97 protein-coding genes and 2 pseudogenes (2 of these 99 only partly in view) are annotated in these 115,343 nt (G+C 65.3%); 33 read left to right on the top strand and 66 right to left on the bottom strand.

The window, feature by feature from the left end:
* Both ACFB49_RS22810 and ACFB49_RS22805 read left to right on the top strand, forming a co-directional pair.
* A protein-coding gene (locus ACFB49_RS22810; RefSeq protein WP_380874031.1) for a flagellar hook-associated protein FlgK crosses the window boundary here: on the top strand, positions 1-1,378 show its 3' portion. Its footprint begins 719 nt before the window's first position; the window shows 1,378 of its 2,097 coding nt (coding positions 720-2,097); its start codon lies beyond the left edge, outside the window; the stop codon is at positions 1,376-1,378.
* A 12-nt stretch (positions 1,379-1,390) separates the two neighbouring features.
* A complete protein-coding gene (locus ACFB49_RS22805; RefSeq protein ID WP_380874030.1) occupies positions 1,391-2,299 on the top strand; it encodes a flagellin in 909 nt (302 codons plus the stop codon).
* 213 nt (positions 2,300-2,512) lie between these two features.
* Here the strand turns inward: ACFB49_RS22805 and ACFB49_RS22800 are convergent, their stop codons facing one another.
* Together ACFB49_RS22800 and ACFB49_RS22795 are read right to left on the bottom strand one after the other, a co-directional pair.
* Entirely contained in the window at positions 2,513-4,348 is a 1,836-nt protein-coding gene (locus tag ACFB49_RS22800; protein WP_380874028.1) for a hypothetical protein, read from the bottom strand.
* Positions 4,345-4,623 carry a hypothetical protein gene (locus ACFB49_RS22795; protein ID WP_380874026.1) on the bottom strand — a complete coding sequence of 93 codons (279 nt, stop codon included), beginning with the start codon at positions 4,621-4,623 and terminating at the stop codon, positions 4,345-4,347. The genes ACFB49_RS22800 and ACFB49_RS22795 overlap by 4 nt, the downstream gene beginning before the upstream one ends.
* A 61-nt stretch (positions 4,624-4,684) precedes the next feature.
* Between ACFB49_RS22795 and ACFB49_RS22790 the strand changes: the two genes are divergently transcribed.
* Positions 4,685-5,113 (top strand): hypothetical protein, encoded by a 429-nt coding sequence (locus ACFB49_RS22790; protein ID WP_380874024.1) that lies wholly within the window; start codon positions 4,685-4,687, stop codon positions 5,111-5,113.
* A 301-nt stretch (positions 5,114-5,414) separates the two neighbouring features.
* Positions 5,415-6,578 (top strand): DUF3644 domain-containing protein, encoded by a 1,164-nt coding sequence (locus ACFB49_RS22785; protein WP_380874022.1) that lies wholly within the window; start codon positions 5,415-5,417, stop codon positions 6,576-6,578.
* Positions 6,579-6,965: 387 nt separating this feature from the next.
* Here ACFB49_RS22785 and ACFB49_RS22780 read toward each other — a convergent pair whose 3' ends face one another.
* The 4 genes from ACFB49_RS22780 to ACFB49_RS22765 are packed head-to-tail and all read right to left on the bottom strand — an operon-like array spanning position 6,966 to position 9,587.
* Positions 6,966-7,601, bottom strand: a complete 636-nt coding sequence (locus ACFB49_RS22780) for a MotE family protein (RefSeq protein ID WP_380874020.1) — start codon at positions 7,599-7,601, stop codon at positions 6,966-6,968.
* Positions 7,601-8,065 (bottom strand): DUF6468 domain-containing protein, encoded by a 465-nt coding sequence (locus tag ACFB49_RS22775; protein ID WP_380874019.1) that lies wholly within the window; start codon positions 8,063-8,065, stop codon positions 7,601-7,603. Before ACFB49_RS22775 ends, ACFB49_RS22780 begins: the two co-directional genes overlap by 1 nt.
* A complete protein-coding gene (gene fliM, locus ACFB49_RS22770) occupies positions 8,062-9,090 on the bottom strand; it encodes a flagellar motor switch protein FliM (protein ID WP_380874017.1) in 1,029 nt (342 codons plus the stop codon). The genes ACFB49_RS22775 and fliM overlap by 4 nt, the downstream gene beginning before the upstream one ends.
* Positions 9,087-9,587, bottom strand: a complete 501-nt coding sequence (locus tag ACFB49_RS22765) for a flagellar basal body-associated FliL family protein (RefSeq protein ID WP_380874015.1) — start codon at positions 9,585-9,587, stop codon at positions 9,087-9,089. Before ACFB49_RS22765 ends, fliM begins: the two co-directional genes overlap by 4 nt.
* A gap of 146 nt (positions 9,588-9,733) precedes the next feature.
* Between ACFB49_RS22765 and ACFB49_RS22760 the strand changes: the two genes are divergently transcribed.
* From ACFB49_RS22760 to ACFB49_RS22735, 6 genes are all read left to right on the top strand, one after another.
* Positions 9,734-10,477 carry a flagellar hook-basal body complex protein gene (locus tag ACFB49_RS22760; RefSeq protein WP_380874014.1) on the top strand — a complete coding sequence of 248 codons (744 nt, stop codon included), beginning with the start codon at positions 9,734-9,736 and terminating at the stop codon, positions 10,475-10,477.
* Between the two features lie 46 nt (positions 10,478-10,523).
* Entirely contained in the window at positions 10,524-11,309 is a 786-nt protein-coding gene (flgG, locus tag ACFB49_RS22755; protein ID WP_380874012.1) for a flagellar basal-body rod protein FlgG, read from the top strand.
* A gap of 5 nt (positions 11,310-11,314) precedes the next feature.
* The gene (gene flgA, locus ACFB49_RS22750) at positions 11,315-11,752 is read left to right on the top strand and encodes a flagellar basal body P-ring formation chaperone FlgA (RefSeq protein ID WP_380874011.1); all 438 of its coding nucleotides are present in this window, start codon (positions 11,315-11,317) and stop codon (positions 11,750-11,752) included.
* A 10-nt stretch (positions 11,753-11,762) separates the two neighbouring features.
* Complete coding sequence (gene flgH / locus ACFB49_RS22745; protein ID WP_380874010.1) at positions 11,763-12,491, top strand: flagellar basal body L-ring protein FlgH; 729 nt, start codon at positions 11,763-11,765, stop codon at positions 12,489-12,491.
* A gap of 256 nt (positions 12,492-12,747) precedes the next feature.
* A complete protein-coding gene (locus ACFB49_RS22740; RefSeq protein WP_380874009.1) occupies positions 12,748-13,590 on the top strand; it encodes a flagellin in 843 nt (280 codons plus the stop codon).
* 409 nt (positions 13,591-13,999) lie between these two features.
* On the top strand, positions 14,000-14,239 hold the full coding sequence (locus ACFB49_RS22735; protein ID WP_380874008.1) for a hypothetical protein: 240 nt from the start codon (positions 14,000-14,002) through the stop codon (positions 14,237-14,239).
* Positions 14,240-14,339: 100 nt separating this feature from the next.
* Here ACFB49_RS22735 and ACFB49_RS22730 read toward each other — a convergent pair whose 3' ends face one another.
* The 8 genes from ACFB49_RS22730 to ACFB49_RS22695 form a co-directional block, all read right to left on the bottom strand.
* Positions 14,340-15,008: a flagellar hook assembly protein FlgD gene (locus ACFB49_RS22730; protein WP_380874007.1), complete on the bottom strand. Its 669-nt coding sequence runs from the start codon at positions 15,006-15,008 to the stop codon at positions 14,340-14,342.
* A 12-nt stretch (positions 15,009-15,020) separates the two neighbouring features.
* Complete coding sequence (locus ACFB49_RS22725; RefSeq protein WP_380874005.1) at positions 15,021-16,331, bottom strand: flagellar hook-length control protein FliK; 1,311 nt, start codon at positions 16,329-16,331, stop codon at positions 15,021-15,023.
* A gap of 70 nt (positions 16,332-16,401) precedes the next feature.
* Positions 16,402-18,483 carry a flagellar biosynthesis protein FlhA gene (gene flhA / locus ACFB49_RS22720; RefSeq protein ID WP_380874004.1) on the bottom strand — a complete coding sequence of 694 codons (2,082 nt, stop codon included), beginning with the start codon at positions 18,481-18,483 and terminating at the stop codon, positions 16,402-16,404.
* Positions 18,484-18,504: 21 nt separating this feature from the next.
* A complete protein-coding gene (locus ACFB49_RS22715) occupies positions 18,505-18,939 on the bottom strand; it encodes a helix-turn-helix domain-containing protein (RefSeq protein WP_380874003.1) in 435 nt (144 codons plus the stop codon).
* Positions 18,939-19,313, bottom strand: coding sequence for a flagellar motor switch protein FliN (gene fliN, locus ACFB49_RS22710; RefSeq protein WP_380874002.1), 375 nt, complete (start codon positions 19,311-19,313; stop codon positions 18,939-18,941). Before fliN ends, ACFB49_RS22715 begins: the two co-directional genes overlap by 1 nt.
* A complete protein-coding gene (fliF, locus tag ACFB49_RS22705; protein ID WP_380880086.1) occupies positions 19,310-20,917 on the bottom strand; it encodes a flagellar basal-body MS-ring/collar protein FliF in 1,608 nt (535 codons plus the stop codon). Before fliF ends, fliN begins: the two co-directional genes overlap by 4 nt.
* 104 nt (positions 20,918-21,021) lie before the next feature.
* Positions 21,022-21,696, bottom strand: coding sequence for a flagellar assembly protein H (locus ACFB49_RS22700; protein ID WP_380874001.1), 675 nt, complete (start codon positions 21,694-21,696; stop codon positions 21,022-21,024).
* A 33-nt stretch (positions 21,697-21,729) separates the two neighbouring features.
* Positions 21,730-22,764: a flagellar motor switch protein FliG gene (locus ACFB49_RS22695; RefSeq protein WP_380873999.1), complete on the bottom strand. Its 1,035-nt coding sequence runs from the start codon at positions 22,762-22,764 to the stop codon at positions 21,730-21,732.
* 74 nt (positions 22,765-22,838) lie between these two features.
* Between ACFB49_RS22695 and ACFB49_RS22690 the strand changes: the two genes are divergently transcribed.
* The 3 genes from ACFB49_RS22690 (at position 22,839) to ACFB49_RS22680 (ending at position 28,363) form a co-directional block, all read left to right on the top strand.
* Positions 22,839-25,562: a hypothetical protein gene (locus tag ACFB49_RS22690; RefSeq protein WP_380873998.1), complete on the top strand. Its 2,724-nt coding sequence runs from the start codon at positions 22,839-22,841 to the stop codon at positions 25,560-25,562.
* A gap of 11 nt (positions 25,563-25,573) precedes the next feature.
* A complete protein-coding gene (locus ACFB49_RS22685) occupies positions 25,574-25,999 on the top strand; it encodes a flagellar biosynthesis protein FlgB (RefSeq protein ID WP_380873996.1) in 426 nt (141 codons plus the stop codon).
* Between the two features lie 204 nt (positions 26,000-26,203).
* Positions 26,204-28,363 (top strand): methyl-accepting chemotaxis protein, encoded by a 2,160-nt coding sequence (locus ACFB49_RS22680; RefSeq protein ID WP_380873995.1) that lies wholly within the window; start codon positions 26,204-26,206, stop codon positions 28,361-28,363.
* A 52-nt stretch (positions 28,364-28,415) separates the two neighbouring features.
* Here the strand turns inward: ACFB49_RS22680 and ACFB49_RS22675 are convergent, their stop codons facing one another.
* The 4 genes from ACFB49_RS22675 to ACFB49_RS22660 form a co-directional block, all read right to left on the bottom strand.
* The gene (locus tag ACFB49_RS22675; protein WP_380873993.1) at positions 28,416-29,333 is read right to left on the bottom strand and encodes an MBL fold metallo-hydrolase; all 918 of its coding nucleotides are present in this window, start codon (positions 29,331-29,333) and stop codon (positions 28,416-28,418) included.
* A gap of 79 nt (positions 29,334-29,412) precedes the next feature.
* On the bottom strand, positions 29,413-31,803 hold the full coding sequence (locus tag ACFB49_RS22670) for a TonB-dependent receptor (protein WP_380873991.1): 2,391 nt from the start codon (positions 31,801-31,803) through the stop codon (positions 29,413-29,415).
* A gap of 83 nt (positions 31,804-31,886) precedes the next feature.
* The gene (locus ACFB49_RS22665; RefSeq protein ID WP_380873990.1) at positions 31,887-32,645 is read right to left on the bottom strand and encodes an SDR family NAD(P)-dependent oxidoreductase; all 759 of its coding nucleotides are present in this window, start codon (positions 32,643-32,645) and stop codon (positions 31,887-31,889) included.
* 82 nt (positions 32,646-32,727) lie between these two features.
* Positions 32,728-33,324, bottom strand: a complete 597-nt coding sequence (locus ACFB49_RS22660; protein ID WP_380873989.1) for a TetR/AcrR family transcriptional regulator — start codon at positions 33,322-33,324, stop codon at positions 32,728-32,730.
* Between the two features lie 135 nt (positions 33,325-33,459).
* Here ACFB49_RS22660 and ACFB49_RS22655 point away from each other — a divergent pair, with 135 nt between their 5' ends.
* The gene (locus ACFB49_RS22655; RefSeq protein WP_380873987.1) at positions 33,460-34,740 is read left to right on the top strand and encodes a spinster family MFS transporter; all 1,281 of its coding nucleotides are present in this window, start codon (positions 33,460-33,462) and stop codon (positions 34,738-34,740) included.
* A 158-nt stretch (positions 34,741-34,898) separates the two neighbouring features.
* Positions 34,899-35,217 (top strand): annotated as a pseudogene (locus ACFB49_RS22650) (GIY-YIG nuclease family protein).
* A gap of 107 nt (positions 35,218-35,324) precedes the next feature.
* Here ACFB49_RS22650 and ACFB49_RS22645 read toward each other — a convergent pair.
* Positions 35,325-36,059, bottom strand: a complete 735-nt coding sequence (locus ACFB49_RS22645; RefSeq protein ID WP_380873986.1) for an MOSC domain-containing protein — start codon at positions 36,057-36,059, stop codon at positions 35,325-35,327.
* 115 nt (positions 36,060-36,174) lie between these two features.
* A complete protein-coding gene (locus ACFB49_RS22640) occupies positions 36,175-38,994 on the bottom strand; it encodes a TonB-dependent receptor (protein WP_380873985.1) in 2,820 nt (939 codons plus the stop codon).
* A 364-nt stretch (positions 38,995-39,358) separates the two neighbouring features.
* Here ACFB49_RS22640 and ACFB49_RS22635 point away from each other — a divergent pair, with 364 nt between their 5' ends.
* Positions 39,359-39,793, top strand: a complete 435-nt coding sequence (locus tag ACFB49_RS22635; protein WP_380873984.1) for a VOC family protein — start codon at positions 39,359-39,361, stop codon at positions 39,791-39,793.
* Positions 39,794-39,862: 69 nt separating this feature from the next.
* Here ACFB49_RS22635 and ACFB49_RS22630 read toward each other — a convergent pair whose 3' ends face one another.
* The 6 genes from ACFB49_RS22630 to ACFB49_RS22605 all read right to left on the bottom strand — a co-directional run bounded on the left by ACFB49_RS22630 (position 39,863) and on the right by ACFB49_RS22605 (position 48,238).
* The gene (locus ACFB49_RS22630; protein ID WP_380873982.1) at positions 39,863-40,732 is read right to left on the bottom strand and encodes a DUF4394 domain-containing protein; all 870 of its coding nucleotides are present in this window, start codon (positions 40,730-40,732) and stop codon (positions 39,863-39,865) included.
* A gap of 294 nt (positions 40,733-41,026) precedes the next feature.
* A complete protein-coding gene (locus ACFB49_RS22625; protein ID WP_380873980.1) occupies positions 41,027-42,625 on the bottom strand; it encodes a sulfatase-like hydrolase/transferase in 1,599 nt (532 codons plus the stop codon).
* Positions 42,625-44,979, bottom strand: coding sequence for a TonB-dependent receptor (locus tag ACFB49_RS22620; RefSeq protein ID WP_380873978.1), 2,355 nt, complete (start codon positions 44,977-44,979; stop codon positions 42,625-42,627). Before ACFB49_RS22620 ends, ACFB49_RS22625 begins: the two co-directional genes overlap by 1 nt.
* A gap of 83 nt (positions 44,980-45,062) precedes the next feature.
* Complete coding sequence (locus ACFB49_RS22615; RefSeq protein ID WP_380873976.1) at positions 45,063-45,965, bottom strand: NAD(P)H-hydrate dehydratase; 903 nt, start codon at positions 45,963-45,965, stop codon at positions 45,063-45,065.
* Complete coding sequence (locus ACFB49_RS22610) at positions 45,965-46,729, bottom strand: histidine phosphatase family protein (protein WP_380873974.1); 765 nt, start codon at positions 46,727-46,729, stop codon at positions 45,965-45,967. Before ACFB49_RS22610 ends, ACFB49_RS22615 begins: the two co-directional genes overlap by 1 nt.
* Before the next feature lie 54 nt (positions 46,730-46,783).
* The gene (locus tag ACFB49_RS22605) at positions 46,784-48,238 is read right to left on the bottom strand and encodes a phospholipase D-like domain-containing protein (RefSeq protein WP_380873973.1); all 1,455 of its coding nucleotides are present in this window, start codon (positions 48,236-48,238) and stop codon (positions 46,784-46,786) included.
* A gap of 139 nt (positions 48,239-48,377) precedes the next feature.
* On the opposite strand from ACFB49_RS22605, the gene ACFB49_RS22600 reads away from it, so the two are divergent.
* Positions 48,378-48,839, top strand: coding sequence for an MgtC/SapB family protein (locus ACFB49_RS22600; RefSeq protein WP_380873971.1), 462 nt, complete (start codon positions 48,378-48,380; stop codon positions 48,837-48,839).
* A gap of 212 nt (positions 48,840-49,051) precedes the next feature.
* Here the strand turns inward: ACFB49_RS22600 and ACFB49_RS22595 are convergent, their stop codons facing one another.
* From ACFB49_RS22595 to ACFB49_RS22575, 5 genes are all read right to left on the bottom strand, one after another.
* On the bottom strand, positions 49,052-51,250 hold the full coding sequence (locus ACFB49_RS22595; protein ID WP_380873970.1) for a TonB-dependent receptor: 2,199 nt from the start codon (positions 51,248-51,250) through the stop codon (positions 49,052-49,054).
* A 40-nt stretch (positions 51,251-51,290) separates the two neighbouring features.
* Entirely contained in the window at positions 51,291-51,890 is a 600-nt protein-coding gene (locus ACFB49_RS22590; RefSeq protein ID WP_380873969.1) for a TetR/AcrR family transcriptional regulator, read from the bottom strand.
* A 143-nt stretch (positions 51,891-52,033) separates the two neighbouring features.
* The gene (locus ACFB49_RS22585) at positions 52,034-52,762 is read right to left on the bottom strand and encodes a tyrosine-protein phosphatase (RefSeq protein ID WP_380873967.1); all 729 of its coding nucleotides are present in this window, start codon (positions 52,760-52,762) and stop codon (positions 52,034-52,036) included.
* A complete protein-coding gene (locus tag ACFB49_RS22580; RefSeq protein ID WP_380873966.1) occupies positions 52,759-54,072 on the bottom strand; it encodes a phosphotransferase family protein in 1,314 nt (437 codons plus the stop codon). Before ACFB49_RS22580 ends, ACFB49_RS22585 begins: the two co-directional genes overlap by 4 nt.
* The gene (locus tag ACFB49_RS22575) at positions 54,069-54,989 is read right to left on the bottom strand and encodes a hypothetical protein (protein ID WP_380873964.1); all 921 of its coding nucleotides are present in this window, start codon (positions 54,987-54,989) and stop codon (positions 54,069-54,071) included. Before ACFB49_RS22575 ends, ACFB49_RS22580 begins: the two co-directional genes overlap by 4 nt.
* Before the next feature lie 286 nt (positions 54,990-55,275).
* Between ACFB49_RS22575 and ACFB49_RS22570 the strand changes: the two genes are divergently transcribed.
* Together ACFB49_RS22570 and ACFB49_RS22565 are read left to right on the top strand one after the other, a co-directional pair.
* Positions 55,276-57,765, top strand: a complete 2,490-nt coding sequence (locus ACFB49_RS22570; RefSeq protein ID WP_380873963.1) for an EAL domain-containing protein — start codon at positions 55,276-55,278, stop codon at positions 57,763-57,765.
* Between the two features lie 188 nt (positions 57,766-57,953).
* Positions 57,954-58,655: pseudogene (locus ACFB49_RS22565) on the top strand (autoinducer binding domain-containing protein); the annotation flags it as partial.
* 31 nt (positions 58,656-58,686) lie between these two features.
* On the opposite strand, the gene ACFB49_RS22560 reads toward ACFB49_RS22565, so the two are convergent.
* Positions 58,687-60,108, bottom strand: a complete 1,422-nt coding sequence (locus tag ACFB49_RS22560; protein WP_380873962.1) for a cytochrome P450 — start codon at positions 60,106-60,108, stop codon at positions 58,687-58,689.
* Positions 60,109-60,227: 119 nt separating this feature from the next.
* Between ACFB49_RS22560 and ACFB49_RS22555 the strand changes: the two genes are divergently transcribed.
* Positions 60,228-60,863 (top strand): acyl-homoserine-lactone synthase, encoded by a 636-nt coding sequence (locus ACFB49_RS22555; protein ID WP_380873960.1) that lies wholly within the window; start codon positions 60,228-60,230, stop codon positions 60,861-60,863.
* Entirely contained in the window at positions 60,860-61,750 is an 891-nt protein-coding gene (locus tag ACFB49_RS22550; RefSeq protein WP_380873958.1) for a phytanoyl-CoA dioxygenase family protein, read from the top strand. Before ACFB49_RS22555 ends, ACFB49_RS22550 begins: the two co-directional genes overlap by 4 nt.
* Positions 61,751-61,801: 51 nt before the next feature.
* On the opposite strand, the gene ACFB49_RS22545 is transcribed toward ACFB49_RS22550, so the two are convergent.
* Complete coding sequence (locus tag ACFB49_RS22545; RefSeq protein WP_380873956.1) at positions 61,802-65,197, bottom strand: acyl-[ACP]--phospholipid O-acyltransferase; 3,396 nt, start codon at positions 65,195-65,197, stop codon at positions 61,802-61,804.
* Between the two features lie 188 nt (positions 65,198-65,385).
* Between ACFB49_RS22545 and ACFB49_RS22540 the strand changes: the two genes are divergently transcribed.
* From ACFB49_RS22540 to ACFB49_RS22510, 7 genes are all read left to right on the top strand, one after another.
* Positions 65,386-65,988, top strand: coding sequence for a TetR/AcrR family transcriptional regulator (locus ACFB49_RS22540; RefSeq protein WP_380873954.1), 603 nt, complete (start codon positions 65,386-65,388; stop codon positions 65,986-65,988).
* Positions 65,989-66,043: 55 nt separating this feature from the next.
* Positions 66,044-66,436, top strand: coding sequence for a group III truncated hemoglobin (locus ACFB49_RS22535; RefSeq protein WP_380873952.1), 393 nt, complete (start codon positions 66,044-66,046; stop codon positions 66,434-66,436).
* Between the two features lie 192 nt (positions 66,437-66,628).
* Positions 66,629-68,926 carry a TonB-dependent receptor gene (locus ACFB49_RS22530; protein ID WP_380873950.1) on the top strand — a complete coding sequence of 766 codons (2,298 nt, stop codon included), beginning with the start codon at positions 66,629-66,631 and terminating at the stop codon, positions 68,924-68,926.
* Positions 68,927-69,144: 218 nt separating this feature from the next.
* A complete protein-coding gene (locus tag ACFB49_RS22525; protein ID WP_380873949.1) occupies positions 69,145-71,451 on the top strand; it encodes a TonB-dependent receptor in 2,307 nt (768 codons plus the stop codon).
* 168 nt (positions 71,452-71,619) lie between these two features.
* Positions 71,620-72,804, top strand: a complete 1,185-nt coding sequence (locus ACFB49_RS22520; protein ID WP_380873947.1) for an acyl-CoA dehydrogenase — start codon at positions 71,620-71,622, stop codon at positions 72,802-72,804.
* Positions 72,804-73,925, top strand: coding sequence for a CaiB/BaiF CoA transferase family protein (locus ACFB49_RS22515; protein ID WP_380873946.1), 1,122 nt, complete (start codon positions 72,804-72,806; stop codon positions 73,923-73,925). The genes ACFB49_RS22520 and ACFB49_RS22515 overlap by 1 nt, the downstream gene beginning before the upstream one ends.
* A gap of 79 nt (positions 73,926-74,004) precedes the next feature.
* Entirely contained in the window at positions 74,005-74,418 is a 414-nt protein-coding gene (locus ACFB49_RS22510; RefSeq protein WP_380873944.1) for a BLUF domain-containing protein, read from the top strand.
* Positions 74,419-74,571: 153 nt separating this feature from the next.
* Here ACFB49_RS22510 and ACFB49_RS22505 read toward each other — a convergent pair whose 3' ends face one another.
* Positions 74,572-75,531 (bottom strand): LysR substrate-binding domain-containing protein, encoded by a 960-nt coding sequence (locus tag ACFB49_RS22505; protein ID WP_380873942.1) that lies wholly within the window; start codon positions 75,529-75,531, stop codon positions 74,572-74,574.
* Between the two features lie 184 nt (positions 75,532-75,715).
* Between ACFB49_RS22505 and ACFB49_RS22500 the strand changes: the two genes are divergently transcribed.
* Genes ACFB49_RS22500 through ACFB49_RS22490 form a run of 3 tightly spaced genes read left to right on the top strand, consistent with a single transcriptional unit; the run spans position 75,716 to position 81,276 of the window.
* Positions 75,716-76,165, top strand: a complete 450-nt coding sequence (locus ACFB49_RS22500) for a hypothetical protein (protein ID WP_380873940.1) — start codon at positions 75,716-75,718, stop codon at positions 76,163-76,165.
* A 41-nt stretch (positions 76,166-76,206) separates the two neighbouring features.
* Positions 76,207-78,033, top strand: a complete 1,827-nt coding sequence (locus ACFB49_RS22495; protein WP_380873938.1) for a M48 family metalloprotease — start codon at positions 76,207-76,209, stop codon at positions 78,031-78,033.
* A 24-nt stretch (positions 78,034-78,057) separates the two neighbouring features.
* Entirely contained in the window at positions 78,058-81,276 is a 3,219-nt protein-coding gene (locus tag ACFB49_RS22490) for a tetratricopeptide repeat protein (RefSeq protein ID WP_380873936.1), read from the top strand.
* 5 nt (positions 81,277-81,281) lie between these two features.
* Here ACFB49_RS22490 and ACFB49_RS22485 read toward each other — a convergent pair whose 3' ends face one another.
* Entirely contained in the window at positions 81,282-82,205 is a 924-nt protein-coding gene (locus ACFB49_RS22485; protein WP_380873935.1) for a DUF808 domain-containing protein, read from the bottom strand.
* Between the two features lie 141 nt (positions 82,206-82,346).
* Between ACFB49_RS22485 and ACFB49_RS22480 the strand changes: the two genes are divergently transcribed.
* Positions 82,347-83,417, top strand: a complete 1,071-nt coding sequence (locus ACFB49_RS22480) for a class I SAM-dependent methyltransferase (protein WP_380873933.1) — start codon at positions 82,347-82,349, stop codon at positions 83,415-83,417.
* On the opposite strand, the gene ACFB49_RS22475 is transcribed toward ACFB49_RS22480, so the two are convergent.
* Entirely contained in the window at positions 83,414-83,590 is a 177-nt protein-coding gene (locus ACFB49_RS22475) for a hypothetical protein (RefSeq protein ID WP_380873931.1), read from the bottom strand. The genes ACFB49_RS22480 and ACFB49_RS22475 overlap by 4 nt on opposite strands.
* A gap of 344 nt (positions 83,591-83,934) precedes the next feature.
* Between ACFB49_RS22475 and ACFB49_RS22470 the strand changes: the two genes are divergently transcribed.
* Positions 83,935-84,060, top strand: coding sequence for an entericidin A/B family lipoprotein (locus tag ACFB49_RS22470; protein ID WP_380873929.1), 126 nt, complete (start codon positions 83,935-83,937; stop codon positions 84,058-84,060).
* Positions 84,061-84,120: 60 nt separating this feature from the next.
* On the opposite strand, the gene tatC is transcribed toward ACFB49_RS22470, so the two are convergent.
* The 30 genes from tatC to ACFB49_RS22320 all read right to left on the bottom strand — a co-directional run.
* Entirely contained in the window at positions 84,121-84,891 is a 771-nt protein-coding gene (tatC, locus tag ACFB49_RS22465) for a twin-arginine translocase subunit TatC (RefSeq protein WP_380873928.1), read from the bottom strand.
* On the bottom strand, positions 84,888-85,337 hold the full coding sequence (gene tatB / locus ACFB49_RS22460) for a Sec-independent protein translocase protein TatB (protein ID WP_380873926.1): 450 nt from the start codon (positions 85,335-85,337) through the stop codon (positions 84,888-84,890). The genes tatC and tatB overlap by 4 nt, the downstream gene beginning before the upstream one ends.
* Positions 85,338-85,462: 125 nt before the next feature.
* Complete coding sequence (locus ACFB49_RS22455) at positions 85,463-85,705, bottom strand: twin-arginine translocase TatA/TatE family subunit (protein ID WP_380873924.1); 243 nt, start codon at positions 85,703-85,705, stop codon at positions 85,463-85,465.
* Positions 85,706-85,731: 26 nt separating this feature from the next.
* The gene (gene scpB, locus ACFB49_RS22450) at positions 85,732-86,310 is read right to left on the bottom strand and encodes an SMC-Scp complex subunit ScpB (RefSeq protein ID WP_380873923.1); all 579 of its coding nucleotides are present in this window, start codon (positions 86,308-86,310) and stop codon (positions 85,732-85,734) included.
* Positions 86,307-87,065 (bottom strand): segregation and condensation protein A, encoded by a 759-nt coding sequence (locus tag ACFB49_RS22445; protein WP_380873921.1) that lies wholly within the window; start codon positions 87,063-87,065, stop codon positions 86,307-86,309. Before ACFB49_RS22445 ends, scpB begins: the two co-directional genes overlap by 4 nt.
* Before the next feature lie 55 nt (positions 87,066-87,120).
* Positions 87,121-88,128 carry a beta-N-acetylhexosaminidase gene (gene nagZ / locus ACFB49_RS22440; protein ID WP_380873919.1) on the bottom strand — a complete coding sequence of 336 codons (1,008 nt, stop codon included), beginning with the start codon at positions 88,126-88,128 and terminating at the stop codon, positions 87,121-87,123.
* Positions 88,129-88,248: 120 nt separating this feature from the next.
* Positions 88,249-89,061, bottom strand: coding sequence for an SPOR domain-containing protein (locus ACFB49_RS22435; protein ID WP_380873917.1), 813 nt, complete (start codon positions 89,059-89,061; stop codon positions 88,249-88,251).
* Positions 89,061-90,788 carry an arginine--tRNA ligase gene (gene argS / locus ACFB49_RS22430; RefSeq protein ID WP_380873916.1) on the bottom strand — a complete coding sequence of 576 codons (1,728 nt, stop codon included), beginning with the start codon at positions 90,786-90,788 and terminating at the stop codon, positions 89,061-89,063. Before argS ends, ACFB49_RS22435 begins: the two co-directional genes overlap by 1 nt.
* Before the next feature lie 65 nt (positions 90,789-90,853).
* Complete coding sequence (locus tag ACFB49_RS22425; RefSeq protein ID WP_380873914.1) at positions 90,854-92,020, bottom strand: deoxyguanosinetriphosphate triphosphohydrolase; 1,167 nt, start codon at positions 92,018-92,020, stop codon at positions 90,854-90,856.
* A 41-nt stretch (positions 92,021-92,061) separates the two neighbouring features.
* The gene (locus tag ACFB49_RS22420; RefSeq protein ID WP_380873912.1) at positions 92,062-93,738 is read right to left on the bottom strand and encodes an SPOR domain-containing protein; all 1,677 of its coding nucleotides are present in this window, start codon (positions 93,736-93,738) and stop codon (positions 92,062-92,064) included.
* A 175-nt stretch (positions 93,739-93,913) separates the two neighbouring features.
* Positions 93,914-95,347, bottom strand: a complete 1,434-nt coding sequence (gene ftsZ, locus ACFB49_RS22415) for a cell division protein FtsZ (protein WP_380873910.1) — start codon at positions 95,345-95,347, stop codon at positions 93,914-93,916.
* Between the two features lie 119 nt (positions 95,348-95,466).
* A complete protein-coding gene (gene ftsA, locus ACFB49_RS22410; protein WP_380873908.1) occupies positions 95,467-96,732 on the bottom strand; it encodes a cell division protein FtsA in 1,266 nt (421 codons plus the stop codon).
* Positions 96,733-96,762: 30 nt separating this feature from the next.
* Entirely contained in the window at positions 96,763-97,746 is a 984-nt protein-coding gene (locus ACFB49_RS22405) for a cell division protein FtsQ/DivIB (protein WP_380873906.1), read from the bottom strand.
* Positions 97,743-98,666, bottom strand: coding sequence for a D-alanine--D-alanine ligase (locus ACFB49_RS22400; protein ID WP_380873905.1), 924 nt, complete (start codon positions 98,664-98,666; stop codon positions 97,743-97,745). Before ACFB49_RS22400 ends, ACFB49_RS22405 begins: the two co-directional genes overlap by 4 nt.
* Positions 98,663-99,559, bottom strand: coding sequence for a UDP-N-acetylmuramate dehydrogenase (gene murB, locus ACFB49_RS22395; protein ID WP_380880084.1), 897 nt, complete (start codon positions 99,557-99,559; stop codon positions 98,663-98,665). The genes ACFB49_RS22400 and murB overlap by 4 nt, the downstream gene beginning before the upstream one ends.
* Before the next feature lie 29 nt (positions 99,560-99,588).
* Entirely contained in the window at positions 99,589-99,780 is a 192-nt protein-coding gene (locus ACFB49_RS22390; RefSeq protein WP_380873904.1) for a hypothetical protein, read from the bottom strand.
* A complete protein-coding gene (gene murC / locus ACFB49_RS22385; RefSeq protein ID WP_380873902.1) occupies positions 99,780-101,195 on the bottom strand; it encodes a UDP-N-acetylmuramate--L-alanine ligase in 1,416 nt (471 codons plus the stop codon). Before murC ends, ACFB49_RS22390 begins: the two co-directional genes overlap by 1 nt.
* Positions 101,192-102,361 carry an undecaprenyldiphospho-muramoylpentapeptide beta-N-acetylglucosaminyltransferase gene (gene murG, locus ACFB49_RS22380; protein ID WP_380873900.1) on the bottom strand — a complete coding sequence of 390 codons (1,170 nt, stop codon included), beginning with the start codon at positions 102,359-102,361 and terminating at the stop codon, positions 101,192-101,194. The genes murC and murG overlap by 4 nt, the downstream gene beginning before the upstream one ends.
* Positions 102,362-102,371: 10 nt before the next feature.
* Positions 102,372-103,556, bottom strand: a complete 1,185-nt coding sequence (locus tag ACFB49_RS22375) for a putative peptidoglycan glycosyltransferase FtsW (RefSeq protein ID WP_380873898.1) — start codon at positions 103,554-103,556, stop codon at positions 102,372-102,374.
* On the bottom strand, positions 103,553-104,845 hold the full coding sequence (murD, locus tag ACFB49_RS22370) for a UDP-N-acetylmuramoyl-L-alanine--D-glutamate ligase (RefSeq protein ID WP_380873896.1): 1,293 nt from the start codon (positions 104,843-104,845) through the stop codon (positions 103,553-103,555). The genes ACFB49_RS22375 and murD overlap by 4 nt, the downstream gene beginning before the upstream one ends.
* Complete coding sequence (gene mraY / locus ACFB49_RS22365) at positions 104,842-105,912, bottom strand: phospho-N-acetylmuramoyl-pentapeptide-transferase (protein ID WP_380873895.1); 1,071 nt, start codon at positions 105,910-105,912, stop codon at positions 104,842-104,844. The genes murD and mraY overlap by 4 nt, the downstream gene beginning before the upstream one ends.
* Positions 105,900-107,300, bottom strand: a complete 1,401-nt coding sequence (gene murF, locus ACFB49_RS22360; protein ID WP_380873894.1) for a UDP-N-acetylmuramoyl-tripeptide--D-alanyl-D-alanine ligase — start codon at positions 107,298-107,300, stop codon at positions 105,900-105,902. The genes mraY and murF overlap by 13 nt, the downstream gene beginning before the upstream one ends.
* A gap of 35 nt (positions 107,301-107,335) precedes the next feature.
* Positions 107,336-108,751: a UDP-N-acetylmuramoyl-L-alanyl-D-glutamate--2,6-diaminopimelate ligase gene (locus ACFB49_RS22355; RefSeq protein ID WP_380873892.1), complete on the bottom strand. Its 1,416-nt coding sequence runs from the start codon at positions 108,749-108,751 to the stop codon at positions 107,336-107,338.
* Positions 108,752-108,755: 4 nt separating this feature from the next.
* Positions 108,756-110,402 (bottom strand): peptidoglycan D,D-transpeptidase FtsI family protein, encoded by a 1,647-nt coding sequence (locus ACFB49_RS22350; protein ID WP_380880082.1) that lies wholly within the window; start codon positions 110,400-110,402, stop codon positions 108,756-108,758.
* Between the two features lie 50 nt (positions 110,403-110,452).
* Positions 110,453-111,004, bottom strand: a complete 552-nt coding sequence (locus ACFB49_RS22345; protein ID WP_380873890.1) for a hypothetical protein — start codon at positions 111,002-111,004, stop codon at positions 110,453-110,455.
* Positions 111,001-111,963, bottom strand: coding sequence for a 16S rRNA (cytosine(1402)-N(4))-methyltransferase RsmH (rsmH, locus tag ACFB49_RS22340; RefSeq protein ID WP_380873888.1), 963 nt, complete (start codon positions 111,961-111,963; stop codon positions 111,001-111,003). The genes ACFB49_RS22345 and rsmH overlap by 4 nt, the downstream gene beginning before the upstream one ends.
* A complete protein-coding gene (locus ACFB49_RS22335) occupies positions 111,960-112,484 on the bottom strand; it encodes a division/cell wall cluster transcriptional repressor MraZ (protein ID WP_380873887.1) in 525 nt (174 codons plus the stop codon). Before ACFB49_RS22335 ends, rsmH begins: the two co-directional genes overlap by 4 nt.
* 194 nt (positions 112,485-112,678) lie before the next feature.
* Positions 112,679-114,070, bottom strand: a complete 1,392-nt coding sequence (locus ACFB49_RS22330; protein ID WP_380873885.1) for a hypothetical protein — start codon at positions 114,068-114,070, stop codon at positions 112,679-112,681.
* Complete coding sequence (locus ACFB49_RS22325; protein ID WP_380873884.1) at positions 114,036-114,317, bottom strand: hypothetical protein; 282 nt, start codon at positions 114,315-114,317, stop codon at positions 114,036-114,038. The genes ACFB49_RS22330 and ACFB49_RS22325 overlap by 35 nt, the downstream gene beginning before the upstream one ends.
* Before the next feature lie 85 nt (positions 114,318-114,402).
* On the bottom strand, positions 114,403-115,343 hold the 3' portion of the coding sequence (locus tag ACFB49_RS22320; protein WP_380873882.1) for a cysteine synthase A. It continues 58 nt past the right edge of the window; 941 of the gene's 999 nt are visible here — the last part of the coding sequence; its start codon lies beyond the right edge, outside the window — the gene reads right to left on this strand; it ends in the stop codon at positions 114,403-114,405.

Below are 115,343 nucleotides of genomic sequence, written 5' to 3'. Positions count from 1 at the left end.
CGTCTATCCGGGCGGCTCGGGCGCGTCGCAGCCGACCTATCCGGCGATCGACATCCGCTTCGCCGATGCCGACGGCAAGACCGGCGCTTCGACCGGCGAGAAGATCGATTCCGCCGCGATCGGCGGCAAGCTGGGCGGGCTGATCGACATGCGCGATCGCGCGCTCCCCGAATTTTCCGAGAAGCTGGGCGTGCTGTTCAGCGGGCTGGCCGAGGCGCTGAACTCCGCCTCCAACGGCAGCACCACCATGCCGCCGCCCGCCTCGCTCACCGGCCGTTCGACCGGCCTCACCAACACGGATCGGCTCGGCTTCACCGGCAAGGCGGTGTTCGCGGTCGTCGGCAATGATGGCACGCTGATTGCCAAGACCACCGTCGATTTCGACGCGCTCGGCGCCGGCGCTACGGTCGACGATGCGGTGAACGCGATCAACGCCGGGCTCGCCCCCGATGCCAGCGCCACCTTCGCGGGCGGCAAGCTGACGATCAGCGCGACCGCCGCCAATGCCGGCATCGCAATCGCGCAGGACCCGACCACCCCCAGCGATCGCGCGGGTGTCGGCTTCTCGCAATATTTCGGCCTCAACGATCTTATCCGCAGCGAAACCAGCGCGCTCGTCCCCTCCGGCCTGATCGCCAGCGATCCGCACGGCTTCCCGGTGGGCGAAACTGCCGAGATCGTGCTGCGCGACGCCAGCGGCCGGGCGCTGACCAGCTACACCCTCACCGGTTCGGCGGGCTCGACTTGGGGCGACCTCGTGACGGAGCTGAACGCGAGTCCGCTCGGCGGCTTCGGCAGCTTCGCGCTCGACGATCGCGGCCGCATCCAGTTCCAGCCGACCGTCGCTGCAACCGGCGCGACGATCCAGATTCCCTCGGATTCGACCAACCGCTACGGCACCGGCCTCTCTTTCTCGACGCTGTCGGGCCTGACCGGCGACGCCAGCGGCCTCAAGAGTGCCGAGGTACGCCCCGACATCCTCGCCAGCGCCGCGCGCCTGCCGCTCGCCATGCTCCAGCTCAACGCCGCCGTCGGCGAAAAGGCGATCGGCGCGGGCGACGTGCGCGGCGCCACCGCCATCATCGACAGCCTCGCCAAGGCGGTCGATCTCGGCAAGGACGGCGTCATCACCGTCGATCGCTTTTCCAGCCAGTTGCTGGGCCGCGTCGGCGCGCAGTCCGCCCAGGCGCAGACCGCATATGAAGACGCCGCCGCCCGGCGCGACGATGCCGTCAACCGCCGCGACAGTTTCGCCGGCGTCAATGTCGATGAAGAACTCGCCCAGATGGTCGTGCTGCAGAACAGCTATTCGGCCGCGGCGCGGGTGATGACCACTGCGAGCGAGATGTACGACACGCTCATCGGTATGTTGAAATAAGGGAGATCCGCCATGACACGCGTAGCCACCATTCCGCTGCAGCGGACCATGTCCGGCGCGATCCAAAAGTCGCAGCAGGGCCTGGCGATCAGCCAGATGCAGCTCAACACCCGCAAGAAGGCGCATGATTATGCGGGCCTCGGCACCGATGCGGTGCGGACGCTCTCCGCCCGCGCGATGCTTGCCCAGCAGGAAGCGCATAAGTCGGTCGCGACCCGCGTCGGCACGACGACCGATCTCTATGCAGCGCATCTCAACCAGGTCGACGACAGCATGGCCAAGTTGCGCGAGCAATTGCTCACCGCGGTCGGCACCGGCGACGGGCCGGGCCTGCAGGAAGCGATCGAGGCCGCCTTCACCGATTTCCGCAACGCGATGAACGCGCGCGAAGGCGGCCTCCCCCTCTTCGCCGGTGCGCAGACCGACACGGACCCGCTGAAACCGCAGACGCTGGCCGACACGATCGGTCTCGATCCGGCCGATGCCTTCGCCAATGATCAGGTGCGCCTGTCCGCCCGCGTCGGCGACGGCATCGACGTCGAATATGGCGTTGTCGCCAGCGATGTCGGGCCCGATCTCATCCGCGCCTTCCGCACGCTGGCCGAAGCCGGCCCGATCGGTGAAAAGCCGACCGACGCGCAGAAGCTGGCGATGCGCCAGGCGATCGGTGAGCTCGACGCGGGCGTGACCGATCTCCGCGCCGTCAATGGCGAGGTCGGCCGCAAGCAGAACCAGATCGAAACCATGGGCGTCCGCGCCGAAGACCGCGCACTGCTGCTGGAGGAGGTGATCGGCAGCGTCGAAGACGCCGATCTCGGTCAGGTCGCGATCGACATCGCCCAGCGCAAATCGATCCTCGAAGCCTCCTACTCGGTCTTCTCGCAGCTTTCCGGCCTGTCGCTCGCCAACTTCCTGCGCTGATCGCGGTTACGGCATGAGAAAAGGGGCGCCCCGGTCGATCCGGGGCGCCCTTTTTGTGGGTGGGTGCGAAACTTAGATCCTCCCCGAGCTTGTCTCGGGGGTGGGGGACCATGCGCAGCATGGTGGAGGGGTAATTCCACCGTTGCGTAATGCCCCTCCGTCGCGCTTCGCGCGCCACCTCCCCGAGACAAGCTCGGGGAGGATCAAGCTTGGTCAAGATTTCGCCTGCGGCCCCGCGTCGATCAGATCGGCGATCTCGCCGGCCGGGCTCACGCTCGGGATCGCGGCCATCGCCCGCGCCACATCGGCGGGGTCGACCGTGCCGACCGCGGCTGTGAGCATGTCGAACACGGGCCGCGTCGCAAGCTTGGCGAAGGTCGGGGCGTAGCGCACACGCAACTCGACCAATTTGTCCTCCTGCCCCAGCATCGCCAGCGAGATGGCGTAGCGCAGCACCATTGCCTGATCGACGTCGCTCATCCGCCCGACCGGCGGCAGCCCCGGCGCCATTTCACCGGCGAGCGCCGCCCAGTCGCGCCGCTTCCACAGGATTTCGGCGCGCAGCGCCGCGGCGCCGGGCACGTCCTGCAGCACCGCAAAGGCTTCGGCCACCTTGCCGACCTGGGCGAGCGCCACCGCCTCGACCCGCTGGCGGGCGTGGAGCATGTCCGGCGGATAGGGGTTGCCGGCGGTCTTGCGCAGCGCGATCAGCGCGCGATCGGGCCGCCCGGCGAGGATGTGGAGCGTCGCCACCTTGGCCGAAAGCGGCCCCTGCGTGATGTCTTGCGCGCGGACGAAAAGCTGATGTTCCAGCAGATCCGCCGCGCGACCATAGAGGCCGGCCGCCTGCAACCGTTCGCCCAGCCGGCTCACCAGCAGGTCGCCCGCAGCCCCGCTCGGCGCGAGATCGCGATAATCCCAATAGAGGCCCGCCGCCTGGTCGATCGAAAGCTTGCTGGCCGGGTCGAGCGCCGCCGTAAGCTGCGCCTGCACACCCGCCAGGAAGTCCGGCCCCTGCCGGCCCGGATCGAAGAAGCGGAACAGCGACGCGCCGGCCTGGAGCGCCCCGCGCAGATCGTCGCTTTCGACGCTCAGCCGATAGCTCAGTTGCAGCGCGCGTTCCTCGACATGATCGCCGCGCCACACATAACGCAGCGCCTCCAGCCGCTTGAGCGCCGCCGTCGGCCCCAATGTCCGGTTGGCGACCTCGGCCTCGATCGCGCTCAGCCGCGCGTCCATGCGCAGGCCCATGCCCCCGCTTTTCTCGACGCGCGCGAAGCGCAGCCGCGCCTGATCGGGCTGGCGCATCGCCAGCAGCGCGCGGCCGCGATAGAGATTGGCGGCAGGGTCGCGATCGGGCAGTTGCGCCAGCCAGCGCATCGCCAGATCCGGCTTGCCGCTTTCTATTCCAGCCCGCGCCACCGCAATGACGAACGCCGCGCGATCGCCCGGCGTGCGTGCCCGCAACGCCGGCTCCGCACAGCCAAGCTGGCTCAGCGCCTGATCGGCAAAGCCGGTCTCGGCCAATGTCCGCAGCCGCCAGGCACACGCCTCAGCATTGTTGACGAGGCCGGGGGCGGAAAGCTCGCCAAAGCCGTCGGCTGGCCGCGCCATCATCGCCAGCGCAATCCCGCGGGCGAGCTTAAAGGCATCGACCATCGCCAGATCGGGATCGTCCTGGCGCATCACGTCGAGCACGCCATTCGCCTCGGCGCCGCGCCCCCGCGCGATCAGGCTGCGAACATATTCCCAGCGCACCTGCTGACGATCCGAAGCGGTCGCCCGCGCCAGCGCCTGCCACGCCTTGTCCTCTGGAATCGCAACCCAGGCCGACGGCATCGCCATCGGCGGCCGCTGGGCGAGTTCCGCCGCGAAGCCCGGCAGCCGGGCCATCGGCGTAGAGGTGGGGGCCGGGCCGGACAGCGGCGCAGTCGATACCGGCGGCGCAGGCGGTGCGGCAGGCGTGGAAGCCGTCGCATCGGCCCGCGAAAGCGGCAGCGCCGGCGCCGCCAGCACCGCCGCCGAAGCGAGCAGGAAGGGTATCTTCATGCGATCCCCACGTCGAACAGGCCGAGCGCCGCGATCAGCCCGCCGCCAAGGCCGCAGCCGATCACGAACAGCAGCACCAGCATGACGCGCGAGACGGCGGGCGCAGCGGCCGCGGCGACCATCGGCCGCACCGCGCCCGGCATGGCTTCATCTGCCGATCCGGCCGCCCCCGCATTCGGGTTCGCGTCGACATCGCCGCGCCGCCGCTGCGGCGGTTCGGGCGGGCGGCCCGAAGAAATGACCCTTACCCTGCCGGGCCGTTGATCGCGGCTCATCCATGCACCTGCTTCGTGAGATTTCATTCTATTATAGGATGAGGAACAGCCGCAGGAGCCGATGGTGCGCAGAACAATCCTGGCCGTGGGCGTCGCGACAAGCGCGATCGCCGCCGGCCCCGCCGCGATCGCGGCCGATGCTGCGCCCGCCGCCGCCAGCGGCAAGCCCGCCACCGCCGGCCCGCAATTCCTGACGATGGAAGAAATCACCGCACCGATCTTCAGCGCCAGCCGCATCGAAGGCTCGCTCAGCGTCACCCTGGTGATCGAGGCGACCACCCCCGCCGCCGCCACGGAACTGGGCAAGGACATGCCCCGCCTGCGCGCCACCTCGCTCGCCACCGCAATCGAATTCTCGCGCCTCTACGCCTCCGGCCTGACCCCGGTGAATGTCGCAAAGCTCAGCGCCGACCTCAACGCCGCCCTGAAAAGCGCCCACCCCGGCATCGCCCGCGTGCTGATCGTGAAGGTGGCTGCGGTCCCGGCTTGAGGGGTGGGGTGGTGGGGTTGCAGGCTAGCGTCGATGATGCGGATGGCGGCATGCAAACGGGCAGTTCCTGTTTGCTGAAATGAGCACGGCGAAGGCTCAGGACGACACAGCGGGTCAGCGCCTTATGAACGGGTTGCACATAATCCGCTACGAAGAGCGCTCGTGAGCACCCATGTTCAAATAGATATGCATAGACTTGCGCCGCTCCTGACTGGCCAAGTCTTTGACGCCCGACGAGCATTGTGCCCCGCCATTATCCTGACCTAGACTGTCGGCATGGTAACGGGGGAGCCCAACGGGCATGGCAAAGGTCATTCTGACGGATCGTGAAGTTGCACTCATAAAAGGCTTGATCCAACACAAAGCCTTAAACGATCAGCAGGCTTTAGCGATTTTCAGCTTTCTAGAGCGCAATTTCAACCATCGCGAGATAGGCGGCATACGGAAGGGTACGAGCCCTCGTTATCGAGCAATTGCGGCAGCGTCGAAAATTGATGTCGACGCCCTTCTGTATCAGTATTCTAAAATTTCATCCTTGGCAGAGCAGCTTGGATTCTATGAAACCAGCTACGTCGTAGCTCAAGTTCGCAAATCCGTTGAAATATTTAAGACCGCCGTTCTCATATATAATAATAATATACTATTTACCAGGTCAGAAACTTTTGTCGTCCTGTCCATCATTGCATGGACCTATCTCCTTCACGCTCGCCTGACGGATCAAGGCGTCGCCCCGGTTTATAGGAATCCGGACGGAACGACCATAATGATAGATGGTCAGGAAAAACTATGGGAGCTTAGCTACTGTATCGAACGGACAGAATCTGGGTTATCCGCGGGAGAGAAGGCAAATCTCAAATATCTTATCGCCATACGTAACGCCATTGAGCATCGTTCAAGCGAGGATATCAATGAGGCTATTCAGGCAAAGATACAGGCTAATGCGTTAAATTTTCTAAGATATGCCAGAGAAAACTTCGGAAACAAATACGATTTCTCTCATGATCTTTCTTTCACGATCCAACTTCAGGCGCTCACACTGAAATCTCCGAACGTGCTCAAAGGGGCGATACCGGTCGCCAAAACCGTTGCAGCTGTGAACGCCCTATTAGAAGCACCGATGTCATCGGCCGAGTTTAACGATCCAGCTTACGCTTTCCGCGTGTATGTTGTTCCGAAAGTCACGAACAACTTAAAAAAGGCTGATCAGGCAGTTATCTACAGCCCGGTCGGGTCCGATGTGGAGGTAGCAATTAAGCACGTCGAACGTCCTAAGTTTCGCATGAAGGAATCTATTAAAAAGCTTGAGGACGACTACGGTTTGATTGTGACTAGCTACGAATTTCAGCAAGCTTGGAAGCTTAATGATCTCAAGAGCGCCGCGAAGGGACTTGCAATTGAACTTGGTGGTCAATGGTTTTGGTATCAGGAAGGCATTGATAAGATAAAAGAGATCGTTACCGCTTGAGAGTCGCACCCCTGATGGATCGGGCGACGGATCGTGCGATATGATGGTGACTTACAAGATTGTGCCTCCCAATCCCTTACGGACGAATCGTCGCTTCGGTGCCGCTCTTTCGCGGCGCTACTGTCGCACGGGTGCCTCGTCACTGTCGCGCTGGCATAGCGTCCCGTCGCCTGACTATCGCGCCGCAGGCGCATTCCTGTCGCTTCGTGGCTCGAACCGGTCGCGTCCCTGTCGCGCCCGCCTCACGCTGTCCTACAAGGGCTCATATTGCTATAATCACCGGAAAGGCGCGGATTTCCGCGCTTTCCCGCTCTTTCCCATCGTCGGATGCCGCTTTGCGGAGGATTGCGAAAATGCGCTCGCAACCCTCAACTTCCTCAACTTCGCTTATCGCGCCTCCACCGCCGGCCGCGGCTTCGCGCCCCTGCCTGCCAGCGCCATGCTGAGTTGCACCGCCGCGTCGGGCTTCATGTTCGACACGATCAAAGCGGTCGATCGCTCGCGCATCCGCTTGGCGATCTCGGTCTGCACGTCGAGGTCCAGCCGTTCGAAGATCACCGCCGCCTTGGCGGGCTTCATCGTCTGGTAGATGCGGGCAAGCTCGTCATAGGGCTCGTCCGCCGCCACAGCCGCCTTGCCGCCTGCCGCTGCCGATCCGGCCGGCGCCGCCTGCGCCTGGCGCGCCTCAAGGTCGGCCTTCAGCCGCGCCTCGGTCGCGCGCGCTGCCTGCTCGCGCAGTTCCAGCACGCGCTTCTGCTGCGCCAGCGCCTGATCGCGCTCACGCACGCTCTGCTGGATCGAGGTGCCGAGCCGGGTCGCCGGCTGCTGATCCGCCGGGGGCGTCGTCGCGGCGACGGCGTTGGCGACAGCCGAGATGGCCGCGACGCCCGCGGTCAGCGACAGCAAGGTCGGCCGGCGGCGCGTCATCGCCCGGACCATCCCCGGCACCTGCGACGCGAGATCGCCGGCGCGGGACATGAGCGACGGGGACGATGACGATGACGGCGACGAGGACGGGGGCATCACGCCGCCTCCGCCAGCGCCGCTTCGACGATCGCGGCTTCGGCCGGCGTCGGCTTGGTCCGCGCGCGCTTCGGCTTGGCCGGTGCCGCGACGGCGCGCTTGCGGGGCGCCTTGGCCGGCGCTGCCGCTTCGCTTTCCTTGCTGCGTTCACCGGCAACCGCGGCCGCATCCATGATGCGTTCGGCCACGGCATTGCCGATACCGACCATCACCGAAAGCTCGTCGCGCAGCGATTCACCCGACTGGATGGTGCGCACGCTGGCGGCGCCATCGGTCGCAAGGATCGTCTTCAGCTCGGCCAGCACCGCGCGGGCCTGGGCCGTCGCATTGTCGAGCTGCTTCACCGTCTCGCCGAGATCGCCCGACTTGATGGCATCGAAGCTCCGTATCATCCGCGCGCTCTGCACGAGCACGGCGACACACAGCAGCATGAGGAGGATGTTGATGAAGGTCGCGAACGTCATTTGGGGAAACCCTTCGAAATGTCGGTGGCCATGCGGATGGCAATGTTGCTGCAGCGCTGGCCGATATGGGCGTGGCCCAGCGCGACGCCGCCACAATGCACCTCCAGCGGATCGTCCGGCCCGCGGTTGAGGGGGATGGTCTGGCCGACGGCGAGCGCCATCACGTCGTGGACGCGCATATGCTTTTCGCCCAGCACGACATCGACCATCACCTCGGTATGGCGCAGCTCCGTCGCCATATGCGTTTCCCAGATGCGGTCGCGGCCAAGCTTTTCGCCCATGAAGCGCTGGAGCAGCTTTTCGCGGACCGGCTCGATCGTCGCATAAGGCAGCAGGATGCTGAACTTGCCGCCGCGCCCTTCCATGTCGACGCGGAAGGTGGCGACCGCGGCGATGTTGCTGGGCCCGGCGATCGCGGCAAAGCGCGGGCTCGCCTCGACGCGTTCCAGTTCCATCGTCACCGGCTCGATCGCCTCGAACGAGGCGGAGAATTCGTCGAGCGCGAGCTGGATCATCTTGGATACCAGCATGGTTTCGATCGTGGTGAAGGCGCGGCCGTCGATGCGGAGCGAGCTGTTGCCCTTGCGCCCGCCGAGCAGGGCATCGACAACCGCGTAGATCAGGCTCGAATCCACGGTGACGACACCGTAATTCTCCCATTCGACGACCTTGAACACCCCCAGCATCGCCGGCAGCGCCACCCGGTTCATAAACTCGCCGAAGCGCGTGGAGGTAATCTCCTCCAGGCTGACGTCGATCGCGTCCGACGTGAGGTTGCGCATGCTGGTGGCGAAGGTGCGCACCATGCGTTCGCACACGACCTCCAGCATCGGCAGCCGTTCATGGCTGATGACATTGGATTCGATGACGGCCTTGAGGCCGCTCTTCTGCGGAGCCGGCGACCCGCCGTCGAAGCCGAACAAGGCGTCGATGCCGGCCTGGTCGAACGTGACCTCCGCGCCCACCGGCATGACCGGCGGGTCGGGCAGCGCGAAATCCTCGAAATCCTCGAAATCGTCGCTCATTGCTGCACCAGATCCTGGATGAGGATGTCGCGGACCGCGCCGGCACCGATGGCGCTCGCCGCGCGGGCCATCATTTCTTCCTTGACGCGGAACACCGCCGCCGATCCGTTGAGATCCTCGGGCCGCAGCTCGCGCAGGAAGGGCTGCAGCGCATCGAGGATGACGGGCAGCCGTTCCTTGATCTCGTCGGTGCGCGCGGCATCCGCGGCGACGACGATGAAGCGCAGCTTCAGGAAGCGGACATGGCCGTCGCTGCTGCGCAGATTGACGATCATCGGCGGCACTTCGACATAGGCTTCGGACGATGCGTCGCCGGCAGCCACCACCTTCTCCTCCTCGCCCTCGCCGCCGAGGAAGGCGAAGCCCGCACCGACGCCGCCAAGCAGCAGCGCCGCGCCGGCGGCAATGATGATGCCGCGCTTGCCGAAGCGCGGGCGCGGCGCGGGCAGCGCAGCCTGCGTCGCCGGTGCCGGTTCACTGATTGCATTGGTCTGCACGCATTCACCCCCTTGAGGCTCCCGGGGCACCACCATCGAAAAGGGGGCAGCGCGTCCGGTCTCACGATTTCCCTCCTATTATAGGATGAGCGATCGGCAATTTTTGCCTGCTCGACATTTATCGCCGAATTTTTCGAGGTGGTTTGATGGACGTGTCATCCTATGTGCTGCTGAGCCATGAGCAGGCGCTCCGCCGCCGGCTCGACGTCGCGGCGAATAATATGGCCAACAGCAGCACCGTGGGCTTCAAGCGCGAACAGCCGCTGTTCCATGAATATGTGGAAAATGCGCGCGAGGCCCTGGTCGAGGACGCCAGGAAGACGAGCTTCGTGCTCGATTATGGCGCGATCCACGATACCGCCCAGGGCGCCTTCCAGGCGACCGGCAATCCGCTCGACGTGATGATCGACGGCCCCGGCTATATCAATGTCGAAACGCCCGAAGGCGGCGTCGCCTACACGCGCGCCGGCTTTATCAAGATATTGGAATCCGGCGATCTCGCCATTTCGAGCGGCCAGCGCATCCTGGGCGACAATGGCCGCCCGATCAATGTGCCGGAAGATCAGCAATCATCGGTGACGATCGCCGCCGACGGCACCGTCATGGGCCGCGAAGGCCCGCTCGGCCGCATCGCCGTCACCAATTTCGCCGACGAGAATATGGTCTCGCCGCGCGGCGACGGGATGATGACCGGCACCGGCGGCCGCCCCCTCGCCGCCCGCGAAACCAGGCTCAAGGTCGGCGGCGTCGAGGCGTCCAACGTCCAGCCGATCGTCGAGACCACCAACATGGTCGAGATTCTGCGATCCTATCAGAATAGCATGCGGATGACCGAAAGCCTGAACGACATCCGCAAGCAGGCGATCAGCCGGCTCGGCCGCGTGAACTGATCCCGACCGCCTTCCCCTCATATTCTCCCAGAAAGGTTCGACCGACATGCGCTCTCTTTCCATCGCCGCCACCGGCATGCTTGCCCAGCAGACCAATGTCGACGTGGTCTCGAACAACATCGCCAACATGAACACGACCGCTTTCAAGCGGCAGCGTGCCGAGTTTCAGGATCTGCTCTACCAGCAGGTTTCGCGCCCCGGCGCCGCATCGAGCGCGGACGGCACTAAGGTTCCCTCGGGCATCCAGATCGGCGCCGGCGTCCGCACCGGCGGCGTCTATCGCATTACCGAACAGGGGCCGATGACCAACACCGGCAACCGCTATGACATCGCCATCGACGGCACCGGCTATTTCCAGATCCAGTTGCCCTCGGGCGAGATCGGCTACACCCGCGCAGGTTCGTTCCAGCCTTCGGACCAAGGCGAGCTTGTCACCGCGGACGGCTATCGCGTCCAGCCCGATATCACCATCCCGCAGGGCGCGATCGATGTCGTCGTGTCCAAGACGGGCGAGGTGCAGGTCAAGCTCGCTGGTCAGCCCGAACTACAGACCGTCGGCCAGCTCGAACTCGCGACCTTCGTCAATGAAGGCGGTCTGGAAGCGATCGGCGGCAATCTCTTCCTCGAAACCGCAGCCTCCGGCCAGCCGACTGTGGCAGTCCCCGGCGAACCCGGCTTTGGCACGCTGACGCAAGGTTTCCTGGAAGCGTCGAACGTCAATCCCGTCTCCGAAATCACCGCGCTCATTACCGCTCAGCGTGCCTATGAGATGAACAGCCGCGTGGTGAAGACGGCGGACGAGATGCTCGCCACCTCCAGCCAGCTCCGCTGATCGTCATGGCGAGCTTGTTCATCGCGGCGCTGCTCGCCGGTGCCGCGCCGGCCGCGGCGGCGACGGTCGATGCGCCCGTGCTCGCCCGCACGGTCGAGAAAGGCGAGATATTGTCGGCCGGCGACTTCGTTGTCGCCCCCGTGATGGCGAGCATCGCCCGCAGCGCCATCCAGCCGCAGGCCGCGGCTGGCAAGGAAGCCGTGCGGCGGCTGGCCGCGGGTGCGCCCGTCCGTACCAACGACGTCGTCCGCCCGCGGCTCGTGCGTCGTGGCGAGGCGGTGACGATCGCCTTGGTCTCCGGCCCGCTCACCATTACCAGCGCCGGCCGCGCGATGACCGACGGCGGCGCCGGCGACAATGTGCGCGTGCTCAACACGAGCACCAACCGCACGCTCGACGGCATTGTCGAGCCATCGGGCCGCGTCCGCGTCGCCGGCCAATAGGAGAGTTTCGATGAAGCCCATTCTGCCCGTGCTGCTGGTCGCGACCTTGCTGTCCGGCTGCAACATCCCGGAACGGCTGACCAATGTCGGCCGCGCGCCCAAGATGACGCCGATGGACGATCCGGCCGCACCGCTGATCGAACCCTCGCTCGGCAACCAGGCCGCCGCCCATCGCTCGGGCCAGTCCCCCGCCGCCGTGCCGCCGCCGCCCAGCGCCTCGCTGTTCCGTACTGGCGCCGGTGCCTTCCTGCGCGATCAGCGCGCGTCGCAGGTGGGCGACATCCTGACGATCCGGGTCAACGTCCAGGATCGCGCCGTCGTCGGCAACACCACCACCCGTTCGCGAGACGGCGCGGAAAGCGCCAATCTCGGTAAATTGTTCGGGCTGGAGCCGGCCAACCCCAATCTGGTGCGTGCGGATTCCACGTCCACCTCCAACGGCGCGGGCAACACGTCGCGCAGCGAACAGATCAACATGACGATCGCTGCGATCGTCACCGGCGTCCTCCCCAACGGCAATTTGCTGATCCGTGGACGACAGGAGATGCGCGTCAATTTCGAACTGCGCGAGCTGATCGTCTCCGGTGTCGTCCGTCCAGAGGATATCGCCCGCGACAACAGCATCGCCCACAGCAAGATCGCCGAGGCGCGGATCAGCTATGGCGGCCGCGGCCAGTTAACCGACGCGCAGCAGGCGCGCTGGGGCCAGCAGATCTACGACGCGCTCTTCCCCTTCTGATCCCCGGCCCACCGGCGTCGCACCGGCCCACGCCTCCTTCCGATCCCGGTCGGCAGGAGGCGTGGGCCGCTTCTCGTTCCGGCCCCGACACATTCGTCGTCAACGCTTTGTTAAGGATAAATAAAAAGTGCACGTCGCTTTGGCATCCCATAATTCCTTCCCAGAATGAAAGGCGACCCAAGGGGTTGGGATCGTCGCGGGCCAGCGCACTGGCCCAGGCCGAAGAAGTCGGCCTCTATTCTAGAAGGAATGAAAAATGGCGTTTTCCGTAAACACCAATGTCGGCGCGATGGCAGCTCTCCAGAGCCTCAACGCGACCAACCGCGGCCTGTCGACCGTGCAGAACCGGATCAACACCGGTATGTCGGTCGCCTCGACCAAGGATGACTCGGCCAAGTACACGATCGCCCAGACGCTTCGCGGCGACCTGGGCGGCCTGAAGGCCGTCACCTCCTCGCTCAACAACGCGAAGAGCGTGACCGACACCGCGATTGCCGGTGCAGAGCAGATCTCCGACGTCCTCAACCAGATGAAGTCGAAGGCCTATGAGGCGGCTGATGCCGGTCTCGATGCCGATAGCCGCACGGCGATCGACAAGGACTTCACGGCTCTGAAGGAACAGATCACCACGATCATCGAGGCTTCGGAGTTCAACAACACCAACCTGCTCGACGGCGCCTTCACGGGCACCACGGCGGTTGCGGCTCTCCAGTCGCTCAACGTCGACACCGGCGGCACCACCGACACGCTGAACGTCGCCAACCAGGGTTTCGAAACCTCGGTCACCGCGGCGATCACGACCGGTATTGCTTCGCAGACCGACGCCGAGACGATGGTCGGCACGCTCGACGGCATCATCACCGACGTCAACACCAGCCTCAGCGATCTCGGCGCGGCTTCGCGCAAGATCGACGGCCAGCTGCAGTTCACCAGCAAGCTGTCCGACGTGGTTGAAAGCGGCATCGGCAACTTGGTCGACGCCGATCTGGCGAAGGAATCGGCGCGTCTCCAGGCCCTGCAGGTCCAGCAGCAGCTGGGCGTTCAGGCTCTGGGCATCGCCAACCAGGCGCCGCAGACGATCCTGTCGCTGTTCCGCTAAGGGCTGTGACTGGTTCCACCCCTCCCCTCACCCCCACGGGGTGGAACCGATCGTTCGGGAAGGCCGGGATGTTCGTCATCCCGGCCTTTTCGCGTGGGGCCGCTCCGGCGCTCCCGCTCGGGAAGGCCGTGCCGGCATTAACCCTCTATCCCGCGGGAATGACGATTCATTCCACAGATAAGGGAATTCCCTTAGTTGGTTATCGGGAAGTTATGAATGACAGGCCCTGGCATGCGCACGGCACCACCGAGGCCGCGCCATCGTCTATTTGGGGGGGCGAGGCCAGAAATTCGGATCGAGTTCGAATGAGGTTCTTTTAATGGACGCCTGCGTTGCTGCCGATGTTTCTGCTGTCGCTGTCGTGAACAGAAAACCCGCCCGACAATATCAACTTACACTGATGTTGGCAGTGGATGACGTAACGGCATTATGGAATGCCGCGGCGCGCCGCTGTGCCGAGACGCCGGGCCTGACGCTCGCCGATATCGAGGACATGATCGGCCCGCGGGAAGATCCCTCGGTCGAGGATTGCCTGACCATGCTAACGCTGCCGTCCAGCATTGCCGGCTGCCACATGGTCGATTTCGGCCTGCGCCCGCTGACGTCGATCGACACGGTCACCTCGATCGCCGAACGCCGTTCGAGCTAGACGCACGCTACATCGCTTCAGCAGCAAAAACCCCTCGCCGACATCGCCGGCAAGGGGTGCAGGATCAGAGAGACGGCGCCCGCAGGCGCCGTTTTTCGTATCAGCTCGCCGCGGCGGAAATCGCCACCAGGCCGCTCATCGGCATGCGGATACCGTTCACGCCCAGCAGCACGTTCGCGCCGTCGGTCACCACATCCTTGACGGTGGCGACCGAATTGATCGTGACCGGCATCACCGTGCCGTTGGCATCCACCGCCTTCAGCGACAGCGTATAGGCGCCATCGGCTGCCTTGCTGCCGTCGGCCAGCTTGCCGTCCCATTCGTAGCGCCCCTGCGAGGTCGGATCGATAGTCGTCTCGCTGACCACCTTGCCCGATGAATCCTTGATCGTCGCGGTGATCGCGGTCGGTGTGCCATCGGCATAATAGGTCCAGGTCGCCGGGGCGGAACCCAAGCCGGCGACGGGAGAATCGAACCGCGCCTCGCGGCCGATGAAGTTCGACGCCTGGGCCATGTCCTGCGACGCCAGCCGCGCGACGATCTCCTCGAGCGTGCTGGTCTGCTGGATCGACTGTTCGACCTGCGAATATTGCACGAGCTGCTGGGTATATTCCGACGTATCCATTGGATCGAGCGGGTCCTGGTTCTGCATCTGCGCCGTCAGCAGTTTCAGGAACATGTTGAAATCCGCGCCGATCGTGCTCTTGGCCGCGGTATTGGCGGCGCCGGCGATCGTCTGCGCGACATCGCTGCCATAAACTGTCGTCATGTCGGTTGATCCTTAAGCCATCAGGTCCACGCGGCCGCTCGCGCGGAGCTGCCGGTAAACGGGTTGATCTTCGCCATTGTCCTTGCCGCGGCCGGTCTGGCCGCCGGGATTGCCCCGGCCGTCCGATCCCTGCCACGAACGCTGGCCGGACTGGCCAGCATCCGCACCGCGGCTGTCAAAGCGGAGCGATTGCGAGTCCGCACGCACGCCGGCATCGGCCAGCGCGCGGGTAAGGTCGCCGGCGTCCCGCCGCAGCATATCGAGCGCCGCCGGGCTGTCGGCCGCCATCACGGCCCGTAAGCCCCCATCGCGGTCGAAGGAGAGGCGGACGTCGATCCGCCCCATCTCGGCTGGATCGAGCCGGATCATCACCTCGTCCTTGCCGGCCGAAACGCTGCGCGCAATCGCGACGCCCATCTCGCGGCCGATCTGGCCCGGCTGGGCGGTCACGACATGCTCGACGGGCGCGTGATGCGCGACCGGATAGGGCTGGCCCACGGGGCGCGCCGCGACATTGGGCAGCGCCTGGCTCAGCAGAGGTGAGGGCAGCACATCGGGCGCATCACCCGCCGGGGCCGCACTGGCCATGTCCATGAGAGGAATAGCGTCCGCCGCCTTCTTGATCGCCAGAGCGGGCTGGTCGACGGTGATCTGGGACGCATCGTCCACAGGCGCGTCGTCCGCCGCCGCCATATCATTGGCCGCGATCTGAATCGGTGCCGCAACGGGCTTGTTCGGAGCGGGAGGCACGTTGGCTGTCACCACCGGCGGCGCCGCATCAGCCGGAGCATCACTCTCGTCGGCCGGTGCCGGCGCATCCTCCGCGTCACCATCGACGATGGCAACCGTCACTATGGTTTCATCCGCGGTCGCCGGCGCAACATCGACCGCACCTGCCACGACATTTCCCGCCGGCACGATGGCAGCCGCATCCGCATCGACGATGATTTCGGTCGGCGCAGTCTGCTTGGGGCCAGGCTTGGCGGGCGGCGGCGCGATGGGATCGGGCTCCGGCAGCGGCGCGACGACCGCCCCCTCACCTTCGGCCATCACCGCCTCTTCCGCCGCGATCGGCTGGGTCGCGACCGCCGGCATCTGCGGCATTCGATCCACCGCCATTCCCGGCGTCGGGGTCGGCGCGATCCGGGACGCTGCCGTGGCAGGCGGAGCCGGAGTAGCGATTTCGATCAATCCACCAAATTCTCCGGCTACCACCGTTCCGGCAGCGGTGCCGGCGCTGGCGCCAGTCCCGCCCTCGCTGGTCGTCGTGCCGCCGGCAGGGCGGCCTGGAGTAAGGATGGCAGCAATCGTCGCTATGTTCATTCGGCGCTCCGTGTGGCGCTAAGCCGCGTCATTTCCATCATTATAGGATAAAAGTCGGCGGTCGGGAGGTTCAGCCGATCGTTCCGAGCGTGCGGATGCGCGCGCGGGCGTGGATCTCGTTCTGCGAAAGCACCACGGTCGCCGGCCGCACCCGCTCGATGATCGAGCGCACGAACGGGCGGATCGCCGGGCTCGTCAGCATGCAGGGGATTTCCCCGTCGGAGGCGAGCTTGTCATAGGTCTCGCGGACCGAAGCGATGAAGCCCTGCAGGCTCGACGGCGCCATGGCGAGATGGCGGTCGTCGCCATGGCCGACGATGCTTTCGGTGAACTCGGTGTCCCAGCGCGGCGACAAGGTGACGATCGGGATCGTACCGTCGCGGGTTTGCTGCGCGGAGATCTGCCGCGCCAGCCGGCTGCGGGCATGTTCGGTCATCTGCGTGATATTCTGGGTGAAGGCCGTCGCTTCGGCCACACCCTCCAGGATCGTCGGGATGTCGCGGATCGACACGCCTTCGGACAGCAGATTCTGCAGGATGCGCTGCACGCCCGACACCGAAACCTTGGACGGCACGATATCGGCCACCAGCTTCTCGGATTCCTTATGCACTTCGGTCAGTAGCTTCTGCGCCTCGGTGTAGGACAGGAGATCCGCGATATTGTCCTTCACGATCTCGGTCAGGTGCGTCGTGACGACGGTGCCGCTTGCGACGACGGTGAGGCCGCGGAAGCCCGCTTCGTCGCGCAGGTCGCGGTCGATCCACAGCGCCGGCAGGCCGAACACCGGCTCGCGCGTCTCCTCGCCGGCAATGCCCACCGATCCGCCACCAGGATTGATGACGAGCAATTTGTCGAGCCGGATCTCGCCGCGCGCAGCCTCGGTTTCCTTGACGTAGACGACATATTCATTGGCCTGCAGCGCCATATTGTCGAGGATGCGGACCGCCGGCAGCACGAAGCCGAAATCAATCGCCATCTGGCGGCGGAGCGCGCGAACCTGATCGTCCAGCCGCGGCTCGGCCTGGGAATCGTTGATCAGCGGCAGCAACCCATAGCCAAGTTCGATACGGATCGCATCCATCGCCAGCGTGCGCGTGATCGGCTCCTCGGTCTGCGCGTTCTGCTGCTGCGCAATCGATTCCTCGATCCGCGCGCGGGCGGCCTCCGCCTCGTTGCGCTGGTTCATCTTCCACGCCAGCCAGCCGCACAGCCCGCCCAGCACTGCGAAGGGCAGGAAGGGCATGCCGGGGACCAGGCCGAGCACCAGCATCAGCGCGGCGACCATGCCGAACGCCTTGGGATAGCGGCCGAGCTGATCGCTCAGCGCCGCGCCGGTCTTGCCGGCGACGCCGCCCTTGGAAACCAGCAGACCCGCCGCCGTCGACACGATCAGCGCCGGGATCTGGCTTACCAGGCCATCGCCGACCGTCAGAATCGTATAGGTGTGGAACGCCTCGCCGAACGGCACGCCATGGATGACGACGCCGACGATCAGGCCGACGATGATGTTGATCGCGGTGATCAGCAGCGCGGCGACGGCGTCGCCCTTCACGAACTTCGATGCACCGTCCATCGCGCCATAAAAGCCGCTTTCCGCTTCGATCTCGGCACGGCGTTCGCGCGCCTGCACCTCGGTGATCATGCCGGCCGAAAGATCGGCGTCGATCGCCATCTGCTTGCCCGGCATCGCGTCCAGGCTGAAGCGCGCGCCAACCTCGGCGATGCGGCCCGCACCCTTGGTAATGACGACGAAATTGATGACGATCAGGATGATGAAGATGGTGAGGCCGATCACCGTCTCGCCACCCATCAGGAACTCGCCGAACGCCGCGATCACGCCGCCGGCGGCATGATGCCCTTCATGCCCATGCCCCAGGATCAGCCGCGTCGAGGCGAGGTTGAGGCCCAGTCGCAACATCGTCACGATCAGCAGGATCGTCGGAAAGCTCGAAAGCTGGAGCGGCTTGTCGATGAACAAGGCCGTCATCATGATCAACACCGACGCCGTGATCGACAAAGCGAGCCCGAAATCGAGCAGCCAGCCGGGCATCGGCAGGATCAGCATCGCGATAATCGCGATCACGCCCAGCGCGAGCGCGAGATCGCGCCCCGGCCCGAGCCGCTTCAGGAACTGGTCGATCTGGGTGGGCATGAAAGGCTCCGAAAGCATGGACTAGCTGGCGGGCGCGACCGGGATGCCGTCTTCGATGAAGGTGCGCAGCTTGTTGCGCATCGTCCGGACGGAGATACCGAGGATCGTCGAGGCGGAGGTGCGGTTGCCGCGGCAATGAGCGAGCGTCCGCAGGATCAGCGCGCGCTCCACTTCCGCCACGGTGCGGCCGACCAGCCCGTCGATGCTCGGCAGGCTTTCGGCCGGCGCCGCGCGGTCGCCGCGCAGCCGGGCCAGGATGTCGGGCACGTCGACGGGAACATCGATCATCACCAGATCACCGCGCATCCGCCACAGCCGTTCCAGCGCTTCGCTGCTCGTGCTGCACACCGCGAGCGATGCGCCGGACACACCGGCCATTTCCTTCGCCACGCCAAGCGCGCTGTCGGCATCGCCGACCAGCAGCAGGCGCGCGGGATCGCTTGCACAATCCGGCATCAACGATCCTGCCGAACGATTTCGGTGAGGGTAACGCCAAGCGCGCTGTCGATCAGCACGACTTCGCCGCGCGCGATCAGGCGGTTGTTGACGAAGATGTCGACCGGCTCGCCGACGCGGCGATCAAGCTCCACCACCGCACCCTGCTTCAGCCGCAGCAGTTCGCCAATGTCCATCCGCGATCGGCCGAGCACCGCCTGCACCTTGACCGGCACGTCGAACACCGCATGCAGATCGTCGGGCGTGGCCGGGCCGGTCGGGCGTTCATAATTCCAATCTTCCGCCTGGCCGCCGGCGTCATCGCCTTCGCCGCCGAACTGCGTGGGCGCAAGCAACCGGGCTTCGGCGTCGTTGGTCATCAGATCATCCTTCATGCGTTCATCCATTGGCGGATTACCGAGGCAGCCTCGGCCGGGTTGCTGGCGACGGCGTCACCGATGCGGCGCAGCGCCGAGAGTTTGATGCGGCCGTCGACCTGGGCCAGCGCGATCTCCTGATCGAGCAGCGGCACGTCGGGGTCGCCCTCGCGCATCGCTTCAAGCTGACGCATCGCCTCTTCGTCGCCGTCGGCGGCGCGGGTGGCGAGGTCGAGCATTTCGGGCGTCTGCGCGGTCAGTTGCTCGGGCACCGCTTCGTTCGCGGGCAAGGGGGTGACGATCCTGGGGCGCAGCATTCGCACCGCGACCAGCGCCACGCCGGCGATCACCAATATCTTCAACAGGCCGATCAGATGGTCGGTGGTGATGCCGAAGGGCAGCGCGCTTTCGGTCGCGTCGGCGTCGGTCGGCGTGGCAAAGGCCATGCTCTCCACGACCACGCTGTCGCCACGCTCGGCATCGAAGCCGACCGTATTCTCGACCAGCCGGGTCAGCCGCTGGATCTGCGGCTGCGGCAGGCCATTGGGGCCGCCATCGACCATCACGGCCACCGTCAGCCGGTTGATCTTGCCCGGCGTGCGCACACTCACCGTCTGGGTACGGCTGTTCTGGAAGGTGATGTCTTCGGAGGATTCGTTGCGGGCCGAACGGCGGGTCTCGCCACCATTGCCGGTGATCGCACCCTCATTCTCGGGCAACTGGGTGCCGACTGTGACGCCTTCCGCACCGGCCGCGCTCTCGTCATTCTGGTCGTTCGATTCCACCGTCACCTGATGCGCGATGACCTGCTTGTCGGGATCGAACGTCTCGGCTTCCTCGCGCATCTGATCGCGATCGAGCATCGCGGAAACCTCGGCGCGAACCTTGCCCGCACCGACGATCGGCTCGATCATCGCCTCGATCTGCGAACGCAGCCGCGCTTCCACCGCCGCCTGGCGTTCCTCGATCTCGGACGATCCGGCGCCGCCGCCTTCGCCGGCACGGGCCAGCAGCGCGCCCGACTGGTCGACGATCGATACGCTTTCGGGCGCAAGTTCGGGAACCGAGGAGGAGACGAGGTAGCGGATCGCCTGCACCGTCTCGCCGGTCAGCCGGCCGTTGGTCTTGACCGTCACCGCTGCCGTCGCCTTGCGCGGTTCGGCCGCGAACATCGCGCGTTCCGGCATGACGATATGGACGCGCGCCTTCGACACCCGTTCGAGGCTTTCGATCGATCGGGACAGTTCGCCTTCGATCGCGCGCGTCTCGTTCATCTTGGCGCGGGAGGAGGAGACGCCGAACGGCTCCTCGGCATCTAGCACGTCATAGCCGATCTTGCCGCCCAGCCGTTCGGAGGCCATCGCCATCCGTAGTTCGGCGAGCTTTTCGACCGGCGCCATCACCGAAGTGCCGTCAGGCGAAAGCTGGAAGGGAACGCCCTGCGCGTTCAGTTTCTCGGTGATCGTCTGCGCCGCCGCCGGATCGAGATCGGTGTAAAGATACCCCATCTCCGCCGATGGGCTGCGCATCGCGAGAGCACCGAGCCCGAGAAGCAGGACAAGCGCTACGCCGCCCATCATCATCAGGCGGCGCGGCCCAAGCTGCGCGATCAGATTCCGCATTCCGTCCAAGGCAGGCCTCGTGTTTCGAAAAACAAAGGCCCCTGCCCTTGCACCTCCATTATAGGAGGATATCGACTAGGCAAGACTTGCCGGGCGAGAATATCTTACGCTTCAGCCCCATTATTCAGAAGCGGCCCGATTTCGGCCAGAACGGCGGCGCGACGCGCCTCGGCATCGACGCCAAGGCCACCCTCATCCCAGAAAATCTGGGCGTCACCCGGTGCCATGTCCGCATCTTCCAGCACGACGAGCGCGAGCTTGCGGCGCTCCTGGCTGCGGCGCTTGGCGATGAGTTCCTCCATATCCGCCGCCAGCGACGGATGGACGCGGATGCCGATCTGCGTCCCGCGCGTGACCTGCTGGAGCACGCGGCCCAATGCCTCGTCGATTGCACGCTCAGGCGCACGCGCAACCGCATGGCCAGCGAGGACATCGGCCGCCATGTAAGCGAGGTCCGCCGCGTCGCGCATCATCGTCTCGGCGGTCGATGCCAGCCGCGCATCGACATCGTCAAGCGCGGCGTGCAGCGCATCGGTCGCCGCCAGCAGCGCGGTGTCGCGCTCGGCCCGCGCCTGCATTAGCCCCGCTTCATATCCTTCGGCGCGGATGCGCAGGATCTCGACGGCATGAACCTCTCTCAAAGCCGCGATCTGCGCCTCAAGGTCGGCAATCTGCTGGTGAAGTTCGCCATTGTTCGTCTTCGGCGGCGGCTCTCCCGCCGCAAATCGAAACACGCGATCGAACCCGAACGGCTTCACGTTGATGGCAGCCTCCATCATCAAACCTCAGCCCCCTTCATCTTCATCCGGCGATCAATAGATCATCGCGTCATTGCTCTTCGGATCGACGAGCATGATCTCGCCCCGATCGCCGAGCGACTTGGCAAGCCGGACGAGATTGGCCTGCGCCTCTTCGCATTCGCGCGCACGCACCGGCCCCATCGCGGCCATGTCGTCGCGCATCAGCTTGGCGGCGCGCTCGGTCATGCCGGCGAAGAACATCTGCTTCATCTCTTCGGGCGCACCCTTCAGCGCCAGCGCCAGCTCGCGCTTGGCGCAGTTGCGGACGATCGTCTGGATCGCCGCCGGCAACAGGTTCGCCAGATCCTCGAAGGTGAACATCAGTGCGCGGATGCGCTCCGCGGATTCCGGCGCCTTCTCGTCAAGCGCGGTCAGCATCGCTTCCTCGGTCGAACGGTCGAGCGCGTTGAACACCTCGGCCATCGTCTCGTGCGGATCGCGGCGCTGCGCGCGCGAAAGATTGCTCATGAACTCGCTCTTCAGCGTCTGTTCGACCTGCAGGATCACGTCCTTCTGCACGGTATCCATGCGCAGCATCCGCATCACGACATCGGTCGCCAGTTCCTGCGGCAGTTCCGCCAGCACGCGCGCGGCATGATCGGATCGGAGCTTGTGGAGGATCACCGCCACCGTCTGCGGATATTCATTCTTCAGATACCCGGCGAGCACGGTTTCGCTGACGTTGGAAAGCTTGTCCCACATCGTCCGGCCGGAAGGCCCGCGAATATCCTCCATGATCTCCTTCACGCGCTCGGGCGGAAGGATGCCGTCGAGCAGCCGCTCGGTCGTCTCGAACGAGCCATGGAAAGTGGCCATGCTCGAAACCTCGCCCGAAAACTGGACGAGCAGATGTTCGACCACGACGGAAGGCACCCGGCCAAGCTGGGCGATGCAGGACGACAATTCCTTGATCTCGTCGGTCGTCAACTGATCCCAGATCGGCGCGCCATGATCCTTGCCGAGCGCCAGCATCAGCGCACCGGCGCGCTGCAGGCCCGAATATTTCTTCAGCTCGGGCGGTTCGCCGACCGGCACCATCACGCTCATGCACTGCTCCCAAAAAAATGGCGCGTTTGCGGCCAAGGAGGCCCTGTTCCCTCTATCTTATAGGAGAAGGCGGGGTGAGCCGGCTCGCGGAGGTGAATTTGACGATAAATTTCAACAACGGCCTGATCGGCTTGAGCATGCTCACCGGCAGCAACAGCTTCTTGACCAGCGGCATCGACACGACGTTCGAAAGCGCCGCCGTCCGCGTGGCCAAACTGGCCTTCACAACCCCGGAAACCACGCCGCCCTGGAAGGAGGCCCCCTCCACCGATCCGGTTTCCTCGCAGATCGCCACGATCAAGCGGCTGAAGTCGATCATCGACAAGTCGGCCAGCGACGAGATCAGCGACCTGCCCGATATCCAGACCGCCTTCACCAGCTACAAGGCGCTCGACAAGCTTCGCCTGCTGGCGGAAAGCGCCGCGAAGAAGACCACGTCATCCAGCGAGCGCAAATCGCTGGAGGCGGCGTTTGCCAAGGGCCTCGCCGATCTCCAGACCTATCTGGGCCAGGCGCCGACCGACAAGGTCGCACTATCCTTCGGCTTGCCCGCCCGCACCGCGCAAAGTGTCGGCATGGCCGCCGGCTCGTCGAACAACAAGACGGTCGCCACCGGCGTCGTCACCGCCCGCGATGCCGCCATCCCCGGCCTCACCGGCAATGAAGTGCTGAAGATCGAGCTGACCCGCGGTTCGATCAAGGATACCGTCACCGTCGATCTGTCGCAGGGCACGCAACCGCCGACGCTCGATTCCGTGACAGCGCAGCTCAACGCCGCGATCACCTCCGTGCCGATGCTCGACGTGAACGGCGATCCCGTCACCGATGCCGGCGGCAATGTCTTGCCGCGCTGGCAGACCCGCTTCGCCGTCGAGAAGAATGACGGAAAATGGGGCCTGGTGATGAAGTCGGCGGGCACCGAAAAGCTCGCGCTCGATCAGGTCAATGCCGGCGATGCGTTGATGGTCGTCAGCGGACAGACCGCGCTCGATGCGCCGTCCACCGCCCAGATCCTGCGCTTCGACGATCCTACCGGCGCGCTCGACCGCAACATTATCGGCTCGATCGCCGCGATCGATCGCACCGCGACCGAACAGGCGCAGCTCACGGCGAAGCCTTCAACCGACAAGGACGCCGCCCCCGTCCAGGTCTTCGCCGCCACCACCGCCCGCGCCATCGCCACCGATGCGCAGGGCTTCAGCTATGTCGTCGGCACCACCGCGGGCGATCTCGGTGCCAATCTCTCCGATGGCGGCAATGACCTGTTCCTCACCAAGCTCGACAGCGAGGGCAAGGTCGTCTGGCAACGCACTCTGGGCGTCGCCGGCGAAGCGGAAGGGGCCGCGGTCAGCATCGCCGCCAATGGCGATGTCGTCGTCGCCGGCACGGTGAAGGGGCCGTTCAACGGCAGTCTCGGCACCGACAGCGACATGCTCGTCGCCAAATTCGATGCCAATGGCGACGAGAAATTCTCCACCTCGGTACGCCAGCTCGGCAACGACACCGCCAACGCCGTCACCGTTGGCGCCGACGGGTCGGTCTATGTCGGCGGCAAGTCCGCGACCGGCGGCGGCGATGCCTTCGTCGCGCGGCTCGATACCAATGGCAAGTTGCAGGAACGCCGCACGATCGACAGTGGCGGCAGCGACAGCGTCGCGGCGCTCGCCATCGACAGCTCGGGCGAATTGCTCGCCCTCACCCGCGAAAATGGCGTGGCCACGCTCCGCCGTCTCGATGCGTCGGCACTCTCGTCCGATCTCGGCTCGATCGCACTGGGCAGCGCCGATGCGCGCGCCATCGCGGTTTCCGCCACCGGCGAGATCGCCGTGGTCGGTGCGACCCAGGCTGCCCTTTCTGGCACGCAGGTGAATGGCCTCAGCGGCGGGCGCGACGGCTTCGTCACCCGTATCGACAGCGCACTCTCGGGTGCCAGCACCACCTATATCGGCTCGGCCGACAGTGACGAGGTGGACAGCGTCACCTTCATGGGTGGCGCGCTCTATATCGGCGGCCGCACCACCGGCGCGATCGGCGCCGCTCGCGTCGGCGCGACCGACGGTTTCGTCAGCCGCATCGACACCGCCACCGGCGCGATCGAGAACACCTCGCAATTCGGCCGCCCGACCCATCGGACCGAGCCGGTGCGGATCGCGGCCGCCACCGGCGGCGCCAGCGTGCTCGGCGCGCTCGGCCTGCGCCGTGGCACGGTGAACGTCACCGAATCCACGTCGCTGACAGCGCAGACCAGCCTCCGCGCCGGTGACGAGTTCAGTATCAGCGTAGCCGGCGGCCGGGTGAAGAAGATCACCATCGCCGCCAACGAAACGCTGACCACCCTCGCCGACAAGATCCGCAAGATCACCGGCGCCAATGCCGCGATCACCACGCCCAAGATCAACGGCAAGGCCACGCTCCGGATCAACGCCAAGGAAGGCTATGCGATCGAACTGATCGCGGGAGTCGACGGCAAGGATGCGCTGGCGAAGCTCGGCATGGAGCCGGCCCGCCTGTCCGTCCCCACGCCGGCCGGGCCAAAGGATCCCAAGGTGCGGCCCGGCGGCAATTTCGGCCTCGCGCTCGACGATGCCCTCAACCTCAACACCGCAGCGAGCGCGTCGGTCGCGCTCGAGAAGATCAAGTCGGCGCTGTCGATGACGCAAACCGCCTATCGCTCGCTCTATTGGGATACGGGCAAAGCCAATTTGGTCGATGGCGCCACCGGCAACGGCTCAGCCTATCAACAGGCCCAACTCGCCAACTATCAGGCCGCACTCGATCGCCTGACCACCGGCAGCTGAGGAATTCCATCATGGCCACCACTCCACCGCTCCTGACCGGCATCGGCCTGTCGATGAAGCATCTCTCCGAACGCCAGCGCGTAATTTCGGAAAATATCGCCAATAGCGAAACCCCGCGCTTCAAGGCGCGCGAGGTCAAGGCGCCCGATTTCTCGGCACTGCTCGCGGCGCAGGGCACTGCCGCCGGCGCGCCGCGCGTCGCTCGCCCCCGCATTCAGATCACCAGCGGCATGGTCGCGCTCGGCGCCAGTCCACCGCAGGCCGGCGGCAATGTCGTGATGGACAAGGACACCAGCGAAACCAAGCCCGACGGCAATAACGTCACGCTGGAAGAACAATTGCTCAAGATGGGCGAGGTGCAGGCCGACTTCGCGGCGATGACCAATCTTTATCGCAAGCAGATCGGCCTGCTGAAAGCCGCCATCGGCCGCAACTGACGATCCGGTGTGACGCAATAATATTGCCGCAGATCATTTCGGAACATTGCCGAATTTTTGCCGGTTCCGACCTGCTCACCTGCAGCTCATCTATAATGAACGGGTGCCGCTTTTGCCGATGACCGGGCTGGATACACAGTCGGGCGGGGCTGCGGGCAGGAAGGGGAGCGGATGACCGTCCGGCCCCGAAGCAGGGGAACCCTCATGCATGCAATGTTCAACCGGATGGCCATCGCCGGTAAGTTGATGTCGGTGGCGGGTCTGTCGATCGGCCTTTTGCTGATCGTCGGATTCTCGGTCGTCATCTTCCAATCGAATGCGGTCGTGGACACGCTTTCGCGCGACGCGACGACGGCACAGGCGGATTCCGAAACCAACGCCCTCGAAACCGATATCACCGCGATCGAGGCGGCGGCGCAGTCGATGGCCGCTTCGCTCACGGCCCTCCATCAGTCGGGCAATCGCGACCGCAATCTCGCGATGTCGGTGCTCAAGCCCAACGTCAATGCGTCGCCGATGGTGCTCGGCAGTTGGTTCTTCGCCGAACCCAACGGCTATGACGGCCAGGATGCCAATATGACGGCCCATTCGGGCTCGCGCGCCGATGGCGCCTTCATGCCTTACTGGATCAAGCAGGACGGCGGCGTCGCGATGCAGCCCAATACCGAGACGGGCGTCTATTCGGCCGACTATTACAAGCTCGCGCATGACAGCGGTCGCGGCGCGATCACCGAACCCTATCCCTATCAGGTCGGCGGCAAGACGATCACGATGACGTCGGTCGCCTTCCCGGTGAAGGCTGGCGGGAAGGTCATCGGCGTCGCCGGGCTCGACATCGCGCTCGATGACATATCGGAACGCCTGGCAGCGCTGAAACCGTTCGGAACGGGCAAGGTGATGCTGCTTTCGGGCAATGGCTTGTGGGTTGCGCATCACGATCCGGCGCTCCGCATGAAGCCCTATGCCGATACCGGGCTCGATCGCGTGAAGGCCGCCATCGCCAGCGGCAAGACGGATACCCTCGACAATATCGAGATCGACGGCGTGGCCGTTGAACGGACAATCCGGCCGATCAAGTTCAAGGGCCTCGATGCCACCTGGGCGCTCGTGCTCGACGTGCCTGAAGCGACGATCAGCGCGCCTGCGCGCAGTCTTGCGTGGCAGCTCATTGTCGGCGGCATCCTGATTGTCGGCGCATCGCTCGCGGGACTTTTCTACGCCGCACGTTCGATCATCGGTCGGCCGATGGCTGCGCTCAGCGGAACCGTCGATCGGCTCGCCAAGGGCGAAAATCTCGCCGTGCCGGAAACGGACCGGCATGACGAGATTGGCACGATGGCCCGCGCGGCCGACGTGTTCCGCCAGGCTGCGGCCGATCGCGCCGCCGCCGACGCCCGCTCGGCGCAGGAGCAGAAGCTGATCACCTCCGCGATCGGCGAAGGGCTCTCCGCCCTCACCGATGGCGACCTCACGACCGAGATCCGCGCGGACTTCCCCGGTGCCTACGCCGTGCTCAAGACCAACTTCAACGAAGCGGTCACGGGCCTGCGCCAGATGATCGGCACCGTCACCGACAGCGCCACTGCCATCCGCACCGGATCGCAGGAAATCGCCCAGGCGTCGGAAGATCTTGCCCGTCGCACGGAAGCCAATGCCGCGAGCCTGGAGGAAACCTCCGCCGCGCTCGTGCAGATCGACGATCGCCTGAAGGCGAGCGCCGTAAACGCGTCCAAGACGGTCGAGCGTGCCGACGAGGCGATCTCGACGGTCAGCGGCGGCCGCTCCGTCGCCGATGAGGCGGTGCAGGCGATGGACCGCGTCCGCGGCAGCGCCAAGGGCATCGACGAGGTGATCGAGGGCGTCGACAAGATCGCCTTCCAGACCCGCGTCCTCGCCATGAACGCGGCGGTGGAAGCGGGTCGTGCGGGTGAAGCGGGCCGCGGCTTCGCGGTCGTCGCCGATCTCGTCAGCGCGCTCGCTATGCGCGCCGAGGAGGAAGCCAAGAAGGCGCGCGATCAGCTCACCCTGACGCAGACCGACATCGGCACCGCGGTCGAGGCCGTCCAGCGCGTCGACAATGCGCTCGCCAGCATCGCCGACGGCGTGGGCGAAGTGCATTCGCTGCTCGGTGAGATGGCGCGCGACAACCAGGCGCAATCCTCCGCGATCACGCAGATCAGCGTCGCGGTGGGCACGATGGACCAGGCGACGCAGCAGAATGCGGCGATGGTCGAAGAAACCTCGGCCGCTGCGCGCAACCTCAACAGCGAAGTGGCATCATTGACCGAGCAGGCCGCGCAGTTCCGCACCGATGCCGGCCAGCCCGTCGCGGCTGCGGCCCGTTCGGAACGGCTCGCCGCCTGATAGGATCGGGCCTCATCGCCGGCGCGAGCCGGGGGTGAGGCCCATCATCCCATCAATGCTTATGGTCGCCGTCACGGGATGGCGGCTCGGCGAGGTTGGCATAGACCGTCGCCACGAAATCGTCGGGCTTGATGAAGTCGCCCGGCTTCGCCGGCCATTCGCGCGTCGGCTTGCTCGCCTGGATCTGGGCGAGCGTCTGCCCCGCCTTCCGCCCCGCCGCGACACGATCCATGATCGTCTTCAGCATGTCGCGATAGGCGATCATGTCGTCACGGGTGGCCATTTCGCCATGCCCCGGAATGACCTTGGTATTGGCATCCGCCATCGCGATCGCCTTGTCCACGCCTGCGATCATGCCCTGGATGCTGCCGCCCGATCCCACGTCGATGAAGGGCAATCCATAGCGCACGAACACGTCGCCGCCGTGGAGGACGTTCGCCTTCTGCCACTTCACCAGCGCGTCGCCATCGGTGTGGGCATGTTCGACATGCACCACGCTCAACGTGTCGCCGTTGAGGTGCAGCGCGACGCCTTCGGCGAAGGTGACGACCGGCAGTGCGCCCGCTGGTGACGCCGGCACGCGTTCGTTGAACTGCTTCATAAACTGTTCGGTCGACATCCGCGCGCGGACATTGTCGTGCGCGACGATAACGGCGCCCGCCTTGCCGAGATTCTCGTTCCCGCCGGTATGGTCGCCATGCCAGTGCGTGTTGATGACGAAGCGGACGGGCTTCGCGCCCAACCCGTTCACCGCCTGATTGATCTTGTCGGTCAGCGGGGCGAACTGGTCGTCTATCAGCACCGTGCCGTCCGCCCCATGGCTGACGCCGATATTGCCGCCTGCGCCGAACAGCACGGCGACACCCGGCGCCAGCGTGACCGATCGGATATTCACCTTGGCGGGATCGACCGGTTGTGCGGCCACCGCGGTCGACATCAGCAATGTCAGGCCCGTCACGATAAAGCGCATGATCGCCCTCCCCTATTTCCGGGGAATGTCGATCAATCAGGCGGTTGAGGCAAGCCTGTGACGGCTTGCCTCACTCCGTTCAGAACTTCGCGGAAAGCTCGATCCCATAGGTACGGCCGCGATCATAGATGGCGGTGAGGCCGATCACCGGTGCGCCGAACGGATAATAACGCTCGTTGAACAGATTCTGGCCGTAGAAGGACAGATCGAAACTGCCGCCGCCAATTTCCAGCGATGAGATACCGATGCGGCCATCGACCAGCCAATAGGCCTTGGTGACGGCGAGATCCGCCAGCACCGGGTCCGCTGGCAGCGGGTTGACGATGTTCGAATCTGACCGCCAGCGCGCATCGATCCGCGCGAAGGGCGTGCCGCCGTTGCTGCCGATCTCCGGCAGGTCGACCTGCGCCGAAAGCCGGGTCGTCCAGTTCGACAGATAGGCCGGCTTCGCGATGTCGGCGATATCCACCCCGTTGAGGACGAATTCCTTATATTTGAAATCCGAATAGCCGACATTGCCGCTCAAGGTCAGCCAGTCGGTCGGCCTGGCATCCACCTCCAGCTCGAAACCCGGGATCTCGGCCTTGCCGGCATTGTTGAACGCCTGCACGCCGTTGACGAAATTGTTGACCTGCAGATCCTTATAATCGTTGAAATAGGCCGCGAAATTGGCGCGCACGCGGTTGTTCAGGAACTGCGATTTGATGCCGATCTCGTAGGAGGTCAGCGATTCCGGGTCATAAGGGATCGCGTTCATGATCCCGCCCGCGACATAGGCCGTGGAAATCTTGGCGTAGGCGGTGATGTCCGAATTGGGCTTCCAGGTCAGGATGCCCGCATAGTTCACGCGGCTGTAATCGCTCTTATAGGTGCCGGGTTTGAGCATGCCGCCCTGCGCGCCCGAAACAGCGATGAGCTGCGTCTCGCGATCGTCGATGGTGAAGCGGATGCCGCCCGTCAGGTCGATCTGGTCATTGATGTGCCAGGTGCCCTGGCCATACATCGCCATGGAATCGTTGATGGCGACGGTGCGGGTGGTGCCGCTGCCGAACGCGGCGTCGATGGGCGTGGTGATGACGACGCCATTGGCGATCGGCTGGAAGATGCCGAGCACGTCCACCGCGGGCGACTTTTCGTGGAAGTAGAAGACACCGGCGACAAGGTCCCACGCGTCCTGCGTGACGGTGAACTGCACTTCCTGGGTGAACTGCTTCTGGCTGGTCGATCGCGCCGTCAGCAGCGAATAGAAATAGTCGTTTGGCCCCGGCTGGTTGGCGGGGTTGAACACCTGGCCGATCTGGCCCGGCGTGATCAGGCCGAAGAACTGCGGCAGCGTGAATTTCAGCCCGCCGCTCGCCGCCAGATCATAGACCACCGGCTTCTGCGTGAACTTGCGATAGGCGGTGATGCTCTTGACCGAGATGATGTCGCCGGGGTCCCAATTGATCGTCAGGCTGTGGCCCTGGATCTTCATATGATCGGTGCTGGTGCCGGCCGCGAGCGCGTCGAACCGTTCAGTGCCGAGATTGGTGATGCCCCCGGTCAGCCCCTGGAAACCCAGGATGGCGCGCTGCAAATTGCCGGCGCTGCCCGGCAGCGGCCCGAAAAGCTGGGCGCCACGGCCCACCGTGCGGGAATCGGTGTAGTCGTACCGATAGTCGATGGTGAGCGCGTCGCTCGCGTCGATCCGCGCGGCGACCTGCACCGCATCGACATTACGGCCACCCAGCTTGTCCGCCATCTTCAGCGTGCCGAAATCGGGCGCGCGCGGCGTGAAATCGAGTGTGGTGCCGCCGATCAGATTGTCGACATCGCCCTCGATCTCGTCATGCAGATAAGCGATCTTGAGGCTGAGCGGCCCGAGCGCTGGCAGGTCGAGCACGGTGCGCGATCGGAACGCATCGAAATTGCCGTAGGACATGGTTTGCTTCAGCCCGAACTCGCCGGTCGGGGTGGCGGTGATCAGGCTCAGCGCGCCGCCCGTCGCATTGCGGCCAAACAGAGTGCCCTGCGGCCCGCGCAGCACCTCCACCCGCTCGATATCCGCCAGATCGAAGATCGCGCCGACTGAACGGCCGACATAGACGCCGTCCAGATAGATGCCGACCTTGGGATCGACCGAGTTGGTCGACGTGCCGGACGATATGCCGCGGATGCTGATCAGCGGGATCGATTGCTGCCCCTGTGCCGTCACCTGCAGGCTGGGCGCGAGGCCGGAAAGGTTGCGGATATTGGCGACGCGCAGCGCGGCCAGCGTCTCGCTGCCCACCGCGGTGACGGCCACCGGCACGCTCTGCAGGCTTTCCTCGCGGCGCTGCGCGGTGACGACGATGTCCTCAAGGCCACCATCCGCTGCCCCCTCTACCGCGGGTGCCGCCGCTGCCGAAACAGCCGTCGCCTCCGCAGCCAGCGCCGGTGTTGTGGCGAGCGCAGTGCCCGCCGCAAGCGCAATCAGATAGGTCTTGGTCATTCGTCTCTCTCCCTGGGATGCGCCCGCCCTGTCGGTTCGGCCGGTGCGCGGTTTCACGAATTGCCGGTGTGTCGGGGCGCCGCTCAGTCGCGCATCGCCATCCCGCCGTTGACGCTGATCACCTGCCCGGTGATCCATTCCGCATCGTCGGACATCAGGAATGTCGCCATCGCGGCGATGTCCTTCGCTTCGCCGAGGCGCGGGCTGGCGGCGCGCTTCAGCCCCGCTTCCCGATAGTCTTCGTTGAGATGTTCCATCGCCGCTTCGGTCAGCACCAGGCCGGGGCAGACGACATTGGCGCGCACGCTTTGCTTGCCGTAGCGCGCGGCGACGTGACGCATCAGCGCATGGACGCCATTCTTGGCGACCGGATAGGCCACCTGCCACGGCGCGCCGCCATAGGCCGCACCCGAACTGGTGTAGAGCATGGCGCCGCCGCCGCGTTCCAGCATCGCCGGCACCGCGGCCTGCGTGCAGATCAGATAGGAACGGAGGTTGAGCGCGATCGAGCGGTCGAACGTGTCGAGGTCGATCGTCAGCGCATCAATGTCGCCCTGCGTTCCACCCGCCGCATTGGCGTGGAAATAATCGAGGCGACCGAAGCTTTCGAGGCAGGTCTGGACAAGCTCGCCGACCGAGGCGGGATCACAGATGTTGAAGCCGAGCCCGATCGCGCGGCCACCCGCGTCACGAATGCGCGCCGCGGTCGCCTCCGCCCATTCGCCCTCGATATCACCTATGACGACGGCGGCGCCTTCTTCCGCCAGCCGGGTCGCGGTCGCTGCGCCGATGCCCCGTCCGCCGCCGGCGATCACACCGGCCTTTCCACTCAAGCCACGCATCCATCATCCCCGCTCACGTGACGGCAGGATGCCGCCCGCGAATCTTTATGGACGATGGTCTATCTTTATATTGAAGTCCAAATCAAGACCGATGTCTCAACATTCCGCCGATCCAGCACGCCGCCTCCCCCAGCCGATCGGCCAGCGGATAATCCTCGTTGAGCCGCCAGTTGTGGATCATGCCGATGAAGATGCCCGCCATCATCTCGGCCACGACCCGGCGATCATGCAGTTGCCGCTTGGATGGCTTTCCCGGCGTTTCCAGAAGTCTTTCAAAGCTTTCGGTCAGCCGTTCGAGCCGACTGACGATGCCGCTTTCGTTCCACCCCAGTTCGGAATAGCCGACGATCGGGCGCAGCCGCACTGCGTCCCGCTCCATCGCCTCCCCCGTCTCGACGAAACACAGGCGCACCCGCTCGATCGGATCGTTGATCGTCGAATAGCTGGCGAGTCGGGCGAAGAAATGCAGATGCATCTCCTCGACGAGATGATCGAGGATCTCGCCCTTGCCGGTGAAATAATTGAACAGAGTCGCGCGGGAGACCTCCGCAGTCGCCGCGATCTCGTCCATCGTCGTCCCCTGCACGCCATGCTGGGCAAAGCCGGCGCGGGCGGCATCGAGGATCGCGGTGCGGGTGCGGACCTTGTTGAGTTCTCGGCGGGACAGCGTTTGGGACATGGATCGATCCGTGTGGGCGTTTCAGTCTAGACTTGGACGGCAGTATAAATTTATGTTCGCTACAAATCGAGAGCATTGGATACGAGGGCGGATACAGCCCCGGCCGATCGCCAGCAACGATTGGAGAGAGACGCCATGGCGAGCCGGGATCTTGCCCTCGACGGCCAAGCTGCGCCCGCAGCAGGACGAGTTTCCAGCGCATGGTATGCGCTGGCGATCCTGCTCGTGGTCTATAGCTTCAATTATGCCGATCGCTATCTGATCGCTGGCCTTGCCGAACCGATCCGCCATGATCTCGGCCTCGACGATCGCTTCATCGGCCTGCTGATGGGGCCGGCCTTCGCGCTTCTCTACTCGATCGCCTCGGTGCCGCTCGCGCGCGCCGCCGATCGCTGGTCGCGCGTCGCGATCATGGCCGGCGGGTGCCTGGTGTGGAGCGGTTTCACCTTCCTGTCCGGCATGGCGGAAACCGGCTGGACGCTGGCGGCGATGCGTGTCGGCGTCGGCATTGGCGAGGCCGCGTTCATCGCGCCGGCTTATTCGATCCTCGCCGATCGCTTCGCTCCACATCGCCGCGGACTCGCCTTCGCGATTCTCGGCCTCGGCATCTATCTTGGTCAGATGGGCGGCTATATCGTCGGCCCCGCCATCGCCGCGACCGGCGACTGGCGTGACGCCTTCTTCTGGGTCGGCGGAATCGGCGCGGCCGTGGCGCTCACCGCATGGCTAACAATGGCCGAGCCGCCCCGCTCCACGCAAAAGGCGGACGCCGAACGGCCCGGCCTGTGGGCGACCTTCCTCCGCCTGTGGCGCCTGCCGGTCTATCGCCAGATGAATATCGGCATAGCACTCGGCAGCTTTTCAGGCATGGCGTTCGGCATGTGGGCGCCCAGCCTGCTGGTCCGCCGCTTCGATGTGCCCTTGGCCGAAGCGACCGGCCTGTTCGGCACCGCCTTCGGCCTCTCCGCGATCGCCGGCATGATCGGTTTCGGCTTCCTCTCCGATCGGCTGGTGCTGCGCGACGGACGCTGGCCGCTACGTCTGTCAGCGATCGCTCTCGCCATCGCCACGCTGGCGATCAGCGGCGCGACGCTGGCCCCGGATATGACGATGGTCGCCCTCCTCGCCATTCCCTCGGGCCTGCTTGGTGGCGGCTGGTCGATCGGTGTCATGACGTCAGTCCAGCACGTCTTCGACGATCGCATCCGCGCCACCGGCGTCGCCTTGTTCACGTTGTTCAACATGCTCGCCGGTATCTTGCTCGGCCCGTTCATCGTCGGCCTGATCAGCGATCCGCTAGGCGGTGAGGCCACGGGGCTGCAGATGGCGCTCCTCATTACCATCGCCGCGGGCTTCCCCGGCGCCCTGCTGCTATGGCGCGCCGCCGATCGCCTGCTGGTGGATACTAGCGCCTAGCTGAGCGGCAGGTTGGCGATCATGGCCGCTATCGGCGTTTTTCTGCTCAATTGCAGCCTGTCGGGACACGCCGACGAAGGGGCCATGGCAGGACACGCCCCCTCCTTCGTCACCCCGGACTTGTTCCGGGGTCCACTGTGCAGCAAACATCGTCTTTGATGATCGAGCGCCAGCCTTGCGTCTACATTCTCACCAGCGGCCTGAACGGACGCTTTATGTCGGCGTCACCTCCGATCTTCTTCGCCGCATCGTCCAGCATCGCGAAGGCGTGCTCGACGGCTTCACGAAGCGATATGGCATCAAGACGCTCGTTTATTGGGATATGCCGGCTCAATGGAAGCCGCGATCCTGCGCGAGAAGCAGATCAAACGGTGGCGTCGGGACTGGAAACGCAATCTGATCGAGCGGGACAATCCATCGTGGAATGACTTGGCCGTGTCGTTCGGACTGGTTCCGCTGACGGTGTCGTTTGCGTAACGGTGGACCCCGGAACAAGTCCGGGGTGACGAAAAGGTGCTGTCCGCTTCCCCGACCTCTTCGGACTTTCGGCCCTTAGTACCTTCCACCCAGAACCCGACCATCGTTCATCCTCGGAATCCGTCCTCGCGCTCCAGCTGCACCCGATCGCCCTCGCGCACTACGCCCGGCCGCGCCGTCGAGGCGTACATCGTGAAGGCATTGCCGAACTCCTGCGCCACGGTGCGCAATATGGTCGGGTCGCGATCGGCAGTGGCCGGGTCGATCGTCACCATCGCGCAGCGCCCAACCGGGCAGGCGACCAGCAGTTCCGCGGCATCGTCGCCATCGCCGAAGCGGACGCGGCCGCCCTGCCAGTCCTCGTCGCGCATATCGCTCTCGATGACGATATTGGCGCGAAAGCGATGGCGGTCGATCGCGCTGCCATGGCGGCCTTCCAGCGCGGCCAGGCTGGCGGTGGTGACGATCGACACCGGCATCGCATCATAGGCGCCGATGCCGAGTTGCAGCAGTTGCAACTCGATCCCGGCCGCGCGCTCCAGCTCCGCGCGCAGCGCCGCGTCCTGCAACGAAAGACTGTGCCCGTCCGGCGTCGTCACCTGCACCGGCGATGTGCGCGGCCGATCGGGATCGTCATAGTGCGGGCGATAGCGCACCAGTTCTGAATGGTCGCGTGCCGTAAACCAGGGGAAGCGCGTGGCGTTGCCCTTGCGCACGAAGCCATATTGGCGATCGCCTTCCAGCCCCTGCCAGTCGATCTCGGTCGCGGAACGCCGCTCGCCGGCCATCGACTTGACCGGGTAGCGCATGATTTCGATCACCCGGCCAACCACTTCGCTCATCAGGCTGGCGTAAAGAAAGCGGGACCGCGGTTCAACCGTCGCCCGCGGGCCACGAACCCGCGGCGCCCCGCGCTGCCTTGCGAAAGGCAGGCGGAACGCCGCGAGACCGTCGAACCTACATCTTCAGGGAAGCCCGCGCGTAGAAATAGCGCCCGGGCAGGTCATAGGTCGTCGGATCGAAATTGTTGATGTCGCAGGTCACGCATCCCGGCGCCTTGACGTTGAACATGTTGTTCACGCCCAGCGCGAAGCCGAAATCCTTGTCCTCGCCGATCATCAGGCGAAGCTGGAGGTCGGTGTAGAAGCGGGCCTTCATCACATTGCCGCCGGCTTCCTTCAGCTTGGAGACATAGCGGCCGGTCAGCGTCGCGCCGAAATCATCCTTGTCCCAGTCGAGGATGCCGATCGCCTTCCAGTCGGGGAAACCCTGGGACGGGCTGCCCTGTTCGGTTCCTTCGCGGCTGATCGTCTGGGTGCCGGTCGCGGTGGGGACGATCACGTCATAATTGAACAGGAAGGTGTTGTTCCAGGTGAAGCCGAAATTGCCCCAGTCGGTCTCGCCGGTGCGATAGGTCAGGTTGACATCCAGCCCGTCCGTATCGATGCCGGCGATATTCTGGAGCAGGCCGACCACCTGGGTCAGCTGGCCGCCGCCCGCGCGGGTGACGAGGCCGCAGGCCGTGGGATCATTGTTGACCGCGCAGTTGGTGACAGTCACCTCCGCGTCGATCGACTGGATCGCGCCGCGGACCTTGATGTCGTAATAATCGACCTCGAGCGACAGCCCCGTAAAGAAGGACGGGCTGTAGACCGCGCCGAAATTCCAGCTCTTCGACGTTTCCGGCGAAAGATCCTCGTTACCGCCGACCAGCACCGATATCTGCGGGTTGGCCTGCTGATAGCTGCCACTGGCCGGCACGCCCGCCGCGATGCAGTTTGCGCGCACCGTGGCGTCGTTCTGGAAATTGCGTGCCGCCGTGGTGTCGGGATGCGACGAGCAGGGATCGTCGAGCTGCTGGTCGAAACGCGATTGCGTGCCGAACAGTTCGCCTATCGACGGCGCCCGGAAGCCTTCCGAATAGGAACCCCGCAGGCGCAGGTCGGTAATCGGCTTCCAGTTGACGCCGCCCTTGAACGTCGTCGTCGACCCCGACTTGGAATAATCGGAGAAGCGCACGGCGCCGTTGAGCTCGAGCAACTGGGCGAAGGGCTTGTCGGAGATCAACGGCGCGTTGAGCTCCAGATAGCCTTCCCACACCGAATAGCTGCCCTTGGTCGGCAGCGCCGGAATGTCGGAGCTGAAGCCCGCGGCGACGATCGGATCGGGGTCGAAGCGGCCCTTGAGATCGCGATATTCGACGCCCGCGGCAATGCCGAGCGGACCACCGGGCAAGGTCAGCAGCTTGCCGGTGATGTTGCCGGTCAGGTCCAGCGTCTCCTGCTTGCTCTTGTCCTGCTGCACGAAGGTGACGAAATCCATCATCTCCTGGGTGATGGAGCCCGCCCCGCCGAACAGGTTGAAGGGCACGCAGGGCGCGGTGCAATCGGCGATCGGGCCCAGCGCCTGGCGCAGATTGCCCGAATTGATATTGCCGAACATCTTCTGCTTGGCCTTGTTCTCGCCATAGGCCGCATTGACGTCCCAATACCAATCGCCGCCGAACCGGCCGTCGAGGGTCGCCACGCCATAGATGGTGTCGACATCCTGGTGGAACTGGCGCGGCCCGCCTTCGACGAAGCGGCGATAGATGAAGTCCGTGTTGGATGCGTCGAGCGTCACCCCGAACGGATTGAACGGGTTGGTGGCGTCGACGCTGGTGCCGTCCAGCACCGGGGTGATGCCCGCGGCCTGGCCGACGCCGAACGGCAGGGGCGCCGCCTGATTCTTCGATTTACGCTGGTTCCACAGCAATTTGGCCGAAAGGTTCACCGCGTCCGAAACCTCGTAGCGGAAATTGCCGAACAGGCCGTAGCGTTCGAGCGGGATCTGCAGATAGTTGAACGGACCGAAATTGAACCGGTCGTCGGGGCTCACGAAATCGCGGAAGTCGGCAGGAGTCGCGACGCGGCCGAGCACCGGGTTGATGAGCGTCAGATCCTGGCCGAAGATCGCGTAGCGGCCATTGGGCAGGAAGCCCGAGCAGCCGCCGTCGGCGCAGGTGTCGGAATAAGGCGCCGGGAAGCGGGAAATGGCGCGGTCACCCGCCGACACGCTGCGCTGCCGGTTGTAATTGCCGCCGATGACGACCTGGAACGGCCCGTCGGTGCCATTGCCCCAACTCAGCTGGAAATTCTCGCTGGCGCCGTCGCCCTGTTCATAAAGGCCGATCTGCGCCGATCCGATGAAGCCGGCCTGGCCCTTCTTGGTGATGATGTTGACGACGCCGGCGATCGCGTCCGAACCGTAGATCGCCGATGCGCCATCCTGCAGCACCTCGATCCGTTCGATCGCGCTTTCGGGGATGGAGTTGAGGTCGGTCGATCCCGGCACGCCGCTCGCCGATGCGCCGTTCACGTAACGGATGCCGTCGACCAGCACGAGCACGCGCCGCGAGCCAAGATAGCGCAGGTCGACTTCGGCCGCGCCCGCGCCCACGCCGCCGCCATCGGGCGGGTTGCCCAGATTGCCGCTATTGTTGAACTTGCCGTTCAGGCCACCGCCCGAACTCGGCAGACGCTGCAGCACATCGCCCACCGAATTGAGGCCGGTCTTGGCGATGTCGCTCTGGTCGACAAAGACGATCGGCGCATCCTGTTGCAACGGATCGCGGCGGATGCGCGATCCGGTAACGACGATGTCGGCTTGCGAAGATTCCGTAGCGGCAGATGTATTGGTGGGCAGCGTCGATTGCGCCCAGGCAACCTGGCTATTGAAGCCCGCAACAAGGGCAAAGGATGCACAGGATATCCAAAGATGTTTCGGCTGTTTCGACATGATTTTCCCCCAAGAAAAAACATGCAGGTAGGCGCCCTGACACCTCGCCACGGCACCTTTGATGGCGGAGAGAAACATAAGGAAACAAATGATGCTAAGCCGAACTTGATCACCAAGTCATTTTGGAAACAACTTGTGACATTCAAGATACAGGTCTTTGGGCATAATTTTGCCCCAGCCAATCTTGCCCGACAGCAATCATAGAAGCTCGGTAAAATTAAAATATCTCATTGTAATATAATCCCAATTATCGATGTATCTGCGGCCGGACGCTTACCCCAGAACCGCTTTTCAATAGCTTGCGCCGCGCGGAACCAACCAGCGGCCGCGCGGTTGGCATCGCATCGCAATCGAGGAGCCAGGCATGGAAGCCCATAAACTTCATCGCGGCCGCCTGATCGATCATGTGCAACTTGTCGTCCGCGATCTCGCCGCCAGCCGCCGCTTCTATGAAGCCGTGCTCGAACCGCTCGGCATCCCGATCGGCGGCAGCGGCGACGATTATTTCTGGGTCGACGAACTTTTCGTCTCGACTGCCGACAGCCAGGCGGCGCTGGGCGAACTGACTGGCCGCCATCACCTCGCCTTCCAGGCGCGCGACCGCGCCGCGGTCGAGGCGTTCCACAAGGCGGCGATTGCCTCCGGCGGGAAAGATAATGGCGCGCCGGGCGAACGGCCTTACCATCCCGGCTATTTCGCGGCCTTCGCGATCGACCCCGACGGCAACAATATCGAGGCCGTCTATCACGGCCCGGCCGAACGCTCCGCGGAAAGCGTGACGATCGAATTCAGCATGTGAGCAGCAGCCCACGCCGTCGGGGCGCGCCACTGCGGTGGAAGCCAAGGGGCTTTCACCGTCGATCAGCCTTTAGGCCGTCAAAGTCGCCCGCCCGGCCGGCCGTCGCAGCGCGGACCCCACCATGCCGAATCCGCAAATCATCATCGCCCATGTCGACGGTTCCGGCACGAACCCAAGTCGCAGCGTCAAACCACGGATATCGTCGGCGCCGATCGCGCCCACGGCGGTCGCCGCTCCGGTGGTCAGATTGACCGTATAAAGTTGGTCGTTGAGCGCCAGATATGCCGTATTGACGCCCGAACTGGTGAACACGTCAAAGCCGACCCGCGCATCCGTGCCGATGGCGCCAAGCCCCAGCGAGCCGACACTGATATAAGTGCCCGCGTTCGGGTTGGTGCTGCGCACCAGCGACGCGGTCAGCGAATCGATGCCGAACAAGGTCGTCGCGGTCGCCCCGGCGAAGTTGTTGATATAAGCGGAACCGATCAGGTTCAGATCACTCGGGTTGATCGACCCATCGGTGAGGGTGACCGCATTGTTGGGGTTGATCCGCAAATTCTGATCGCCGTCGCTCACGAACCGCAGCCGATCGGGCACCGGATTGAAATCGATCCCGAAATTGCTGCCGATAATGGGCGTCCCGATATTACCGACGAGCGTCGCCGCATAGGCGCCGGGCCCCGAACTCAGGCTGTAAAGATTGCCCGATGTCGCCACCGTATAGATCAGGCCATTGGCCGGTCTGATATCGATGCCGGTCAGCACCTCGCCCGCGCCCAGGCCAGTGATTGCCTGGTTCGTAATGATGGTGCCTGGCGCCGCTGCATCGAACGTGACGATCCGGTCCGAACCTAGCAAGCCATAGGCCGTCTGCGCCTGTGCTGCGGAGGTCGGGGCTAAAATCGCCAACGTGATTGCACAAAGGGCGGACCTACGCATGCAAGCCTCCTCTCAATCGTCGGCATTCGGAAAGGTCGATTGCTATCCCTGGAAGCCGACGAGCGCCCTTTTAGCACAAATTGCTTGGATCGGGGCCGCCGATAGCCATCTCATTTTGATACAGGCCGGATTGCGCCGGATCGTTGTTTCACCCACGGCCGCCAAACATGCTGATCGTCACCCCGGCGCAGGCCGGGGTCCACCGGGAAGCAGACGCCGCGCCCAGCCTCCAGCCAATGTATCTGCCGCACAGTGGACCCCGGCCTGCGCCGGGGTGACGGCACGGGAGGCTTCCTAGTCCCGCACCATCTCGAACACGCTCACCGGTTCGGTGACGACGCCCACCTCGACGACGTAGCGATCCCACGCGGCCATCATCTCGGCGAGGACATCGGCACGGTTTTCCGCCAGGTCGGTCGTCTCCCCCGGGTCGGCGCCAAGATCATAAAGCTGCCAGCGTCCCGGCCCTTCCGGCGGATCGAGCCACAGCGCCTTCCAATCATCCCGCCGGATCGCGCGTCGGCCGAACAACTCCCAGCCTGTCTCGGTGCCTGCCGGATGCACCTCACCCATCTCGTCGGCCAGATGCGGCGCCAGCGATCGCCCGCGCTGCGGCACGATCGCGCGGCCTTCCCATTCCGCCGGCTGGGCGATGCCGGCCACGTCGAGGATCGTCGCCGCCACGTCCATCGCGGTGGCAAACGCCCCACTCGCCCGCCCACGACCGGCAATACCGGGGCCGCTGGCGAAGAAGGGAACGCGGATGCCGCCCTCGGCCGTGTAGGATTTGTGCAGCCGCGACGGCGCGGTCGCCGCCTGCGCCCAGCGCGGGCCGTACCAGAAGCAACTCGTCGGGCTTCCCAGATTGTCGATGCTGTTGTCGAACAGCCGGTTCACCCGGTCGGCGATGATCGGCCCGAAGATCGGCATCGCCTCGACCATCGCGCCCTCCGCACCATTGTCGGAGAGGAACAGGATCAGCGTATTATCAAGTTCGCCCGTCTCCCGCAGATGATCGACGATGCGCCCGACATTCCAGTCTATGCGATCGACCATGCCGGCATAGGCTTCCATCGCGCGGGCCGACCAGGCGCGCTCCTCGGCCGACAGCGTGTCCCAGGGCTCGCCGCCGACAAAATCATGCGCGATCACGTCCGCCGGGCAAAGCCCCATCGCCACCTGCCGCTCCAGTCGCTCGGCGCGCAGCACTTCCGGCCCCGCGTCATAACGCCCGCGATATTTGGCGATGCACTCCGCCGGCGCCTGGATCGGCCAATGTGGCGCGGTGAAAGGCAGATAAGCGAAGAAAGGCTGCCCCGCGGGTCGTTCGCCCAGGTAGCCAATCAGCCGATCGGTATAATAATCGCTCGAATAGAAATCGGCAGGCAACTCCGCGACCGCGACGCCATCCTCCTGATAGGCCGTCTCGACCACGGAGAAGGCATCGGCCTCCGCGCCCGAATAATGACTCGCCCCCGCTGGCATCAAAGCGAAGCTGCGGTCGAAGCCACGCGCCGCAGGAATGCTCGTTGCCGTGTCGCCCAGATGCCATTTGCCCGAAAGGATCGTGTGCCATCCCGCCGCCTGCAGCAGTTCGGCCACCGTCACCACCCGGTGGTTCAGATGCCCCTCATATCCCGGCGCCCCCTGAAAGCCGGGGCGCGCCACTTCCAGCATGGTGCCGATGCCGGCGATATGCGGGTCCGTGCCCGTCATCAGCATCGCCCGCGTCGGCGAACAGGCGGGCGCGGAATGGAAGGCGGTGAAGCGGACCCCCGCCATGGCCAGAGCGTCAAGATGCGGCGTCGCAATCTCCCCACCGAAAGCACCGAGGTCCGAATAACCGAGATCGTCCGCCAGGATCAGCAGGATGTTGGGGCGCCGCACCGCCATCAGAAGCTCGCTTTCAGGGTCACGCCATAGGTGCGCGGATCGCCCAGGATCGCGGTCGACTGGCCGGTGTTGAAGGCGGAAGGGTTGATGATGCTGATATAGTTGGTGTCGAACAGGTTGCGGGCGAAGATCGACAGATCCCACCCTTCGCCGATGCCGCGAATGCCGATCCGCGCATTGGTGACGCCATAGCCCGACGCCAGCGAGTCCATCGCCAGATTGTAGGTCGTGTAGAAATCCGACCGATAGGCATAATCCATGTTCACATAGGCCCGCATGTCATCGCCGACATCGAAGGCATATTCGCCGCCGGCGCTGAACGAATATTTGGAAACGCCCGGCAGGCGGCGGCCGGAAAGGTCGCAGGTCGGCTGCAGCCCCAGATATTCGACCGGGCATGGCGCATTCTTGAAGCTGCGATAGGTCGCGTCGATATAGGCGCCGTTGGCGAACAGATTGAGCCCGTCCATCGGCCGCAGGCTGGCGTCGAGTTCCAGCCCGCGCGAGCGCACCGTGCCGACATTGGCGATATAGGCGGTCTGCGCCACCGCCGTGTCGATCTGCTGGCTCTGATAATTGCGCACCTTCTGGGTGAAGGCGGCGAGGTTGATCGTCAGTTTGCGATCGAGGAACTGCGTCTTGAACCCGCCCTCGAAACTTTCGACCTTTTCGGGGTCGATCACCGGCGGCGCGCCCGTCGCATTGAGGTTGAGGCCGCCCGATTTGAAGCCGCGCGCATACGTCGCATAGGCCATCACGTCGGGCGTGATCTTGTAGGAAAGGGTCGCCCGCCCCGACAGATTATCCTCGGTCGTCGCGGCGTCGAAGGTCGGGATATTGGGGGCGAAGACATTGCGGATCGCCTGCGCCCCGAACAGGATTTCCGTCGGCGTCAGCGCCGGCCCGCGCTGCACCTGCCCGAAGAAACCGTCCTTCTTCTCATGGGTGTAGCGAAGCCCGCCGGTCAGATCCAAACTGTCGGTGACATGCCAGGTCGCCTCGCCGAACGCCGCATAGCTGCGCGTCCGCGCGCTCGCCGTGCCGTCCGCGAACAGGCCGTTGAGCGCCGCCTGCCCACCGATCGAAGGGCCGGTTGAACCCTGCGCCGGCCCCAATATCCACAGCGCCGCGTCCTTGCCGTAGATCGTGAAGAATTTGTCGTCGATCCGCTGCCAGAAATAATAGAGGCCGGCGACATAATCGACCGCGTTGGTGCCGTTCGATGCGACACGCAGTTCCTGGCTGAACTGTTCCTGCGTCTCGTTCACCCCGGCATTCACGAAGATGTCGAGGCCGATGACGTCGCCATCGGTGGCGGGGCGATATTCCAGCTTCCGCCATCCCGTGACGGAGGTCAGCGTCACCGCACCCAGATCCCAGTCGGCGATGCCCGTCGCGCCATAGGTCTTGAGGTTGACGTAGAAGAGCCGGTTGGTGTCGATCTCCCGCGCATAGGGGTCGATCGGCGTCGGCACATAGCCGAAGCGCGCGGTGCGGATGTTGAAGTTGGCGGGCAGCACCGATCCGTCGATGCGCGTCGTCCGCACCGATGTCGTGACGCCCGAACAGCAATTCTGGTCGAGGTCGCTATAATCGCCGATCAGCCGCAGCTTCAGCGTTTCGGTCGCGTTGAACAGCAATTGGCCGCGCACGCCCATGCTGTGCAGATCATGCACGCGCTGGCCGGTCCGCGGGATGGTCACGAAGCCCTTCTCCCGCACCGTATCGGAGAAAGTGATCCTGAGCGCTGCGCGGTCGGAAATCGGCGCCGATCCCGTGGCGCGGATCTGGATCGAATCATAATTGCCGAAGCTGATCTCGCCCCGGCCCGACGGCGTGAATTCCGGCTCCTGAGTGGTGATGTTGATCGCGCCCGCGGTCGTGTTCTTGCCGAACAAGGTTCCCTGCGGCCCGCGCAGCACCTCCACCCGCTCCAGATCATAAAGGTCGAAGGCCGATTGCGCCGGCCGGCTGTAGAGCACCTGATCGACATAGACGCCGACGCCATATTCCAGCCCCAGGCTGGCAAAGGCCGGCGTCGCGCCAAGGCCGCGGATGTTGATATTGGTCTGGCGGGGATTGGTGGCGGTCAACTGCAGGCTCGGCGCAAGCTGGGCGACCTGAACCAGGCCGATCGCGCCCGGAACCGACACCTGCTCCCCCGAAAGCGACGTGAGCGCAATCGGCACGTCCTGCGCGCGCTCCGTCCGGCGCCGCGCGGTGACGACGATATCGCCATCGGCAGCGTCCGCCTGCTCGGTCGCGGGAACCGGTGCCTCCTGCGCCATCGCCGCACCGCTGGCCAAGAGAGCCGTAACGGCAACGCCTGCCGCAAAAAGGCGCAATTCCGTCATCCCGTTTCTCCATCTCGACCCTTTGGGACGCTATGGAGGGGTGCAAAAGGATGACCAAACTCCGAGAGTTGCGGCTTCGCGCCCTATTGGGCCGATGGTGACTCGATCGCGCCCGCCATGATCCGCGGGATCAGCATCAAGAGGTCGCTCGCCAGGAAGCCGATCGGGCCGATCGTCCGGCTGGCCTGGTGCCCCGCCTCGGCATGGATGGCGACGCCCCAGGCCGCGGCCTCCTGCGGCGGCGTGCCGCGCGACAGCAGCCCGCCGATGATCCCGGCCAGCACATCGCCCGATCCACCGGTGGCGAGCCCGATACATTCACTGGCAAACGCCAGCGGCTCCGCGCCCGGCGCCGTGACGAACGTCGCCGCCGATTTGATTGCCACCACTGCTCCCAAATCCTCGGCTGTACGTTGCGCGATCCCCAGCGGATCGGCGGCCACCTCTTCTATCGATCGGCCGGTCAGCGCCGCCATCTCGCCATGATGCGGGGTCAACAGCACGCGGCCCTCATGCCGGCGTATCTCGTCCGCCAGTTCGGCCGCGCAGGTGGCGGCCGCCGCGTCGAGCACGATCGACAGGTCCGGCCGCGGCGCGGCCAGCATCTGGCGGACGAGATCGGTCGTCCGCGCATGCTCGCTCATCCCCGGCCCCAGGATCAACGTGTCGCAATGATCCAACGCCTCGCTCAATATCTCCGCCCCGGCCACGGAAATCTCGCCGCTCTCCTCGGCCGGCAGCGCGATCATCGCCGCCTCGGGCATCAGCACGCCCAGTGCCATCGCGACATGGGCGACGGTGGCGAGCTGCAATTTGCCGCAGCCCGCGCGCAACGCCGCCTCACCCGACAGGCGGAGCGCGCCCGGCACGAATTCCGCCCCGCCGACCAGCAGCACGCGGCCCCGTTCATTCTTGTCGGTGCCGCGCGCATGGACGGGCAGCGGATGCGCCCGCCGCCACGCCGCGTCGATGGGTCGCGCGCCCATCACCCCCGCGCCGCTACGATCGGATCGGGCGCGCGTGTCACCGGCACATCCTCCTTCTCGACCGGCAAGGTCGCGTTATAGCGGACGAGCTTCATCTGCCCGCGCGACCCCGCCTGCGGATCGAAACGATATTCGGTGACCGAGCAATTGGCGACATCGCCCTCTTTGTCGATTGCCAGGATCGTCGCCTCGTCGAGATTGTCGATGATGTAGCGCATGCACAGCACCACCACCTGATGCGCGAAGATCATCACCCGGCAGCCGGCATAATGGAGCGCGATCGTGTCGAGCAGCGATCGCAGCCGGAAGATTACATCGCACCAGCTCTCGCCGCCCGGCGGCCGGTGATAGAATTTGCCGAGCAGCTTGCGGAACTCCGCCTGCTCCGGAAAAGTCTCGGCAACACCGAAGGTCGTGAGGCCATCCAATATGCCGAATTCCTTCTCGCGCAGCCGTTCATCGACGCAGATCGGCTCGTCGGCATCGGCGCCACCCTGGTCACGGAACAGCTTCGCCGTCTCCACCGCGCGCAGATAGGGCGAGGCGAGGATCACATCCGGCCGTTCCGCCGCCGACAAGGCTGCGAAGGACCGCCCCAGCGCCGCGGCCTGCTGCATGCCGAGTTCGCTCAGCGGCACATCGACGTCACGCCCGGTCAGCGCGATCCGCCCCAGCCCCTCCTCATGCGCCAGATCGCGCGCGACATTGCCGGCGCTCTGGCCGTGCCGCACCAGCCATAATGTCGCCGGCCATCGCCCTGCCATGCCTGTCTCCTCGCCATAACAAAGCCGATGCCCGGAATTGGTTGCCCGCCGAGATCACTCGTCGCCGTGATGGCGCCATCCATGCAGGCGCTGCAAAAGCCCCGGCCGGTCGAGCGTCTCGAACATGTCGTCGGGGCTTTCCGGGTCCAGCACCTCATTGTCGGCCAGCCATTTCTCCACCTCGGCGAGATCGGGCGTCTGGTAGGCGCGCAGCGTCCGCCCGCCGCCGCCGCTCAGCGTTTCGATCGCGGCGATCAGCGATCCAGTCTGCGCGATCGTCGCCGCAACACGCTGCGGCGTGACGCCCAGATGCTCCGCCAGCAGCCCGTCCCGCACCGCGATGATGGTGTCGCTGCACGCGTCATTGCCTGGCCGCCGCGTGTCGATGGTGACGTCGCATTCGGTGTCGAGGCCGAGCGACCGGTTGTTCATGTTCGACGATCCGACCCGCAATATCCGGTCGTCGACGATCAATATCTTGGCGTGGACATAGATCGGCACGTCATTGGCGGTGAAGGGATGGTACATGCGCAAATGGCCATGATTGTCGCGCCGCCGCAGCGCCTCGAACAATCGCGCGCGTGCGGTGTCCATCGCGATCGGCTCCAGCCAACCCTGTGCCGACTGCGGGTTGACGAGGATGATCTCGGGCCCGTCCTTCTCGTCGAGCCGCTTCGCCAGCGCCTCGGCAATGCGCCGCGACGCGAAATATTGGCTTTCGGCATAGATGAACCGCTCGGCCGCCGCGATCTGGTCGAGATAGAGCTTCTCGATCTCGTCGATCGGTTCCTGATCGTCCATCTTCGGCACGGTCCGCGCGATCGCAACTTCGACGTGGGTGAACTGGGGCTCCAGCGGGTCCGGCCAGCAGTCATTGGGGGAGGTCACGGGCGCCAGCTCATGCCCGCCCGCCCGGTGCCAGCGGTCGCGCGCCAGCTCGCCCAGCGCGGCCGCCACCGGCCCTTCCAGCGCCGTCGTCGCGTCGTGCCAGGGATCGTAGAGCTTGCCATTGGGCCGCTTGCGCCGCGGATCATCATCGCGATGCTCGCGCGTGTCCCAGCGGTCGCCGGTCATGTCGATCCCGCCGCAGAAGGCGAAGCAATCGTCGATCACCACAATCTTCTGATGGTGCGACGCGCCCGGCGGATGCATCCCGTCCAGCTTGGTATGGATGCGATCATGCGTCATCCACTTCATCACCGTGAAGATGGTCGACCCGCGAAACAAGGTCTTCACCGCGCCCAGGTCCCAGCGCAGCAGGAACACCTCCAGCTCGGGATTGCGCTCGACCAGCCAGTAGATGAAGTCGCCGATCGTCTCCGGCCCGTCATCGCCCTTATTCTCGCCAAAGGCGATGCGCGCGTCGAAATCCCAGCCGATCAACATGATGCGCCGCCGCGCCTTCAGGAATGCGGCCCGCGCGGCGTTGAAATAATCGTCTGCGTCGATGATCGTCGCAGCGCGGACCGCCTGTTCGATCCGCCAGCAATTCTCGCCTGTCTTGAGCATTCCGGCCTCGCCATGCCCCGTCCGACCGTTTCGCGGGCGGAGCGGTGTTGTCGAGCGTCAAACTCCCAGCGCCGCCAGTTGATCCACGCCCATCAACGGCAACGGAACGAACCGCGCTCCAGCGCCGTTTGAAAGGTCGATGCCAGACCAGTTTGATCTCCTTCCCCACCTCTTCGCGCTGGCCGCCGCTTATGCGCTGGCGCTGCCGATCGGATGGAACCGGGAAGTTGAGGAACGCAGCGCCGGCCTGCGCATCTTCCCGCTGGTGGCGCTGGCGAGTTGCGGCTTCGTTCAGGCGGTCGAAACGCTCACGGCAGACGATCCCGCGGCGATGGCGCGCGTGCTGGAAGGGGTGATCGCCGGCATCGGCTTCCTCGGCGGCGGCGCGATCCTGCAACAGCGCAAATCGGTAAAGGGCACCGCGACCGCGGCCAGCCTGTGGGTGACGGGCGCAATCGGCGTCGCCGCAGGGCTCGGCAGCTATGATGTCGCGGTGGTGCTGGCGGTGCTGACGATGGCGACGCTCTGGTTCATGCGCCCGCTGAAACCCCGCGAGAATGAACGGGGCGATGACCCGGCCGAAGACCGGCCGGGCGGTTGATTCAGTGGTGTCACGCCGACTTAAATCTTTCTCGTCACCCCGGGCTTGACCCGGGGTCCCGCTTAACCGGGGACATCAACTCAGGTCTTGCCAGTCCGATTGCCCCGCTTGAACAAAACACTCCCCCCATCAGCGCGCAAGCGCCTCAGGAGCGGAAGAAGCGGGACCCCGGGTCAAGCCCGGGGTGACGAGCCTTCTGTGATGCTGCTCCCTCAGAAATGCACCCGCGCCTCAACCCCCAGCGTCATCGGCTCGCCATAGGCCTTCATGTTGGTCGACCAGGGGAAGCTGCCCACCGCGTCGATCACATAGGCCTTGTCGGTAAGGTTGCGGCCCCACACCGCCAGGTCCACCGTGCCCGCGCCCAGCGGCAGCTGTTTCAGCTCCAGCCGGCCATTCAGCAGGCCATAAGCGCCGATCCGCGCGCCCGGCCGCTCGATATAGGGCGCGGTCGTCACCACCTTGTCCTGCCAGGCATAGTTCAGGATCAGGTGCAGCGGCGCATCGCCCAACCGCGCAAGCTCGGCATCCGCGGTGATGCTGAAGCTGTGCTTCGGCGCGTTGGGGAATTTGAACAAGTCGGTCACATCCGCGCCGGTCTGCGGATCGAGCACCTCGGTATATTTGGCGTTGAGATAAGCGTAGCTGAGGTCGAAGCGGATCGCCTCGATCGGCAGGACGGTCAGATCCAGTTCCGCGCCATAGATGCGCGCGCGGCCGGCATTGAAGCTGGCGACGAACTGTGGCGCCCCCAGCACCGCCAGGTCGATCAGAATGTCCTTATATTTGGAATAGAAGAAGGCGCTGTTGAACTGCAGCCGGCGATCCCAGCCCTGCAACTTCACGCCCGCTTCGAACGAGGTCAGATTTTCCTCGTCGAACCCGCGCTCGAAATCCTCCTTCGATGCCGATCCCGTGCCGAACCCGCCGGAGCGATAGCCCGTCACCACCTTCGCATAGAGGTTCACATCCTCGCTGGGCTGCCAGGAGATGTTGGCGGACGGATTAAACTTGGAGAAGTCCTTGTCGCCATTGCCGATGAAGGCGAACGGCGGCGCTCCCGTCACCGGATCGGGGACGGTGAAGTCGACATTGTCCTTGGTCGCGCGCCGCTGATCCCAGGAATAACGCCCGCCGACCGTCAGCTTCACTTGCTCGTTGAATGCCCAGGTCGCATTGGCGAACAGCGCCTGCGCCTTGTTCTTGGCGTAGATGAAGCGGTTGCTGATGATGAAGGGGCCGGCGTCATAATCCTCGGTCTGATCGGCCTTCTCGGAGAAGAGATAGCCGCCGATGATATATTCGAGCCGATCGTCGAACCCGCCGCCGAGCAACTGCACTTCCTGGCTGAACTGGTGGTGATCGGTGTCCTGCCGGTTGGTGCGGAACAGGGTCGCCACCGGATTGCCGGAAAAATCGGCATAGACGCTGGCGTTGAACGCGCGATAGCCGGTGATCGATTTCAGGGTCAGATCATCCGACGGCTTCCACGTCAGCGTCAGCGCCAGGCCATCGGTGCGCAGCCGGCTCTGCTCCACCGGCGCGGCCAGCGTCGCGCGCTTCACCCGTTTCGGCGCCACGGGAATGAAGGTTTCGAACCCCGGCGCCACATCCTGCGCCTGGTAATAGAAGGGCGCATTATGTTCGAGTGAATGGTCGAAGCTGAAGAAGGCGTCGAAATTGTCCGACAGGTCGGCCGCCGCCACGAAGCGCAGACCCCAGCGGTCATTCTCGCCGAAATCCTTGCCGACGCCGGTATTCTCCACCAGCCCGTCACGCTCCGAATAGACCGCGGTCAGGCTGGTCGCGATGCCAGCGAATTCAGGGAATTCGATACGGCCGAGCGCGCGGAAATAATCCTTGGTGCCATAGCCCACTTCCACATCCGCGCTGGCTTCGCCGCTTGGCCTCCGCGTGACGATGTTGATCGCGCCGCCCGTGGTGTTGCGGCCATAGAGCGTGCCCTGCGGACCGCGCAGCACCTCCACCCGCTCGGCATCGCCGAAGTCGAAGGCAAGGCCGGTTGATCGCGCGATATAGACGCCGTCGACATAGACGCCAACCGCCGGGTCCTGCGTCACCTGCGCATCATTATTGCCGATGCCGCGGATGAACAGCCGCGTCGAAAAGGGTGTGGTCGGATGCTGGCTCAGCCGCAGGCCGGGCACGGTGAAGCCGACATCGGTGAAGCGATCGATATTGAGATCGGTCAGCTTCTCATTGCTCATCGAGACGATCGAAATCGGCACTTCCTGCAGATTTTCGGCCCGCTTCTGGGCGGTGACGACGATCTCTTCCAGCCCGCTTTGGGGCGATGGCGCCGGCGCGGACGTGCCCGTCTCCTGGGCGTGGGCCGTGGTGACCGTGAACGCCACGCAACTGACGGCAGCAAGCAACTTCTGGATTTTCATTCTACCCTCCCTTTTGCCCGGAGGGTTCTGGCGACCCCCATCAGACGGCGATGGACTTCAGCACTTCGGCAAGCATGGCCTCCTGCTCGGCCGCACCGATCGCTCCGCCATTGGCGAGCGCGGCGACGGCGATGCCGGATACGGCGGCGGACAGGCGCTGATAGGTGAGCGCCGGATCGAGGTCGGCGCGGACCTCGCCCTTCGCCTGGCAGGCGCGGACATCGGCCACGCCGATCTCGGCAAGCTCGCGGCCATGTTCGGCCAGATAGGCCTGCATGTCCGGATCGTTATGCGCATAGACGTAGAGCGACAGGCGCACGCGCCATTCGTCGGCGCGTTTCTCGTCGGTCGGCAGCACCGCAAAGAGGCGTCGGCTGAGCGTCGCGAACGGATCGTCGGCGTCGGGATCGCCGGGGACCGGCCGGGCGCGTTCCGCACGCTCGCCCGAAACCCATTTGAGCGCGCCGAACATGAGCGAGGCCTTGTCCGGAAAATAATGCTGCACATTGCCTTTGGATCGGCCGCTGAGCGCCGCGACGTTGCGCTGGGACAGCGTTTCCAGGCCATGGCTCGCGATCCAGCGCACCGCGGCCGCAGCGATGATGCGGCGCTGTTCGTCATGGTCGACGATCTTCGGCATTCCGTCCCTCCCCGATTCGACAGGCGCAGCACGCCGTCGATCCGCTCCTAAAGGCGCCGGCGGGGAATAGGGAAGATGTCATGCGATTTTAATCGTCCACTCGGACGATAAAGTCAATGGCGATCCAACTGGACGAAAACCACCTAGGAAACCAGTCTCAACCTATCTCTCAACCGGTCCCGGATTTCGGGCTCCAGCCCCAGCGCCTCGAAATAGTCCGCGATCGACCCCACCGCCTCCAGCGCCGCCCGCAGATAAGCCGGGTCCGCCGCCATCAGCGCATCGACGATCGGCCCGCTCGGCATGCCGAAGGTCGAAAGCTTCGCGCTCACGTCCCACACGCTCTGCCGCGCTTCCCCGGTCAGCATCGCATTGGTCATCGCATAGTCCGCCTCGATCTCAGTTGCCTCCAGATCGAGCGCCGCCAGTACCAGTGCGGACAATATCCCCGTCCGGTCCTTACCCGCCGTGCAGAACAATACCGCCGGCATGGTCTCCAGTTCGGCCAGCAGACGAACCACCCGGCCGATCTCCGCGCGATGCTCGCTCACGATATGGCGATAGGCTTGGCCGATCATCTCCGCGGCCGACATGCCATCGCTCGCCGTGCTGAAGCGCCGGCCATCGCCCGGCTGCAACGGCACCGATACCAGCCGCATCCCGGCGGGCGGCGTCACCGGCATCCGCTCGATCTCCTGCGTTCCTCGAAGGTCGATCAAGGTGCGGATACCCAGCGCCGCCATCGCTTCCCAAGCCGCCCCATCGAGCCGCGTCAATTCCCCCGATCGGTAAAGCAATCCCGGCGCGATCATCCCCTCGCCAACCGGCCGGAAGTTTGGAGCATGGCGACGGATGGCCGCAAAGTCGGTCACAGTTCGACCCGCCGACCGTGCAGCGGGCCTAGCATGTCGCGCATCAGCACCTCCCGCCACAGCGCTTCGGTCAGGAAGTCCTGCAGCGTCGCGCGGATCTCTCCGGTCGCGATCTGCTCCGCATATAGCTTGCGCAACGTCTCTCGGTCCGCCCGCTCCGACGGCGTCTCGGTGCCGAGTGCCGCGCCAAGATAATTGATCAGACCGATCGCGCCGTCGAGGCGGTATCCGACATAGGGATCATCCACCGCCGGCTTGACGATATTGCCAAGCACATCGCGCAGATATTCGAACTCGAAATCGATCGGCGGCCTCGCGCCCGCGGTCGGCACGCTTTCATCGAGCGCGACATTCTCAGCCCGCGCGATCAGTCGGACGAGCGATATCTGCGACAGACGGAAATAGCTGTTGGTCAGCCCATAATCCAAGCCAGTGTGCCGGCTTTCCAGCGCCAGCGCGATCGGCACGCTGAACCGCGCCATCACCAGCACCGTAACGTAGAGCAGTTCCTCGCGCCTCCACACCGCGCCGGATGCCTGGCGATACAAGGCCAGCAACCGATCCGCGCTCGTCATCGGCTGCACCAGCGATCGCGCCAGAACGCATCCCAGATCCTCGAGCGGATGGCCGAGATGCGTCATCTCCCAATCGACCAGGCCCGTCACCCGCTCATCGTCGAACAGGAAGTTGCCCGGCCCCGCATCGCCCTGGACCAGCACAGCGGGGCGATCATCCGCCGGCAGGCGATGATGCAGCCAGCGGAAGGCGAACAATGTCAGCGGATCGGGATCGGCCACCCGTTCGTCGAGCAGCGCCTCCCACATCGCCAATTCCTGCTCGATCGCCTGTCGGATCGACAGCCCGGCAGGTAGATGATCGAGCGCAAGCGATGCGATGTCGATCGCGTGGCATTCCACCAGCGCCTCGGCGAAGGACCGTTCGATCCGCTCGCGATGCGCATCGTCCCGGATCTTGGCATAGACCGCCTCTCCCGGCAGACAGTGCATCGCCATGGCGGTCGCGCCTTCGTGCCACCCGATCGTCCGCGGGGCGCGCGCGTGTCCGTCGAGCCGGGCAAGAAGGCCATGCTCCCGCCGCAGATCGAACGGCGTCTTGGGTGCCGAGCCCAGATCGATCTTCAGGAAGGCACAGCCCTGCCGATCGCCCGGCCCGACAAGCTCCACCAGGCTGCTCGTGCGAAAGGCGCCACCGCTGACCCGGTGGATGGCCTTTATGCTGGCACCGGTCGTCGCCTCGATCCAGGTGCGGAGCGCCACATCCTTCGCCTGATCATCGACGATCCCGATCATGCGGCCGCCCCATGTGCCAGTGCGAAGGCACGGTAACCGTCAGGATGCCAGGTATCCTGCAATTCGCCATGGGCCTTCACGCCATCCCATTCCCACTCCGCAAAGCTCGACCAATTGAACATACCGGGCTGAACCTGCACCGCCATCCGGGTGATGCTGCGTCCCTGGGCCACCAACTGCCGGCCCTGAGCATCCCGCGCCTCGACCACACATCCCGCCGGCGAAAGATCCGCGCCGCGCACCATCTTCGCCGTTCCTTCGACCAGCGGGGCATGCACCCCATCGCGGATCAGATAGCCGGACAGCATGGAAAAGCTTTCGCTGTCGGCACCGCCATGCGTGACGATCAGGAAGGCGTCCTTTCCCGAAGCCGTGGCGTGGAAATAACCGATATGCATGTCGATCATGTCATCGCGACGCGGACCCCAACTACGATCGCGGACACAATGGCAATCCACCTCCAGTCGCTCGTCGCCCACACGAACCCACCCGGTGTAGCGCCCGGGTTGATCGATATGGCCTTTGAAGACGCCGGGGTCCGGTGTCTTGGCCGAGGTGGCCGCGACATCGGCAGTGGCGGAGAAATGCACGTCGAACCCCAGCGAAGGATGATCGTAACGGATGCGATAGCCATGTCCGCTCTCGATGACGTCGATCACCACACCTTGCGGCATCGTCAGGCGCGTACCATCCAGCATCGCCGCTTCGCCATCGTAACGCCGGCTCCAGCCATAATCATGGTGGAGCATCGTCCAGGCCAGCGAGCCCCGATCGTCCCAGGCGAACACGCCACCGCCGCAGATGCCGAGGTTGGGGCGGAACCAGGGATAGACATAAACCGTGAGTTTTCGGGCCGGGACGTAGAAGGCAAACCACCAGGATTCGAACCAGCTTTCGTCCGAACCAGGCTGATGCATCCTGTCTTCTTCGCGTAGCATGGTCCGCCTCTCCGTTTATCGTCCGTATGGACTAAAAAAATCAGAGGGGATTGGCAAGGCCGGCAATGGGAAGCGGCCAATGGTCATCTGCGGTGAAAGTCCCCTACACTATGGGAAGTCGCTATAGTGCTTGGACGAAAGGCTTTGTCCGGTCGCCGGCATCCGGCGGGTCGATGCTGCAACTTGCCGGCCGGTTGCGGGTTGTCATGTTTCGGGGAGCCGCGCATCCGGAGTATAGGTTCCCCGTTTCTTGTTCGGGAATTGCATGCGCAAAGATCGTCCGCTCACCGTCCCGATCACCCAATTTGCCGTCAGCGAGCAGGATGACGCCACGCCCGTTGGAATGGTGATGTGCGATTGCGACGGCCGGCTGATCGCGATCAATGCCGCCTTTTCCCGGCTGATCGGGCGGACGGCGGACGCTCTGGTCGGCGCGCCGATCACCGACCTGTTCGTGCCGGCCGATCGCGCCAGCGTGGCCCGACGCCTGTCCTCGCTGTCCGATGGCGAACCGGGTGTGAAGATGACGCTCACGCTGCTGAAATCCTGTGGCGCGGAATGCAATGCATCCATCTATGCGGAAAGGGCTTCCCTGCCCTTCGCACCGCCCGGCTCGGTCATCATGCTGGCCGACGATATCTCGGGGCGGCAGGCCGTGGAGGCGGAGCTTCGCGAAAGCCTGGCGCATCACCGCTTCTCGGTCGCGCTCAACCCACAGATCCTGTGGACGGCCAATCCCGATGGCTCGATCGACGAGGTGGGACCGCGCTGGCAGGAACTGACCGGGCACCCTACGGAAAGTGCGCGCGGGGCCGGGTGGCTTGCCTCGCTGAACCCCGACGATGTCGCCCCGACGATGGCCGCATGGGTGGCCGCGCTCGAATCAGGCAATCCAGTCGACGTCACCTATCGCGTGCATACCGCGTCGGGCGATTGGCGCTGGATGCGGGCACGCGCCTCGGCCCGCTTCGATTCCGAAGGCCGCATCATCCGCTGGTACGGTACGTTGGAAGACGTTCATAACGAGAAGATGGCAACGGATGCCCTGGCGGAGAGCGAGGAACGCCTGCGCCTCGCCATCCAGTCGTCGCGGCTAGGCATTTGGGATTATGATCCTCACAGCGGCAGGCGAAGCTGGTCGGACGAGTTCAAGGCCATGCTCGGGCTACCCGCGGATGCGGAACCGACTATCGAACTCGCTCTGTCACTGCTCCACCCGGAGGATCGCCGCCACCTCGAATCGATCGTCGCTGCCGTTTCGAACCGGGCCGTGCCACGCCAGTTTGAATCCATGATTCGCATACGCCGTGCCGACAATGGGGAGCAACGCTGGCTCAAAAGCGCCGGCTGGAATATTCGGTCACAATCCGGGGTGCTGGAAAGGCTGCTCGTCACCTTCCAGGACGTGACCGAAGAACGCACTGCGAAGGAATTGCTGCGCTGGACGGCGATGCACGATGCGCTGACCTCGCTCCCCAACCGCAATCTTCTTTACGAAACGCTGGATCAGAAAGCGGAGCAGGCGGAGGAGACCGCGACCCGTTTTGGGCTGCTGTTATGCGATGTCGATGACCTCAAGATCACCAACGACACGCTCGGCCACGATGCCGGCGACGCATTGTTGCGGACCTTCGCCGAAAGGCTGGCGAAACTGGCTCCGTCGGGTGCGATCGTCGGCCGGCTGGCGGGCGACGAATTCGCGGTCATCATCCCCGACGTGGCCAGCCGCCCCGAACTCGAAACCATCGCGGCCCACCTGATTGAAGGGCTGCGCGTTCCCTTCCAGCATGACGGACGCAGCCTGGACTGTGCCGCGAGCATCGGCGCCAGCCTGTTTCCCGATGACGGGACGAACGCATCGGAGCTTCTGAAGTCGGCCGATCTCGCTCTTTATAGCGCCAAGACTTCGGGTCGCGGGCGCCTCACCATGTTCCAGCCCAACATGCGTGCCGTCAGCCAGAAGCGCGCGTCGATGCTCAACATGGCGCGCAGTGCGCTCAACAGCCAGTTGATCGTTCCCTATTACCAGCCAAAGGTTCTGCTCGATTCCGGGCGAATCTCGGGCTTCGAGGCATTGTTGCGGTGGCGGCATCCCTTGCTCGGCCTGCAGATGCCGCGGACCATCACCGCCGCGTTCGAGGATTTCGACCTTGCCGTGGCGATCACCGAAACCATGCTGAAGGCCGTTACGGATGATGTTCGCCGATGGCTGGATCGCGGCTTCGATCCCGGCAGCATCGCCATCAATGCTTCGGCCGCGGACTTCAAATATGATGATTTCGCCGAGCGCGTGCTGGAGCGCCTGGCGGCATGCGAAATCCCCCCCGAATATCTGGAGATCGAGATCACCGAGACCGTATTCCTCGGCCGGGGCGCCGAATATGTCGAACGGGCGCTCCGCCTGCTGAGCGCGGAAAACGTCCGCATCGCGCTTGATGATTTCGGCACGGGTTTCGCCTCGCTCAGCCACCTCAAGCAATATCCGGTGGACACGCTCAAGATCGACCGCAGCTTTGTCAGCAATGTCGAGCATGACCGCGACGATGCCGCGATCGTCGATGCGATCATCAATCTCGGCCGCGCCATGCGGATGACAGTCGTCGCCGAAGGGATCGAGACCGACGGCCAGGCCCAATATCTACGCGCAAATGGGTGCAGAGTCGGCCAGGGTTTCCTGTTCGGCGCGCCTCAACCTGCTGAAGAGGTGGAACAAAGCTGCATCGGCCAGATGCTCGACCGCAGGCTCGGCATCTGAACGGATCGCGCCATCCAGAGCCTTGGCGAGCTGCACGATATAAACGGCGCCTTAATTTGTGCCGACCATATTTCTTGCCGATGGCCACCGGTGGCAGCGCCCGCATATTGGCAGCTTCCCCATTTCATGTCATCGCAGGTGAAATAGGTCGCAATAGGGCGCCGTAGCGTAAGCACGGACGTTGAGGGATGGAGAAGTCGACGGCACAGCTCGATCGTTTGCAGGCGTTTGTCCGCGCCTCCGAACGTGCGTCCTGCGTTGCCGAACTCAAGGAGGTGATCGAACAGTCGCTGCCGGAGTTCGGCGTCGATTGTTATCTGATGACCCATCACACGGACTTTGGTGTCCCTGAGCCCGGCCTCGTGCAGCTTGGCAATTATCCCCGCGAACTCGTGGCGTTAGATCGCGAACGCGGAAATTGGCGCAACGATGCGATCCTGAAGGCATGCGAGCGCCGCACGACTGGCTTCCTGTGGGACGATGTCGCCTCGATCATCGCCGAACGGCCCGAACATCGCCGCCGCGCCGAGGAAATCGCGCGTTTCGGCCTGTCGGACGGCTTCGTCGTGCCGAACCATCTGCCGGGCGACCATCTTGGTTCGACTCACTTCACCGTGACCAACGGCAAGCATTTCCCGCGCGAACAGATCGGCGTGCTCCAGTCCTTCGCCAGCTTCGCCTTTGAGGCTGCGCGGCGCCTGAGTCGCGAGTTGGAAGGCCCCGAGGTTTTCGACGCCCCGCTGACCGACCGCCAGCGCGAATGCCTGATCTTGTGGGCTGCGGGAAAAAGCGACACCGTGATCGGCCAGTTGCTCGATCTGAAGCCGGGCACGGTCAACAAATATATGGAAAGCGCCAAGCGTCGATATTGCGTGGCAACCCGCCAGCAATTGATGGTCCGCGCGCTCTATTCCTCGCAGGTCACCTTCCAGGAATTCTTTCGGTCACTGAAATTGCCAGCGGAGCCCGTGGCTTCGCATTCGGCCAGTGCGTCCAGGCGACCGGCATTGCGTTCGCGGGCGCAAGCGTCGAACGGCGCAGCAGCGCAACCATAAAGATCCGTGCCTGCTGCTGGGCGAAATGCATGCCCAGGCATTTGTGGACCCCGCCCCCGAACGGCACATAAGCGAAGCGATGCCGCCGCGCTTCGGCCGCTGCGGTGAAGCGCATCGGGTTGAACCGATCGGGTTCGGGCCAGATCGATTCCAGCCGGTGGGTCAGCAACGGATTGACCGCAACCATCGCGTTGGCGGGAATATCGAAACCATAGATCGAAAAAGGCTGACGCGCACGACGCCACACCACCGGCGCCGGCGCATTCAGCCGCAGCGCCTCCTTGAACACCATGTCATGGAAGGGCAGCGCAACCTCGCTCACCGACGCGATATCGTCGATGCGGGCATCCTCCGCCTCGCTCCGCAGCCGCTCGGCCCATATCGGATAACGGGCGAGATAATCGGCGGTCGAAGTGAGCGCCGAGGACAAAGTGTCCTGCGCGGCCGACAACAGGAAGATCGTGACGCCCTGGATCTCATGCTCGCTGAGCAATGCGCCTTCGTCGTCGCGCAGCAGGCAGATGCGGGAGAAGATGTCTTCGCCCGGCGCGCGGCGCCGATCGCGGATCAGCTCGGCGATCAGCGCTTCCAGCCGCCGCTTGCCGCGCACTGCGCGGGCATAGGTGGGGCTCAGCCAGGGTGATTGGAAGGTCGCGAGCACGCCATCCACCATGTCCGCAAGCGCGCGGACGATCGACGGAGCGCGGATATCGTCGGGGAGACCCAGGAAAGTCGACACCGCGATGCTCAGCGTCAGCCGCCGCGCCTCGGCATAGATGTCGATCGACTTGCCCTGCCAGCTTTCGACGGCGCGCTCGATGTCGTTCGCAAAGATGCGCTGATAAGCTTCGACCCGCGCAGGCTTGAACGCTTCGCCCAGGATGCGGCGCGAGGCCCGATGGTCGGCCCCGTCCTTCAGCAGCAGCGCACCGGGAAACAGCCCGCCGATCAGGCGATGCCAGCCACCTTCGGCCGAAAACAGATTCTGTCGATCGAACAGTACGAGCTCATTGGCTTCCGGCCCGATGAGCTGCACGTTCCAGCTGCCGCAAGCGTAGAAGCGATGCACCGGCCCGAACCGCTCGTACATCTGCTCGGTCCACCGCAGGGGATTGAGCATCGCTTCGGGCATGATGCCGACCAGCGGCAGGCCCGCGCGGCCCGGGATATGGCTGAGCTCCGAAAGTCCCGCGGCAGATGCAAGGCTGCCCGGCTGGGGCCGATCCACCCAGCGCGGTGATGGTTCATACGCGCTAGGCGCACTGCCGAGATCGGCCGCAAACTGCATCTTCTATTCCTTCGCTTCCCGCTCCCTTTTCCCTCCGCGTCGGCCTTCGCTCCATATGGGTAATTACCCACATGGATGCGGCGTCCCGGAAAGGTGATGCTGTTTGTGGAGGTGAATTCATGCACATCGAGATTGTCCAGCCAACCAGCCGTTGGGCGCATGCCCAGCGCCTCATGCAGATGCACCATCATCGTAAGCGCGTATTTGTTGATGAGCTTGGCTGGGAATTGCCCGTTCGCGGCAGCTGGCTGGAGGTCGATGAATTCGACAGCGACTATGCCGTCTATATGATGGCGTGCTGCGAGGAGACGGGCGACCATCTCGGCTCGGTTCGTCTGTTGCCGAGCGAGCGCCCGCACATGTTTGAAACCACCTTCCGCAGCCTGTGCCCGGACGGCCCGGTGATCGGCCCGGATTGCTGGGAGATTTCGCGTCTCGTCTGCGATCCGGAATCGGTTTCTGGTGGCGAGGCTATCCGCGTGATGCGCAGGCTGGCGCTCGCGCTCACCGAATTTGCCGAGCTCAACGGCATCCGCCGCTATACGCTGCTGGCCGAATCCTCGCGCCTTCCGGCCTTGCTTTCGATGGGCTGGGACGTGCTTCCCATTTCGCTTCCCACCCCCTGGAATGGCGTCGATGTGCAGGCGCTGATGATCCGTATCGGCGCCGAAACGCTTCCCCGCATGCGCCGCCGGCTCGGCATGGGCCAGCCCCTCCTTCGCGCCGCGCCGACCGAACTGGCGGCCGTGGCATGATTCCCGGCCGCTTCGCATCGCTCGTCGAACGCGGCGGCCTCTCCGCAGATGCCACGCGGCTGCTGGAGGATGGCTACACGATCGTCCGCAACGCCATGCCGTCCGGTTACATGGCGGTGATGAGCGAGGAACTGGACGAACGCTTCATCGACACGCCCTTCTCGGTCGGCGCCTTCCATGGCGAACGTACCAAGCGCTTCCATCAGCTTCTTTCACGGTCGAGCTATTCGCATCGGCTGGTGCTGCACCAACGCATCATGGCGATGGTGCGCACGGTGCTTTCGCCCTGGACCGACTTTCCCCAGCTCAACCTCAGCCAGGCGGTCGAGATCCATCCCGGTGCGCCAGGCCAGATCCCGCATCGCGACCAGGCGATGTTTCCCTTGCCCAAGGGCAGCGTCGAATTTTCGGTGAACGTGCTGTGGCCGCTCTGCACCTTCTCCGAAACCAATGGCGCGACGCAGGTCTGGCCCAACAGCCATGGCGACGAGATGGGGCATGCCCCCGCGACGGGCCAGCCGCTCGTCTGCTCGATGGTGCCGGGCGATGCGCTGGTCTTCCTCGGCTCGACCCAGCATGCCGCCGGTGCCAACCGCTCCGGCCTGCCGCGCCGTGGCATCATCGTCAGCTACTGCCTTGGCTGCCTGAACCCCTACGAGAATCAGGCGCTGGCCTATTCGCGCGATTTCGCGAAGACCCTCGATCCGGAACTGGCCGCGATGATCGGCTATCGTTGGCACCGGCCCAATCTCGGCACGTTCGACGGCCAATGCCCGTCGATCCTGCTCAATGATGAAGTGCCAGATCATCTTGCCACCGTCGACGCGCTGATTCCCGAGCATGCGCGGCTGGTGGAACGGCACCGCGAAGTTCAGCAGATGGCCTGAGGAACGGGGCCTGGGCGGGTCGGCGACACACGGCCCGCCCTAAATTTCAACTCACGCCGCGGCCAATTGCCCCATCGTCACATAATCGAGCTTGCCGGTTCCCAGCACCGGCAGCGCGTCCACCACACGGATGTCGCGCGGGATGGCAAGCTCGGTCACGCCATTGGCGCGGCCCCAGGATTGCAGATCGGCAGCCTTGGCGGCCTTGTGCGTGGTGAACAGAACAAGCTGCTCGCCCTTGCGCGGATCGGCGCGGGTGACGATGGCGTGTTCGGCATCGGGCCAGAGCGCGGCCGCATAGCCCTCCACCGCCGGCAGCGACACCATCTCGCCGCCGATCTTGGCGAAGCGTTTGGCGCGGCCGCGAATCGTGACGAAGCCCTGGTCGTCGATGGTGACGATGTCGCCGCTGTCGTGCCAGCCGCCCTCGGGGGGCTGCAGCTCGCCGGGCCGGTCGGCCTTCATATAGCCGGCCATGATATTGGGCCCGCGGATCGAAAGCCGGCCGCCTTCAGTGATGCCCGGCACCTCGTCGAGCTTCGCCTCGATGCCCGGCAGCAGGCGGCCGACGGTGCCGGCGCGGAAGTGCATCGGCGTATTGACCGCGATCACCGGCCCCGCCTCCGTCGCGCCATAGCCTTCGAGGATGCGCAGCCCGAACTTCTCGGCATAGGTGCGCCGCGTCTCGTCACGCACCCGCTCGGCGCCCGCGAAGATGTAGCGCAGCGAATAGAAATCGTAGCTGTGGGCCATCCGCGCGTAGCCGGCCAAGAAGGTATCGGTGCCGAACAGGATCGTCGCATTCGCATCATAAGCGAGTGCCGGCACGATCCGGTAATGCAGCGGGCTTGGATAGAGCAGCGTCTTCACGCCGTGCAGGATCGGCAGCAACGTGCCGCCGGTCAGCCCGAAGCTGTGGAACACCGGCAACGCGTTCAGCACCACATCGGATGAATTGAAGTCGATGCGCGCCGCAAGCTGACGGCAGTTGGAGAGCAGGTTGCGGTGGCTGAGTACCACGCCCTTGGGCAGACCTTCCGATCCGCTGGTGAACAGGATCACCGCCGGCTGATCGGGCGATATCGCAAGCCGCCGGTGGCTGCGGCGCGCGAACGGCCGCGCGATCAGCGCGTGCAGCTTCGCGCCCGCACCGATCGAAGCACCGATATCCTCCAGATAGAGGATCGCGACGCCATCCGCCTCCAGCCCGGCGACCACCTCGCCAAGCTTGGCCTGCGTGACAAAGGCACGCGCCGTCACGATCGTCTTGATCCGCGCCGCGGTGCAGGCCGCCTTTAGATTGGTAAGCCCCGCTGTATAGTTCAGCATCGCCGGCACCCGGCCATGCGCCTGCAGCGCGAAGAAGGTGACGACCACGCCGGCAATATTGGGCAGCAGCACGCCAACCGCCTCGCCTTGCTGGCTGACACGTGCGAGCGGCCGGCCGAGCGCCAGGCTGGCGGTGATCAGCCGGTCATAGCCCAGCGGCTCGCGCTTGATGTCCTCGACGACCAGCGCCTTGCCGCCATGGATATGGCGCGCCTCGATCAACGCATCGAACAAGGTCCGGTCCGTGTCCGACGTGTCGAAGATCATCTGGCTCATTTCATCATAGAGCCTGCGGCCAGCGATCGCGCGGCGTGCGCGCGCCGTCATCTCGCCGTCGATCGCGAAGCGACGCGGCGGCAGCACGGTGATGCGAATCTTGGGGAAGGTGCGCAGCCGCACCTTGCCGCGCAGGCGCGAGAAGGGGGTATATTGCGCGCCATCGATCCGCACCGGCACGATCGGCGCGTCCGCCTTGTCCGCCACCATGCCGGGGCCATCGAACACCTTCATCAATGCGCCGGTGACGGTGATGCGACCTTCGGGAAAGATTACCAGCGTGCGGCCTTCGCGCACCGCCTTGACCATCGCCTTGGCCGAAAGCGGATTGGTGGGATCGACCGGAAAGGCGTGGAATAGCGAGAGGAAGGGCTTCACCCACCAGGCCTGCGCGATCCGCGTGTGGACCGCGAAGGTCGGCTTGCCGGGCAGGAAGGCAGCGAGCAGCAGGCCGTCGAGGAAGGAGACGTGGTTCACCACCACCACCGCGCGCTCACCCGGCGCCGGCATGTTCGCCTCACCCACCACTTCGACGCGGTAGAGGAGCTTGAGGAACCCGCGCGTCATCGCCTTGATGACGGTTTCAGGCAGCAGCCAGCAGGAGATCAGGGCAATGGCCAGCGTCGCGAAGCCGAGCGCGCCGATGATGCCGGGCACGCTCTCCCCCCGCGCCAGCATCAGCGTCACCACGGCGACCAGCGCGACAGTGATCGCGGCATTGACGATGTTGTTGGCAGCGATGGTGCGCGAACGCTCCTCCGCCGGAGCATGGGTCTGCAGAATCGCGTAGAGCGGCACGATGAACATGCCGCCGGCAAAGGCAATGCCGGACAGGTCTAGCATGATCCGCCAGTTGGCCGGCACGGCCACGAATTCACGGACACCCGCATCGGCCACAGCAGGGCGATAGCCGCGCGTCGCCAGCCAGAGGTCGATCATGAAGCCGGACAAAGCGAGCGCGGAAACCGGTACGTAGCGCGCCGAGACCTCGCCGCCGAGCAGCTTGTTCACCAGCAGCGATCCCAGAGCGACGCTGATCGAAAAGATGAACAGGAACAGCGTCGCAACGTCCTGTCGTGAATCGAGCACGTTGCTGACCAGCGGGCCGAATTCGGACAGCAGCACTGCGCCAACCGCAAAAAACCAGCTTATGCCGAGGATGCTCAGCCAGACGCCGCGGCCATGGCGTGCGGACTTCAGGATATTCCAGCTGCTTCTGAAGATATTGGCGTCCACGCCGATCCCCGGTGCGGTCGCAGGCGCCGACGGCACCGCGAGGCTGGCGCAGAAACCGATAACGGCAAGGCCCGTGGCCACCAGCCCAGCCTGCCAGGGCAAGATAAGCCCCGCCAGCAATTGCCCGCCCAGGATCGCCAGAAAGGTGCCGGCCTCGATCATCCCGGTGCCGCCCATGATCTCGTTGGGGCCAAGATGCTGCGGCAGAATCGAATATTTTACCGGTCCGAAGATCGTCGAATGCAGCCCCATCAGGAACAGGGCCAGCAACAGCGCGGGGATGGAAGACGCCCAAAAGCCGGCGAGCGCCAGCGCCATGATGCCGATTTCCGCCGCCTTCACGATGCGGACCAGCTTCGCCTTGTCCCACGCATCCGCAATCTGTCCGGCGAGCGCCGAGAACAGAAAATACGGCAGGATGAACAAGCCGGTGGCAATCGTTGCCAGAAGTTCGGCCTTGTCAGGTTCTGCCGCGTAGAGACCGAAATTGGCCAGGAACAACAGCGCGAACTTGAGGAGATTGTCGTTGAAGGCCCCGAGGAACTGGACGGCGAACAGCGGGCCGAAACGCTTCTTGCCGAGCAAGGACAGGTCAGGAGCGGACATGGATCACCCTCATCATTCGGGCTGCTCATTATCGGGGAAGGTTTAAGCCGCTGTTATCGGGAATGCGCCCGACCTTCGAATATGCCCCAACCCCACGATTCGAGCGGCCGGCGCATCATCTGCCATTGAATTGAACGGTGATCAATAAAAAATTGGACACTGTTCAATTATAGTCCTAACACTAGGCCATGGCGCGACGATCAGATCATAGCCGGGAAGAACTGCGACACCTGATCATCCAGGAAGGCCATAAACATATGGCGGAGGTCGGCTTTGCTCGTTTCTCCGCGCGCGAGGTGGCCAAGCGGATCGGCTATTCCGTCGGCACGGTCTACAATGTGTTCGGCACTTATGACCGGCTGATCTTGGCGATCAACACGCGGACTTTCACGCTGTGGGCCGCCTTCTTGCGCGATCGGTTGGCCGCAGCCTCGGCGGATCGCATCGCGGCCCTCGTCGAGGGTTATTTCGATTTCGCTACCGCCAATTCCAGCCTGTGGATGGCGATCTACGACCATCGCCTGCCCCCCGACGAGCCGATGCCCGAAGCGGACGATCAGGAGCGTGCAGAACTCACCAACATCGTCATGGCGGAGATCGCCACGGTGCTGCCGCCAACTGCGGGCGAAGCCATTCCTCGCCTCGCCCGATCATTGGTCGCCACCGTCCACGGCCATTGCACCTTCGCTCTCAACGGCAGCTTCGCCTTGATGGGCGAAGGTGATCCCAAGGCGTTGGCGCTGGCCCGCGTCCGCGAAGCATTGTCGGCGGCGTCCGCGCTCGCGGATTGAATCGCCGCCCCTATCACTTATATATGCATCCAAGATACATGATTAGGCCGATAGGATGATCGCGACCGCAATCGACGAGCCGATGCTGGAAAGGCTGATCCCCGCTTTCTATCGTCGCATTCGCCAGGATGATGTGCTGGGGCCACTGTTCGACGCGGCGGTGGATGACTGGCCAGCCCATCTCGAGAAGCTGGTCGCCTTCTGGTCTTCCGTGATGCTGACCAGCGGCCGTTACAAGGGCAGCCCGATGCAGGCGCATATGCTGCATCGCGCTGCGATCACCCCCGCCATGTTCGATCGCTGGCTTGCGATCTGGGCGGAAACGACCGACGCGCTGATGCCGTCCGATGCGGCCGCAGCGCTCCAGGCGAAGGCCGCAAAAATCGCCGAAAGCCTGAAGCTCGGACTGTTCTTCCGTCTGGAATCTTCATCACGCGCCGCCGGCTGAGGAACGCGCGACGTCGGGGGCTCGTCAAAGACTATCGTTCGGGCGGATCGCCCCACTTTCCGCCATCGGGGCACGAACGAAGCGACCGATCTACGAAATCTACTCAAATGTAGACTATTGCATTCTCGTTCCGCATATCGCAATCACGCGCCCAAATTGAAGCGCTTTGCGCAGATATGTTGGGAGGATTGAATGCAAATCACAGTTTCGGCGTTGCGGTTCGGTGCGCTGGTTTCGGCCGCGATGATGGTAGCGGCGCCTGCTTTCGCGCAGGAAGCGCCGGCTGCCGAGGCCGAATCCGGTGGCCTTGAGGACATCGTCGTCACCGCCCAGAAGCGTTCGGAAAGCCTGCAGGACACGCCGCTCGCCATCAGCGCCGTGACCGCCGACACAATCGAGGCCCGCGGCATCCGCGACATCAGCAACCTGACCGCGATTGCGCCGAGCATCAACGTCGCGACCGCTCCGGGCTCCAGTTCCAACACCAACATCTTCATCCGCGGCATCGGCGATCAGGAACCGATCCTGACCTCCGACGCGCCCGTCAGCCTCTATGTCGACGGTATCGTGCTGGGCCGTTCGACCGGCGCGGTGTTCGATCTGGTCGATCTGGAACGCATTGAGGTGCTGCGCGGGCCGCAGGGCACGCTTTACGGCCGCAACACGATCGGCGGCGCGGTCAACCTGATTTCCGCCAAGCCGGCCAAGGAGTTCGGCGGCAAGCTCAAATTCTCCTATGGCAGCTTCGATCAGTGGCTGGCCCGCGGCTCGATCGACACCGGCGAGTTCGGCGACAGCGGTATCGCGATGAAATTCTCCTACATCCACCGCGAGCAGGATGGTTATGTCAACGATCTGAATGCGCCCGACAATCGCGATCCGGGCGCGCTCAATGTCGACGCGCTGCGCGCCGCCGTCTCCTATGACAAGGGTGGCGCCGTGCGGATCGACTATGCGTTCGATTTCAACCAGCGCGAGAGCATCGCCCCGGCCTTCCAGGCGACGATCATCCGCCCCGACGTGCTCGCCTACCTCAACAATTCGGTGAATTTCGGCGGCAACGGCCCGCAGGTTTCGACCGACCGGCTCGGCAGCTATTTCGCCGACGATGCGGGCCTGTTGACCGACCGCGTCTATGGCCACACGCTCACCGCCGAGATCGACCTCAGCGACAATCTGACGCTGCGTTCGCTGACCGGCTATCGCAAATGGCGTAATATCGACCGTGGCGACGAACTGGACGGCCAGGGCGGCGTGCTCGGCTTCCAGCTCGATCCGATCCTGTTCGTCGACGGCACTGTGCAGCCGCTGGGCGTGCTGCCGGTCAGCCTGTTCACGTCGAACAATGATCGCGGCCAGCACCAGTGGACCCAGGAATTCAACCTGCTCGGCCAGTTGGGCGACAAGTTCGAATATGTCGCGGGCCTCTTCTACTTCAGCGAGAAGAGCTTTGAGAACAACAACCAGTTCCCGCTGATCGTCATCTCCGACCAGGCCGCGGTGCCGCTGTCGACACCCTTGATCTATCGCCACAATTCCAAGTCGGTGGCTGGCTTCGCGCAGGGCAAATACAAGTTCAGCGATCAGCTCAGCCTGACCGGCGGCATCCGTTACACCGAGGACAAGAAGCACCTCATCCAGCAGACGCCGTTGACGCGCGACCTGACCGCCAAGTTCAACAAATTCAACTGGGCGGTCTCGCTCGATTTCCAGGCGACCGACGACGTGCTGGCTTATGCCCGCGCCTCGACCGGCTACAAGGCCGGCGGCTTCAACGCGCGGTCGACCAATGACGGCTACAAGCCCGAAAACCTGACTTCGTTCGAAATCGGCGTGAAGTCCGAACTGCTCGACCGCCGCCTGCGCCTGAATGCCGCGACCTATTATTCGATCCACGATGACCTGCAGCTCCAGCAGTTCCAGGCGGGCACCGCCGGCGCATCGAGCGTCACGGTGAACGCCGGCAAGGCGGAATATTGGGGCGTCGAGGCGGAAGTGCAGGCGCTGCCGGTGGACGGCCTGACGCTGAGTTCCTCGGTCGGCTATATCGACCGCAAATATAAGGAGTTCCTGATCCTCGACCCGATCTCGAACACTGTGGTCGACGTGAAGGATACCGCCCGCTTCCCCTTCTCGTCGAAGTGGACGCTGAACGCGAGCGCGCAATATGACGTGCCCGAATTCGATTTCGGCCAGCTCAGCTTCCGCGTCGATTACAATTATCGCAGCAAGATCTACTTCCACCCGACGACGGTGGGCACGCCCTATAACGACCAGATCGCCGGCGCGAAGCGCGGCCTGCTCGACGGGCGGATCACCTTGTCCAAGCTGGCGCTGGGCGAGAATGAGGCGTCGATTGCGGTGTGGGGCAAGAACCTCACCAAGAAGGAATATCGCGTCAACGGCATCGATTTCGGCGGGCTCGGCTATGCCGGCAATGTCTATGGCGAGCCGCGCAGCTTCGGCGTCGACCTCAACTACGAATTCTAAGCTTCGGCCTCCCCGCCGATCTTTTGGGCGCGTCGTATTACGACGCGCCCTTTTTTATTGCCGCAAATTCCGGTTGTTAGAAGGCAGTGTGACGCCTGCGCAACAATCCGGCCAAAGCGGTCCTACCTTGGCGTAGGGCACTTGTTTTCGTATTCCGCATAAATCAATCTCACACCCATAAAAATAAGCGTTTGCGCAATATAAATGGGGAGGATTGAATGCAAAGCATGCGTGCCGCGCTATGCTGCGGAGCCTTTGTTTCCAGTGGGATAGTTGCTTTCCCGGCCCTTGCACAGGACAGCGCAACAACTGGCGGGGGACTGGAAGAAATCGTCGTTACTGCCCAAAAAAGGGAAGAAAGACTGCAGGATACGCCTCTGGCGGTGAGCGCGGTAACCGCCGATACGATCGAGGCGCGCGGCATCACCGACGTCAGCAACCTGACCGCGATCGCGCCAAGCATCACCGTCACCACGGCGCCGGCATCCTCCTCCAACACGACGATCTTCATCCGCGGCGTCGGCAATGGCGAACCGATCCTCACCGCCGACGCGCCCGTCAGCCTCTATGTCGACGGCATCGTCCTCGGTCGATCGACCGGCGCAGTGTTCGATCTGGTCGATCTGGAGCGCATCGAAGTGCTGCGCGGGCCGCAAGGCACGCTTTACGGCCGCAACACGATCGGCGGCGCGGTCAACCTGATCACCGCCAAACCCGCCGACGAGTTCGGCGGCTCGTTGAAATTCAGCTATGGCAGCTTCAACCAGTGGCAAGCCCGCGGATCGGTCGACAGCGGCGAATTCGGCGACAGCGGGATCAAGCTGAAACTGTCCTACGTCCACCGCGAGCAGGACGGTTATGTCAACGACACGACCGCACCCGGCGACGAGGACCCCGGCGCACTCAACATCGACGCGCTGCGCGCGGCGGTGCGCTTTGACAAGGGCGGCGCGTTCCGCGCGGATTATGCCTTCGACTATAATCATCGCGAGAGCTTCGCGCCCTTCTTCCAGGCGACGGTGATGCGGCCGGACGTGCTGGCCTATCTCAACAGCTCGCCCTTCTTTGGCGGCAACCCACCTTTGATCTCGACCAAGCGGTTGAAGGACGTGATCGCCGACGATGACGGGCTGCTGACCGACCGCGTCTATGGCCACACGCTGACGCTCGAATGGGATATCGGCGAGAACACCACGCTGCGGTCGCTGACCGGCTATCGCGACTGGCACAATGTCGATCGCGGCGACGAACTGGACGGCCAGGGCGGCATATTGGGCTTCCAGGTGAGTCCGGCGATCCTCGGTCCGGGCAATCCCTTCATCCCGCTGGGCGTGCGGCCGGTCAGCCTGTTCACGTCGAGCAACGATCGCGGCCAGCACCAGTGGACGCAGGAATTCAACCTGCTCGGCCAGATCGGCGACAGCTTCGATTATGTGGTGGGCTTCTTCTATTTCGACGAGAAGAGCTTCGAGGCCAACCAGCAATTCCCACTGCTCGTCCTCACCTTCCCGCCCAACCCGCCGTTCGGCGTGCCACTGTCCACACCTTTGATCTACAAGCATAAATCTGAATCGGTGGCAGGCTTCGCGCAGGGCACCTACCGCTTTACCGATCAACTGAGCCTGATCGCCGGTATCCGCTATACCGAGGACAAGAAGACGCTGACCCAGACGGCGCCGGTCGTACGCTCCCCCGATCCGGCGAAGTTCGATCGCGTCAACTGGGCCGTCTCGCTCAACTATCAGGCGACCGACGACATCCTTGCCTATGGCCGGATCGCCACGGGCTACAAGGCTGGCGGCTTCAATGCCCGTTCGCTGGGCAGCAACAGCTTCAAGCCGGAAGATCTCACCAATTTCGAGCTCGGCCTGAAATCGGAACTGTGGGATCGGCGGCTCCGGCTGAACCTTGCGGCCTTCTACACCGACCACAAGGATCTGCAGATCAACCAGTTCGTGTCCGGCACCGGCGGCGCGGCGAGCAACACGGTGAACGCCGGCAAGGCCCAATATTACGGCCTCGAAGGCGAGATGCAGGTGGCCCCCACTGACGGGCTGCTGCTCGGCGGGTCGTTCGGCTATCTCCACCGCAAATATAAGGAGTTCCTGCTGCTCGATCCGGTGACGAACCAGCTTGTCGACGTGTCCGACACCGCCCACTTCCCATATTCGGCAAAGTGGACCGCCAATGCGATGGCGCAATATACGGTGCCGGAATTCGATTTCGGCCAGCTCGCCTTCCGCATGGATTATAATTATCGCAGCGGCGTCTATTTCTTCCCGAGCACGATCGGCACGCCGTTCAACGAGGAGATCAAGGCGGGCGGGCGCGGTCTGTTCGACGGGCGCATCACGCTTTCCAAGGTGAAGCTCGGCTCCAACGAGGCATCGATCGCCGTGTGGGGCAAGAATCTCTTTGACAAGAAATACCGCGTCCACGGCATCGACTTTGGCGGCCTGGGCTTCGCCGGCAACGTCTATGGCGAACCGCAGAGCTTCGGCGTGGACGTGAATTTCGACTTCTGAACTCGGCCCCCCGGCCGATCATGGGCGCGCTGCTTGCGGCGCGCCCTTTTTGTTTGGGCGAGTGATTGATCGCATTTCGATTTCAAAATTGCTGAAATCGCTATTGGCGCGATGAGGATCGCGGCGGACAATGGCGCCGAACCAATTCCGACGAGAGGCAAGGCGATTATGGCTGGCATGGGCAAGTTCGACTGGGCGGATCCTTTCCTGCTGGACGACCAGCTGACCGAGGATGAGCGGATGATCCGCGACACCGCGCGGGCCTATGCGCAGGACAAATTGCAGCCGCGTGTGATCGAGGCGTTCGCCAATGAGGTGACCGACCCCGAAATCTTCCGCGAGATGGGCGCGCTCGGCCTGCTCGGCGTCACCATTCCCGGCGAATATGGCGGCGTCGGCGCATCCTATGTCGCTTATGGCCTCGTCGCGCGCGAAGTGGAGCGGGTGGACTCCGGCTACCGTTCGATGATGTCGGTGCAGTCCTCGCTCGTGATGTATCCGATCTATGCTTATGGTTCGGAGGCGCAGAAGCAGAAATATCTGCCCAAGCTCGCGACCGGCGAATGGATCGGCTGCTTCGGCCTGACCGAGCCGGATGCGGGTTCCGACCCCGCCGGCATGCGCACGCGGGCCGAGAAGATCGACGGCGGCTATCGCATCACCGGATCGAAGACCTGGATCTCCAACTCGCCGATCGCCGACGTGTTCGTGATCTGGGCGAAGTCCGACGCGCATGGTGGCGCGATCCGCGGCTTCGTGCTCGACAAGGGGACCAAGGGGCTGTCCGCGCCCAAGATCGAAGGCAAGCTTTCGCTGCGCGCCTCGATAACCGGCATGCTGGTGTTCGATGATGTCGAGGTCGGCGAGGATGCGCTGCTGCCGAACGTCGAGGGGCTGAAGGGGCCGTTCGGCTGCCTCAACCGCGCGCGTTACGGCATTTCGTGGGGCTCGCTGGGCGCGGCGGAATTCTGCCTGCACGCCGCGCGCCAATATGGCCTCGATCGCAAGCAGTTCGGCCGGCCGCTCGCCGCGACCCAGCTCTACCAGAAGAAGCTGGCCGACATGATGAGCGACATCGCGCTCGGTTTGCAGGCATCGCTTCGTGTCGGGCGGTTGATGGACGAGGGCCGCTTCGCGCCGGAGATGGTCTCGATCGTCAAGCGCAACAATGTCGGCAAGGCGCTCGATATCGCACGGCAAGCCCGCGACATGCACGGCGGCAACGGCATTTCCGGCGAATATCAGGTGATGCGCCACGCGATGAACCTGGAAACGGTGAACACCTATGAGGGCGCGCATGACGTGCATGCACTGATCATCGGCCGCGCCATCACCGATATCCCGGCCTTCTGATGGCTGGCGCGCCGCTCGCCGGGCTCAAGGTCGTCGAGCTCGCGCGCATCCTCGCCGGGCCGTGGATCGGCCAGACCTTGGCCGATCTCGGCGCCGAGGTGATCAAAGTGGAGGCCCCGGCCGGCGACGATACGCGCCGCTGGGGCCCGCCCTTCATCGCGAATGCCGACGGCAGCCACGACGCCGCTTATTTCCACGCGACCAACCGCGGCAAGAGATCGGTGGTCATCGATTTCACCACGCCGGAAGGCCAGGCGGAGGTGAAGCGGCTGGCGGCGGACGCCGACGTGCTGATCGAGAATTTCAAGGTCGGCGGGCTCGCCAAATATGGGCTGGATTATGCAAGCCTGTCGGCGATCAACCCGCGGCTCGTCTACTGCTCGATCACCGGCTTCGGGCAGGACGGCCCTTATGCGCCGCGTGCGGGCTATGACTTCATCATCCAGGGGATGAGCGGGATGATGGACCTGACCGGCGATCCGGCAGGCCAGCCGCAGAAGATCGGCGTGGCGCTCGCCGACATCATCACCGGCCTCTATGGCGTGATCGGCATCCAGGCGGCGCTGGCGCAGCGGGAGGTGACGGGGCGCGGCCAGCAGGTCGATATGGCGCTCTATGACGTGATGGTGGGCGTGCTCGCCAATCAGGCGTTGAATTATCTGGTGTCGGGCACGGCGCCAACGCGGCTGGGCAATGCCCACCCCAATATCGCGCCTTATGAGGTGTTCCCGACCAGCGACGGCTGGTTCATCCTCGCGGTCGGCAATGACGGCCAGTTCCGCCGCTTCTGCGAGATCGCCGGGATTGCCGAGGATGCGCGCTTTGCGTCGAACGCGGAGCGCGTGGCGCATCGCGCGGACCTGAGCGCGCTGGTGGGTGCGGCGACCAAGCGCTGGGAGCGCGATGCGCTGCTGGCGAAGCTGGAGGAAGCGGGCGTGCCGGCGGGACCGATCAACACTGTGGCGCAGGCCTTCGCCGATCCGCAGATCCTGCATCGGCAAATGGCGCTGGCGATGGATCGCGGGGATGGCACCCCACTCATTCCCGGCGTGCGCACGCCGATCCGCTTTTCGGATGCGGAGCTTGCCCTCGGCACGCCGTCACCCGCCTTGCCAAAATAATCATATTTCGCTGCCGAAACTTGATCGAGCGCAAAGCGCGGCTGCCAGCCGGTTGATAGGCTTCCGGCAGGAGAGCGATATGCAACTAAAGAGCATGACCTATACGAGCCGCGCGCGGCTCGACCTGGACGACACGGACGTCAACGAGATTTACCAGGCGGCGCGGCACCTGAACGCGCTCGACGGCATCACCGGCCTGCTGCTGTTCGACGGCGTCCGTTTCCTCCAGATCGTCGAAGGCGTGGAAGCGGCCGTCGACGACTTGATGGCGCGGCTGAGGCACGATCCGCGCCATTCGGCAATCGAGGTGCGCGATGAGCGCGCGATCGATGCGCGATCCTTCGCCGACTGGTCGATGGAATTGTTCCGCGTCTCCCCCGGCTATGGCGCCGCGCGGCGCGAGATCGGTCAGTTGCTGCCGGAGGATACCACGCCCGCAGTGCGCGAACTGATCCTGCGCATGGCGGATGCGATGGCGGATACGGCGGCCTGAGGGGGCATTTTCTCCCCTCCCTGGAAGGGAGGGGGCGGGGGTGGGTCGCGCAGCCGGCGGGCTCGATGCCCGTCGGCGAAGCTCTACGCTGCACCCGAAGAAGCTCGCTCCGCTCGCCACCCACCCCCAACCCTCCCTTCCAGGGAGGGGAGATTAATCCGCCCGCGCACATTCCAGAAATGCCGCCACCGCCGGGCCGGGCTGGCGGTCGGCGTAAGCGAGCGAGAGCGGCGCTTCGAGATCATCGGCGCCGTCGAGCGGCCGCATCACCACATCGTCGCCGGCCAGGCGGCGCACCGCATCAGGCACCAGTGCCACGCCATAGCCGCCGCCGACCAGCCCGACGACGGTGAGGAAATCGCGCACCGGGCGGATCGCCGCGGGCGCGAAGCCGTCGCGGCCGGAGAGGCGGGCAAGCATGTTGCCGAAACCGGTGAGCGCATCGAAATGCGGGGAGATCAGCGTTTCGCGGGAAAGCTCGTTGAGGGCGATGCGGTCGGCCGCGGCGAGGGGATGATCCGCGGGGAGCAGCACATGCATCTTCTCGCGCCGGAGGACGTGGAGCTTCACGCCCGCGGGCGGATCGCTGCGCGCGCGGACGATGCCGATGTCGATCAGCCCGTCCTCGATCATCGCGAACTGGCGCGGCGTCTCCATTTCGCTGATCTCGACCTCGACATCGGGATGCATGCCGCGGAAGCGGCGCAGCAGGCCGGGCAGCAGACCGGAAAAGACGGCCGACGCGACAAAGCCGATCGCGACATGGCCAACCTCACCCTGCCCCGCGCGCCGGCCGACGCTCTCCGCCTGCTCCGCCGCCTGGACGACGCGACGCGCCTCGGCAAGGAACAGCTCGCCCGCCTGCGTCAGCCGCACCGCCGATCGCTTCGAACGCGCAAACAAACGCGCACCGAGCCGATCTTCGAGCTGGCGGATGCGGACGCTGAGCGCGGATTGGGCGACATGCAGCCGATCGGCCGCGCGGCTGAAGTGAAGGTCTTCGGCAACGGCGATGAAATAGACGAGCGATTTGAGATCGAGCATGGCCCCGTCCGCGCCGAAAATGTTGGCCGCCTTATAGGCAAGCACAGCCTCCGCGGCAAAGCGGCGCACGGGACTTCCTGCTAAATATCCAAGATATTATCCGAAATACGACTTCGTCGCTGGATCGCGCAGCTTCGTCATGTCACGCTTGTCTGTGCAACCAAATGGGACGATCCTCCGTATCGAAGGAATGCGATTCCGGCGTGGGGCCAGCATCGTTCCCGGTAGTAAAGCGTTCGAAAGCGGATCGGCCATGGCAAGGGTGCTGACGATCATCACTGCAGCGACGGCACTGGCCTGCTGCTGCCTGAGCGTCGCTTCGCCGGCCGAGGCGAAGAAGGAAAAGGCGCCCAAGGCGACCGAACTTTCGACGCCGATCCAGCCTTATACCGGGCCAGTGCTGAAAGCCTATAAGCGCGATCCGCTGCCGATCTACGACAATGAGGGGCTGAAGACCCGCGATCTGATGCGCGCGTCGCTGCCCGCTATCGGATCGGAGGGCGCGCGCGTCATCGGCGTCAAGCCCGGCTTCGTCGCGATCATGCTGGAAGGCGAACAGGTTTGGCTGCGCATGTCGACCGTCGATTATGCGGGCGACATCAAGCAGATCAAATCGGCGAAGTGCGATCAGGTCGCGCTGAAATTCGCCAAGCTGGAAGAAGATGGGCTCGATCAGTCGCTGGGGCTTGGCTGCGGCAAATAGCGGCAACCGTCGGGGCGACCATGGAAGAGAGGGGCGGTAATATGAAAGCCGGGAATCTGCTTGCGATGGCAGGCATAGCGATGCTCGTTCTCGGGCCGGCCGCGGAAGCGGCACCCAAGAAGAAGCGCAAACCCGCGGCCGCCGCGCTCGCCAAGCCCGATGGCCCGCCACCCGAACCGCAGGTGTTCGTGCCCGAGCCGGCCTTCGTGCCGTTGAACGGCTGCCCGGCGCCGGCGGCCGGCGCGCTGCCCGCGGCGAAGAAGGTGGACAAGAAGGCCAAGGGCAAATTCTCCGTCGCCAAGGCGCCCTTGATCTCGACGCTGCCCGCGGCCGATGTCTGCGCCAACAACCAGAAGATGCGATCGGGCGCCGGCGGCAATGCCAGTTCGCTGGGCCTGTCGAGCCAGGTTATGAACACGCGATCGGCGCGCATGGACCTGTTCGCCATGCCCGCGACCGAGCTGGAATTGCGCGCGATCCTCGATAAGTTCGCTGCCGCCTGGCCCTATGCGCCGCTGGAACGCACGCCCAAGATCCTGTTCCGCGCGAGCGACGCTTATGAGGCGCAGGCGCTGCCCGACAACACCATCGTCGTATCGCTGGGGCTGCTGGAAGCCGCGGAATCGGACTCGGAAGTGCTGTTCGTGCTGGCGCATGAATATGCGCATCTGCTGCTCGGCCATTTCACCAAGGCGGATACGATCGCCGGCACCAAGAACACCATGAAGGCGATGTCGCAGGTCTATCAGGTCGGCAGCTTCGCTTATTCGATGCGCAACACGTCGGCTTCGGGTGCATTGTCCAACGCGAGTTCCAACATGGCCAAATCCGGCCGTGACGCGGCGACATTGTCGCAGGCGCTGCAGTTCGCGGTGGATGACGTGATCGCGCCATCGTGGAACCGCGACCAGGAGGATCAGGCCGACGCGCTGGCGATCGACCTGCTGATCGCGTCCAACTCGACCATCGACACTTATGCGAACGTGTTCGAACGGCTGCAAAAGGCGTTTGAGACCGAGAAGGCATCGCGCGACAAGCGCGCGGCCGCGGCTAACACCTTGCAGAACGCGCTGGCGGATTCGCTGAAATCGGTGGCGACGCCGGGCAACGCCGCCAGCCTGGCTTCGGGCGGCGGCGTAAGCGGGATGGGGACCAGCCTGTTGAAGGGGGTCGGCAATTCGCTGCTCGCCAATATGGGCTCGGTCACCAAGGCGATCGGCGGCGACACCCATCTGCCGCCGGAGGAACGGCGCAAGGGCCTCGCGGCCTATTATCAGGCCGGCTATCCAACCGCCGATCCGCCGATCGACACCGGCGCGATGCTGACGCGGATCAAGGGCCGGACGGAGTTCCAGCGCGCCTCCACCATGAAGGCCAAATATGTCCAGGCGCGGCAGACCTATTTCGACGGCAATTATGGCGGTGCGGACCAGCAGTTGCGCGCACTCGGCGCAGGCCAGCGCACCGCGCCGACCTTCGTCAATTATGTCGCCGGCCTGTCTGCGCGCGACGCGGGCAACCTGACCGGCGCGCAGACCTATTTCGATGCGGGCCGCACCGGCACGGGCATCCAGAATCTCCAGCTTTATGAAAGCTATGCCGAGATGGAGATCAATGCGCGCGACGCGGCGGGCGCCCAGGCGGTGATCGGCGACGGGGTGAACAAGTTCAAGGACCCCGATCATTTCAAGAGCATCGAGATCAAGCGCGATCTCGCCGCCGGGGATCAGGCATCGGCCGAGGCCACCTACACGTCCTGCATGCAGGTGAAGGGGCGCGACTATATCCCCGAGCGCTGCAAGGCGGCGATGCCGCAGGCGGCCGCGAAGAAGGACCCGCTCGGCATCGGCCTGCCGTTCGGAAACTGAGCCCTGCTGCGCGAGGAGCCCCGCATGACGACCAGCCGACCGGCGGCCGCGCGCCGCCATGCCCTGCTGCTTTCTGCCTGCCTGATCGCACTGGCCGGCCCGATCGCGACGCCGGCCTTCGCGCAATCGGCCCCGGCTCGTGCCAAGCCGGTCGATCCCTCGACGATCCCGCCCGCGATCCGAGCGCCCAATGCGGCGGAGCAGGCGCAGATCGAGAAGATCAGCGCCGGGCTGGAGAAGGCAACGGCGGAGCGGCGCTGGGCGGATGCGGTGGTGCTGGGCAAACAAGCGCTGGCGATCGAGGAAGCGACGAGCGGCCCCGAGCATCCCGAGGTGGCGGGCACGCTGGGGCTGATCGCCGGCTGGCTGGGCGAGCAGGACAAGTTCGCCGAGGCGACCCCGCTCTACCAGCGATCACTCGCTATCTTCGAGAAGAGCCTGGGCCAGGGTCATCCGCTGACCGCCACCGCGGCGACCAACCTCGCGAGCAACTATCAGCAACTCGGCCGCTATGCCGATGCCCAGCCGATCTTCCAGAGAGTGCTGGATGCCAGCATCGCCAGCTATGGCGAAAAGAGCCGGCGGGTGGCGCTGGCCTATAATAATCTCGGCAATAATCTCGCCCGCCAGGGCCGCCATGACGACGCCAAGACTTATTATGACAAGGCGCTCGCCACGGCCAATGCCGCGCTCGACGGCAATGATGCGGATCGCGCGCTGATCCTCAACAATGTCGCCGCCAGCCTCGACGCGCTCGGCCGCCATATCGAGGCGGAGCCGATCTACCGCCAGGTGCTGGCAATGCGCATCGCCGCCTTTGGCGAGAAGGACCCGCGCGTCGCCACCAGCTATAACAATCTCGGCTATAATCTGAACGCGCAGGGGCGCTATGCCGAAGCGGGCCCGGCCTATCGCAAGGCGCTCGACATTCGCGTGGAGCGCGATCCGCAGGGCCGCGCAACGGCGACCAGCTACAATAATGTCGCGCACAACCTGAACCGCCGGGGCGATTATGCGGCCGCCCAGCCGCTCTATCAGCGGGCGCTGGCGATCTGGGAGAAGATCTACGGTCCCGACCATCCGATCACCGCGATTGGCTATTCCAACGTCGCGGTGAACCTCGAACGGCAGGGCAAGGCCGCGGAAGCGCAGCCCTTGTTCGAGAAAGCGCTGAAGATCCGCCAGGCGAAGCTTGCCCCCAACCATCCCGACATCGCCACCGGCCAGATCAAGCTGGCGCACGATCTCGCGTCGCAGAAGAAATATGCGCAGGCCGCCCCGCTCTATGACAAGGGCGTCGCATCCCGCCGCACCCTGTTCGGCCCCACCCATCCGGCGCTCGCCGAGGCGCTGACCGATCAGGCGAACCTGCTGTCCGACATGGGGCCGGCACAGCGGGCCAAGGCGGTGACCACCGCGCGGGAAGCGACCGGCATCGTCCGCGAACGCCGCGCCGCGCGGCTTTCGGGCGAAGCGGCGGGCGATGCGGGCGGCATCCAGCAGACGATCGCACGCGCGGGCGCCGAGGATGCGACGCGGATCGATCCACTGGCCGGTGCCTTCGGGGCGCTGGTCCGCGCGTCCTGGCTGCGCGCCGCCGATGCCCCGACGGAAGCGAACGCGCTGCGCGGCGAGGCCTTCACCTCCGCGCAAGATCTCGGCACGTCGGCCGCGGCGATGACGATGGCGCAGACGGCGGCGCGCGCCGCCGCCGGCAGCGATGCGCTGGCCGGGCTGGTCCGCAAGCAGCAGGATCTTTCGAGCAAGGTGCGCGAGGCGGACGAGCGCCTGCTCGATGCGCTCACCAAGAGCGACACCCAGCGCGCCAACGCCGCCCGCAGCGAATTGGCGAGCACCGCCACCGCGCTCGCCGGCGTGAACCGCCAGCTCCGCAAGGATTATCCCGATTATGCCGAGCTAGTGCAGCCCGGCGCCTTGTCCTTCGCCGACACGCAGGCGCGGCTGGGTGAGGATGAGGCGGTGCTGATGATCGTTTCGTCGGGCGCCGACGTCTACAGCTTCGCGGTGACGAAGAGTGCGACGAACTGGTCGCGGGCGGAAGGCGCGTCGGCGCGCGTCGCCAAGGGCGTCGAGCGGCTGCGCTGCCAGGTCGACACGCTCACCTGCCCGCGCACCGCGACGGTGGCGGACCTCAACGCCGGCGCGACGCCCAATTCCCCCTTCGTCGCGAAGAATTATGCGGCGTTCGACCGCCCGACCGCGTTCGCGCTCTATCGCGATCTGGTGGCCCCGGTCGAAGCGACCTTTCAGGGCAAGAAACTGGTCTATGTCGTGACGTCGGGCGCGCTCGCCGGCCTGCCGCTCGGCCTGCTGCCGACCGCCGCTCCCAAGCCGGGCGAGGACGGCGCCGATCCGAAGGTGCTGGAAGCGACGCCGTGGCTCGCCGATCGCTATGCGCTATCGAGCCTGCCGTCCGTATCGGTGTTGCGCGCTTTGCGGCGGCAGACGGCTGCGGCGGGATCGGGCTTTGTCGGCTATGGCGCGCCCGTGCTTGACGGGCCGGACAAGTCCGGGCGCGGGCTCGACCCGACGATCAGCGCGTTCAGCCCTGCCGGGCCGGACGGCATCCCGCTCGCCAACCCGGTGATGCTGCGCACGCTGAGCCCGCTGCCCGGCACCGCGACCGAGCTTTCGGCGATGGCCAAGACGCTGAAGGCCAGCGCCAAGGAAATCCATCTCGGCCCCAAGGCGACCGAAGGATCGGTGCGGAGCGACCCTGCCATCCGCAAGACGCGTGTGCTCGCCTTCGCCACCCACGGCATCCTGCCCGGCGAACTGAGCGGGCTGGAGGAGCCGGGGCTGGTGTTCACGCCACCCGCCACGCCGTCCAGTCGCGACGACGGACTGCTGACGGCGTCGGAAGTTTCCAAGCTCAACCTTTCGGCCGACTGGGTGATCCTGTCGGCGTGCAACACGGCGTCCACCGACGGCACGCCCGGCGCGGACAGCCTTTCAAGCCTCGCCCGCTCCTTCCTCTATGCCGGCGCCTCCTCGCTGCTGGCGAGCCATTGGCGGGTCGCGGACGATTCCACCGCGGCGCTGACGGTCGAGACGCTCGGCCTGCGCCAGACCGGTAGCGGCCGCGCCGATGCACTCAAGACCGCGATGGCGGCGATCCGCACCGGCAAGCGCGCAGATGGGTCCGCGGTATCGGGCTGGACCGACGCCTGGGTCCACCCTGCGGCGTGGGCCCCCTTCACGGTGATTTCGAACGGGGAGTGAGGAGATCAGTGGCGCTTCACCAGCTTGAGCGCGCCGACAATCACCCCGCCGACGATCAGGCCGACAATGCCCGATCCGATCGCCTGGACGAGCCATTCGACCACGCCATGCGCGGCCGGCACCGCATTGGCGGCAGCGACGGCGGTGCCATGGACCCAATGCGGGACCGGCGTCAGGTGGAAATGCTCCAACCCGTGGACGATGATGCCGCCGCCGACCCAGATCATCGCCGCGATGCCGATGGTCGAGAGCGCGCTCAGCACGAACGGCATGCCCTTGACCAAGCCACGCCCCGTTGCGCGCACTGGCGCGCTGTCCTTCTTGGCCAGATGCAGGCCGATATCGTCCATCTTCACGATCAACCCGACCAGGCCGTAAACGCCGGCCGTGACGAGAAGGGCGACGACGGCAAGCACTGTCGCCTGCGTGCCGAGTGACTGGTCTGCGACATCAGCCAGCGCGATCGCCATGATTTCGGCCGACAGGATCAGATCGGTGCGGATGGCCCCACCGACCATTTGCTTTTCGACCTCCGCCGGCTCCTCGAACACCGGCACGGTGTCCTCATGGCCTCCCGACAGGCCGTGGACGATCTTTTCGACCCCTTCGAAGCAGAGATAGCCGCCACCCAGCATCAAGAGCGGCGTGATCGCCCAATCGGCGAAGGCGCTGAGGCCGATCGCCGCCGGAAGCAGGATCAGGAGCTTGTTGCGGATCGACCCCAAAGCGATCTTGCCGATCATCGGCAGTTCGCGATCGGGCGAGAAGCCGGTGACGTAGCGCGGCGTCACGGCGGTATCGTCGATCACCACGCCCGCCGCCTTGGCACCCGCACGGCCGGCAGCCGCGGTGACATCATCCAGTGAGGACGCCGCCAGCTTCGTGATGGCCGCGACATCGTCCAGCAGCGCTACCAATCCCGTCGGCATTCCGTGGTTTTCCCCTGTCCGTGTCGATCGCACTGGTAGCGCAGTCGTGTTGCGATGCAATGCCGCGGCGGCGCGAATCCGTGAATGACGGTCCGCACTGTGGTAGGTTCCCGCATCCCGCGAATCGATGGAGAAATGGCCATGGCCAGCACCCGTCCGGTCGATCAAGCGAAGCTGGAATCCTTCATGGGCAAGATGGTTGGCGACATGGGCGCCGCGATGAGCGGCGCGCTGGTGATCGTCGGCGCGAAGCTCGGCCTATACAAAGCGCTCGCCGAAAGCGGGCCGATCGCCAGCGAGGCACTGGCCGCCAAGACCCGCCTTGCCGAACGCTATGTCCGCGAATGGCTGGCCGCGCAGGCGGCATCCGGCTTCATCGAATATGACAAGGCAACCGGCCGGTTTGAGATGACGCCCGAACAGGCGATGGCGCTCGCCGACGAGGATTCGCCCGTCTATGTGGCGAGCGCGTTCGAGCTGATCGCGTCGGGCTATATCGACGAGCCCAAGATCACCGCCGCCTTCCAGTCCGGCGGCGGCGTCGGCTGGCACGAGCATCACGAATGCCTGTTCCGCGGCACCGAGCGTTTCTTCCGCCCCGGCTATCGCGCCAACCTCGTCCAGACCTGGCTACCGGCGCTGGATGGCGTGGTCGATCGGCTGAAGGGCCATGCCAAGGTGGCGGATATCGGCTGCGGCGCCGGCGCCTCCACCGTCATCATGGCGCAGGCCTTCCCCGATAGCGAGTTCGTGGGCTTCGATTATCATGGCGCCTCGATCGATCGCGCACGCGAGGCCGCAAAGGAAGCCGGCTCGCCCGCCAATCTGACGTTCGAGGTCGCGTCGGCCAAGGAAGCGCCGGGCGGCGATTATGATCTGGTCGCCTGTTTCGATTGCCTGCACGACATGGGCGATCCCGTGGGTGCTGCGCGCCATATCCGCGAGATGCTGAAACCCGACGGCACCTTCATGCTGGTCGAGCCCTTTGCCGGCGACAGCGTGGACGCCAACATGAACCCGGTCGGCCGCATGTATTATTCGGCATCGACGATGATCTGCACGCCGGGATCGCTGGCGCAGGAGGTCGGCCTCGCGCTCGGCGCGCAGGCGGGCGAGGCCCGGCTGACCGACGTGCTGCGCGACGCGGGCTTCAGCAAGGTCCGCCGCGCGGCCGAAACGCCGTTCAACCTGGTGCTGGAAGCGCGACCCTAGCTGCGGCTGGGTTTCGGCCGGGCGCGATTATCGTCTTCTTCCTGCTGCAGCCGCCGGCCGAGAGCAGGATCGCTGTTTTCGGGTGTGTTCACCGGCTTGCGATCGCCATGAACGCCGTGGATGTCGGACGAAACGGCCTTTTCGCCGGCCGGATCTTTTGGTGGTTTTGCCATTCGGGGACCTCGCTTTCGGACCCTAACCCACCGGATGCGACGAGGGTTGCGACGAGCGGTGTAAATTTTTTTTACAATGCGTGGAACCGAGGCGCGCCCGGCTCGTTCCCGCAATTCGGATAGCGACCTTATGCCCCCCCGCTCACGCTATCCGAACCCAGGGCCCGGAAGCTGTCGATCCTCCCCCCGACGACGGCTTCCGGGCCCGCATTATTTCTGGATTCAGCCACTTGTCCCGCTTTGCGACGAACCGTTGAAGACGGGATCGGCAGCGGAACAATGATGTGCGCCCGCGCATTGATTGGCCTGCGTTCCATTGGGAACAGTTGGACAGGAGCAATTCGATGCGGAAGATTTTCACCCTCGCGCTTGTTGCCAGTGCGCTCATCGTTTCGGCGTGCAACACAGTGGAAGGTGCCGGCAAGGACGTGCAATCGGCCGGTGAGACCGTGGAAGACGCGGCGAAGTAACGCTCCGTCCATCCCAGTTCTTTTCGAGGGCGTCGCCTGTTCGGGCGGCGCCCTTTCGATTCAGGCGGCGATATCCTCAGCCTGCTTCTCTCGCGCGCGCCGTTTCTCGGTAAACCAGATCGCGATCAAGGCGAGTTCATAGAGCAGCACCAGCGGGATCGCGAGCATAAGCTGGGAGACGACGTCGGGCGGCGTCAGCACCGCGGCGATGGCGAAGGCCCCAACGATCGCATAGCGCCGGCCGGACTTGAGCTGCTGCCGCGTGACGATGCCGGCGCGTTCCAGCAGCATCAGCAGCACCGGCAGCAGGAAGGCGACCCCGAAGCCGAAGATGAACTTGGTGACGAAATCCAGATAATTGCCGACGCCGGGCAATGCCTCCTGGCTGACCCCACCGACATTGCCTTGGTAGCTCAGCAGGAAATGCAGTGCGACCGGCATCGCGAAATAATAAGCCATCGCCGCACCCGCCAGGAACAGGATCGGCGTGAAGGCAAGAAACGGCAGCAGTGCGCGCTTTTCCTTGGCGTAGAGGCCGGGTGCCACGAACTGCCAGAGCTGGTTGGCGACGACGGGGAAGGCCAGCATCAGCGCCGAGAAGAAGGCCACCTTGATCTCGGCGAAGAAGGCCTCGAAGATATTCGTGTAAATGAGCTTGCCCTGCCCCGCTTTCAGCAGCGGCTGGACGAGGAAGGCGAAGATCGGCTTGGCGAAATAGAGGCAGAGCGCGAAGGCCGCACCCAGCGCCGCGAAACTCCACAACAGGCGCCTGCGCAGTTCGACCAGATGATCGAGCAAAGGCGCCTTGGTCTCGTCAATGTCGTTGATCATGCCGGCTTGTCCGTCGCCGGGCGGTGATCGGACAGCGGCAATTCAGGCTGCGGCAGATCGAATTGCGGCATATCCGGCGCCGGCTTTTCCACCGCCGGCGGGCCGACATCAGGTGTCGAGGTTTCGGGCGGGGCGATTTCAGAAGAAGCGACATCGGCTGCCGTAGCATCGGGCAGCGGCGTCATCTGCGGCGCGCCTTCATCACGGAGCACGGGATGTTCGCGCATGATGCGGGCATTTTCCTCGGCCCACTTCTTCTCCATCTCCTCAATTTCCGACTGGCGGATCATCTCGTCCATGCCGGACCGGAAATGGCGGGCCATGCCGCGGGCCTTGGCGACCCACTGGCCGACGATCCGCATCAGGCGCGGCAGGTCCTTGGGGCCGATCACGACCAGCGCGACCAGCGCGACCAGCATCAGCTCGGTTGGGGCAACATCAAACATGCGGGTGCTGGGTTACTCTCGCGGCGGGCCGTAATCCATAGGCGCTACGCTGGCGCTCTTTTCAGCGCCGCCGGAGGCATGGATCCCCGCCGGTTGCGGGGACGTGGAACAGAAGGCGGCCGGGCTTATTGCGCCGGCCGGTCGTCCTGCATCGGCTGGAGGTTGCGATCGGCATTGGGCTCCAGCGGCGGCTGTGCCTGGAGGCGCGGCGCGGGCTTGGCCGCATCGTCCTCTTCGGCCATGCCCTTTTTGAAGCTTTTGATGCCCTTGGCGACATCGCCCATCATGTCGGAGAAGCGCCCCTTGCCGAACAGCAGCAGGACGATCACGCCAACAACGAGCCAATGCCAGATACTGAGGCCACCCATGTAAATTCTCCTGGTAAGCTTCCTATCTAGTCGTCTGCGTCGCTGCTTTCCACCTCTAGCTGCGCGAAGGCCAAATCGACCGGATCGAGCAGCCCCGCGGCCTTGAGATCGTCGATGCCCGGCAGGTCGCGGCGGCTGGAAAGGCCGAAATGCGCGAGAAATGCTGGCGTCGTCGCATAAATGAGTGGCCGGCCCGGCACTTCGCGGCGGCCCGCGGGGCGGATCCAGCCCGCTTCCATCAGCACGTCGAGCGTACCCTTGCTGATCTGGACGCCACGAATCGCCTCGATCTCGGCGCGGCTGACCGGCTCATGATAGGCGATGATCGCCAGCGTCTCGACGCCGGCGCGGCTGAGGCGGCGGGCTTCCTCGCGATCGCGGCGGAGGATGTGGGCGAGATCGGCCGCCGTCTGGAAATGCCAGCGGCCGCCGCGTTCGACCAGGTTGATGCCGCGCCCGGCATAATCCTCCTGCAACCGCGCGAGCGTGCGGCGGACATCGCCCACCTCGCCCACCGCCGCCATGATCTCGGTCAGCGACAACGGCGCTTCCGCGGCAAACAGCGCAGCTTCGATAGCGCGGAGGAGATCGTCGGGCGGGTTCATGCGGCGCGGATCATCAGCGGGGCGAAGGGTTCCGCCTGGTCGAGTTGCGCCTTGCCCAGCCGCGCCAGTTCCAGCGCGGCGACGAAGCTGGAGGCGAGCGCGGAGCGGCGATACTCCTCGTCGGGCGTGGCCGGCAGGAAGCTTTCGAGCGCCGCCCAGTCGAGCGAGACGCCGATCAGCCGCTCCACCCGCCGCATCGCTTCATCGAGCGTCATCACCGGCCGGCGCGAGACGACGTGGAAGACAGGCTCGGACCGCGCGCGGATCGCGCCATAGGCCGAGATCAGATCGTAAAGTTCGACCTGCCAGGCGGCCTTGCGGACGACCTTCAACCCCTCCGGCGCCCCGCGCTGGAAAACGTCGCGGCCGAGCCGGTCCCGCCCCATCAACCGCGCCCCCGCCTCGCGCATCGCATCCAGCCGTTGCAAGCGGAGCTGGAGCCGGAGCGCCAGTTCCTCGGGGCTCGGATCGATTTCCGGGTCCTTGGGCAGCAGCAGCCCGGATTTGAGATAAGCAAGCCAGGCCGCCATCACGAGATAATCGGCGGCGATTTCCAGCTTGAGCGCCTTCGCATCCTCGATGAAGGCGAGATATTGCTCGACGAGCGCAAGGATCGAGATTTCGCGCAGATCGACCTTCTGCGCGCGCGCAAGATTGAGCAGCAGATCGAGCGGCCCTTCCCACCCGTCCAGCATCAGATTGAGCGTGTCGGGTGAGCCGAGCGGAAGTTCGAAATCGTCGGCGACGTCAGGCATGGCGCCACGCTAGCCTGCCTCTTCGTGTCATGCCAGCGAAGGCTGACACGACGGCTCAGGCATATTCCAGCAGCGCATCCCGCTTGGCGACGAGTTCGGCAAAGCCGGTGCCGGGCGTCCGCCCCGCAACCGTCGCCATCGCGCGATCGAGACGCGTCTTGGCTTCCTCCCCGATCGGGCCGACCGCGTCGGCGATCGCCTGCATCTCGGCCATGTCGCCCGAGCAATGAAGCGCGATGTCGCAGCCCGCCGCAAGCACACCCGCCGCGCGCTGGCCGAAATCGCCCTGCAAGGCGTGCATGCCGAGATCGTCCGACATCAGCAGCCCATCGAAACCGATGCGGCCACGGATGATCCCGCCAATCACCTTAGCGGAGAGGCTGGCGCATTCGTCCGCATCCCAGGCGGTGTAGACGACATGCGCGGTCATCCCCATCGGCGCGCCGTTGAGCGTGATGAAGGGCGCCAAATCCTTTTCCAACTCCGCTTCATCGGCGGTGACGACGGGCAGTTCGACATGGCTGTCGGCCATCGCGCGGCCATGGCCGGGGATATGCTTGACGACGCCGACCACGCCGGCCGCCTGCATCCCTTCCAGCACCGCGCGGCCCAGCGCGGCGACACGCAGCGGTTCCGCACCCAGCGCCCGATCGCCGATGATGTCATGCGCGTCCGGCTGGCGGACATCGAGCAAGGGCAGGCAGTTCACGTTGATGCCGGCTTCGAACAGCATCGTCGCGATCGCCTGCGCGTTCGCCCGCGCCGCCTCGATCGCCGAGGCGGGGGCGACGCCATAAAGCCGGTCGAACAGCTCCGCCTTGGGGAAGGCGGGCCATACCGGCGGCTGCATCCGCGCGACACGGCCGCCTTCCTGATCGATCAGGATCGGCACGTCGGCGCGGCCGACGATTTCGCGCAAGGCGTCGGTCAGCGCGCGGAGCTGATCGGCGGTTTCCACATTGCGGCGGAACAGGATGAAGCCCGCGGGATCGACATCAGCGAAGAAGGCGCGCTCTTCGGCGGAGAGTGAGGTGCCGGCGAGGCCGAGGATCAGGGGGGTCATGGCTTCAGCCTCTTTCGATCGTCATTCCCGCGCAGGCGGGAATCCATATTCTCTGACGTCGCGAACCCATCGACGCGCTGTTTATGGATCCCCGCCTGCGCGGGGATGACGTTGGTTATGTCAAACCGCGTTGCAGGGCTTGCCGGCGGACTTCAGCGTCTTGCACGCTTCGCGCGCGCCGATGCCGCTGGCACGGAGGCGATAGAGCGTCTTGCCGCCGACCTCGACCGTGGTGATCGAGCGGCTGAGCTTACCGAGTTCGGGGAACGACTTGGAAAGTTTGCCCCATTCACCCGCCGCAATCGCTTCCGAATTGAAGGCGCCGAGCTGGATCGTCCCGCCCGCCATCGCCGGCTTGGGCGTAGGCGTCGCGGCCGCAGGCAGCAGGTTGGTCGGTTGGCTGACCGGCTTGGTGGCTGCGGGCGCGACCGGCTTCGCCTCGGCGACCTTGGTCGGCGCCGGGGTGGCGGGCTTCACCTGAGCCGGGATGGGTGCAGCGTTCTGCGCCACCTGCGACGGCGGCAGGGTGGTCGTCCGCACCGGCGACACGTCCACCGACACGCCGGCGACCGGCGCTTCGGGCTGGGCGTTGGGGTTGATCGCCGAATCGAGCTGCTGCCCCTCGCTGGTCGCGAAGGCCGCATCGCCCTCGCCCGCAACGGCCATGCCGTTTGCGGTGACGCCTTCGGCGGGCACCTTGTAATCGCCTTCCGGCGCCGCGATCAGCTCGCCCGATCCCGCCGGGGCGTTGCGTTCGCGCATCCAGAAGATGCCGCCGACGACAAGGCCGATGAAGACCAAGGCCGCAATCACCGCGGCAATCAGCTTGCCCGCGCCGACGCCGCCATGCTCATGCTCATCCTCGACCGCTTCGAGCCAGGGCAGACGATCCTCGTCCGCGAGGCCGAAGCGTCCCCGATCAGCGTCCGTCATCAATGCATCTCCTCGGCCGCAGCGACCCCCATGACGGCCAGGCCGTTTCGGATAATCTGCCCGATCGCATCGGCAAGGGCCAGACGGGCCGACGTGATTTCCGGCGCATCCACCTGCAAAAAGCGGCGGGTCGGGTCATCATTGCCACGGTTCCACAGCGCATGGAGCGCGGCGGCGAGATCGTAGAGATAGAAAGCGATGCGGTGCGGCTCATGATTCGCCGCGGCGCTCTCCACGATCCGCGGGAACTGCGCGGCGAGCTTCACCAACGCCAGTTCCTCGGCATCGAGCCGCGAGAGATCGGGCGCGGAGAGCTGCATCTTCGCTTCCGCCAGGCGGCGATGGAGCGAGCAGATGCGGGCATGGGCGTATTGGACGTAGAAGACCGGATTGTCCTTCGACGCTTCCACCACCTTGGCGAAATCGAAGTCCATCTGCGCATCCGCCTTGCGGGTGAGCATGGTGAAACGGACGACATCCTTGCCGACCTCACGCACCACATCCGCCAGCGTGACGAAGCTGCCCGAACGCTTGGACATCTTCACCGGCTCACCGCCGCGGAGCAGCCGGACCATCTGGACGAGCTTGACGTCGAACGGCTTGGTGCCACCGGTCAGCGCCTTCACCGCGGCCTGGATGCGCTTGACGGTGCCGGCATGGTCGGCGCCCCAGATGTCGATCAGCTGATCGGCGCTCTCCGCCTTCTGGGCATGATAAGCGAGATCGGTGCCGAAATAGGTGAGGCTGCCGTCGGCCTTCATCACCGGCCGGTCGCTATCGTCGCCGAACTGGGTGGCGCGGAACAGCGTCATCTCGACCGGTTCCCAGTCGTCGGGAACCTCACCCTTGGGCGCTTCGAGCACGCCTTCATAGACGAGGCCGTCGGCCCGCAGCTTGTCGAGCGCGGTCTTCACCCGGCCATCGGTCTGCACCTTGGCTTCAGACGCGAAGACGTCGTGATGGATGCCGAGCAATGCGAGATCGGCGCGGATCAGGTCCATCATCGCCGCGACCGTCTTCTCGCGGAACAGGGTCAGCCATTCGCTGTCGGGCGCATTAACGTAACGATCGCCGAATTCGGCGGCGAGCTTCTCGCCGATCGGGATCAGATAATCGCCGGGATACAGGCCCTCGGGGATGGTGATCCCCTGCTCGCCCAGCGCCTGCCGGTAGCGCAGATGTGCCGAGCGGGCGAGCGTCTCCACCTGGCTGCCGGCATCGTTGATATAATATTCGCGGGTGACGGCGTAGCCGGCATATTCGAGCAGGCTCGCCAGCGCATCGCCGACAACCGCGCCGCGGCAATGGCCCATATGCATCGGACCCGTCGGGTTGGCCGAGACATATTCGACATTGACCCGCTGGCCCGCACCCAGCTTCGACCGGCCATAATCGCCGCCGTCAGCGAGGATCGCGGCCAGTTCCTCGCGCCACGTCTGATCGGTCAGCCGCACGTTGATAAAGCCCGGGCCGGCCACCTCGGCCGACGCGATCTCCGGCAAGCGCGCGAGCTTGGGCGCGATCAGGTTAGCGAGGTCACGCGGATTCTTGCCCGCGGGCTTGGCCAGCACCATCGCCGCGTTGGTCGCCAGATCGCCATGCGCCGGATCGCGCGGCGGCTCCACCGTGACATTGCGCCGATCGAGTCCCGCCGGCAGATCGCCAGCAGCGGCAAGCTCATCAAGGATCTGGCCGATGCGATCGGCAAAACGGGCGTAAAGAGTCACAAGGCATATCCGCGAAGGAGAGAATTGCGGCGGCCTTAGCGGAAACAACCGCTCCCCGTCCACATTCACAGCCCCTCGGGCATCTCCACCGGCCCAACCACCTCGCAATGGCGGGCGACGGCGTAGCGATCGGTCATGCCGGCGATGAAATCGGCGATGTGGCGGGTGCGCTCCGGCTCGGCGGCGGGCAGCGTTGCGCGCCAATGTTCGGGCAGCAGCGACGGATCGGCGCGATAGGCGGCGGCGAGGCCGGCGACGATCTGTCCGGCCTTCTCGGCGACGGCAAGCTGGCTCGGATGATGATAGAGGCGCGCATACATGAAGCGCTTGAACGCGCGCTCGTCGGCCGCCATCGCGTCCGAAAAGCCGACCAGCGGCCGGCCGGCGGCGCGGACATCTTCGACACTCGCGGGCCGCAACTCCGCCAGCTGGGCGCGGGTCGCGACCAGCAGATCATTGACCATCCGGCCGATCTGTTCGCGCACCAGCTCGGCGATCAGGCGCGGCCGCGGCGCATTCGGATGGCGTGCGATGACCGCCGCCCAGCCCGGCGCGACCAGCGGCTGCGCCACCACATCGTCCAGATCGATCAGGCCCGCGCGCAGGCCATCGTCGATATCGTGATTGTCATAGGCGATGTCGTCGGCAATCGCCGCGACCTGTGCCTCGAGTGAAGCGTAGGTGGAAAGATCGAGCGGGAAATCCGCATCCTCCTCGGCCATCGCCCAGGTGGGCGAAAGGATCGGGCCATTATGCTTGGCCAGCCCCTCCAGCGTTTCCCATGAAAGATTGAGGCCGTCCCAGGAGGGGTAAGGCGTTTCCAGCCGGGTCAGCACCCGCAGCGTATGGGCATTATGATCGAAACCGCCCGCATCGGCCGTCGCCGCCTTCAGCGCATCCTCGCCCGAATGGCCGAAGGGCGGATGGCCGATGTCGTGCGCAAGGCACAGGGCCTCGGTCAGATCCTCGTTGAGGTTGAGCGCGCGGGCGATGGTGCGGCCGATCTGCGCGACTTCGAGACTGTGGGTCAACCGGACGCGGAAATGATCGCCGTCGGGCGCCACGAACACCTGCGTCTTGTGGCGCAGCCGGCGGAAGGCGATCGAATGGATGATGCGATCGCGATCGCGCTGGAAAGCGTCACGCGGCCCCCGCGTCTCCCCGCCCGGCTCGACATGGCGACGCCCGCGCGAACGAGCGGGATCGGCGGCATAAGGGGCGAGTTCAGCCATGGCCGCGGCTTTGCCGGGGGCGGGCGGACAAGTCCACCCGTCTATTTGGTCGACAGCTTCTCCACGGGTACGCCCGCGCGGGAGGTGAACTGGAAGGTCGACATGCCGGCGCCGGCAAGCTTGTTGACGAACGCCTGGGCCTCCGCGTCCGTCTTGAACGGGCCGACGAGCAGGCGGTTGGACGCGCGCCAGGACGACACCCAGGGCGAGCGGCCGTTGAAGAAGCTCGGCTTGTCAGCCTTGAGCTTGGCCCAGACCTTGGGGAGATCGGCCTTGTTCTTGCCCGACGCGACCTGCACCCAATAACGCTCCGGCGCGGCCGCCTTGGCCTTGGCTTCCGCTTTCGCCTTGGCATCCGCTTCGGCCTTGAGTTTGGCGTCGGCCTTGGCCTTGGCGTCCGCCTTGGCCTTCGCGTCGGCCTTTGCCTTAGCCCGTGCGTCCGCCTTCACCTTGGCGGCGGCATCGGCCTTGGCTTTCGCGTCTGCATCGGCCTTCGCCTTGGCTTCCGCTTCGGCCCGAGCCTTCGCTTCGACGGCGGCGGGATCGGCGGTGGACAGTTCCGAGGTCGGGCCGACGAGCGCCGCCATCCGGGTGGGTGGAGCCGGGATCGCGATCACGGGCGGCGTGGGCTGCGGCGCAGTGGCAGTGACCTGCGTCGGCGTCTGCGGCTTGGCCGTGGTCTTGGCAGATTTGCTGGCTGGCTTGGTCGTGGTGGTCGCCGCCGCATTCGCGTCCGCGCCCGGCCGGCGGCGGGGGGCCTTACCGGCGGGATCGAGCTGGCTGGCGACGCGATCCGCGGCGGGCGGCTGCGTCGTTGTGCCCAGAGCGGGGCCGGTGGGGATCAGCGGCGTATCCGCGGCGGGCGTGGCCGGGCGCGGCTGGCCCTGCGGGGTCGAAAGCACCGCATCGGCAAAAAGTTCAGCCTCGCTATAGCGCCGGCCGTCGGACGGCAGCCGGCCGAAATGGACGGCGAGCGCCTTCTGCGTCGGCTTCAGATCGCCCAGCCGGCCGAAGAACTGGCCCATCGCGGCGGCCTGGCCGGCAGGCATCATCGCATCGGCCAGGCGCTGCGCCCCGGCGCGATCGCCGCTCATCGCCAGCACGAACGCCCGGACGCGAAAGGCGGATCGATCGCCCTTGCGCAGCAGCGGATCGAGCACGGTCAACGCGCCTGGGCGATCGCCGGCAATCGCCATCGACAGCGCCAGCCGTTCGGTGATCTCGGGGTCGTCGCGCTGGCGCAGCGCCAAATTGTAATCCATCTGCGCGCGCTTGTTGTCGCCGCGCAGATCATGGGCGAGGCCGCGGTCGCCGGCGATATCGGCCTCGGGCACGCCGAGCGAGACCGCCTCGTCGAACAATTTGAGCGCCGCGCGGGGCTGTTCCATCTGGACGAGCGAAGAAGCGAGACCCGCCTTGATGCGTCCGTTGCGCGGCGAAATCTCCTCCGCGCGAGCGAAGAAGCCCAGCGCCGCGGCCGGATCGCCGACCATCAGCGCCGCCCGTCCTGCCCCGATCAGCGAATTAAGATCGCGCGGATTGGCCGCGAGCATCCTGAGATAGCGGCTCAGCGATTCCGCGGGATCGCCCGGCGCAATGAGGTCGGGCAGCGGCTGCGCGGCCTGTGCGAAGGCAGGCGTCGCGGGCGCGACCACGAACAACGCCAGCGGCGCAACGCATGCCAGCAGACGAGCGATCGACGGGAATCGAATGTGCATGATCGGGCCACATAGAGGTTGCACGCGAGCGAACCGCAAGAGGTTCGTTACACGCCCACGCCGATCCGGTTGAGCAGGGCGACGAGGCGGGTGCGCCAGAAACAGGCCGGCCCCGGTGATCGACCATCCTTTCGATGGCGATCGCCGGGGCCGGAAAAGCCGGAGCGAGCCTGGCTTACTGGTTGTTCTGGCGGTTCAGGAAGCGCGGCACATCGGCCGCTGCGTCATCCTCCACCTGCGCCTTGGCGGCGCCGCGGGCGATGTTCGACATCCGCTCGAACAGGGTCGCGCCCTCGCGCGCTTTCGGCGCGGCGGCAGTTTCGGGCGCCGGCGTCAGCCAGGGGCGGGTGGCGCCATCATCACCGATTTCCGCGCGCGGCGGCAGCGGGTTGCCCGTCACCGGCGGCGTCAGCGTTTCACTGAGCAGCAGTTCGTCCGCCGGCGGCGCGACGATGTCGCTGGCCGAAAGATCGAGCGCGTCGACTTCTTCCACCACCGGCGCTTCGAGCTTGATTTCCGGCTCGGCCGCTTCGGCGACGGGCGGCGCTACGGGTGCGGGCTGCACCGGGGCGGCCGCGGGCGCCGCTTCCTTGCGGGCGGCCGGGAAGGTGAAGAGCTTGGCCGGTTCCGGCGCTGCGACCGATTCCGCCTCGATGCCGGTGGCGACCACCGACACGCGGATCTTGCCTTCCAGATCGTTGTTGAACGCCGAACCCCAAATGATGTTCGCGTCGGGGTCCACCAGTTCCTTGATGTGATTGGCAGCCTCGTCGACTTCCATCAGGCGCATGTCCTCGCCACCGACGATCGAGATGATGACACCCTTGGCGCCCTTCATCGAAACGCCGTCGAGCAGCGGGTTGGCGATCGCCTTTTCGGCGGCCTCGATCGCGCGGTTGTCGCCGGAGGCTTCGCCGGTGCCCATCATCGCCTTGCCCATCTCGCCCATCACCGAACGGACGTCGGCGAAGTCGAGGTTGATGAGGCCCGGCATCACCATCAGGTCGGTGATCGAGCGGACGCCCTGCTGGAGCACCTCGTCCGCCATCTTGAACGCGTCCTTGAAGGTCGTGTTCGGGTTGGCGACCAGGAACAGGTTCTGGTTCGGGATGACGATCAGCGTGTCGACATGCTTCTGCAACTCCTCGATGCCCGCATCGGCGGACTTGGAGCGGCGATTGCCTTCGAAGCTGAACGGCTTGGTGACGACACCGACGGTCAGGATGCCCTTGTCACGCGCGAGCTTGGCGATCACCGGCGCGGCTCCGGTGCCCGTGCCGCCGCCCATGCCGGCGGTGATGAAGCACATATGCGCGCCGTTCAGCGCTTCCTCGATATGCTCGAGCGCTTCCTCGGCAGCGGCGCGGCCGATTTCGGGGCGGGCGCCGGCACCCAGCCCTTGCGTGATCTTGAGGCCGAGCTGGATGCGCTGTTCCGCGGCGCTGGCGTTCAGCGCCTGCGCGTCGGTGTTCGCGACGATGAAATCGACCCCCTGCACGTCGGACGTGATCATGTTCGCGATGGCGTTGCCCCCGGCGCCGCCCACCCCGATCACACTGATGCGGGGCCGCAATTCATCAACTTCCGGACGCATGAACTCGATCGTCATAACTTCAACTCCGCTCTGCCGCGCGCATCGACGCGCCCCCCGAATAAAGAATCTAGCATCACCTGATTCGCCGACGCACGCGAAAAGTTAATGTTGGCGTCTATTTGACCGTTAATTTCTCAATATCCGTTCCGAAAAGCCGCAATCATGCGCTGGATCGCGTTTCCACCGCTCACGCGATGGACCGTCTGGGCGCCCGGCACGATCGTTCTGAGGTCGATCGGATCGGATGCCGCATAGTGGATCAGCCCCGCGAGCGTCGCGAAGGCCGGGCCGCTATGCGCTTCGGGCAGGCCCGCAAGCCCGCGCGGCTTGCCGACGCGAACCGACTGGCCGAGCAACCCTTGCGCATAATCCGCAATCCCCTTCATCTCCGCACCGCCGCCGGTCAGCACGATCTGCCGGCTGACCGGACCGCTGAAGCCCAATGCCTTCAAGGTCGAGCCGATCTCCCCCATCCAGCGTTCGAGCTGCTGGCGGATGATGGCGATAAGCTGCGCGCGGGTGATCCGCATGGGATCGGCGCCGTCCTGCGCGCCGGCGACCGGAACGACATCGATCATGTCGTGATTGTCGCGTGGGCTAGTCATCGCCGATCCATAGAAGGTCTTCAATCGCTCCGCGTCGAAGCGACGGGTGCCGAGCGCCGAGGCGATGTTGTCGGTGATGTCCGCCGCCCCCATCGGCAGCGAGGCGAGGCCGACCAGCATCCCGCCGGCGAACAGCGAGACGTTGGTGACGCCCGCGCCCATCTCGACCAGCGCCACGCCGAGATCGCGTTCTTCTTCCGACAGACAGGCCATGCCCGCCGCGATCGGCGAGGCGACGATCGACTTCACTGCCAGATGCGCGGAGCGGACGCAGAGATCGACATTGCGGACCGGCGAGGCCTCTGCCGCGACGACATGGATGTCGACGCCGAGGCGATCGGCATGGAGGCCGAGCGGCGTGCGCGTGCCCTTTAGGCCGTCGAGCGTGTAGAGCGTCGGCTGCGCGTGGAGGACCATGCGGCCTTCGGGGTCGATGGCGTTGCGACCCGCGTTCAGCAGCGCATCAATGTCCTGCTGCTCGATGCGATGGCCGCCGAGATCGACCTCGACCGCCGCCAGCTTGCTCACCAGCCCCCCGGCCGAGAAGCTGACCCACACATCCTCGATATTGGTGCGGGCGATGCGCTCGGCCTGCTCCACCGCCTCGCGGATCGCGGCCTCGGTGCGCTCCATGTCGGCGACATAGCCGTGGCGCACGCCCTTGCTCTCGCGCTGGCCGGTGCCGAGCACCTGGATTTCGCCGCCGCCGTCGGGCACTTCGGCGATCAACGCGCAGACCTTGGACGAGCCGATGTCCAGCGCGGTGATCAGATTGTCGCTGCGGGCCTGCGCCATAAACCTATGTCCCCCAAAAAACTCGCCCCTTCAGATGCTCCGTGCGTCCGCCACTTTCGCCGGTGGCGGATCGGCGCTGTCGTCACGTTCGACGGCAGGCCGCACCGATGCCGCCGCCTGTTCCGTCGTCGGCTTCGGCGCCGGGCGGACGATGATCCGCCCCGGATTGCGCATGTCGAAGCGCAACATCCCCTGCCCCAGCAGCCGCATATTGCCGTCGCGTTCTGCGAAGTCCGCCAGCGCCGCACGCGCCTGCCCCTCGCCTTCGGGCAGCGACAAGGTCTCGCCCGAACGGAAGCGGATGTCCCAGCGGCGATCACCCACCCAGCTCGCGCCGTCCAGCATCGGCTTCAACTGCGGTGATGCCTGCAGCAGCCGATCGAGCGCGGCGACCTGATAATTGGCGTTGGGGCCGATCAGGATCGGCAGATCGGGCAGTGGCGATCCCGACAAGCGGAGCTGTTCGATCACGCGGCCATCGGCGTCGATCAGATGGAGGCGCTGGCGATGCTGCCAGATCGCCGCCGGCTCGCGCTCGACGATGTCGATCACCAGGGTATCGGGCAGGCGACGCGACACGCGCGCATCCTTCACCCAGCCCTGCTGGAGCAGCTTGCCGCGGATATCCCCGATATCGACCAGCGGCATCGCCAGTTCCTGCGCGGAGAAAGCGGCGTCCTCCACGGGGGCGCGGTCCATCCGGTCGATGCCGGTGATCTCGACCTTCTTGACCGCGAAGCCGGCCTTGCCGATGCCTTCGCCGATCTCGATGCCGATCATCTGCGGCAGGCCCATCGCGATGACGCCGGCGACGACGCCACCGATCAGCGCGGCCACCAGCGCATAATTGGCGGCACGGCGGGCGACCGCGGCCACGGGCGGCGGCAGCGTGGCGAGCAGGCTTTTCCTGACGACCGGCTTCTTCGCCCGGCCCTTGGGCGCGGCACGTTTGCGCGGCTGGGTGCCGCGGCGAATGGTCGCGCGATCGTTGCCCCGCCCCGCCGCTGCCGTCATAGCGCCTCCTCGACGATCCGCTGGACGAGCTCCGCATAGCTCATGCCCAGATGGCGCGCCTGTTCGGGGACGAGGCTCAACGGCGTCATCCCCGGCTGGGTGTTGACTTCGAGCAGATAGAGACCGGCCTCGCCACGTTCGTCATCCCAGCGGAAATCCGATCGCGACGTTCCCTTGCAGCCGAGCAGCTGGTGCGCCTTCAGCGCCATCGCCTTGGCAGCCGCGGCAATGTCAGCGGGGATTTCGGCGGGGCAGACGTGAACCGTCATCCCGTCGGTATATTTGGCGTCATAGTCATAGAAGCCGCTCTTGGGGCAGAGCTCGGTGACCGCGAGCGCCTCTTCCCCCAGCACCGCCACCGTCAGTTCGCGCCCCTTGATGAAGGGTTCGGCGAGGAGATGATCGAAATGCTTCCACGGCCCTTCGCTGTCGCGCGCGATCGGCTTGCCGTAATTGCCATCCTCCATGACGATCGCGACGCCGACGGACGAACCTTCATTGACCGGCTTCAGCACGAACGGACGCGGCATCGGGTCGGCCGCATAGAGGCTCTCCGACGCGACGATCACGCCCTCGGGCATCCGCACGCCATGCGGCACCAGCTCATTCTTCGTAAGCTGCTTGTCGATCGCGATCACGGAGGTGGCGAGGCCGCTATGGGTATATTTGAGGCCCATGATGTCGAGCAGGCCCTGGATGGTGCCATCTTCGCCGGGCGTGCCGTGGAGCGCGTTGAACACGACGTCCGGCTTCGCTTCATGGAGCTTCAGCGCAACATCGCGGCCCATGTCGATCCGCGTGACCTTGTGGCCGAGCGATTCCAGCGCATCGGCAACACCGGCGCCGGAGGTTAGCGAAACCTCGCGCTCGGAGGACCAGCCGCCCATCAGCACCGCGACATGGAGGGGCTTCACACTCACTTTGGCTCCTCCTGACCGCTTTGGCCCACGCGCTGAATCTCCCATTCCAGTGTCACGCCAGAGTGCGCCTTCACCTTGTCCCGCACCTCCTCGCCCAACGCCTCGATGTCGGCGGAGCTGGCGCTGCCGAGATTGAGGAGGAAGTTGCAATGCTTTTCCGAAACCTGTGCGTCGCCGCGCTTGAGGCCGCGACAGCCGGCCGCGTCGACCAGCGCCCAGGCCTTGTGGCCCGGCGGGTTCTTGAAGGTCGATCCGCCCGTCTTGGAACGCAGCGGCTGCGATGCCTCGCGCTCAGCCGAGATGCGGTCCATCTCGGCCTGGATGATCGCCGGGTCCGCCTCATGCCCGCGGAAGGTGGCGCTGACGACGATCGCCCCTTCGGGCAGTTCCGAATGGCGATAGGTGTAGCCGAGATCGGCGAGCGCCAACGTCTTGCGCTCGCCCGAGCGCAGGACGACGTCGCATTCGACCAGCACGTCCTTCACCTCGCGGCCATAAGCGCCGCCGTTCATGCGAACGAAGCCGCCGACCGTGCCGGGGATCGAGCGCAGGAATTCGACCCCGCCGATGCCGGCGTCGCGCGCCGAGGAGGAGACGAGGATGCCGCTCGCGCCGCCGCCACAGCGGAGCGTCGTGCGATCCGCCTGCTCGACCTTGGCGAAAGCCTTGCCCAGTCGCACGACCACGCCCGGCACGCCGCCATCACGGACGATCATGTTGGAGCCTAGGCCGAGGCCCATCACCGGCACTGCGGGATCGAGATCAGCCAGGAAGTGCGCCAGATCGTCCACGTCCTTCGGCTCAAACAGCCATTCGGCCGTGCCGCCGCTCTTGAACCAGACGAGCGGCGCCAGCGGCGCATCGGCCGTCAGCTTGCCGCGCACCGTCGGCATCCGATCGGAAGAATATGCCTGCGCGGCGTTCACTTGATCCCCCACAGGTGGAACCAGCTTTTCCACGCCTTGATCCCGGCGTCGGTCGCCTGGGCAGCCGCCTTCTGCGTCGCGACCGCATCGGCCCCGGCGTCGATCATCTGCTTCGTCGCGTCGAGCTGGGCGCGCTGAAGCTTCAGCATCTCCTCCTGAAAATCGACCCAGGCGGTGAAGGGCTCCATCAGGCGGGCACCTTCCGCGCGGCGGTGATGCCATCGGCGAGGCCCGCCGCCCATTTGGTGATGTCGCCCGCGCCCAGACAGATGATCATGTCATCGGGCTGGGCGACCTTCGCCATTTCGGCCGCGAGCGCATCGGCGCCGGCAATCTCGTGCGCGGCACGGTGGCCGCGGGTCTTCAGACCCTTGACCAGCGCCGCCGCATCCACGCCCTCGATCGGCGCCTCGCCGGCCGCATAGACCGGCGCGACATAGACGATGTCGGCGTCGTTGAAGGCCGACTGGAACTCATCCATCAGATCGTGGAGGCGGGTGAAGCGGTGCGGCTGGACGACCGCAATCACGCGGTTCTGCGCGCCCTCGCGCGCGGCCGAAAGCACGGCGCGGATCTCGACGGGGTGGTGGCCATAATCGTCGATGACGGTGACGCCATCCACCTCGCCCACCTTGGTGAAGCGCCGCTTGACCCCGCCGAACTTGGCGAAGCCGGTGCGGATCACGTCATCGGGCACGCCCATTTCGAGCGCCACGCCGATCGCGGCAAGCGCGTTCTGGACATTGTGGCGGCCGGGCATCGGCAGCTCGATCCCCTCGATCGAACGGCTGGTGCCATCGCGCTCACGAACGATCGTCTCGAAGCGGTTGCCGCCGGGGATCGGCGTCACATTGACGCCGCGAACGTCCGCCTGCGCCGAGAAGCCATAGGTGACGACGCGGCGGTCGCGCACGCGCGGGATGATCGCTTGCACTTCGGGGTGGTCGAGGCAGAGCAAAGCCGCGCCATAGAAGGGCACATTCTCGACGAACTCGACGAAAGCATCCTTTACCGCATCGAACGATCCATAATGGTCGAGATGCTCGGGATCGATGTTGGTGACGACCGCGATCGTGCCGTCGAGGCGCAGGAAGCTGCCGTCGCTCTCGTCGGCCTCCACCACCATCCAGTCCGACGCACCCAGGCGGGCGTTCGAGCCGTAGCTGTTGATGATGCCGCCATTGATGACGGTCGGATCGACGCCGCCGGCATCGAGCAAGGCCGCGACCATCGAGGTCGTCGTGGTCTTGCCGTGCGTGCCGGCCACCGCGACGGTGGACTTCAGCCGCATCAGTTCGGCCAGCATCTCGGCGCGGCGGACGACAGGGACACGCCGTTCGAGGGCGAGTTCAACCTCCGGATTGCCACGTTTGATCGCGGTCGAGGTCACGACCACCGCGGCGTCACCCAGATTTTCCGCCTTGTGGCCGATCGCGACGGGGATGCCGCGCTTGCGCAAGCCTTCGACGACATAGCCTTCGGCCACGTCCGATCCCTGCACCTTGTAGCCAAGATTGTGCATCACCTCGGCGATGCCGGACATGCCGATCCCGCCGATGCCGATGAAATGGATGGTGCCGATATCCTTGGCGACGCCCTTCACGCAAATGCCTCCCGGCCGCCCGCAGACGGCGATACTTCGGCCGGCTTCACCGGCAATGGATCCATGATCGGCGTGCGACCCAGGCTTTCGACCAGGTCGGCCAATGCTTCCGCCGCATCCGGACGGCCGCAGGCCCATGCACGCTTGGCGGCATTCTGGAGCGAACCGGGCTCCAATGCCAGCTTCTGCATCTGCTTGGCGAGCTCGACCGCCGTGAAATTACGCTGGTTGATCGCCCGCGCGCCGCCCGCTTCATGGAGTTCGCGCGCATTGGCGGTCTGGTGATCGTCGGTCGCCGACGGCAGCGGAATGAGGATGGCGGGCCGCCCCGCGACCGTAAGCTCCGCGATCGTCGACGCACCGGCGCGCGCGATCACCAGGTGCGACCAGGCGAGCCGATCGGGCATGTCGGGCAGATAGGTGGCGAGATCGGCGGGAATGCCGAGCGCCGCATATTTCGCGCGGACATCCTCGATATCTTCAGGCCGGCACTGCTGCGTCACCTGGATACGGCGGCGGAAATTGAGCGGCAAGAGGCCCAGCCCCTCGGGCACTACCTGCGAAAGCACGCTCGCGCCCTGGCTGCCGCCGGTGACGAGCACGCGAAACACGCCATCCTCGGTCAGCGGCGGGAAGGGCTGGTCGCGTAAGCTCCGAACCTCGTCGCGCACCGGATTGCCGACCAGATGAGTCTTGATCTCATGGCGCGGCGCCAGCCGCTCGACATGGGGGTAAGCCGTCGCGATCGCGTCCACCTTGCGCGCGAGCAGCCGGTTGACCCGGCCGAGCACGGCATTCTGTTCATGGATAGCGGTCGGGATCTTGTCCTTGAACGCCGCCAGCATCGACGGCAGCGCCGGATAGCCGCCGAAGCCGACGACGGCAGACGGCTCGAACGCATCATAAAGCCGCCGCGCCATATCGCGCCCGGCCATGATCGAGCGGCCGGCGCGCATCCAGCCGATCGGCCCGCCGGAAACGCGGCCGGCCGGCAGCACATGGGTCTGCACGCCCTGGAACAGGCCGGGGATCTTGGCGCCGCGATCGTCGGTGACGAGCGCCACGCGATGGCCGCGGCGCATCAGTTCCGACGCCAGCGCATGCGCCGGAATCATATGGCCGCCGGTGCCGCCGGCGGCGAGGACGAAGTGGCGGGTAACGCTCATGCGAGAAATCTCATTTTCCGCTCCACGTCACCACATAGGGCGACCGCTTGAGGAACGGATTGCGTTTGGTGAATGCAAGCAGCAGCCCGAAGCCCATCGACACCGCGAGCAGCGACGAACCGCCATAGCTGATGAAGGGCAAGGTCATGCCCTTGGACGGCACGAGCTGGACGTTGACCGCCATGTTGATCACGGCCTGCAGCCCGAACTGGATGGCGAGGCCGGAAGCCGCGAGGATGATGAACTGATCCTCCTCGTCGAGCAGCTTCAGGAACACGCGGACCATGATCGCCAGATAGATGATGGCGATGACGATGCAGGAGATCAGGCCAAACTCCTCCCCGATCACGGAAAAGATATAGTCGTTATGCGCTTCGGGCAGGCGGAACTTCTGGATGCCGCCGCCCGGCCCCAGGCCGACAAGGCCGCCGTTGGTGATCGTCGCATAGCCGACATCGACATGATAGGTATCGCCGGTGCCGGTCAGGAACTCGATCACGCGGTCGCGGCCGTTCGCGTAGAAGGTGAACATCAAGGCGAGCAGGCCGATGCCGGCGCCGCCCAGCATCATCAGGAAGCGCATCTGCACGCCCGAGATGACCAGCAAGGCTGCCCATACGGCGCAGAAGATCACGGTCTGGCCGAAATCGGGCTGCTTCATCAACAAGGCTGCGATGATCGCGACGAGCAGACCGGTGAGCGGCACGACCGGCAGGTTGCGATCCTGCGCGCGCAGCGACAGCATCCACGCCACCGCGACGACGAAGAAGGGCTTGAGGAACTCGGACGGCTGGAAGCGGAAGGGATCGACACCTAGCCAGCGCACCGCACCATTCACCTCGGTGCCGACCAAAGGCACCAGCGCCAGCATCACTGTGAAAAAGGTCGCGGCGCCGATCGAGATCCGCTTCGCCAGGCCCTGCGGCAGCATCGACACCGCGATCATCAGCGGCACGCCGAGCCCGGCCCAGAGGATCTGCCGCCAGAAATAATGGAGCGCCGGCACGCCATCCTTAGCCGCCGCGGACGGCGAGGCGGCGGCGACGGCGATCAGGCCGATGCCGACGAGCATCGCCACCAGCAGCAAGAGGACACGGTCGATTTCCCAGAACCAGGTCGCGTACCAGCTCCGGTCGGCGCGGCCGAGCCGCACCACCTGCGAGGGTTTCTGGCGATAGACCGTCGATCCCGTCATCCCAGCGCCTCCACGGCCGCGCGGAAGGCATCGCCCCGCGCCTCGAAATCGCGGAACTGATCGAAGGAGGCGCAGGCGGGCGAGAGCATGACGACCTCGCCCGGCTTGGCGGCAGCGGCCGCGTCCTTCACCGCCTGCTCCAGCGTGCCGCTTTCCGTCACCGGCTTGCCGGCATCGCGCAGGATGCGCGCGAACATCTGCCCCGCCTCGCCGATCGTGTAGCCGGCGGCGACATGATCATAATAAGGCGCGCAATCATTCAGCTCGTCGCTCTTGGGCAGGCCGCCGAGGATCCAGTGGATCTTCGGATAGGCTGCAAGCGCGGGCGCGGTGGACATGGCGTTGGTGGCCTTGCTGTCGTTGACGAACAGCACACCGTTCTTCTCGCCCACCCGCTCCATGCGGTGCGGCAGGCCGGGATAGGAAGCGACGCCCTGGTCGATCTTATCGCCGGGCACGCCGAGCAGATGGGCCACGTTCGCGGCGGCCACGACATTCTGCGCGTTGTGCGGCCCCTGCAGCGACGGCCAGTTGCTCTGATCGCCCACCTGCCGGCGGCTGAACCGGCGCAGCTGGCCGCGGCCGAGCCGGTCGACCATGTCCGCAATCGCCGTGCTCACCTCGTCATCCACGCCGATCACGGCGTAGCCGCTGATGTTCTGCATCCCGAACAGCCGGGTCTTGGACGCGGCATAGCCTTCGAAATCGGGATAGCGATCGAGATGATCGGGCGAGACGTTGAGCAGCACCGCGACATCGCAGGCGAGGTTGTAGGTCAGATCGATCTGGTAGCTCGACAGTTCGAGCACATAGACGCCACCCGCCGGCAGCGGATCACGGCTTAGGATCGGCAGGCCGATATTGCCGCCCATCAAGGTCGGCACGCCTGCCGTTTCGAGGATGTGGGTGACGAGCGCCGTCGTCGTCGACTTGCCGTTGGTGCCGGTGATGCCGACCACGCGATGCGGCGGCAGGGTCCGCCGGGCGAGCGCAAACAGTTCGATATCGCCTATCAGCGGAACGCCGGCCTCGGTGGCCTTGGCGCGGATCGGGTGGCGGATGATCGGCACGCCCGGCGACACGATCACACCGTCAAAACCCTTGAGGTCGATCGCCAGCGGATCGGCCAGGGTCGCGCGGCCCTCCACCTTGGCGCGGGCCTCTTCCTTCTCGTCCCACGCGACCACGTCGGCGCCGCTCGCCAGCAGCGCGTCGACCGTCGCCAGCCCCGAACGCGCGAGGCCGAGGACGGCGTATTTCTTGCCCGAAAAGACGGAACTAGTGATCATCTGAGCTTCAACGTGGCAAGGCCGGCGAGCGCCAGCACGAAGGAAATGATCCAGAAACGGATGACGACGGTCGGCTCCGACCAGCCCAATTGTTCGAAATGGTGGTGGATCGGCGCCATTCGGAACACCCGCTTGCCGGTGCGCTTGTAATAATAAACCTGGATTATGACGGATACGGCCTCCAGCACGAACAGCCCGCCGACGATGGCAAGCACGATTTCATGGTGGGTGACGACCGCCAGCGCGCCGAGCGCGCCGCCGAGTGCGAGGCTGCCGGTATCGCCCATGAATACGGCCGCGGGGGGCGCATTGAACCATAGGAAGGCGAGTCCCGCGCCGATGATGCAGGCGGTCAGGATGATCAGGTCGCCCGCACCCGGAACGTGCGGGATGCCGAGATAGGTCGCGAACTTCACGTTGCCGACCATGTAGGCGATGACGAAGAAAGCCAGACTGGCGATGATCACCGGCATGGTGGCAAGGCCGTCCAGCCCGTCCGTCAGGTTCACGGCATTGCCCGCGCCGACGATCACGAAGGCGGCGAACAGCACATAGAAGGGTCCAAGGTCGATCACCGGGCCGTTATAGAAGGGCACGTAAAGCTCGGTGCCGTTGCCCGATACGATCAGCCAGCTCGCAATGCCGGCGATGGCGAATTCCGCCAGCAGCCGCACCTTGCCCGAAACGCCCTTGTGGCTGCGCTTCTTCACCTTGTCATAATCGTCGAGGAAGCCGATCGCGCCGAAGCCAAGCGTCACGAAGATGCAGGCCCAGACATAGCGGTTGCCGAGGTCCATCCACAGCAGCATCGAGATCGCGATCGCGGTCAGGATCATCAGCCCGCCCATGGTCGGCGTGCCGACCTTGGCAAGGTGGGTCTGCGGGCCGTCCGAGCGAATCGGCTGTCCCTTGCCCTGGCGGATGCGCAGCCAGCCGATGAACTTCGGCCCGATGATCAGGCCGATGACGAGCGCCGTGATCGCCGCCGCGCCCGCGCGGAACGTCAGATAACGGATGAGGTTGAGAACGCCCGGAAATCCGAGCTGATCGGCGATCAGGTAGAGCATGGCAAATTCCCGGCCGCGACCGCCCCAGAGCCGAGATGCTCGACGAGGCGGGCGAGCCCGATGGCGTTGGACCCTTTAATCAGCACCGCATCGCCGGCTTCGATGACGTCTACAAGGCGTTCGAGGGCAGCGGCGGCGTCGGGCACATGCGCGAAATCGATCCGGCCCTCAAGCTCATTTGCGAGCGCGGCCATCTCTGGGCCGACCAGCAGAGCGAAATCGACGCCGGCCCGCAGCAGCGGCTGGGCCAGGCCGGCATGATAAAGTGGCGACTTCTCACCCAGTTCGCGCATGTCGCCGAGCACGACGATGCGGCGATTGGCCTGTTCTTCGCCCAGCAGCGAAATCGTCGCCGCCATCGACGCGGGATTGGCGTTGTAGCTTTCGTCGACCACCAGCGCCTCGCCGCCCGGCACGGCGGCCATGACACGGCGTCCCCGCCCTGCCAGCCCGGCCATGTCGGCAAGCGCAAGCCCCGTCGCACCCAGATCGCCGTCGACGGCGTGGACAGCCGCCAGCACCGCCATCGCGTTCGACACCCAATGCTCACCCGGAGGCGCCAGCGTGAAGGTGAGCTCCGCGCCAGGCAGCACGGCCGCGATCAGCGTGCCGCGCGGCCCCCGCAGCGCTTCGCGCGCCCGGATGTCGGCGCCCTCGCCCCGCCCGAAGGTCCAGATGCGGTCGGCAAAAGGCCGGGCCGCGGCAATCAGCCGCTCGCGGTGCGGGCTGTCATAGGGGATGATCGCTGTGCCGCCGGGTTCGAGCCCCTGAAAGATCTCGCCCTTGGCGTCGGCGATGGCTTCCTCGCCCGCGAAGAAAGCGCTGTGCGCTGGCGCGATCGCCGTGACCAAAGCGACGTGCGGGCGGACCATGCGGGTGAGCTGCGCCAGTTCGCCCGCGGCACTCATCCCCATTTCGAACACACCATAACGGGTGGCGGCCGGCATCCGCGCCAGGCTGAGCGGCACGCCGACATGGTTGTTGTAGCTTTTGAGCGAGCGGTGCGCTGCGCCGGGCACCGCGCGATCGAAGGCGGCAAACAAGGCTTCCTTCGTGCCCGTCTTGCCCACCGATCCGGTAACGCCGATGATGCGCGCGGCGGTCCGCAACCGGCTTGCCCGGCCGAGTGCGTCGAGCGCGGCAGTGGTGTCCTGCACCAGCACATGCGGCCCTTCGACCGGCTGGCTGACGATCGCGCCCGCAGCCCCCGCCGCGAACGCCTTGTCGACGAAGCGGTGGCCGTCGGTCGCCTCGCCCTTCATCGCTACGAACAGGTCGCCCGGCCCTACCTCACGGGAATCGAAAGCGACGCCGTTGGCGGAGAAATCGCCGAACACCTCGCCTTCGACCGCCGCCGCAATCTCGAAGGCGGTCCAGAGCGGTCGCATGCTTGCCTCCTGGGGACGGGATAAAGCGGCGCCGGTCATGCCGCGCACTCCCGCGCGACCGTCACGTCGTCGAAGGGGAGCACAAGGTCTCCCACGATCTGGCCCTGTTCGTGCCCCTTGCCCGCGATCAGAACGATATCGTCCGCGCCCGCCGCGGCGATGGCGGCGGCGATGGCTTCCCGGCGGCCGCCAATCTCGATCGCGCCCGCCGCCCCCGCCAGCACGTCGCGCCGGATCGCCGACGGATCTTCGCTGCGGGGATTGTCATCGGTCACGATCACCTGGTCGGACAATCTGACCGCCACTTCGCCCATTTGCGGGCGCTTGCCGGTATCCCGGTCGCCGCCGGCGCCGAACACGGTGATCAGTCGCCCCTTGGCATGGGGCTTGAGCGCCTGGATCGCCGCCTCCAGCCCGTCGGGCGTATGGGCATAATCGACATAGACCGGCGCGCCGGCGCGGGTGATGACCGCGCGTTCGAGCCGCCCGCGAACCGGCTGAAGCCGGGCCAGGTTGGATAGCGTCGTCGCCAGCTCGCCGCCCGTGGCCAAGGCCAGACCAAGCGCCGTCAGCGCATTGGCCGCCTGATAGGCGCCGATCAGCGGCAGCTTGACCATGTGCCGCGTGCCCTCGATCTCCAGCACCAGCGTCTGTCCGAGATGGGTCGGCGTGCGCTCGACCAGCCGGATCGCCTCGCCCTTGACGCCGACGTCGATGATCTTGAGGCCGCGCTCGCGGGCCAGTTCGATGACGCGGGCCGACGCGATATCGTCCGCCCACACCACCGCGGTGCCGTCATGGTCGACGACCTCGGTGAACAGGCGGAGCTTGGCCTCGAGATAGGCCTCCATCGTCTCGTGATAATCGAGATGATCGCGGCTGAGATTGGTGAAGGCGGCGGCCTGCACCGGCAGCCCTTCGGTACGGAACTGCGACAGGCCGTGGCTCGACGCCTCGAACGCGACATGGGTCACGCCCTCGCGCCGCAGCCCCGCCACATTGGACAGGAAGGTCGCGACATCGGGCGTGGTGAGGCCGGTCGAAACCTGATCCTCCGCCGTGGTGACCCCCAGCGTGCCGATGGACGCGGCATGATGGCCGGCCGCGCGCCAGAGCTGGCGGGTAAGCTCGACCGTCGATGTCTTGCCGTTGGTGCCGGTGACGGCGACCACGGTTTCCGGGAAGGGCGCGAAGAATTTGGCGGCGAGGCGGGCAAAGGCGCGCCGCGGTTCGGCATCGGCGATATGGACCGCGCCGTCCACCGTCGCCTCGGGTCGCGCGACCACGGCGACAGCACCGGCGGCAATCGCGGCCGGGATGAAGTCCTCGCCATTGAAGCGCGTGCCGGTGAACGCCCCGAACACCGTGCCGGGGGCGACCTTGCGGTGGTCGATCGCAAACCCGGTCACGGCCGGGCCGCCGTCAGTCCCGGTCAACGCGCCAAGTCGCATATTCCTACTTGCCCTTTTCGGGACGGACGTACTGAAGCACGTTCGTCAGATCCACATCCCGCCCCTCGTCAGGAGCCACGCCCAGCAGCGGGCCGATCCGGCCCACCACCTGCTTCACCACCGGGGCGACGTTCCAGCCCGCGGTGTGGAAGCCATAGGTTTCCTTGGTCGCCTTCGGCTCGTCCAGCATCACCACCACCACATAGCGCGGCGCGTCCATCGGGAACACGCCGGCGAAGGTGGTGACGACGGCGCCACCGGTATAGCGGCCCGAGACGATCTTTTCAGCCGTGCCCGTCTTGCCGCCGACGCGATAGCCGATCGCATTGGCGTTCTTGCCGGTGCCATTGGTGACGACGAGCCGCAGCAGCGCGCGCATCTGATCCGACGTCTGTTCGGTGAACACGCGGCGGCCGGCCGGCACGGGATGGCGCGGCCCCGTCTTCATCAGGGTTGCCGGGCGCCAGACGCCGCCGTTGAACAAAGTGGCATAGCCGGTGGCGAGATGAAGCGGCGTCACCGCGATGCCGTGGCCATAGCCCACCGTCATAGTCGCGATCTCGCCCCAGTTGGCGCCCGGCGAAAGCGTGCGGCCGCGCTCGCCCAGTTCGATCGACACCGGTTCCAGGAAGCCCATCCGCTTCAGGAAAGCGCGCTGCCGCTCCGCCCCCACCTCGGCCGCGATCTGCGCGGTGCCGATGTTGGACGATTCCTTCATGATCTCGGCGACGCTGCAACGCCGGCCGAACGGATGGGTATCGGTGATCGTGAAGCGGCCGGCCTTCAGCCCCTTGGGGCAATCATACATCTTGCCGAAGCTGGTGATGATGCCCGCATCCATCGCCATCGCGACGGTGAAGGGCTTGAAGGTCGATCCCAGTTCATAGACGCCCAAGGTCGCCCGGTTGAAACCGGCTTCGGGCGAGGATTTACCCGGCGCGTTGGGGTTCATCTCGGGCAAAGATGTCAGCGCCAGAACTTCGCTGGTGTGGACGTCCATGATGATGCCCGCGGCGCCGATCGCGCTGAAATGCGCCATCGCCTCCCCAAGCTGCGATTCCAGCGCCTGCTGGACACGCGCATCGATCGAAAGCTGCAGCGGCCGGCTGCGCATCGTCGGATCGATCAGCTGCTTATCATATTCGCGCTCCAGCCCCGCGGCGCCGGCGCCGTCGAGATCGGTAAAGCCGATGACATGGGCGGCGAGCGGACCCTGCGGATAGAGTCGCTCCGGCTCACGGCCGAGCGCGATGCCCGGCTCGCCGATCGCGTTCACCGCGCGCACCAGCTCTGGCAGCGCGCGGCGGCGCAGATAGATGAAGCGCTTGCCCGAATTGAGGATCGCCAGATACTGCGCGGCGCTGCGTTCAGGCATCAGCTCGGCCAGCTGGATCGCCAGCGCCTTGCGATCGCCCAGGATCTTTTCAGGATGGACGGCGATCGACCAGGCATCGAAGGTCCGCGCCAGCGGCATGCCGTTGCGATCGACAATGTCCGCGCGCAGCGGGACGAGCGCATTGCCATTGCCGCCGCCGCCGGCCGGCTCGGCAAACACCGCCATCCAGATCAGCTTGAGGACGATCAGCAGGGTGACGAAGGCAAAGGCCAGCATCACCACCATCAGCCGCAAATGGGCGACAGCAACGCCCATTTCGCGCTGATCGGCGATACGGATTCTGTTGGGAGAGGCGGCGACCGCCGTCACTGGGCGGCGGCGCTCTGCTCGGTCCGGGCGATCCGGCCGAGTTCGGCGACGGCATCGGCATCGAGCAGCGAACCGCTCCGGGCAGAAACCTTCCGCTCCAGATCGGCGACGCGATCTGGCGCCGGCTTCATATAGGTGGCGTGGCGCAGCAAGGGCTCGCCATCGCCGACCGCATCAGGGGCGGCAGGCGTGGGCGGCGCGACCGGCTTGGCCGCGGCGACCTGCACAAGCTTGGCCTCCATCGCCGGCATTTGCGGCTGGCCGAGGCTGGCAAGCTGGACATTACCGTTCAGATATTGCTTCGCTTCGGGCGCCTTGAGCGCGAGCACCTGCGCGTTCCAGCGCTCCATCTGCGCCATGCTGCCGCGGGCGCCAAGTTCGGTCTCAAGATCGCGGATGGCGACGCGATTGGCCAGGATCGCGCGTTCCGTGCGCGACAGTTCGGCCCGTTCGGCGGCGACACCCTGGGTCACGAGATAGCAGCCGAGGCCTGCCGTCGAAGCTGCGGCAACCCACAGGACTGAACGGAAACGCGCGGCGGCAATCATGACGATGCTCCTTTGTACGAAACTGGCCAGGGCTGCGCGGCGGTACGACGGGCGACGCGCAGCGTGGCGGAACGGGCACGGGGATTACGGGCAAGCTCGGCCTCACCGGCGCGAACCGGCTTGGCGACCGCCTCGAAGCTCGGCGCGGGCCCCGCGGCACCGGCATCCGGGCGGTGGCGCGATCCGGCGGGCATCGAGCCCGAACGCTCCCGCAGGAAGCGCTTGACGATGCGATCCTCCAGCGAGTGGAAGGAGACGATGGCCAGCCGGCCACCGGGCGCGAGCACGCGTTCGGCCGCGGCAAGGCCGTCCTCCAGTTCTTCCAACTCGCGATTGAGGTGGATGCGGATCGCCTGGAAGGTGCGGGTCGCCGGGTCCTTCTTCTCGTGCGGCTTGTGGCCAAGCGCGCGACGGACGATTTCGGCCAGTTCGGCGGTGCGCGTGATCGGCCGGGCGGCGACGATCGCACGGGCGACGCGACGCGCGCGCGGCTCCTCGCCCAGCGCGAACAGCACGTCGGCGATGGTCGATTCATCGGCATGGTTGACGAAGTCGGCAGCGCTTTCGCCGTCCTGCTCCATGCGCATGTCGAGCGGGCCGTCCGCCTGGAAGGAAAAGCCGCGTTCGGCCCGGTCGAGTTGCATGGACGAGACGCCGATATCCAGCGTCACGCCGTCGACCGGGCCGACCCCGTGCTCCGCCAAGGCTTCCCCCATGCGGGAAAAGCGCTCAGCGATCAGGTGCAGCCGGCCGTCATTGGCGGCGACCAGCGGCTGACCTTCACGAATCGCGTCAGGATCGCGATCGAAGGCAAAGACGCGCGCGCCGGCGGCGAGCAGCGCCTTGGTATATCCGCCCGCGCCGAACGTGCCGTCGACATGCGTCTCGCCCGGGGCGGGGGCAAGTCCGGCGACGACTTCGTTCAGCAGCACAGGATCATGGCGGGGATCGGGGGTCATGCCTTGGCCCCCTTTTCCTTCAGCATGAATTCGAGCGCGCGCGTGACACGGGGCTTGTCCTGGCAATGCTCGAGGAACTTGTAGGGGTTCCAGATCTGGAAGGTCGCGCCCGCGCCGAGGAAGAAGGCCAGGCCATCGATCTCGGCAATGGCGCGGAACATCGGCGACAGCACCATGCGGCCGGCATCGTCGTAATTCGCCTGCAGATAGGCGCCGAACACGTCCATCTGCTCGAAATCCATGGCCGACATGCGATCCATGCCGTCGTCGCGATTGTCGACGCGATCGCCGACATAAGCGTGCAATTCCGGCGAATAAGCGGGGTCGAACGCCTGCAGGCAGGGCAGGCGCTCATGTTCGCCGAGCAGGATGAACTTTTCGGGCGACGGGAATTCGCCGGGCATCAGGGCGCGATGCGTGCGGCGATCGATGACCGTGCGGAAAGGTGCGGGGAGCGAGACTCGGCCCTTCGCGTCGACCGCGTTGAGAGCACTACCGTGGAAAAAGTCCCTGATTTCCACGTCCCAAGACCCCGTTGCGACGGAGCCAAGGACCAATTCCCCGCACACGCCGTCGCGTCTCCCACGGCGCAGGTTTCCGAAAAGATGGAATCTCCCCCGCGCCCCGGAGAAACAACGGGGTATCAGGGGATCATATGGTTTTCAATACCACTGGATGGGAATCCTGTGGATTTCAGTGGGAGATTTGGGTCGCTCTACCGATCATCATGACGGAAATCCGCCATTGTTCCTCCTTTGTGCCTGTTGGCTGCCTGTGGATAAGTTTGTGAGGAATCCGTGACAAGTGCTGCGTTCATGCCACGCCTTCTGCGGGCAAAGGCCAGCAGCAGCAGCGCAAAACCCGGTGCGAGCGCGATCAACCAGCCCGAATCCGGGCCGCCCGAGTCGATCCACAGCACGCGATCTCCGGGTTGCGCGGCCGTTTTGCCGCGCAGATCGTCCAGCAGGGTGATCAGGAAGGGGCCATTGTCGGCGGTGCGGCGGAATCGACCGGTGCCATTCAATCCCACTCCCACCCACAGATCATCGAGCAGCAGATCGGCATCGGCCAGGATCAGCGCCCGGCCGTTGCCGATCCGGCAGTCGGCGACCAGGCCGTCGCCGCGGACGGCGCACCTGTCGGACGACAATGTGCCGGGTGCGCCCAGGCGGACATGATGCTCCACGCCGCTTTGCCCCACCGTGCGGATCGCCAGCGGTTCCCCGGTATCGCGCGCAAGGGCGACGCCCCAATGCGCCAGCAGCGGCGCCAACGGCGTCGCGTCGGGCGGATGGCCGGGGTCGTCCGGCGGCAGCCGCGTCGGCCAGCGCAGATCGGGATCGGTCAGGATCAGCGCCCGTCCGCCGGCGCGCACCCAGCTATCCAGTGCGACCAGCCCCGAAGGGCCGATGCGCGGCTGCGCCACCAGCAGCAGCCCGCCGCCGGGTTTCGGCAAGTCGCTCTCGCCCGCGGCGATCGGCTGCACCCTATAGTTGCGGGCCAGGAGCGCCATGATCGCCGGCGGCCGAGCATCGAAGGTTCCGGCAACGCCAGCTTCGCTCCACGCCAGCGGCAATCCGCTCAACAAGGCGAGGGGCGGTCGCTCCTTTCTGGCGGGCGACTCGGCCGGCCCCAGCGCCATCCGATCCAGGGCGGGCAACAGTCCGGGCCATAATAACAGCCCTGCACCCAGCAGGCCGGCCAGCAAGCGCGACCAGCCGCCGCCGATCCACCCGGCGAGCCGGATCAACACCTCGCCCAACGCGACCAGCGCCAGGCCAGCGGCGAGCGCGCGCAAGACCGGCCCCAACTCACCGCCACCATGCCAACCGAGCCAGGCCCATTCGTCAAGGCTCGCCGCGATCAGCCCGCAAACCGCCGCGGTCAGGCGGGCACGGGCATCCCACCGCGCCAGCGCCACCATCAGGATAAGGAGAAGCCAGGGCCGCACCGCGACGAAGGGCGCGAGATCGGCACGGCCATGCTCGCCGAGGACGAGCAACAACAGGCCCGTCGCGACTTCCGCCAGCGCAAGGCCGGCCGCCGCGATCAGGTCAGGACGGGAAATGGGGTCAGTCTTGGGCGGGGACCGTCGGGGGGACGACATTGTCAGCGGCATCCACGGCCGGGTCGGCCTCCGGCGCGGCGCCGGGGGCGACGCCCAGCTCGGCCAGCGGCTCCTTCGGCGGGCCGGCGTCCGCGAGCGTGTTGACCGTTTCCTGGATCACCACATTCCCGGTCTCGTCCGTCACGACCTTCGGCTCCTTGCTCACGACGCCGAAGATGGCGGCGGCAACCAATACGAGCACGAAAACCCCGGCAAGACCGGTCAAACCAATGCGAACCCGCTGCATTCATTCCCTTCCACGACTGGAATTGAGGCGAACGCAAATCACTTTGTCGAAAGCCTAACTCAGCCAATCGCGCTTGTCGAACAGCTTATCGCACCAGCCAGGGCGGCGTCACCAGGCCTTTTTCCGCCAACCAGTCTGGATTGAAAAGCGTTGAAAGATAACGAAATCCAGAGTCGCAAAGGATGGTCACAATGGTGTGGCCCGGCCCCATCCTGCGCGCCAGCGCAATAGCACCTGCCACATTAATCCCCGATGAAAGGCCGACGCACAGCCCCTCCTCCATCAGCAGCCGATGGACCTGTTCCAGCCCCTCCGCGTCGGAGATGCGGAACTGCGTGTCGACCGGCGCACCTTCCAGATTGGCGGTGATCCGCCCCTGGCCGATGCCTTCGGCGACCGAAGTGCCTTCGGACTTCAATTCGCCCGTCTCATAAAAGCTGTAGAGCGCCGCGCCATGCGGGTCGCTCAACGCGATCACGATATCCTCGCGACGCTCCTTCAGGCCCAGGCCGACGCCGGCCAGCGTGCCGCCGGTGCCGACCGCGCAGGTGAAGCCGTCGATCTTGCCGCCGGTCTGCTCCCAGATCTCCGCCGCGGTGGTGCGGATATGCGCCATGCGGTTGGCGATATTGTCGAACTGGTTCGCCCACAGCGCATTCTCGGTCTCCTCAGCGATCCGGCGCGAGGTGTGGACGAAATGCGCGGAGGAGGAATAAGGCGCCGCGGGGACGAGGACGAGCTCGGCGCCGAGCGCCCGCAACGTGTCCTTCTTCTCCTGGCTCTGCGTCTCGGGCATCACGATGATCGTGCGATAGCCCTTGGCATTGCCGACCAGCGCCAGGCCGATGCCGGTATTGCCGGCCGTCCCTTCGACGATCACGCCGCCGGGCGTCAACTGGCCCTGCTCCTCGGCATCCTCGACGATGAACAGCGCCGCGCGGTCCTTCACCGATCCGCCGGGGTTCATGAATTCGCATTTGGCGAGGATCTCGCAGCCGGTTTCGGCGCTGGGGCCTTTCAGCCGGA

The organism is Sphingomonas sp. DBB INV C78 (assembly GCF_042693015.1).
Classification (GTDB): domain Bacteria; phylum Pseudomonadota; class Alphaproteobacteria; order Sphingomonadales; family Sphingomonadaceae; genus Sphingomonas_E.
The sequence above is the reverse complement of the archived record's forward strand: the minus strand, read 5'-3'. Positions and strand labels throughout refer to the sequence as shown.

Excerpts from the sequence above, each read along its gene's own strand:
- ACFB49_RS22805 (WP_380874030.1), top strand. The coding sequence starts at position 1,391 with ATGACACGCGTAGCCACCATTCCGCTGCAGCGGACCATGTCCGGCGCG.
- ACFB49_RS22800 (WP_380874028.1), bottom strand. The coding sequence starts at position 4,348 with ATGAAGATACCCTTCCTGCTCGCTTCGGCGGCGGTGCTGGCGGCGCCG.
- ACFB49_RS22795 (WP_380874026.1), bottom strand. The coding sequence starts at position 4,623 with ATGAGCCGCGATCAACGGCCCGGCAGGGTAAGGGTCATTTCTTCGGGC.
- ACFB49_RS22790 (WP_380874024.1), top strand. The coding sequence starts at position 4,685 with ATGGTGCGCAGAACAATCCTGGCCGTGGGCGTCGCGACAAGCGCGATC.
- ACFB49_RS22785 (WP_380874022.1), top strand. The coding sequence starts at position 5,415 with ATGGCAAAGGTCATTCTGACGGATCGTGAAGTTGCACTCATAAAAGGC.
- ACFB49_RS22780 (WP_380874020.1), bottom strand. The coding sequence starts at position 7,601 with ATGCCCCCGTCCTCGTCGCCGTCATCGTCATCGTCCCCGTCGCTCATG.
- ACFB49_RS22775 (WP_380874019.1), bottom strand. The coding sequence starts at position 8,065 with ATGACGTTCGCGACCTTCATCAACATCCTCCTCATGCTGCTGTGTGTC.
- fliM (WP_380874017.1), bottom strand. The coding sequence starts at position 9,090 with ATGAGCGACGATTTCGAGGATTTCGAGGATTTCGCGCTGCCCGACCCG.
- ACFB49_RS22760 (WP_380874014.1), top strand. The coding sequence starts at position 9,734 with ATGGACGTGTCATCCTATGTGCTGCTGAGCCATGAGCAGGCGCTCCGC.
- flgG (WP_380874012.1), top strand. The coding sequence starts at position 10,524 with ATGCGCTCTCTTTCCATCGCCGCCACCGGCATGCTTGCCCAGCAGACC.
- flgA (WP_380874011.1), top strand. The coding sequence starts at position 11,315 with ATGGCGAGCTTGTTCATCGCGGCGCTGCTCGCCGGTGCCGCGCCGGCC.
- flgH (WP_380874010.1), top strand. The coding sequence starts at position 11,763 with ATGAAGCCCATTCTGCCCGTGCTGCTGGTCGCGACCTTGCTGTCCGGC.
- ACFB49_RS22740 (WP_380874009.1), top strand. The coding sequence starts at position 12,748 with ATGGCGTTTTCCGTAAACACCAATGTCGGCGCGATGGCAGCTCTCCAG.
- ACFB49_RS22730 (WP_380874007.1), bottom strand. The coding sequence starts at position 15,008 with ATGACGACAGTTTATGGCAGCGATGTCGCGCAGACGATCGCCGGCGCC.
- ACFB49_RS22725 (WP_380874005.1), bottom strand. The coding sequence starts at position 16,331 with ATGAACATAGCGACGATTGCTGCCATCCTTACTCCAGGCCGCCCTGCC.
- flhA (WP_380874004.1), bottom strand. The coding sequence starts at position 18,483 with ATGCCCACCCAGATCGACCAGTTCCTGAAGCGGCTCGGGCCGGGGCGC.
- ACFB49_RS22715 (WP_380874003.1), bottom strand. The coding sequence starts at position 18,939 with ATGCCGGATTGTGCAAGCGATCCCGCGCGCCTGCTGCTGGTCGGCGAT.
- fliN (WP_380874002.1), bottom strand. The coding sequence starts at position 19,313 with ATGAAGGATGATCTGATGACCAACGACGCCGAAGCCCGGTTGCTTGCG.
- fliF (WP_380880086.1), bottom strand. The coding sequence starts at position 20,917 with ATGCGGAATCTGATCGCGCAGCTTGGGCCGCGCCGCCTGATGATGATG.
- ACFB49_RS22700 (WP_380874001.1), bottom strand. The coding sequence starts at position 21,696 with ATGATGGAGGCTGCCATCAACGTGAAGCCGTTCGGGTTCGATCGCGTG.
- ACFB49_RS22695 (WP_380873999.1), bottom strand. The coding sequence starts at position 22,764 with ATGAGCGTGATGGTGCCGGTCGGCGAACCGCCCGAGCTGAAGAAATAT.
- ACFB49_RS22685 (WP_380873996.1), top strand. The coding sequence starts at position 25,574 with ATGGCCACCACTCCACCGCTCCTGACCGGCATCGGCCTGTCGATGAAG.
- ACFB49_RS22680 (WP_380873995.1), top strand. The coding sequence starts at position 26,204 with ATGCATGCAATGTTCAACCGGATGGCCATCGCCGGTAAGTTGATGTCG.
- ACFB49_RS22675 (WP_380873993.1), bottom strand. The coding sequence starts at position 29,333 with ATGCGCTTTATCGTGACGGGCCTGACATTGCTGATGTCGACCGCGGTG.
- ACFB49_RS22670 (WP_380873991.1), bottom strand. The coding sequence starts at position 31,803 with ATGACCAAGACCTATCTGATTGCGCTTGCGGCGGGCACTGCGCTCGCC.
- ACFB49_RS22665 (WP_380873990.1), bottom strand. The coding sequence starts at position 32,645 with ATGCGTGGCTTGAGTGGAAAGGCCGGTGTGATCGCCGGCGGCGGACGG.
- ACFB49_RS22660 (WP_380873989.1), bottom strand. The coding sequence starts at position 33,324 with ATGTCCCAAACGCTGTCCCGCCGAGAACTCAACAAGGTCCGCACCCGC.
- ACFB49_RS22655 (WP_380873987.1), top strand. The coding sequence starts at position 33,460 with ATGGCGAGCCGGGATCTTGCCCTCGACGGCCAAGCTGCGCCCGCAGCA.
- ACFB49_RS22645 (WP_380873986.1), bottom strand. The coding sequence starts at position 36,059 with ATGAGCGAAGTGGTTGGCCGGGTGATCGAAATCATGCGCTACCCGGTC.
- ACFB49_RS22640 (WP_380873985.1), bottom strand. The coding sequence starts at position 38,994 with ATGTCGAAACAGCCGAAACATCTTTGGATATCCTGTGCATCCTTTGCC.
- ACFB49_RS22635 (WP_380873984.1), top strand. The coding sequence starts at position 39,359 with ATGGAAGCCCATAAACTTCATCGCGGCCGCCTGATCGATCATGTGCAA.
- ACFB49_RS22630 (WP_380873982.1), bottom strand. The coding sequence starts at position 40,732 with ATGCGTAGGTCCGCCCTTTGTGCAATCACGTTGGCGATTTTAGCCCCG.
- ACFB49_RS22625 (WP_380873980.1), bottom strand. The coding sequence starts at position 42,625 with ATGGCGGTGCGGCGCCCCAACATCCTGCTGATCCTGGCGGACGATCTC.
- ACFB49_RS22620 (WP_380873978.1), bottom strand. The coding sequence starts at position 44,979 with ATGACGGAATTGCGCCTTTTTGCGGCAGGCGTTGCCGTTACGGCTCTC.
- ACFB49_RS22615 (WP_380873976.1), bottom strand. The coding sequence starts at position 45,965 with ATGGGCGCGCGACCCATCGACGCGGCGTGGCGGCGGGCGCATCCGCTG.
- ACFB49_RS22610 (WP_380873974.1), bottom strand. The coding sequence starts at position 46,729 with ATGGCAGGGCGATGGCCGGCGACATTATGGCTGGTGCGGCACGGCCAG.
- ACFB49_RS22605 (WP_380873973.1), bottom strand. The coding sequence starts at position 48,238 with ATGCTCAAGACAGGCGAGAATTGCTGGCGGATCGAACAGGCGGTCCGC.
- ACFB49_RS22600 (WP_380873971.1), top strand. The coding sequence starts at position 48,378 with ATGCCAGACCAGTTTGATCTCCTTCCCCACCTCTTCGCGCTGGCCGCC.
- ACFB49_RS22595 (WP_380873970.1), bottom strand. The coding sequence starts at position 51,250 with ATGAAAATCCAGAAGTTGCTTGCTGCCGTCAGTTGCGTGGCGTTCACG.
- ACFB49_RS22590 (WP_380873969.1), bottom strand. The coding sequence starts at position 51,890 with ATGCCGAAGATCGTCGACCATGACGAACAGCGCCGCATCATCGCTGCG.
- ACFB49_RS22580 (WP_380873966.1), bottom strand. The coding sequence starts at position 54,072 with ATGATCGGGATCGTCGATGATCAGGCGAAGGATGTGGCGCTCCGCACC.
- ACFB49_RS22575 (WP_380873964.1), bottom strand. The coding sequence starts at position 54,989 with ATGCATCAGCCTGGTTCGGACGAAAGCTGGTTCGAATCCTGGTGGTTT.
- ACFB49_RS22570 (WP_380873963.1), top strand. The coding sequence starts at position 55,276 with ATGCGCAAAGATCGTCCGCTCACCGTCCCGATCACCCAATTTGCCGTC.
- ACFB49_RS22560 (WP_380873962.1), bottom strand. The coding sequence starts at position 60,108 with ATGCAGTTTGCGGCCGATCTCGGCAGTGCGCCTAGCGCGTATGAACCA.
- ACFB49_RS22555 (WP_380873960.1), top strand. The coding sequence starts at position 60,228 with ATGCACATCGAGATTGTCCAGCCAACCAGCCGTTGGGCGCATGCCCAG.
- ACFB49_RS22550 (WP_380873958.1), top strand. The coding sequence starts at position 60,860 with ATGATTCCCGGCCGCTTCGCATCGCTCGTCGAACGCGGCGGCCTCTCC.
- ACFB49_RS22545 (WP_380873956.1), bottom strand. The coding sequence starts at position 65,197 with ATGTCCGCTCCTGACCTGTCCTTGCTCGGCAAGAAGCGTTTCGGCCCG.
- ACFB49_RS22540 (WP_380873954.1), top strand. The coding sequence starts at position 65,386 with ATGGCGCGACGATCAGATCATAGCCGGGAAGAACTGCGACACCTGATC.
- ACFB49_RS22535 (WP_380873952.1), top strand. The coding sequence starts at position 66,044 with ATGATCGCGACCGCAATCGACGAGCCGATGCTGGAAAGGCTGATCCCC.
- ACFB49_RS22530 (WP_380873950.1), top strand. The coding sequence starts at position 66,629 with ATGCAAATCACAGTTTCGGCGTTGCGGTTCGGTGCGCTGGTTTCGGCC.
- ACFB49_RS22525 (WP_380873949.1), top strand. The coding sequence starts at position 69,145 with ATGCAAAGCATGCGTGCCGCGCTATGCTGCGGAGCCTTTGTTTCCAGT.
- ACFB49_RS22520 (WP_380873947.1), top strand. The coding sequence starts at position 71,620 with ATGGCTGGCATGGGCAAGTTCGACTGGGCGGATCCTTTCCTGCTGGAC.
- ACFB49_RS22515 (WP_380873946.1), top strand. The coding sequence starts at position 72,804 with ATGGCTGGCGCGCCGCTCGCCGGGCTCAAGGTCGTCGAGCTCGCGCGC.
- ACFB49_RS22510 (WP_380873944.1), top strand. The coding sequence starts at position 74,005 with ATGCAACTAAAGAGCATGACCTATACGAGCCGCGCGCGGCTCGACCTG.
- ACFB49_RS22500 (WP_380873940.1), top strand. The coding sequence starts at position 75,716 with ATGGCAAGGGTGCTGACGATCATCACTGCAGCGACGGCACTGGCCTGC.
- ACFB49_RS22495 (WP_380873938.1), top strand. The coding sequence starts at position 76,207 with ATGAAAGCCGGGAATCTGCTTGCGATGGCAGGCATAGCGATGCTCGTT.
- ACFB49_RS22490 (WP_380873936.1), top strand. The coding sequence starts at position 78,058 with ATGACGACCAGCCGACCGGCGGCCGCGCGCCGCCATGCCCTGCTGCTT.
- ACFB49_RS22485 (WP_380873935.1), bottom strand. The coding sequence starts at position 82,205 with ATGCCGACGGGATTGGTAGCGCTGCTGGACGATGTCGCGGCCATCACG.
- ACFB49_RS22480 (WP_380873933.1), top strand. The coding sequence starts at position 82,347 with ATGGCCAGCACCCGTCCGGTCGATCAAGCGAAGCTGGAATCCTTCATG.
- ACFB49_RS22475 (WP_380873931.1), bottom strand. The coding sequence starts at position 83,590 with ATGGCAAAACCACCAAAAGATCCGGCCGGCGAAAAGGCCGTTTCGTCC.
- ACFB49_RS22470 (WP_380873929.1), top strand. The coding sequence starts at position 83,935 with ATGCGGAAGATTTTCACCCTCGCGCTTGTTGCCAGTGCGCTCATCGTT.
- tatC (WP_380873928.1), bottom strand. The coding sequence starts at position 84,891 with ATGATCAACGACATTGACGAGACCAAGGCGCCTTTGCTCGATCATCTG.
- tatB (WP_380873926.1), bottom strand. The coding sequence starts at position 85,337 with ATGTTTGATGTTGCCCCAACCGAGCTGATGCTGGTCGCGCTGGTCGCG.
- ACFB49_RS22455 (WP_380873924.1), bottom strand. The coding sequence starts at position 85,705 with ATGGGTGGCCTCAGTATCTGGCATTGGCTCGTTGTTGGCGTGATCGTC.
- scpB (WP_380873923.1), bottom strand. The coding sequence starts at position 86,310 with ATGAACCCGCCCGACGATCTCCTCCGCGCTATCGAAGCTGCGCTGTTT.
- ACFB49_RS22445 (WP_380873921.1), bottom strand. The coding sequence starts at position 87,065 with ATGCCTGACGTCGCCGACGATTTCGAACTTCCGCTCGGCTCACCCGAC.
- nagZ (WP_380873919.1), bottom strand. The coding sequence starts at position 88,128 with ATGACCCCCCTGATCCTCGGCCTCGCCGGCACCTCACTCTCCGCCGAA.
- ACFB49_RS22435 (WP_380873917.1), bottom strand. The coding sequence starts at position 89,061 with ATGACGGACGCTGATCGGGGACGCTTCGGCCTCGCGGACGAGGATCGT.
- ACFB49_RS22425 (WP_380873914.1), bottom strand. The coding sequence starts at position 92,020 with ATGGCTGAACTCGCCCCTTATGCCGCCGATCCCGCTCGTTCGCGCGGG.
- ACFB49_RS22420 (WP_380873912.1), bottom strand. The coding sequence starts at position 93,738 with ATGCACATTCGATTCCCGTCGATCGCTCGTCTGCTGGCATGCGTTGCG.
- ftsZ (WP_380873910.1), bottom strand. The coding sequence starts at position 95,347 with ATGACGATCGAGTTCATGCGTCCGGAAGTTGATGAATTGCGGCCCCGC.
- ftsA (WP_380873908.1), bottom strand. The coding sequence starts at position 96,732 with ATGGCGCAGGCCCGCAGCGACAATCTGATCACCGCGCTGGACATCGGC.
- ACFB49_RS22405 (WP_380873906.1), bottom strand. The coding sequence starts at position 97,746 with ATGACGGCAGCGGCGGGGCGGGGCAACGATCGCGCGACCATTCGCCGC.
- murB (WP_380880084.1), bottom strand. The coding sequence starts at position 99,559 with ATGCCGACGGTGCGCGGCAAGCTGACGGCCGATGCGCCGCTGGCGCCG.
- ACFB49_RS22390 (WP_380873904.1), bottom strand. The coding sequence starts at position 99,780 with ATGGAGCCCTTCACCGCCTGGGTCGATTTTCAGGAGGAGATGCTGAAG.
- murG (WP_380873900.1), bottom strand. The coding sequence starts at position 102,361 with ATGAGCGTTACCCGCCACTTCGTCCTCGCCGCCGGCGGCACCGGCGGC.
- ACFB49_RS22375 (WP_380873898.1), bottom strand. The coding sequence starts at position 103,556 with ATGACGGGATCGACGGTCTATCGCCAGAAACCCTCGCAGGTGGTGCGG.
- murD (WP_380873896.1), bottom strand. The coding sequence starts at position 104,845 with ATGATCACTAGTTCCGTCTTTTCGGGCAAGAAATACGCCGTCCTCGGC.
- mraY (WP_380873895.1), bottom strand. The coding sequence starts at position 105,912 with ATGCTCTACCTGATCGCCGATCAGCTCGGATTTCCGGGCGTTCTCAAC.
- murF (WP_380873894.1), bottom strand. The coding sequence starts at position 107,300 with ATGCGACCGCTCTGGACCGCCTTCGAGATTGCGGCGGCGGTCGAAGGC.
- ACFB49_RS22355 (WP_380873892.1), bottom strand. The coding sequence starts at position 108,751 with ATGCGACTTGGCGCGTTGACCGGGACTGACGGCGGCCCGGCCGTGACC.
- ACFB49_RS22350 (WP_380880082.1), bottom strand. The coding sequence starts at position 110,402 with ATGGGCGTTGCTGTCGCCCATTTGCGGCTGATGGTGGTGATGCTGGCC.
- ACFB49_RS22345 (WP_380873890.1), bottom strand. The coding sequence starts at position 111,004 with ATGATTGCCGCCGCGCGTTTCCGTTCAGTCCTGTGGGTTGCCGCAGCT.
- rsmH (WP_380873888.1), bottom strand. The coding sequence starts at position 111,963 with ATGACCCCCGATCCCCGCCATGATCCTGTGCTGCTGAACGAAGTCGTC.
- ACFB49_RS22330 (WP_380873885.1), bottom strand. The coding sequence starts at position 114,070 with ATGTCGTCCCCCCGACGGTCCCCGCCCAAGACTGACCCCATTTCCCGT.
- ACFB49_RS22325 (WP_380873884.1), bottom strand. The coding sequence starts at position 114,317 with ATGCAGCGGGTTCGCATTGGTTTGACCGGTCTTGCCGGGGTTTTCGTG.